Below are 115,343 nucleotides of genomic sequence, written 5' to 3'. Positions count from 1 at the left end.
TAAAGCTGCAACGTCGCATGGCCTTCGCCGTCGCCCGCTGAATAAGCCAGCGCAGCTTCGAAAGCGTCGCCTTGCAACTGACCATCCGCCAGTGCAGACAACATTTCCCGGTCATTCACATCATTTGTCATGGATTTACCTGCCGCCCCGTTGATACCTGTTTGAGCCTTCGTCATTGCATCGCCTCACCACCGTTTGCCAGATTGGTTCTCTAGCAAGGGACGCACTTTGGCCGAAATGGCTTCACGCGCCCGGAATATCCGAGACCGCACTGTGCCAATCGGGCAACCCATGGCCGCAGCGATCTCTTCGTAACTCAGCCCCTCGATCTCGCGCAAAGTCACCGCCTGGCGCAAATCCTCGGGTAATGCCTCCATGGCAGCATTCACCACCTGCGCAATCTCTTGGGCAGCGAGAACAGTCTCGGGCGTCTCGTCGGTGGTTAGTTCATGTCCGAGGCGGGAAGTTTCATCATCATCATCGCTACTTCGAAACGCGTTCTCTGAAATGACGGGGTTGCGCTTCATGTCCATCAGCGCCTTTTTGGCGGTATTGACGGCGATTCGATACAACCAGGTATAGAACTGCGCGTCACCGCGAAACTGATGAAGCGCCCTATAGGCTCGGATGAAGGTTTCCTGCGCGATATCCTGAACGAGATCGGTGTCACGCACCATACGCCCGATGAGCCGCTCAATGCGGCGCTGGTATTTGATGACCAGCAACTCAAAGGCACGCTGATCACCCGCTACCGTGCGCTCCACCAGTTGGAAGTCGCTGTCTTCGGAGGGGAGAGGCGGAATTACAGTCATGGATACTCGGGATTCACGTCACACGGCTGCTGGCCGGGGCGTTTTCATCAGCGTTGTCAGCGCCCGGTGTGGCGCGCGAATATACCGCACGGCGCAGGTCCAACCATCGTTCGGGCTGACTCGCGCGCTCCAGCCACACCCAGATACGACGGTGCCCCACACAGGACACACACAACCAGACGTGGGTTTGTAGGTCCAGAAAAACTTCCGGCGCTTCGGACAGCGCCCATGAAGTTCCGTCGGGCGTTGTTGTTTGCAAGGCCCATGCCTGCCCATCCCAGCACAGCATTCCCACCCACTGTTTGAGCCAGAAATGGAAAGCTGCCGCCGCAACAAGTACCCAAAGGCACGCCGTTGCCATCACACCCACCTCGAACGAATGTGCACCCTGCCAGGCCCAGGCGCCCCCGACACCCGCACCTGCGAGCAAAATCAGCGCGAGCGCTATCCCCAGCGCGGCACTTCGCCGCAGGGGATAGCGCACTGCGGGAGCTCGCCGCGCCAGCCGGTTCATGGCATAGCGAAAGCAAATGAGCGCCGGCGCGAAGAGAATCGCAAGGTCATCTCACACCGAAGAATCCAAACGCCAACCCCCAAAGAGCATTGACGGCTGAAACCCACGCGCATCGCGTGCCAAGAATGGGTGGTAGTCAGCGGATTCAGACGCGCTTAAAAATCAGCGTCCCGTTGGTTCCGCCAAAGCCGAAGTTATTTTTGACCGCCACGTCGATCTTCATGTCGCGCGCTGTATTGGCGCAATAGTCCAGATCGCATTCTGGATCCTGATTGAAGAGATTGATCGTGGGCGGCGCCTTCTGCTCATACAGCGACAAAACCGTAAAGATACTTTCGATTCCGCCAGCGCCACCGAGCAAATGGCCGGTCATGGACTTGGTAGAACTGACCACGGCCTTATAAGCATGCTCGCCCAAAGCTGCCTTGATCGCATTGGTTTCGTTCAGATCGCCCAGCGGTGTGGAGGTGCCATGCGCGTTCAGATAATCTATCTGGTCGGCATTGATCCCCGCATTGCGCATTGCGCTGAGCATGGCGCGGCGGGGGCCGTCCATGCTCGGGGCGGTCATATGGCCGGCGTCCGCACTCATGCCAAAACCACTGAGTTCGGCATAAATCTTTGCACCGCGGGCCTTGGCATGCTCGTACTCTTCCAGCACCATCACACCAGCACCTTCACCCAGCACAAAGCCATCACGGTCCTTGTCCCAGGGGCGCGAAGCAGTCTGAGGGTCATCGTTACGGGTAGACAAAGCTCGCATGGCGGCGAATCCGCCAATTCCGAGCGGGGAGACAGTGGCTTCCGTGCCACCAGCCACCACCACATCGGCATCGCCGTATTCAATCATGCGGCCAGCTTCACCGATGCAATGAAGACCCGTTGTACAGGCCGTCACCACCGCAAGATTGGGGCCCTTGAAGCCGAAACGCATGGACACATGACCCGCCACCATGTTGATGATGGACGCTGGTACAAAAAACGGAGTAATCCGCCTCGGCCCGCGATTGGTCAGCTCTGCATGCGTGTTTTCGATCAGCGGAAGGCCGCCAATACCAGAGCCAATCACGCACGCGATGCGTGTCGCAAACTCTTCGCTGAGGGCTTCACCCGTTGGCAGACCGGCATCCTGCACGGCCTGGGCCGCAGCTGCAATGCCGAAATGGATGAAAGAGTCCATCGCGCGCGCGTCTTTGGCGCTGATGTACGACTCCAGGTCAAACCCTTTGACCTCCCCTGCAATCTTGCAGGCGAAATTCGACGTATCGAATTTGGTGATGAGGTCAATGCCGGATTTTCCGGCAAGGATATTGGCCCAGGAATCGGCCACCGTGTTACCCACGGGGCTGACGCAACCCAGGCCGGTCACGACAACGCGACGACGGCTCATGCGTAAAAACCTTCTACTAATCGCTTGAGTCAGGCGCAGTGCGCTGCTCAGGCCTTCTGGTGGGTGTTGGCGTAGTCAATGGCGTTTTGCACCGTTGTGATCTTCTCGGCGTCTTCGTCCGGGATCTCGATGCCGAACTCGTCTTCCAGAGCCATCACCAGTTCCACCGTGTCGAGCGAGTCGGCACCGAGGTCTGCCACAAAGGCTTTTTCATTGGTGACTTGGGACTCTTCTACACCGAGTTGCTCGGCAATGATTTTTTTGACGCGTGCTTCGATATCGCTCATGGTTTCCCTCTGGGGGTTGTGAATGAATCCGCGATTCTAGCTGCTTAAGGAGTACCCCCTCACCAGCCCGCCGTCCGGATGAACCGACGTTATCTTCCATCAATTACATGTACATGCCGCCATTGACGTGCAATTCTTGCCCCGTCACGTAACCAGCCTCACGCGAAGCCAGGTAAGCAACGGCGTGCGCGATGTCCGCCGGCTTGCCAAGATGACCCAAAGCAATCTGTGACTGCAGGGCTTTTTGTTGTTCTTCGGGCAGGCTTGCCGTCATATCTGTCTCGATAAAACCCGGCGCCACGCAATTGACCGTGATGCTGCGGCTACCCAGCTCCCGGGCCAACGCACGGGTCATGCCCGCCACACCGGCCTTGGCCGCGGCATAGTTGGCCTGGCCAGGATTGCCGGACGCACCCACCACGCTGGTGATGCTGATGATGCGGCCGAACCGCTGCTTCATCATGGGACGAATTGCAGCACGGCTTACGCGAAACACAGCCTTGAGATTGGTGTCGAGCACGGCGTCCCAGTCATCGTCTTTCATACGCATGGCCAACTGGTCGCGCGTGATGCCAGCGTTGTTCACCAACACATGCAGCCCGCCCTGTTGCTTGACGATGGCATCTATCAAGGCCTCAATGGCCGCGCCGTCGTTCACATTCAGGTTTGCGCCGCGGCAACCAGGGTAGGCAGCCAACGCCTTGCTGATGCGCCCCGCGCCGTCGTCCGTGGTGGCTGTGCCTACCACCTGATATCCACGTACCGCCAGCTCCAACGCAATGGCAGCGCCAATTCCGCGCGATGCGCCCGTGACCAGCGCAACCTGTGCCGTCGATGAAGAGGGTGTAGAAGAAGATTGGGTCATGCCAGCAGTTCCCGGGTTTCGGCCAATGTGGCCGTGTCAAACAGCGCGATCCCCGTGAGATCCGGGTCGATGCGCTTGGTCAGGCCCGCCAGCACCTTGCCGGGACCGCTCTCCACAATATGGGTTACACCACGCGCCTTGAGCGCGCGCACGCATTCCACCCAGCGCACGGGGCCAAAGGCCTGCCGATAAAGGGCATCGCGAATAGCATCGGCATCCTGCTGCACGGCCACATCCACGTTGTTGAGCACCGGGATTTGCGGGGCCGCAAAAACGACATCCGCCAACGCCAGTTGCAACTTTTGCGCTGCAGGTTTCATCAGGCTGGAATGAAATGGCGCCGACACGGGAAGGAGCAAAGCGCGCTTGGCACCTGCCGCCTTGAGCAGTTCACACGCTTTATCAACGCCCGCTTTGGTGCCAGCAATAACGGTTTGCGCGGGATCGTTGAAATTGACCGCCTCGACCACTTCGTGGGAGCCGGCACCAAACGTCGCCAGCGCTTGGGCACACCCGGCAACAACCCTGTCTGCCTCCATGCCCAGGACAGCGGCCATGGCGCCGGTTCCGACCGGCACAGCCTCTTGCATAGCCGCTGCACGCAGCCGCACCAGCGGAGCCGCCTGAGCCAGCGTCAACACACCAGCGGCCACCAGCGCCGAATATTCACCCAAAGAATGACCGGCGACTGCGACGGGCGCTGCACCGCCTTCGGCGCGCCAGACGCGCCAAGCCGCCACACCCGCCACCAGCATCACCGGCTGCGTGTTGGTGGTCAGTGCAAGCGCCTCTTTAGGGCCTTCCTTGATCAGGCGCCCCACATCCTCACCCAGAGCCTGCGATGCCTCCTGCAGCGTCTGCATGACCGCCGGATGATCACCCCACCCATCTAGCATGCCCACCGACTGCGAGCCTTGCCCCGGAAAGACAAATGCGAAAGACTTCATGAAAAATCCGAAAAATATGAATGAAATCAGCCTCTAGCGCTTATCTAAGAAGCACCGTCAGCTATAACTTCAGGAGCACAGCACCCCAGGTGAAACCGCCGCCAACACCTTCGAGCATCACGGTTTCGCCTTTTTTGACCTGACCAATGCGCACCGCATGGTCCAGCGCCAAAGGAATGGATGCGGCCGACGTGTTGCCGTGCTCACCCACGGTGACCACCACTTTGTCCATCGACATCTTTAGCTTGCGGGCCGTGCTCTGCATGATGCGGATATTGGCCTGGTGCGGGATCAGCCAGTCGAGATCAGCCTCGGTGAGCCCAGCCTTCGCCAAAGCGGCATGGGCTGCTTTTTCAAGCACCCCGACGGCCAGCTTGAACACCGCTTGCCCGTCCATTTTGAGCAACGGATCACCCAAGACCTGACCGCCCGCCACCGTACCGGGGACACACAGAATGTCGACGTGTTTGCCATCTGCATGCAGGTCGCTCGACAAAATACCGGGCGTGTCCGACGCTTCCAATACCACCGCACCCGCACCGTCACCAAACAGCACGCAGGTGGTGCGGTCATTGAAATCGAGAATGCGACTGAATACTTCGGCACCAACCACCAGCGCCCGGTTGACGGCCCCGCTTTGAATCATGGCATCGGCCACAGTCAGCGCATAGACAAAACCACTGCACACGGCTTGCACATCAAAAGCCGCACAACCATTGGCGCCGAGCTTGTTTTGCAAGATACAGGCGACGGACGGAAACACCATGTCTGGCGTGGACGTAGCCACGATGATCAGATCAATGTCCGTTGGCTCGAGCCCGGCGGCCTGCAAGGCGTTGCGGGAGGCCTCAAGCCCAAGATCACTGCTGTTCACATCCGGTGCGGCAAAGTGGCGAGCCCGGATACCGGTGCGTTCCACAATCCACTCATCGGAGGTTTCGATGCCTCGCTGGGCCAGTTCGGCCACCAGATCGGCGTTGGTCAGCCGGCGCGGGGGCAGATAGCTGCCGGTGCCGGTAATGCGGGAGTAACGTCTCATCAATGTGTCGTCGCCGCAGCACCAGGCCGAGGTTGGGCATCCGCAGGCACCAGAAGAGGCGCAGCGTGCGCAATCCGGGTCCGGACACGGTCGAGCAAGTTGTTGCGGGCTGCATCATACGCCCGGTTCAACGCCTGCTCGAAGGACATCGCGTCGGCCGATCCATGGCTCTTAAAGACCAGCCCGCGCAGACCCAGAAGCGCCGCCCCGTTGTAGCGGCGGTAGTCCATTCTGCGCATCAGCGCTTTTAGCACCGGATAGGCAACAATAGCCGCCATTTTAGTGAAGATATGGCGGGAAAACTCAGCTTTCAGCCCCCCAATGATCATCGTCGCCACGCCCTCGCTGGCCTTGAGCGCCACATTGCCCACAAAGCCGTCGCACACAACGATATCCACGGTGCCCTTGAAAATGTCATTGCCTTCGACATTTCCATAAAAATTGAGATCACCATTTTTGGCGGCAGAACGCAATAGTTCACCCGCTTTTTTGATAGTTTCGCTGCCTTTTATGGCCTCTTCGCCAATATTGAGCAACCCCACGGTGGGTTCGCCTCCGTTTTTCAGGACGGACACGAGGGCAGAGCCCATCACCGCAAACTGCAGCAAATGCTCTGCCGAGCAATCTACATTGGCCCCAAGGTCAAGCACCGTGGTGGCGCCGCCCTGGGCGTTGGGCAATTGTGTGGCGATGGCCGGACGGTCAATGCCATCCAGCGTCTTGAGAATGTAGCGGGCAATGGCCATCAAAGCGCCGGTATTGCCCGCAGAAACGGCCGCCAATGCGGTGCCATCCTTGACCTGCTGAATAGCAACACGCATCGAAGAATCCTTCTTCTTGCGCAGGGCCACCTCCACTGGATCGTCCATCGCAACCACCTCGGAAGCAGGCACAACAGTGCTGCGGTCGTGCGAAAACGACTGCAAGACGTCCGGCAGCCCAACCAACAGCAGGTGGGCATCAGGGTGATGATCGAGAAACTGGCGGCACGCCGCCAGCGTGACGCGGGGGCCATGGTCGCCCCCCATGCAGTCAACAGCCAGTGTGATCATGGGCGACTTGTCCGGTCGGCAAAACGCGCCGGAAGAAAAAAGCAACGGTCAAAACAAAGGCCCGCGCTACGATTTCTGTAGCAACGGGCCTTTGGAAGGGTTGAAGGTCAGGCTTCAGACTTGTTCTTCAGCACCTGGCGCCCACGGTAAAAACCGTTGGGGCTGATGTGGTGACGCAGGTGCGTTTCACCGGTGGTGGGTTCCACTGCAATACCCGGCACATTCAGGGCATTGTGCGAACGGTGCATACCGCGCTTGGAAGGGGACTTTTTGTTTTGCTGAACGGCCATGATGGCTCCTGGTCTTCAATAGGTTGGTAAAAACGCGATCAGCCCAAAGAGACACGAGGGGATTCGCGCGAAGCCCTCGATTATAGCGCAAGTGCGTTTGGCAAAGGCTAATGCCCTTTACTGTCCTTGCGCAAACCGGCGAGCGCGGCAAATGGATTGGGTTTCTCGGCATTGGCTTCCTCAAAATCGTCATCCGACGACGCCAGGGGCACCGCAGCGGGGCACTCATCGTGTTTGGGTACCACGGGCAGGGCCATCAGCAGCTCGTCTTCAATGAGTTCGTGGAGATCGAAGTCGCGGCTGAACGCCAGCAGGTCTTCGTCACACTCATCGTCCAGCGCCTCTGCGGTGGCCTCATCGGCCACAAAGCGGAACTCGCGCTCCACCTCCAGCGGCACATCCACGGGCGTCAGACACCGCTGGCATTCCATGGGAAAACTGGCCCGCACCTTGATCCGCAACCACACCTGCCCTGCGCCACCCAGGGGCGTGCGCACCTCACCAAGAGCCTCCCAGTCCACCAGCAGATCGGGGTGCAGGCCCTTGGCCTCTTGGGCCAGACGTTCGTATTTCAAAAGCGAGTCGTGGCCTGACAGCCGACCGCCCGCCTGCGCAAAGGCTTTCACGTCGAGGCGCTGGGGGGAAAATTCCTTGGTCATGGCGGCAGTGTAAGAGAATCGGCGCATGCATCAATCCCCCCCCCAGCAACGCCCCCTGGTATTGGGCTCAACCTCGCGTTACCGGCGCGAACTGCTCCAACGGCTGAACCTGTCTTTCGACGTAGCAGCCCCCGAAGTGGACGAAACCCCGGAGCCCGGCGAAACACCACGCGCACTGGCATTGCGGCTGGCCCTGGCCAAGGCACATGCGGTGGCAACGCAGCACCCCATGGCCATCGTCATTGGCTCAGACCAGGTGGCAGATTTGGACGGCGAGCCGCTGGGCAAGCCAGGCAACCATGAGCGTGCGGTGCAGCAACTGCGCCGCATGCGTGGCCACACCGTGGTGTTTCAGACCGCCGTGGCCGTGGTGTGCATCGCCACCGGCTTCGAGCAGGTGGACCTCGCACCCGTGGAGGTGAAATTCCGGGACCTGTCCGATGCAGAAATCGAGCGCTACCTGCGCGCGGAAGAGCCCTATGACTGCGCTGGCAGCGCGAAAAGCGAAGGACTGGGGATCGCGCTGCTGGATGCCATCCACAGCGACGACCACACGGCCTTGGTAGGCCTGCCGCTGATCCACACCTGTCGCATGCTGCGCGCCGCCGGCCTTGTTTTGCCATGACTGCCTCGACCGAAATGACGACCGCGACGACTGCTGCGCACCCCGGCACCCTGTACCTGGTGCCTGCTCCCCTCGATTTTGGCTGCGACACCGAAGCGCCACTACAGGACGCCCTGCCCGCCAACACGCTGCAGATTGCATCGCGCCTGACCCACTGGGTGTGCGAAAACGCCAAGAGTACCCGTGCCTATCTCAAACGCATCGACGCCATCCACCCCCTGGCAGCGCCCCTGCAGCAGCAACAGATCACCGAGCTGCCGCGTGAGGTGCATAAAAAAGGGGACCACGGCGGCGACAAAGGCTCCGTGTCTTTCGATGCCCGCCCCCTGCTCGCGGCGGCTCTTGGCGGGCACTCCATGGGACTCGTGAGCGAAGCAGGTATGCCTGCAGTCGCGGACCCGGGCTCGTCCGTGGTGCGTGCCGCACACGACCTGGGCATTCCCGTCGTGCCGCTGGTGGGCCCGGTGTCGCTGCTGCTGGCGCTGGCAGCCAGCGGGCTCAATGGTCAAAATTTCGCTTTTGTGGGCTATCTGCCCCAAGACGGGCAAGAACGGGGCCAACGCATCAAGGAGCTGGAAGCACTCGCTTTGAAGACGGGCCAGACCCAGCTTTTCATCGAAACGCCCTACCGTAACCAGGCCCTGTGGCAGGCACTGCTACAGGCACTGCAGCCCCACACCCGCCTCGCGCTCGCCAGTGGCCTCACACTGCCCAGTGCACGCATTCACAGCCAGCTGGTGCGGCAATGGCGCCAACAACCCGCCCCACCCGACAACCGGACACCGGTTGTATTTGCATTGGGCCGCTGAGGCGGAAAGACGCAATCGCTATATTATTAATAGCAATAAAAGCATATGGAATAAGCGCAAGCACTGCTTTTATCCAAACATTGCGCAACACCAGCATGGATGGCAAAAAGACGGTGGAATCATCCACCCGCACCGCCCACCCGCACAAAAAAGCCCCGACAGGATGGACATCCTGTCGGGGCTTTGTAGTCTGGTGATGTGCACGCCCTTGCAGCAACGAAGACGTTGCGGGCGTTCACAACCTACCTAAATCATCGCAACTTCATCGCAATTGAGGGCCCGACAAGGCCAGCGATTTCATCGCCCCGATCCCCATCGCGGCGCCAAACCGTTTGGCCAGGCGCTCGGCCACGTTATCGCGGCGGGTGTAGTCGATGATGTCCTCGGCCTTGACCACTTCGCGCGCCACGTAATCGAGGCTCCCCAATTTGTCGGCCAGACCCATTTCCACAGCCTGCTGGCCGGTCCAGAACAGGCCACTGAAAGTGTCGGGCGTGGCCTTGAGGCGGTCGCCCCGCCCGGCCTTCACCACCCCGATGAACTGCTGGTGGATCTGGTCCAGCATGGTTTGCGCATAAGCGCGCTGCTTTTCAGTCTGTGGGCTGAAGGGATCGAGGAAGCCTTTGTTCTCACCCGCAGTCAGCAAACGGCGCTCGACGCCCAGCTTCTCCATCGTGCCGGTGAAGCCAAAGCCGTCCATCAGCACGCCAATGCTGCCCACAATGCTGGCCTTGTCCACATAGATATCATCAGCCGCAGCGGCGATGTAATAAGCCGCCGAGGCGCAGGTTTCCTCCACCACTGCGTAGATCGGCTTGTGGTGTTTGGCCTTCAGGCGCACGATCTCGTCATTGATGATGCCCGCCTGCACAGGGCTGCCGCCCGGCGAGTTAATGAGCAGCACCAAGGCTTGGGAGCCCTCGTCTTCCAGCGCACTGCGCATGGCCGCCACAACAAATTCCGCGCTGGCCTCCGCCCCGGAGGCGATCTCGCCCTTGATGTCGACCACTGCCGTGTGTGGCCCGGTCTTGCTGGCACTGGGAGATGCCTGGCGCAGGGCGGCAAACGCCACGCCCGCAATCAGTACCAGCCAAGCCAGCCGGAAGAAGATCTTCCAGCGCCGGGCGCTGCGTTGTTCGTTGAGGGTAGAGAAGGCCAGCTTTTCCAGCGTGGCGCGTTCCCAGCCGGGTTCACGCGATGAGTCACTCACAGATGCTCCTGAATTAGTAGCTGTTGGCGCCCACAGATCGGGCGCAGGGCGGGTATTTTTGTCAAAGCCCGGTGCATCGGGCCGTTGGGGATCGGTCATGTGGTGCGTTCTGGCGCTGAGCCCCTGAGGCCATCACGGATACCGCCGTCTGCATGGGGGACAAACCGGCAGGCAACCAGGGCATCGGGGGTATTGGATCCAGATTTTCTAGAACTCTACGGGTTGCAGGTTGTGCGCAGTATGCCAGTGGACGGCCCCATCGCTTTCCGACAAAGCAATTTTTACCAAACCACCTCGGCACGGCCCTCCCGCACATTGGCCGGTGCTGGGCACATACGCGGCCCCATGGGTCGCGCACAACAACCATTGGCCCGTGTCGTCAAAAAAACGATCGGGTTGGTAGTCCATCTCCATGGCCACATGGGTGCAGCGGTTCAGATAAGCATGGACTACGCCCCGGTAGCGAATGGCAAAGGCCCGGCAGGCCTGGCCTGCGTAAAGCACATCAAACGGCACCGCCTGCCCCGCCTCGGCAAGCTCGGAGCTGCGGCACAGAAAAAGCGCCTGATCAGAAAAAGGATTCATGGTTTCACGGCTCCCACACCGCCCGGGCGTCGAAGGCCCCGCCATACGGCCAGATGCAACACACGGTGATCGCCAAAGAAAAACGCACAGGGTTGGTTGGCGCCCAGGCTCAAGGGGCGGCTGCTCTTGGCGCACAACAACACGTTCAAGCCTCCTGCAGCAGCCAGTTGTGCAAATCGCGCACCGTATGGGCCACAAACAAGGGATTCAGCGCGTGGAACGCATCGGGTTCGTGCGCCCCATAACTCACCCCCACACTCGCGCAACCGGCGTTGACCGCCATTTGCAGGTCATGGGTGGTGTCGCCAATCATGAGAAGTCGCTGTGGGGCCACATCGAACTCGGCCATCAGCTCTTGCAACATCAGCGGATGAGGCTTGCCGGCAGTCTGGTCTGCCGTGCGCGAGCCATCAAAAACACCCCGCAAGTCCACCGAGTGCAATGCGTCGTCGAGCCCGCGGCGGCTCTTGCCCGTCGCCACGGCCAGCAGATGGCCACGCTCGCGCAAGTCCGACAGCAACGGCAACACGCCGTGAAAAAGACTCAGGTCGTTCTGGTGCTGAACATAGTGAAAACGGTAGCGGTTGCCAAGCTCGTTGTATTTTTCGGGCGGAACATCCGGGGCGGCGTGGGCCAGCGCCTGCGTCAGGGCCATGCCAATGACGTAGGCAGCCTCCTTGTCGCTGGGAACGGTGCCACCTACATCGCGCACCGCCTCCTGGATGCAGCGCACGATGATGGCCGTGGAGTCGAACAAGGTGCCGTCCCAGTCAAAGGCAATCAGATCGAATCGGCGGGGGCGGAGGGTTTTGGAAGGCATACGGATGGGTAACGCCTTGTCAGGCAGAGGGCACAAAATCGGCCAGATCGGGGGGGAGTTCGGCATTCAAAGCCACCCGCTCCCCTGAGGCGGGGTGGTTGAACTGTAACCGCCAGGCATGCAGGAACATGCGCTTCATCCCGAGCCGCTGCAGCCGCTTGTTCAGGTCGAAATCGCCATATTTGTCGTCTCCCACAATCGCGTGGCCCTGGCTGGCCAGGTGCACGCGGATCTGGTGCGTGCGTCCGGTCTTGATGGTCACTTCCAGCAAGGACATCACCGGCAGGCCCTGGGCTGGGCGCGCGGGGATCGTGCTGCGCACCTTGACCAGCGTGATGGAGCGCATGCCGTCCGGGTCGTCGGCCGTGGTCACACGCACGCGGCGTTCACCATCGGCTTGCAGGTACTTGTGCAGCGGCAGGTCGATGACCTTCTTGTTCGCTGGCCAGGTGCCCGTGACGAGCGCCAGATAGGTCTTGCCGGTCTCGCGCTCACGGAACTGGTCCTGCAGGTGCGTAAGGGCTGACCGCTTTTTAGCCACCAGCAAGATGCCCGAGGTCTCGCGGTCCAGCCGGTGCACCAGTTCAAGAAACCGGGCCTGTACCCGCGCCTGGCGCAGCTGCTCGATCATACCAAAGCTCACGCCGCTGCCACCGTGCACCGCCACGCCGGCGGGTTTGTCGATGGCGATGAGGTGCTCGTCTTCCATCAGGATGGGGAATTCGCGGGCGGGCGCGGGGCGCTCGGCCTTCTCGGCCACCCTATCGGAGATGCGCACAGGCGGCACGCGCACCACATCGCCCGCCTCGACGCGGGTATCGGCGCTCGCGCGCCCTTTGTTGATGCGCACTTCACCGCTGCGGATGATGCGATAGACATGCGTCTTGGGCACACCCTTCAAATGGCGTATCAAGAAGTTATCCAGCCGCTGACCTGCCGAATCCTCGTCGACCTCCACCCACGTGGCGGACGGAGGCGTGGCAGCCAGCTTGGGGTCGGATGGCGGTTTGGCCCCTATAATGTGTTTCACCTGCGCGTTGTTATGTAAGTGGTTGATTTGTCTGGAGTTTAGTCCACACAGCCCTTGCACAGCCGCAGTAAGGTCGATGCCAGCGGGCGTCGTGCACGCAGATTGCAGGCCAGATGCCTGTGGTGGCCGGCACGCCGTGCGGCGGGCTGACAGATTGAAACACTGATACGGAATCCCCCAAGCTGGCAGAGACACCCTACCCGGGAATGCTCTGCCAGCGGATCAAAGCGAGCATGTGGTTGTTGATGAGCTGGATGGCGGTTTTGTGGCGGAGGCTACCGCCTCCGGCTGCACGCTCGAATTCAGTCCCAGCGCCCAGCCAGCAAGCGCAACCAGCTACTTTTTTGCTAGCAAAACTGCGGTCTTACCACTCGCCCCCATCCACGCGCCCCTGCCTTCCATTGCTGCGCTAGCGCTCAGCAGACCCTTGGCATCCCCGGCAATTCCTTTCGTTTCGATGCGTCAGTCCAGGCATTCACAGCTCCTGTAGAGCTTGTTGTTATTGGTTTGGAACTGTGGGCAGCAGCCCGCGCAGCCCCTGTTGCAGGTGGCTTCCCCGCTGCTTCCCGCAAAACACTGATTGAAGGAATCGCATCATGAAGCGGATGCTCATCAACGCCACGCAGCCCGAAGAGCGGCGCCTGGCCATCGTCGACGGACAAAAACTCCTCGACTACGAAATCGAAATTGAAGGGCGCGAGCAGCGCAAGGGCAACATCTACAAAGCGGTCGTCACACGCGTCGAGCCTTCGCTGGAAGCCTGCTTCGTCGACTACGGCGAAGACCGCCACGGCTTCCTGCCTTTCAAGGAAATCTCGCGCAGCTACTTTGCCCCCGGCGTTTCGCCCGGCCAGGCACGCATCAATGAAGTGATCAAGGAAGGCCAGGAACTGCTGGTCCAGGTCGAAAAAGAAGAACGTGGCAACAAGGGCGCAGCGCTGACCACCTTCGTCTCGCTGGCCGGCCGCTACGTGGTGCTGATGCCCAACAACCCCCGTGGCGGTGGCGTTTCGCGCCGCATCGAGGGCGAGGACCGCGCCGAGCTCAAAGAAGCGATGGACCAGCTCGAATACCCGAACGGCATGTCCATCATCGCGCGCACCGCCGGCATCGGCCGCACCGCGCCCGAACTGCAGTGGGACCTGAACTACCTGCTCAAGCTCTGGACCGCCATCGACGGCGCCGCCAAGGGCGGCAAGGGCGCCTTCCTGATCTACCAGGAATCGAGCCTCGTCATCCGCGCGATCCGCGACTACTTCAATAACGACATCGGTGACATCCTCATCGACACCGACGACATCTACGAGCAAGCGCACCAGTTCATGGCGCACGTCATGCCCGAGCATGCCGCCCGCGTCAAGCGCTACCGCGACGACGCCGCGCTGTTCAGCCGCTTCCAGATCGAGCACCAGATCGAATCGGCCTACGCCCGCACCGTGCAATTGCCATCGGGCGGCGCCATCGTGATTGACCACACCGAAGCGCTGGTGTCGGTGGACGTGAACTCGGCGCGCGCCATCAAGGGCGGCGACATCGAGGAAACCGCTACCCGCACCAACCTGGAAGCCGCCGACGAAGTGGCCCGCCAGATGCGCCTGCGCGACCTCGGCGGCCTGATCGTGATCGACTTCATCGACATGGAAGAGAGCAAGAACCGCCGCGAAGTGGAAAACCGCCTGCGCGACGCGTTGCGCCAGGACCGTGCCCGCGTGCAGTTCGGCAACATCAGCAAGTTCGGCCTCATGGAAATGAGCCGCCAGCGCCTCAAGCCCGCCTTGAGCGAAGGCTCGTCCATCCCCTGCCCCCGCTGCGGCGGCTCGGGCCATATCCGCGACACGGAAAGCTCGGCCCTGCAGATCCTACGGATCATCCAGGAAGAGTCGATGAAGGACAACACGGCCGCCGTGCACTGCCAGGTGCCAGTGGAAGTGGCGTCGTTCCTGCTCAACGAAAAGCGCACCGAGATCGCCAAGATCGAACTGAAGCAGCGCGTTGCCGTGCTGATGGTGCCCAACAAGACGCTGGAAACACCGAACTACAAGCTCGAACGCCTCAAGCACGACGACCCCCGCCTGGACCACATCGAAGCCAGCTATAAGCTCGCTGAAGAGGTGGAAGACCCCACGGCCGTGACGCGCCGCTCGCAAGAGCCCACCAACAAACAGACGCCGGTGATCAAGGGCGTGTTGCCCGACGCCCCCGCACCGATGGCCGAGCCCCGCCCCGAAGGCGCCGCCCGCCCCGCGCGCAGTGGCCAGCGCCCTGCTGCGGCCCCTGCGGCCAGCACGCCGGCAGCTGCACCTCGGCCCATGCCTGCCGCAGCGCCCCAAGAGCAAGGTTTCTTTGCCTGGATCAAGGGTCTGCTGGGCTTTGGCGACACCCCCGCGCCGACACCTGTGGCGGCACCCACCCCCGTGGCAACCCCTGAAACGCAGGGTCGCGGTGAACCCCGCCGTGACGGCCGCAATGGCGAATCCCGTGGCCGCCGTGGTGGACGCGATGGAAACCGTGAAGGTGGCCGTGACGGAAACCGCGATGGCAATGGTGAAAACCGCGGCCGCCGTGGCGAACGCCCCGCCGAAGGCCGCGCACCACGTGACGCAGACAACCGCCCCCCACGCGACGCGGAGCGCCGCCCTGAAGGCGAAGCCCGCGAGCCTCGCGAAGGCCGCAATGGCCGTGACGGCGGTCGAAGCCGTCGCGACGCAGAGCCGCGCAACCTGGCCTCCGGCGTGAACGGAGACAACACGGCCGTTCAACAACCGCAAGTCGAAGGCCCCAACGGCCAGACCAGCGACAGCGACGCAGTGCCCGGCCAACAGCAACCCCGCAGCGAACGCGGCCCACGCCGTGAACGTGGTGAGCGCGGTGAGCGCAATAACCGGGGTGACCGGGGCGGCGAACGGGGCCCACGCCCTGCCACCGCGCAAGACAAAGCCGCCAATGCAGCCATGCCTGGCGATTTTGTGGACACCGCGCCGCTGGAATCCCTGCCCGACCTGGACCTGACCGGGACCGACGGACAGCCTGGCGGCCATGGCACCCAAGCCGCAGGCGACGACCAACAGCGCCGTGAGCGCCGGTCGCGCGACCGCTATGGCCGCGACCGCCGTGAACGCGGCCCGCGCGACACCAGCAGTGAAGCCGCAGCGCCCACGGTGCAGGATGTCGACGCCTCTGCCCAGGCCGGCACCTCCGCCCTGGCACCGGTGCAGGACGAGGCCCCACGCCGCAGCTACTTCAACGCGCCCACGGCCGAGTCCGCTCAGCCTGCGGCCTTCGAGGCGCCGACTGCCGCACCCGCAGTAGCAGCATTGCCCCCCGCACCCGCCATGCCAGCCCCCATCGCCGCCCCGGTGGACGCAGCGACGCCGGTGACCGCAGCAGTGCCAGCAGCCCCCGCTCCGGCTCCGGCTCCTGCGCCGGCCAAAGCACCTGTTGCCGCTGCGGCACAGGCGCCGGCTGCCAAGCCCACCGCGACAGGCATGCCCCGCGTGCAGGCGTTTACGCTGCCTATCGATGCGCTCCAGCAAGTGGCGGCCTCATCGGGCCTGCAGTGGGTGAACTCTGATGCGGACAAGATCGCGGCCGTACAGGCTGCGATTGCCGCAGAGCCCAAGCCCCTGCGTGTGCCGCGCGAACGCCCCCCCGTGGTGGTGGTGGACGAAGGCCCGCTGGTGCTGGTGGAAACCCGCCGTGACCTGTCGGCCATGAAGCTGCCTTTTGAGCAGCCTCCGGTGGCGTAAAAAGACGCAACGGCCTGCTGTCCGCGCGGCGCAGGCCCATTCACACAAGGCGGCTCAGGCCGCCTTGTTCTTTTGGGAAACGATAAACCGCCCTTGCACCATTCCTTCGCACCCCTGCGCTACCTTTGAATGGGCGGTTGTCACGTTCAATGTCCCCTCATCGCAGCGGCGCGCGGTGTGCAAGGTACCATTTTGGGTCGCTGGCGCGCGCCCCCCTGCGCATTGGCGCACGCGCCCGTATGGCAAGCAGCCATTGCCTCCATATGCCGTGCCAGCCTCCTGTCTGATATTTCTTCAAGGTCCGCGGACCTTTCGGCCACACCCATGCTGTTCTTGCTGTCCCCCGCCAAATCGCTCGACTATGACACCCCCGTACCTGAAGGGCTGCCACACACCACGCCCCAGTTCGTGCCGCAGTCCACGGCCCTGATCGAGGTGTTGCGCACCCACTCGCCACAAAGCATTGCTTCGCTGATGGACCTGAGCGACAAGCTGGCGGGGCTGAATGTGGCGCGCTACCAGGCCTGGCGCCCCCGCTTCACCGCAGCCAACTCGCGCCAGGCCGTGCTCGCCTTCAACGGCGACGTGTACGACGGCCTGCAGGCCCGCACACTTGGCGCGGACGACCTGGGGTGGGCGCAGGAGCATGTCGCCATCCTGAGCGGCCTGTATGGCGTGCTCAGGCCACTGGATCGCATGCAACCCTATCGCCTGGAGATGGGCACACGCCTGGCCACCGCCGCTGGCAGCAACCTGTACCAGTTCTGGGGCAGCCAGATTGCCGAACACCTCAACACCCGCCTGCGCGCCGACACCACCCCCGTGGTGGTCAACCTGGCGTCGAAGGAGTATTTCAAGTCCGTGGATCGCAAGCAGCTGAAGGCGCGCGTCATTGAATGCGTATTCGAGGACTGGAAAGGCGGCACCTACAAGATCATCAGCTTCCACGCCAAACGCGCGCGGGGCCTGATGGCCCGCCATGCCATCGCCCACCGCGTGGCCACGCCGCACCAGCTGGAAGGATTTGATCTGGACGGCTACGCTTTTGCCCCGGCATCATCCACCCCCGAGCGCCTGGTCTTCAGGCGCAAGGCGCCCACGGCGTAAACCCGACAAAAACCCGCTCACGTTGAGTTGAAGGACCGCCATGGCATCGCGTTCTGACCAGCACCCGGACCACACCACCACCACCGCCCAGCCCATCAGCGCTACACGGCAGGCCATCACGCCCGAGCTGCGCCGATGGATCATCAAACAGGCCCAGGCCGGCTACCCCGCGCCGGTGGTGCTGCAGTCCATGCGCGATGCGGGCTGGGACGAAGACGTGGCGGCCGAGGCCATGGAGGTCACGCTAAGGAACCATTTGAACGCGTTGTCCGTGCAACAGGGCCAGCCCACCGCCGTGCCCGTGCCCGAGCCCCGGCTGGACGAATCGCCTGCCCAGGTGGACTGCGGCGACCGCACCGTGAACGTGTTGCTGGCGATGGCCCAGCCACGCATCGTGGTGTTCGGCGGCCTGTTGTCGCCCGAAGAATGTGATGCCTTGATCGCCGATGCCGCGCCGCGCATGGCGCGCTCGCTCACGGTGGCCACCCAAACGGGCGGCGAGGAAATCAACGACGACCGCACCAGCGACGGCATGTTCTTTCAGCGCGGCCAGAGCCCGCTGATCCAGCGCATCGAAGAGCGCATTGCACGCCTGCTGCACTGGCCCATCGAAAACGGCGAAGGGCTGCAGGTGCTGCACTACCGCCCCGGCGCCGAGTACAAGCCACACTACGACTACTTCGACCCCGCCGAGCCCGGCACCGCCACCATCCTCAAGCGCGGCGGCCAGCGGGTGGGCACGCTGGTGATCTACCTGAACACGCCCGAAAAAGGCGGCGGCACCACCTTCCCCGACGTGTTTCTCGAAGTGGCGCCGCAGCGCGGCAACGCGGTGTTCTTCAGCTACGAACGGCCCCACCCATCCACCCAGACCTTGCACGGCGGCGCCCCGGTGATCGCGGGCGACAAGTGGATAGCCACCAAGTGGCTGCGCGAACGAGAGTTCAAATAAAAATGGGCTCTAGCGCTTATGCATCAAGCGCAAGCAGCTACCAAAACAATAGCAATCATTCGCCGCCACACCCGCATACCCCCACACCCGCATACCCCCATACCTGCCATCCCCCTACACACCATGAACACGCCAGAACAATCACAACTGGGCAAGGCCTCGGCTTATGTAGACCAGTACGACGCCTCGCTGCTTTTCCCCATCCCGCGCGCGGGCAAACGGGCCGAGATCGGCATCACCGGCGCGCCCCCCTTTTTTGGGGCCGACCTGTGGACGGCCTTTGAGCTGTCGTGGCTGAACCAGCGCGGCAAGCCACAGGTGGCGCTGGCGCACATCACCGTGCCCTGCGAGACGCCCAACATCGTGGAGAGCAAGTCGTTCAAGCTCTACCTCAACAGTTTCAACAACACCCGCTTTGCCGATGCCGTCGAAGTGCAGGCGCGCATCCGCGCCGACATCAGCGAAGCCGTGTGGCGCGGCGCGGAGCACCCGGCCACCGCGGGCGTCCGGCTCATCCACCCCGAGTTGTTCGACCAGGAACCCGTGCACGAACTGGACGGCCTGAACCTGGACCGCCTGGACGTGGAATGCACCCGCTACCAGCCCGCGCCTGAGTTGCTGACAGCGCAGTTCGATGAAGCACCGGTGACCGAGACGCTGACCAGCAACCTGCTCAAGAGCAACTGCCTGGTGACGGGCCAGCCCGACTGGGGCAGCGTGCAGATCAGCTATAGCGGCCCGCAGATCAACCAGGAAGGGCTGCTGCAATACCTCGTGAGTTTTCGCAACCACAATGAGTTTCATGAGCAGTGTGTGGAGCGCATCTTCATGGACATCTGGGCGCGCTGCAAACCCATCCGGCTCACGGTGTATGCGCGCTACACCCGCCGGGGCGGCCTCGACATCAACCCGCTGCGCACCAGCCACCCGCAGGGGCTGCCACGCAATGTGCGCACAGCACGGCAATAGGCAATACCGCTGCCCCGCGTTTCAGCCCGGTTCAGCCCCGGTTCAGCCCTGTGGCCCGATCCAGTCGCAGCGCAGCTTACGCAGCCGGTGGGCGCGAGCCCGCCATGCGACATAGCCGCTTGGGACCAAGGTACCGGCCAGGCACAACGGTGCGCACCAGGTCTCGCCGAATGCGCAAACCGGAAACCAGCCCACCCATCCCATGATCCAGAGCGTCAGCACAGCGTCCCAGAGGTGGTACTCGAGCGGGTGATCGGCCTTGTGCGCAACATGCCACTGCCGGATGCGCTGCAGCTCATTGAGGGTCATGGGGATCTCCCGAAAAACGGGGAAATCACTGTAAGTTACGAGTAAGAATTCGTCAAGAGCTACCGAACGCTTCCAACCGGTGTGCCATCAGTCCAGGCGAAACACGTCCACCGAGCGGCCCAGCGATTCGGCGCTTTCTTTCAGCCCCTGGGCGGCGGCTGCCGACTCTTCCACCAGCGCGGCGTTCTGCTGCGTCACGGTATCGAGCTGGGTGACAGCCTCGTTCACCTGGGCAATGCCTTGCGACTGTTCCTTGGTCGCGCCGCTGATCTGCTGCACCAGGGCGCTCACCCGCTCCACCGTGTCGACCACGCCTTGAATGGTCCTGCCTGCGTGGTCCATTTGCTGGGCACCACCGGCAATCTGGCCAACTGTCACGCCGATGAGGCCGCTGATTTCCTTGGCCGAGCTGGCACTGCGCTGTGCCAGCGCCCGCACCTCTCCCGCCACCACCGCAAAGCCCCGCCCCTGTTCACCCGCGCGGGCGGCCTCCACAGCGGCATTGAGCGCCAGCAGGTTGGTCTGGAAGGCAATGCCTTCGATCACCCCCACGATCTCGCTGATGCGCGTGGACGACTGCTTCATCTCTTGCATGGCTGCGCTGACCTCCTGCACGGCCTGGCCGCCACGCCGGGCGATGTCGCTGCTTTGCGCGCTTTCGCGCGAGACCTGGGCCGCCGTGTCCGATGTCTGCATCACGGTGCTGGCGAGCTGCTCCATCGAGGCGGCGGTCTCCTCCAGGCTGCTGGCCTGCGATTCGGTGCGGGCCGACAGGTCCAGGCTACCGCGCGAGATCTCAGCGGCTGACTGGGTGAAATTGCGCACTTCAGTGCGCACATCGCCCACCACCGCGCGCAGGTTGACCTGGGTTTGCTGCAGCCGCTGCATCAGCGCACCCAGCGGCTGCGGGTAGTCGCCGCGCACGGACGTCACCAGGTTGCAGGCTGAGATATCCGATGCAAACCGCGTCGCGTCATACACGCCCCGCAACACCGTGGCCTGAAACCGCCACAGCACCCAGCCCGCACCAAGCGGCAGCAATACAAGGCGCGCCACACTGGCGGTGGCACCTTGCAGCCCCAGCATGTCGGGTACCAGAGCCAGCAGCACCAGAACGCCCAACATCAGCGCCATGCGGGGCAGCGATGCCATCTGCGTCAGGCTCTGCACAACGCCGCGCACACCGCGATACCGCACGCTGCCTGAATCCAGATAAAAGCTGGCGGCACCCGACGATGCCTCGCGACGCATCTGGGCGTAGAGGGCTTCGGCGGCGGCTATTTCACTCGGACTCGGCTTGGTGCGCACCGACATGTAGGCGCGTGGCTTGCCACCTTCCATGATGGGCGTCACATTGGCCCGCACCCAGTAGTGATCGCCGTTTTTGCGGCGGTTCTTGACCAGCCCCGTCCACGGATCGCCCCGACCCATGGTGCGCCACATGTCCTTGTAGGCCTCAGACGGCATGTCAGGGTGGCGAATGATGTTGTGGGGCTGACCAATGAGTTCGTCGTAAGTGAATCCGCTCACACGCACGAAGGCTGGGTTGCAATGGGTGATCTCGCCCTTGGTGTTAGTGCTCGACACAAGCAACTCATCACTGGGGAAATCGAAACTCTGCTGTGTTACAGGCAGATTGATGCGCATGGGTCGTTCCTGAAAGGTCTGCGGGTAGGCAGGTCAACGGCTTTGTTACCATTTGATACTGATCAAGTCTATCCCGCGATTCACCCCCATTGGCACCAAAACAGTGCTCTTCTTGCTGCACCGTGGCAAAGATTGTGTCGCCCTCACGTCAGCCCTGCGTTCAGAACAGCTGGCCGATCTCCATCGTGCTGCCGTCCAATCGCCGCCCACCTTGGCGCATGGCGGGCGGCTCGGCCACACGGGCATCGGGTGCCGGCTCCTGGCCCAGCCGCGCCAGCGTGCTGGCCCGCACCCCCAGCAGCCGCAGCCGTTTGTCCAGCGGCACCCGCTTGAGACACTGCCCCGCGATGTGCCGGATGGCCGCACCGTCAGCCGTGTAGAACGCGGCTGTGTGGTCGCGCGTCGCAATCTTGAAATCGTCGTAGCGCAGCTTGATGCCAATGGTGCGCGCCACATAGCCCTTGCGCTGCAGGTCCTCGGCCACACGCATGCACAGGTCGGTAAAGATGCGGCCCAGCTCTGCCCTGTCATGCACCGCATGCAGATCGCGGTCGAACGTGGTCTCGCGGCTCATGCTGACGGGCTCGCTTTCGGTCACCACGGGGCTGTCGTCGCGGCCCCAGGCCACGCGGTGCATCCAGGCCCCGGTGGACTTGCCAAAGTGACCCATGAGCCACTGCGGGTCCTGCGCTGCCAGTTGCCCAATGGTCTCTATGCCCAGGCGCGCCAGCTTCTCGCCCGCCTTGGGGCCGATGCCGTTGATCTTGCGCACGTTCAGCGGCCAGATCTTGCCCTGCAGGTCTTCCTTATAGACGATAGAAATACCGTTGGGCTTGTTGAACTCGCTCGCCATCTTGGCCAGCAACCGGTTAGGCGCCACGCCGATCGAGCAGGTCAGCCCTGTCGTCTCAAAAATGCTTTTCTGGATGAGCCGCGCCAGCACACGCCCGCCTTCGCGCTGGCCACCGGGCACGTCGGTGAAGTCGATATACACCTCGTCCACACCCCGGTCCTGCATCACGGGGGCAATCTCGGTGATGGTGCTTTTGAACAGGCGCGAGAAGCGCCGCACTTCGTCAAAATCCACCGGCAGCACGATGGCCTGCGGGCACAGCCGGGCCGCTTTCATCATGCCCATGGCCGAACCCACACCGAACTGCCGCGCAGCATAGGTGGCCGTGGTGATGACGCCCCGGCCCACGTAGTCTTTGAGCAGAGGAAAGTCCTCCACCGGGATGAAACACGGCTCCCGTGGCCCCGAGCCATCGGGACTTTGCAGCAGCAAATCGTCCACCTTACGCCGACCGCCGCCAATCACCACAGGCAACCCTTTGAGTTGCGGGTAGCGCAGCAACTCCACCGAGGCATAGAACGCATCCATGTCCAGGTGCGCAATGCGGCGCAGCTTGCCGTCGGGCTGGGTTGCAGCGGCCGGGCTATCGAGGGCGGTTTCGGGGTCAGGAACGGTCACAGCCGATATTGTGCGCGGCGCGTTGACAGGCTGCTGCCACCAACATCACAAGCTGCGAGTTAGAGAAAAGCCGCCCTTTGGGTTTGCAATGCCTCTCGGTCGATGCTGGCTTGCAGCTGCTCCATATCTGCACGGCACACGCCCTGCTTCACAAAATGGTCTTGCCATCCGTTCACCACGCGTGCGACCTGCTGGATAAGCTCCATGGCACGCGCGCGTTTGATGCCGAATTCACGCAGCTCAGTCAGCGCGTTCTCCAGGCTGGATACAGCACCTTCGCGACCCACCACCATCTGCTGGTAACCCAGGTTTTGCAGCGTGGGCACCACGTCGTACGCAGGGGTCAGCTCGTGGTAGCCATCCAGCCCCAAGCGCAGACTGTGGTTGCGCTCATGGTCGTCGGTGTTGTCCATGAAGATGTTGAACACCATGCGCTTGAACAACTCTTCACGCTGCGCCACCTGTGTGTCGGGGTGGGCCAGTCGCAGCAGCACCGTGGCCAGCGCGCTATAGCTCTCAGGCAGCCGCGCAGCACGCAGCGCCGTGCGGGCCGACAGGCAATGCAGGCGGTACCCACCCACTCTGTCAAAACGCTCAATCGTCAACGCATGACGCGCCTTGCCATGCCGTGCTGGAATGGGCAGCACACCCGTAGCAGCCACGCGGATGCCTGCCTGGGCGGCCAGCGTCATGGTGGCGTGTTCGACCAGCGGCGTGTCCACCGCATCGTCCAGCTCACTGAACTTGATGACGCAAGGCCCCGCATCGGTTTGCAGCAGAGCCTTGGGCCGTGCGCCGCCCAACGTCACACCGGGTTGAATAAGGCGCTGCATTTCAGCGGTCACCGGGGCCTGGGTCTGCAGGTCTTCCATGGCGGCGCTTAGCTGCGCCAAGTCCCGCAGTTGGGGATAAGGCCCCAGTGAGCGTGGCACGTACCGATCCGCAGAGACCGAAACACCCAGCGCACCAAAACGGTCATCACCCGCAAACAGCAGCATCTCCAAGATCGACAGGCGCGCGGGCCGGTCCACATGCCGGATGATGCGCTCGCCCCAGCGGTCGGGCCGGGCATCGTCAATGGCACCGGGGGCGCTGTTGCGCTCGCCTGCGGTGAACTCCTGCTCAGCCACCAAAGGCAAGTCCTCACTGAGCGGAAAGTGCCACCACTCTTCGGCATAGTGGAAGGTGGCGCAGTCGGCCACGAGCTGGGACAAGCGCAACGCGCCCACCAATGTGGGCTGCGCGGGGTTCACCAGCGCCCACAGGTAAAGCTGGTCTTGCGGCACATAGCTGCGGGGATTCACACCCACGCGCGACTTCATCGCGGGGCCTTTGAAAGGCCGGGTTGAATGAGCGCAGCCAAGCCGACTGCCGCCGCCGGGACAGACCGAGACGGCACAGGCGCAGCCACTGTACTGGCACCAGGGCGCGCAACGCTTTTGGCCGATTTGCGCGGACCGCGAGCCCTCGTGACCTCCCGCTCCAGCGCCGCATGGTCTTGTTGGGGCGCAACCAAATCGGCCACGGCCACCGCCGGATTCACCAGCCACATGCACATCACATAGCTGGCCATGGCCACAGAAGGATCGCCCCGCTCAATGCGTGCCATGGTGGGCTGAGACACCCCCAGCCGCCGCGCCCACTGGGCCTGCGTCTCTCCCCGCCGCTTGCGGGCGATGGCGATGTGTTGGCCCAGCAGTTCAATCTGCTGCAAGACGGCATGCGGGTAATCAGCAGGGCTGGTGTTTTGCTTGGGCATTCATAGAATGTAGCAAAAATTGGTTTTTAAGCAAATCTATGAATATTAAGCGCCGCCCACAGCGCTCGATAGAGAGTCAAAGCCGCCTATTTATTCATAGAAGCAAGAAAAACCTATTTAACAAACTTCTATGAATGGTTTACTGCTTCGCCAACGCCGCGCTCCGAATACCCTGCAGCGTGCCCGTGGGCGTAATGGCCTCGGGGTCGATCAGGCAGTGCAATACGCTGGGCAGGCCGCTGGCGCGCGCGCGGGCCAGGGCGGGGGCGAATTCTGCAGTGTGCTCCACACGCTCGCCGTGGCCGCCAAAGGCCTGGGCGTAGGCCTTGAAGTCGGGGTTCTTGAGCTGCGTGGCGCTGACGCGGCCGGGATACTCGCGCTCCTGGTGCATGCGGATGGTGCCGTACATGGCGTTGTCCAGCAGCACCACGATGATGGGCAGGCCGTACTGCACGGCGGTCGCAAACTCCTGGCCGTGCATCAAAAAGTCGCCGTCGCCCGCGAAGATCACCACCTCGCGCTGCGGCCACAGGCGCTTGCCGCCCACGCCCGCAGGCAGGCCGTAGCCCATCGATCCACTGGTGGGAGCCAATTGGCTGGCGTAGGTGGTGAACGGCCAGAAGCGGTGGATCCACGTGGCAAAGTTGCCCGCGCCGTTGCAGAAGATGGTGTCGGCCGGCAGTACGTCTTTGAGGTGCTGCATCACCTCGCCCATCTGCAAGTTGCCGGGGATGCGAATGGGCGCCGGGTCGCTCCAGGCCAGGTATTCGGCGTGGGCGGCCTGGGTGTGGGCCTTCCACGGCACGGCGGCTGTGGGGCGCACCGCGTTGAGCGCTGCGGTGAATGCCTGTGGCGTGGCGTGGATGGCCTGGGTGGGGCGGTAGAGCTTGCCCAACTCATCGGCATCGGCATGCACATGCACCAGGGGCTGCGCGGGCGTGGGGATGTCGAACAGCTCGTAGCCTTGCGAGGGCACTTCCGACAGCCGCCCGCCCACCACCAGCACCAAATCGGATGCCTTGATGCGCGCCAGCAGCTTGGGGTTCACACCCAGGCCCAGATCGCCGCCATAGCAGGCGTGCGTGGCCGGGAACAGCATCTGGCGGCGGAACGAGCAGTACACAGGAATCGACCAGGCCTCTGCAAACGCAGTGAACTCGCGCACAGCTTGCTCAGACCAGCGGCTGCCACCCACGATGGCCACAGGGCTCTTGGCGGCTTGCAGGCGCTGGGCAAGCTCGGCCATCTGCGCGGCGCCGGGGTGTGTCTCCGTCACCTGGTAGGGCAACGCATCGGCCACCATGGCCGCTTCGGTCAGCATGTCTTCGGGCAGCGCCACCACCACAGGGCCGGGGCGGCCGGATGTGGCGACGTGGAAGGCCCGCGAGACGAGCTCGGGCACACGCGCCGGGTCATCAATCTGCACCACCCACTTGGCCATGGTGCCAAACACGGCGCTGTAGTCCAGCTCCTGAAACGCCTCACGCCCCATGGCATTGCGGGCCACCTGGCCCACAAACAGGATCATAGGGGTCGAGTCCTGGTGCGCAATGTGTACACCGGCCGACGCATTGGTGGCGCCGGGCCCGCGCGTCACAAAGCAGATGCCGGGCTGGCCCGTGAGCTTGCCCTGCGCCTCGGCCATCATGGCCGCGCCGCCCTCCTGGCGGCACACCGTCACGCCGATATCGGCATCGTGCAGGGCGTCGAGCACGGCCAGATAACTTTCGCCGGGCACGCAAAAGAGCTGCTTGACGCCATGGGTGATGAGCTGGCTGACCAGAATCTGGCCGCCCGTGCGAGGGGTGAGGGACGAAGTGTTCATGTCTGCGGTATCGGATCAAAAATTCAGAACAGCGCCTGGCAGGCACGTTGGATGCGCGTGCAGGCCTCTTGCAAGTCAGCGGTAGAAGCAGCGTAAGAGATGCGGAAGTATGGCGCCAGCCCCAGCACACCGCCGGGCACCACGGCCACATGGTGTTCGCGCAGCAGGTAGGCGCAAAAGTCGGCATCGGTGCGCAGCAGCATGCCGCCCGGCGTGGTGCGGCCCAGCACGCCTTCGCAACTGGCAAAGGTGTAGAACGCGCCCTCGGGCACGCGGCAGCGCAGGCCGGGTGAGGCATTGAGCGCGGCCACGACCAGATCGCGCCGGTCTTGAAACGCTCGGCAACGTTCAACCACCACATCCTGCGGGCCCGTCAGCGCCGCCACGGCCGCCGCCTGGCTGATGGACGAGGGGCAGGACGTGGCCTGGCTCTGCACCACGGCCATGGCGGCAATCAGCGCCTTGGGGCCCGCGCCATAACCGATGCGCCAACCGGTCATGGCATAGGCTTTGGAGACACCGTTCACCGTCAGCGTGCGATCGCGCAGCGAGGGCAGCACGGCGGCGGGCGTGGCAAACGCGCGGCCGTCGTACAGGATGTGTTCGTAGATGTCGTCCGCCAGCAACCACACCTGCGGGTGGCGCTCCACCACCTCCAGCACCGGGCGCAGTTGCTCGGCGCTATAGGCCGCGCCGCTGGGGTTGGAGGGCGAGTTGATGAACACCCAGCGCGTGCGCGGCGTGATGGCTGCCTCCAGCTGTTCGGGCGTGATGCGAAAGCCGTTGGCTTCGGTGCAGGGCACCACCACGGGCACGCCACCGGCAATCAGCACCATGTCGGCGTAAGACGTCCAGTACGGCGCGGGCAGGATCACCTCGTCGCCCGGGTTCACCGAGGCCATCAGCGCGTTGTAGAGGATCTGCTTGGCACCCGCGCCTGCAGTGATTTCGTTGAGCTGAAAGTCCAGCCCGTTGTCGTGCTTGAACTTGTGCTGGATGGCGGCCTTGAGTTCTGCCGTGCCATCCAGCACCGTGTAGTGCGTCTCCCCCCGCGCCATGGCCTGCTGCGCGGCCTCCAGAATGTGGGCTGGCGTGTCGAAATCGGGCTCGCCCAGGCCCAGCACGATGACGGGCTGGCCCTGGCGCTTGAGCTGGTTTGCCTCTTGCGTCAGGCGCACGATTTCCGAAACGCCGATGGCGCCCAGGCGGTCGGCCGCGCGGAAGGCCGTGGCGGGGATGGGAGCGTTCATTGCTGGTAGGTCTCCAGGGGCTTGTCGTTGGGTGTGGCAAACAGCTGGCGCAGCGTGGTGCCCAGCGGCAGGTTCAGGCTCATGTTCTTGGGTGGAATGGGGTTCACAAACCACTTGGTGTAGATCTTTTCCATCTCGCCGCTTTGCATGAGCTTGGTGAGCACACCATCCACCGCCGCCTTGAAGGTCGGGTCGTCCTTGCGGAACAGCAGCGCAATCGGCTCGGCGCCCAGTGGCTCGCCGACGATGCGGTAGGCCGATGGGTCTTTGGAGTTGGCGATCATCCCGGCCAGCAGGTTGTCGTCGAGCACGAAGGCGTCGGCGCGGCCGGTTTCCAGCAGCAAGAAGCTCTCGTGGTGGTCCTTGCCCAGCACCGTCTTGATGGGTGCACCGCCCAGCGCACGCTCCTGCTTGCGCAGCAGTTGCACGGCCGTGGTGCCGGTCGATGCGGCAATGGTGCGGCCTGCGAGCTGGCTGATGGACTTCAGGTCCGAATCCTTGCGCACCGCCATGCGCACTTCGCTCACGTAGGTGGTCACTGCAAACGCCACTTGTTGCTGGCGCGCGGTGTTGTTGGTGGTGGGGCCACAGCCGATATCGAGCGTGCCGTTCTGCACCAGGGGCAGCGTGTTTTGCGCCGTCACGGCCATGTATTCGAGCTTGGCGTCGGGCGCGATCTCCTTGAGCACCCGCTCGCACAGCTCGACGTGGTAGCCCGCGTATTTCTCATTCGCGCCCAGCGCATAGGCCATGGGCGGCGAGGTCTCGCGCACGCCCAGCACGGCCTTGCCCGATGCCTTGATCTTCTCCAGCGTGGGCGTGGATGCCGTTTGTGCCTGCGCTGGCGCCAAGGCCGTGCAAGCCAGTACCAGCCCTGCAGCGAGCGCCGTGAATGTCTTGTGGAAAGTTGCCATGGTTGTTGTCTCCTAGTGTGTTGTCGTTGGCAGAATAAAAAGCGGTCGTACCGCGCTAAAAAAACTCACTGTTCCCTGTTCCTTGCTCCTTGCTCTCCGTTGCCTCACCGTTCAGGCCGAGCTTGCCGAAGCCAGGGCAGAACGCGTACAAAGCCCTTCGTGCTGGCCCAAAGCGCACGGGCGTCAGCGAGGGCTTCGCCTGAAACCGGCCACACCACGCCCCTCTGTTCCAACCCGTGCGCCGAGCCCCTGCTCCCACTCACACATCAAACGTCACGCCTTGCGCCAGTGGCAGCGCGGTCGAATAGTTGATGGTGTTCGTCGCCCGGCGCATGTAGGCCTTCCAGCTGTCCGACCCGGCTTCGCGCCCGCCGCCCGTTTCCTTCTCCCCACCAAACGCGCCACCAATCTCGGCACCGCTGGGGCCAATGTTCACGTTGGCAATGCCGCAGTCCGAGCCCGCCGCCGACATGAACAACTCGGCCTCGCGCACGTTGAGCGTAAAGATGGACGACGACAGGCCTGCGCCCACGGCGTTGTTCATGGCGATGGCTTCGTCGATGGTGCTGTAGCGCACCACGTACAGGATGGGCGCAAAGGTTTCGTGCAGTGCAGGGCCTTCGTGCTTTTGCAGCTCCACCAGCGCAGGGCGCACGTAGTACGCATCCGCACCGCCAATGCCTTCCACACGGCCACCACCGTGCACCGTGGCACCCAGCGCACGGCTTTGCTCCAGCGCTTTTTGCATGCCGTCAAACGCAGGGCGGTCGATCAGCGGGCCTACCAGCGTGCCAGCGGTGCGCGGGTCGCCTACCTTCACGTTGGCATACACCTTGGCCAGCTGGGGCACCAGTTGGTCGTAAATGCTTTCGTGCACAAACAAGCGGCGCAGCGTGGTGCAGCGCTGGCCTGCCGTGCCCATGGCGGCAAACGCGATGCCGCGCAGGGCCAGGTTCAGGTCGGCCGTGGGCCCCACGATGGCCGCGTTGTTGCCGCCCAGCTCCAGGATGCCGCGCGCAAACCGCGCTGCCAGGCGCGGGCCCACGGCGCGGCCCATGGCGGTGGAGCCCGTGGCCGACAGCAAGGGCACGCGGGCGTCATCCACCAGCACCTCGCCAATGTCGCGCTGGCCCACGATCAGCTCCAGCAGGCCCTCGGGTGCATCGGCGCCAAAGCGTGCGATGGCGCGCTGCGCAATCGCGTGCGTGGCCAGGGCCGTGAGCGGCGTCTTTTCAGACGGCTTCCACACCACCGAATCACCGCACACCAGCGCCAGCGCCGCGTTCCATGACCACACGGCCACGGGGAAGTTGAAGGCCGAGATCACGCCGCACACGCCCAACGGGTGCCAAGTTTCCATCATGCGGTGGCCGGGGCGTTCGGTGGCAATGGTCAGGCCATACAGCTGGCGCGACAGGCCCACGGCAAAGTCGCAGATGTCGATCATCTCCTGCACCTCGCCCAGCCCTTCGGACGGGATCTTGCCCGCCTCAATGGTCACCAGCAGGCCCAGGTCAACCTTGGCGGCGCGCAGCTCTTCGCCCAGCAGGCGCACCAGCTCGCCCCGGCGCGGTGCGGGCACATTGCGCCATGCCAAAAAGGCCGCATGCGCGCGGCCGATGGCAGCGGTGGCATCGGTCGGGCTTTGCTGTGGCACCTGGGCCAGCACCTCGCCCGTGATGGGCGAGCGCGCAGCCAGCGTGCCGCCGGTGTAGGCGGCGCGGGGCACGCCCAGGCGTTGCAACAGTTGATCAACTTCAGACACAAGGGGGGTGGCGGCAGGGGTGGCAGACATGGCGACTCGCAAAGGTGAAGGGGGTGCAGAAAAACAGATCCGCGCAAGAGAACCTACGCAAAGAATGCGCCAATATCCGCCAATCCCAGGAGCCTGGATAGCAAAAAAATGGAACTACTTGATCACAAATCAGAATGAAGTACCTGAAAATATCAGGACTGCCACCCCATACCCAATGCGCGGAAGAGGCTCAAAAGGCTCAATTTTTGGCACCCATCATCATTCCCCCAATGCATAACCCGGTATGACCTTGCTGCGCCGCGCCTTCCTGCCCTCCACCGCCGACCTGCTGGCCTTTGAGGCGGCGGCACGCCACCAGAGCGTGTCGCGCGCAGCCGAGGAGCTGCACCTCACCCAAAGCGCCGTGTCGCGCCAGATCCGCCAACTGGAAGATCAGATCGGCACCGCCCTCTTCCACCGCGTGCGCCAGCGTGTGGTGCTGACCGACGCGGGCCGCGTCTACGCGGCCGACGTGCAAAACGTGCTGCAGCAACTGTCGGCCAGCACACAAAAAGCCATGGCGTTCTCCAGCACCGACGGCCTGCTCAACCTGGCCGTGCTGCCCACGCTGGGCACCCGCTGGCTCATCCCGCGCCTGGGCGGCTTCATGGCGCTGCACCCGGAGGCCATGGTCAACTTCTCGGCCCGCACCGAGCCGTTTGACTTTGCGGGCACACCGTTCGACGCTGCCATCCACTTCGGCACCCCGCACTGGGCAGGCGCCGTGTGCGAATACCTGATGCACGAAGAAACCGTGCCCGTGTGCAGCCCCGCCTACCGCGACCGCCACGGCATCCACACCCCGCAGGATTTGACCCGCGTGGTGCTGCTGCAGCAAAGCACTCGTCCCACGCAATGGGCCGAATGGTTTGAGCTGGTGGGCGTGCCCACGGCCCTGGCCCTGCGCGGCCCGCAGTCCGAGCACTTCGCCATGATTGCGCAGGCTGCGGTCTCGCACCTGGGGGCGGCCCTGCTGCCGCGCTTTTTGATTGAGCAGGAGCTGGCTGCAGGGAGTTTGGTGGAGCTGTCAGACCAGGTGCTGACGAGCACGGATGCGTATTACCTCGTGTACCCGGAGGCGCGGGCGCAGACGCCGCTGGTGAAGGCGTTCAGGGATTGGGTCGTGGGGGAGTGTGGGGCAAAGGCAGAGGTGAGGGCAGAAGATGCCAGCGAGGAACGACCCCACGCCCAGCCACCTGAAATATGCTCAAAAAGTGCCCCTGGCGCTTATTCTTAAAGCGCAAGCAGCTATGAAATCAGAAGCAAAAACTTGCCATGAGACACCGCACCACACGCTCAGGACAAAACAGACAACGCCCTGAAGAACATCAACGGCATAGTGCATAGCCAAGGAGTCCGCATGCGTGAAACCAAACTACCGAAGACAAATGCAACTGCACCCATGGCCGTGCCGGATGCACCCCAGTTGTTGACCGACCTGCGGCAGCTCATCGAGCAAGCCCGGGAAGCCGCCGTGGTAGCAGTGAACTCCGGCCTGACATGGATGCACTGGCGCATCGGCCAGCGCATCCGAGCCGAAGTGCTGGGAGGACAACGGGCCAATTACGGCGAGGAGATTGTCTCCACAGTGTCGAGACAGTTGACAGCCGACTATGGCCGCAGCTTCAGCACCAAAAGCCTGCGCCACATGATGAACCGCCCCGGGTTTCGTGGAGGCCGGTTGGTTTAAGTCAGGCCGCCACCATGGAGGACTGACTGGCGAGTTGCCGGTAGTAGTTTGCCTCAGCCTCTGCCGGCGGTATGTATCCGATGGGTCCGAGCAGCCTGTGATGGTTGAACCAAGACACCCATTCCAGCGTTGCCAGCTCTACCGATTCACGAGTTGGCCAGGACCGTCGATGAATCACCTCGGCCTTGTACAGACCGTTGATCGTCTCAGCCAAAGCGTTGTCATAGCTGTCGCCCTTGCTGCCCACCGAGGGCTCGATGCCTGCCTCTGACAGCCGTTCGCTGTAGCGGATGCTGACGTATTGCGACCCCCTGTCGGAGTGATGAATCAATGCGCCATCACGCTCGGGTTGCCTGGCATACAGGGCCTGCTCCAGGGCATCCAGAACGAATTCCGTTTGCATGGAGGTGCTGACCCTCCACCCCACAATGCGCCTGGCGTATACGTCGATCACGAAGGCCACGTACAGCCACCCCTGCCAGGTTGAGACGTACGTGAAGTCCGAGACCCACAGCTGGTTGGGCCGCTCGGCCTTGAACTGTCTGTTGACCCGATCCAGCGGGCACGGTGCTTTCATGTCGCTGATGGTGGTGCGAACCACCTTGCCACGGCGCACGCCCTGCAATCCCAGGCGCTTCATCAAGCGCTCGACCGTGCAGCGGGCAATGGACAGCCCTTCGCGGTTCATCTGTTTCCAGATCTTGTCGGCGCCATAGACCCGCATGTTGGCCTGCCAGACGCGCTCAATATGCGGCACCAGGGTGTCATCACGTTGGGCGCGCGGACAGCGCAGCCGTGGATTGCGTTGACGGGCGGCATGACGCCAATAGCCTGACGGGGCGATCTGCAGCACCTTGCAGATCGACTCGACCCCGTAGGCCTGTCGATGCTGATCGATGAAGCCCTTCAGGGCTTCAGACGGCGGTCGAGTTCCGCCTGGGCGAAAAACGCGCTGGCCAGCTTCAAGATCTCGTTGGCTTTGCGCAGTTCTTTGACCTCGCGCTCCAGCACCTTCATCCGTTCACGCTCGGAGGTGGTGATGCCCTCACGCACGCCGGAATCGACCTCGGCACGCTTGACCCACTCGTGCAAGGTCTGCGGCACGCAGCCAATCTTGGGGGCGATGGATTCAATGGCAGCCCACAGCGAGGGGTACTCGCCTCGGTGCTCACGCACCATGCGAACAGCGCGCTCGCGGACCTCAGGTGAAAACTGGTTCGACTTCTTGCTCATGGCTCAATCCTCTCAGAGAAAAGAGCCTCCTCAAAACGCGGGGCGGTTCACAAGTGGCTACCGGACCTGGAGCACTTTGCCTTCGAGGGCATTCCGGCGGGCAATGAGTCGGTGTGGTTTCACCGGCCGTCGGCCACGCTCGTCGTGACGGACCTGCTGCAGTGGATGGCGGGCGATCTGCCCTGGCCCACGCGGGCCTATGCCACGCTGACGGGGGTGCGAAGCCGGCTGGCCGTGCCGCTCACGGTGCGCGCGCTGGTGCGTGACCGGGCTGCAGCAGCCCGCAGTGCGGAGCGTGTGCTGCGCTGGCCGTTTGCACGGGTGGTGGTGGCCCACAACTGCACCATCGACACCGATGCGCACGCCCAGGTGGCCAGGGCATTGGCGGTGTTCTGACCGCAGGCGGGCAGGCTTCAGGGCTGTCGCTGCGCGGCCTCGCGCACCATCAGCCAGTAAGGGCGGGCAGAGACGGGCTCCACACATTCGACCACGCGCGCAAACCCCAGGCGCTGGTAGAACGGCAGGCTGAGCGGGTTGAAGGTTTCCAGGTAACAGGTGGCGCGCGCCTGGTCTGCGCGTGCCAGCGTTGGCTGCAGCAGCCGCTGCGCCAGCCCCTGGCCCTGTGCTGCGGGGCGCACGCCCAGGATGGAGAGGTACCACGCGTCGTGCAGGACGGCGGGCACCTGCGCCTCCATGGCGGCGCCGATGTGCTGGTAGTGGCCGAACCCGATGGGGCCGAGCAGGCGCGACAGCGCCTGGGTGCGGCGCTCGCCGTGCAGGGCGCGGTGGCTGGCCGGGGCCTCAGGGGTGAGCCACAGGGCAGCACCGTCATCACCGGCCCAATGCACTTCGCCCACAGCTCGGGCTTCGTCCAGCGCCAGCACGAAGTAGTGGGCCAGCACGCGGTGGCGCAGGGCGGGGTCGGCTGCGTGGTCGATGGTGACGGCCTGGTAGAACGCGTCGTCACTCAGCGCTTCGGCCAGTGCGCCGCACACAGCCGGAAGAGGTTCAAGGGCGCCGCTGGTGAGGGGCCGCACGGGGGGGGTGTGTGTTTGCATGGGCAGCCAAAGAGCGTTACTGCAGGTTCTGCAGCGCGTAGGTGTACGCAGCGTCGCCCAAAAACTCCACCATGCGTGGGTGGTAGGCATTGTGAAACGCCTTCATGTCGGTGTTGTCGGCATAGAACAGCACGGTGCCCACATAAGCATCGCGCGATGGCACATAGAACCGCGCAACGATGGCAAAGTGTTTTTCCATCAGGGCCTGGATCGCCTCGGACTCGGGGGCATGGGCATCGATCAGCGGCGCCAGCTCTTGGTAGAAGGCATCAAAGTCGGCATGTACCTGGGGCTTGTCCACATGGGCCCAGTTGTCGGTGCTGGCCAGGGATTGCTCTTGCTCGGCACGCTGTGCGGCGCGGCATTGGTAGAGGTAGTCGGGGGTGGTTTGCTGGAGGCCCATGGTGTTCGTTCTTTTGCTTGAAGAAGCGGCGGGTCGATCATCTCAGCGCACGTCATCGGCACACAACCCGCCAGGGGGAGCGCGGACTATAGCGGTGTGGCCCACCCTTGCGCTCGCAAACGTACTTTGTGCGCCACACGGGTGCAGCAAGGGCCTGCGACCAGGACTTACAGATGGTGCGGATGGTGCGGGCCACGCGTGAATCTCACTTCGCCACGCCAGCCCCTCAACCCAGGGGATCTGAAACACCCCCCCGGTCTGCGCCAGGCACAACCCGCTGCTCCGCCGTCGAACCCCCCAGGCTTTGCGCAGGCCGCCGCAGCGTCGCATCAAACGGATTGATCTTCGGCCCGATCGCCGCCGCCTCGCGCTTGAGCAACTCCACCACCGTCGGCAGGCGGTCGTCGTTGAGCCGCGCGGAGATGGTGCCCACGCTCAGCGCCGCCACGGCACGGCCTTCGCGGTCAAGGATGGGCACGGCCACACCAGCCATGCCTTCGAGCAAGCCGGTGTTGCGGCCCGCGTAGCCCAGCTGGCGCACGCGCTCGATTTCGGTGCGCAGGTACACCTCATCAAACACACCGTACTCGCGCACGCGGGACAGGTTGAAGCGGATGACCTCTTCGCGCTCGGCCTCGGGCAAAAACGCCAGGATGGCCAGCGCGCCCTGCCCCACGCCCAGGGCCACGCGGCCGCCAATGTCGCCGGTGAAGGAGCGGATGGGGAACGGGCCTTCGCTGCGGTCCAGGCACACGGCGTCGAAGCCGCTGCGCACCAATAGAAAGATGCTGTCGCCCAGGCTGGCGCACAGGCGCAGCAGCGCGGGGCGGCACAGGCTGCGCAGGTCGCCCGGGTTGCCTGCCTTCGCCGCCAGGGCGAAGAAGTCCATGCTCAGGCGGTAGAGCTTGCTGCGCTCGTCCTGCTCGACCATGCCCTCTGCCACCAGCGATTGCAGCAAACGGTGCGTGGTGCCCTGCGTGAGGCCCACCGCACGCGCCAATTGGGTGACTCGCCCGCCCTCGGCCTGCACGGCCGACAGGGCCCGGATGACGGCAAACACACGGGGTACGCCACCGGTGGCGGTTGATGCGGCTTCCATACCTCGCTCCTGTGGAATTGATTGTTCAAACTGAAGGCATCATATTCCATTGAACGGAATAAATTTAATAAAACTTCCGTTTAATGGAATACCCGCAGCGTTCTGGCCTGCGTATTGCAATAGATTCAATTGAACAGAGAGGCTGCTTCAACCTTCTTCCCGATGCTTGCACCACCCCGGTGCAAGCCCCCAAAAGGCACGCAGTCCCATCCATGCAACTCCACAGCAGGTGGCACGCGCAGCCCCAACGCAAGCCGTGCAGTGCCACCACCGGAAAGGCTTTTGTCATGTCGTTTCTCAAGCTCACGGATGTGACCAAGTTCTATGGCAGCACCTGCGCGGTGCAGTCCATGAACCTCACGGTGCAAAAGGGTGAATTTGTGTCGCTGCTGGGGCCTTCGGGCTGCGGCAAGACGACCACGCTGCAGATGGTGGCGGGGTTTGAGGCGGTGACCAGCGGGCGCATTGAGCTCGATGGCAAGGACATCACCCACGCCAAGGCCAACACGCGCGGGCTGGGCATCGTGTTTCAGAGCTACGCGCTCTTCCCGCACATGACGGTGGCAGCCAATGTGGCCTTTGGACTGGAGATGCGCAAGGTGCCCAAGGCCGAGCGGGCCGAACGCGTGGCCCAGGCGCTGGCGCTGGTGCATTTAGAGCAGCACGCCACGCGCTACCCGCGGGAGTTGTCGGGCGGCCAGCGCCAGCGTGTGGCACTGGCGCGTGCGCTGGTGATCGAGCCGCCCGTGCTGCTGCTGGACGAGCCCCTGTCCAACCTCGATGCCAAGCTGCGCGAAGAGATGCAGTTTGAGCTGCGGCAGATCCAGCGCAAGGTGGGCACCACGACCATCATGGTTACGCACGACCAGAGCGAGGCCATGTCCATCAGCGACCGCGTGGTGGTGATGGAGGCCGGCCGCGCCACGCAGATCGACCACCCGCACCGCGTGTACGAGCACCCGCGCACGCGCTTCATCTCGACCTTTGTGGGCAAGGCCAACCTGTTGCCTGGCAAGGTGACACACGCCAGTGGAACGCACACGCATGTGGCGGTGGGCAGTCTGACGGTGGAAGTGGACGGCCCGCGCTACCGACCCGGCGCCGCCGTGCTGTTGAGCGTGCGGCCTGAAAAAATGCAGCTGGTGCCCGCCGTGCAGGGCCGGCTTGATGGCGAGGTGTGCGAGCGCTTCTTTTTGGGCAGCCAGTGGCTATACCGCGTGGGCACGCCCGTGGGCGACCTGATGGTGCTGGCGCCCAACGACGGACGTGCCGCGCTGGCCGAGGGCGAGCGCATGGGCGTGGACTGGCCCGACCACTGCATGCGCCTGCTGCCCGCCGACGAAACCGCGATGGCCGAGCTGGAGGCCGAAGACACCGCCGCCGAGGTGGCGCCATGAGCCTGGCCACCACCTTGCTGCACAAAAAAGCCGCGCCCTGGTGGTTGTCGGCGCCCGCACTGCTGCTGTTCACGGTGCTGCTGCTGGTGCCGCTGGCGCTCACGGCGGTGCTGTCTTTTAACGCCTTCGACCCGGTTACAGGGGTGAAGGCGGGCGAGTTCACACTGGAGCATTACGCCCATGTGTTCACCGATTCGTACTACTACACGATCTTTTGGCGCACGTTCTGGATTGCAGGGCTGGTCACGCTGATCTGCGTGGCCATTGGTGCGCCCGAGGCCTACATCCTGAGCCGCATGGGCAACCCGTGGCGCTCTATCTTGCTGCTGGTGGTGCTGGCGCCGCTGCTGGTGTCGGTGGTGGTGCGCGCCTTTGGCTGGAGCATGCTACTGGGGCCGGAAGGGCTGGTGAATGGACTGTTTGGGCTGCTGGGGTTTGGCCCGGTGAAGATGCTCTACACCGAGATCGCAGTGGTCATCGCCCTGGTGCATGTGATGCTGCCCTTCATGGTGATCCCCGTGTGGACATCGCTGCAAAAGCTCGACCCGGGCGTGGAAAACGCGGCCCTGTCGCTGCAGGCCACGCCGTTGACCACGCTGCGGCGCATCGTGTTGCCGCAGGTGCTGCCAGGCATCTTGTCGGGCAGCCTGATCGTGTTTGGGCTGGCGGCCAGCTCGTTTGCCATCCCCGGCCTGCTGGGCGGGCGGCGGCTGAAGATGGTGGCCACGGTGGTGTACGACGAGTACCTGCACGAGCTGAACTGGCCCCTGGGCGCGGCGATTGCGCTGACGCTGCTGGTGGCCAACCTGGTGGTCATGCTGAGCTACAACCGATTGGTTGAAGGCCGCTACAAGAAAGCGTTGGGCTGAAACTATGCAGAAGAACGGACCTTTAGCCCTCGCGTTCAACGCGCTGGTCATCACCTTCATGCTCGCCCCCTTGCTGGTGGTGTGCATCGTGGCGTTCACGCCGCACAACACGCTGACGCTGCCCACCACCGAGTTCTCGCTGCGCTGGTTCAAGGCGGTGTTCGAGCATTCGGACTTTATGCAGTCGTTCTGGAACAGCCTGTGGCTGGCGCTGGCCTCGGCCACGCTGGCCACGGTGCTGGCCGTGCCTGCGGGCATTGCCATCACGCGCTACGACTTCCCGGGACGTGGCTTTCTCAACGGCCTGTTCCTGTCGCCACTGATCATTCCGCACCTGGTGCTGGGCGTGGCCCTGCTGCGCCTGTTTGCGCTGATGGGCGGGGCGGGCAGCTTTGGCTGGCTGGTGTTTGCGCATGCGCTCATCGTCACGCCTTACACCCTGCGGCTGGTGGTGGCCGCCCTGGTGGGGTTTGACCGCAGTGCCGAGCACGCCGCCCTGTCGCTGGGCGCGAGCCAGGCCACGGTGTTCACGCGCATCACGCTGCCGATGATCCTGCCCGGCGTGACGGGCGGGTGGATGCTGGCCTTCATCAACAGCTTTGATGAAGTGACCATGTCGATCTTTGTCACCTCGCCCAGCACGGTGACGCTGCCGGTGCGCATGTACATGTATGCCACCGAGTCAATTGACCCGCTGATGGCGGCCGTGTCGGCATTGATGGTGGCACTGACGGCCTGCGCGATGGTCGTGTTGGACAGGGTATACGGACTGGACCGCGTTCTGGTCGGTCGGAAATAGATGGGCATCGCAACCATGAGCTCCAGCCAACCTTTGCTCCACCGCGTGGCCGAAAAAGACCGCGCCCCCGTGCCCTTCGTGCTCGACGGCGAACCCGCTACGGCCCTGGAAGGCGACACGGTGCTCACCGCCATCCTCACCAACCGCGCCCAGCTGCGCCGCAACGAGTTCAGCCACGAGCCGCGCGCCGGTTTTTGCATGATGGGCGCATGCCAGGACTGCTGGGTGCTGACTGCCAGCGGTGAACGGCTGCGGTCTTGCGCCACGTTGGTGAAAGCGGGCATGCAGCTGACCACCGGAGAGCCCGCATGACCGCCCCCACCTTGCAACCCGTGATCGTGGGCGCAGGCCCTGCGGGCATTCGCGCTGCGCAAACCCTGGTGGCGCATGGCGTGCGGCCCGTGGTGATCGACGAGGCCGCGCGCGGCGGTGGGCAGATCTACCGCCGCCCGCCCGCACACTTTGCCCGCAACCCGCAAACCTTGTACGGTACCGAAGCATCACGCGCTACGGACTTGCACAGCGTTTTCGACAGCCTGCAGACGCAGATCGACTACCAAGCCGACAGCCTGGTGTGGAACGCCCAGGCCGGCCTGCTCGATGTGCTGCACGGTCCCACGCAAACCACGCGCACGGTGCCCTACGGCCAGCTCATCGTGGCCAGCGGCGCCACCGACCGCGTGCTGCCCGTGCCGGGCTGGACGCTGCCCGGCGTGTACACGCTGGGTGGCGCGCAGGTGGCGCTGAAGTTTCAGGGCTGCACCATCGGCCGCAACGTGGTGCTGATGGGCACCGGGCCGCTGCTGTACCTCGTGGCCTACCAATATGCCAAGGCAGGCACAACGGTCGCGGCGGTGCTCGACACCGCCCGCTTTGCCGACCAACTGACGGCCCTGCCCGGCATGCTGACGCAGCCCGCCGTGCTGGCCAAGGGCCTGTACTACGTGGGCTGGCTGCGTGCGCATGGCGTGGCGCTGCACACCGGCGTGCGGCCCGTGCGCATTCAAGGCGATACCCGTGTGAACGCGGTGGTGTGGAGCGACGGCCAGCGTGAGCACACCGTGCCCTGCGACGCCGTGGGCTTTGGCTACGCCCTGCGGTCCGAAACCCAGCTGGCCGACCTGCTGGGCTGCCAATTTGCCTGGGCGCCCATGCACCGCGCGCACTTGCCTGAACGTGATGGCGCAGGCCGCACCAGCGTGGCGGGCGTGTACTTGGCGGGCGATGGCGCGGGCATCATGGGCGCGGACGCCGCCGAATGGGCGGGCGAGCGCGCCGCGCTGGCGCTGCTGGCAGACCACGGCGTCAAAGTGGATGCCGCACGCGCTGCGGAGCTGGAACGCAAGCTGACGAAGCTGATGCCTTTCAGGCAAGGGCTGGAGCGCGCCTTCCCCTTCCCCGCCGACTGGGCCGTTAACGCGCCGGATGCGCTCGTGGTGTGCCGCTGCGAGAACATCACGGCGGGCGAGCTGCGGGCTTGCGCCCGCGATGCGGGTGCCGACGAAATGAACCGCCTGAAGGCCCTGACCCGCGTAGGCATGGGCCGCTGCCAGGGCCGCATGTGCGGCGTGGGCGCTGCAGAAATCCTGGCCCACGCCACGGGCAAGCCGATTGATGCGGTAGGACGGCTGCGCGGGCAAGCGCCGATCAAGCCCATTCCCATCCACCTGCAAGCCCAGGCGGAGGCTGCCGAATGACCACAACCCGAACCATTGACACCGACATTGCCATTGTGGGCGGCGGCATCATGGGTGCATCGGCCGCACTGGCACTGCGCCGCAAAGGTGTGGCGGTGGTGCTGCTGGAGCGCGACCTGTGCGGCTCGCGCTCCAGCGGCGTGAACTACGGCGGCGTGCGCCGCCAGGGCCGCCCTGTGAGCCAGTTGCCGCTGGCGCAGCGTGCGCACCAGGTGTGGGCCAACCTGCCCGCGCTGATTGGCACCGATGGCGAGTACCAACGCAGCGGGCACTTCAAGATCGGCCGCAGCGAGGCGGACATGGCCGCGCTGGAGGCCTACGCAAACCTGAGCAGTGACTTCGACCTGGGCATCCAGCTCATCTCGGGCGCCACGCTGCGCGAGCGCTGCCCCTGGCTGGGCGGGCGTGCGGTGGGTGGCTCGCTGTGCCCCGACGACGGCCAGGCCAACCCGCGCCTGGTGTCGCCCGCGTTTGCGCTGGCCGCACGGCGCGCGGGCGCACAGATTCTCGAACGCACGCCGATGACGTCAGTGGAGCACGACGGCAAGGTATTCACCGTACGCTCGGGCAATACCTTGGCCGTTCGGGCTCCCGTGCTCATCAACTGCGCAGGCGCCTGGGCGGGTGCGCTGGCGGCGCAGTTTGGCGAGGCCGTGCCCATCCACTCCGGCCACCCGGCCATGGCCGTGACCGAACCCCTGCCCTTCTTCATGCACTGGAGCCTGGGTGTGGAAGGCGGCGGCATCTACTGCCGCCAGGTGGCGCGCGGCAACCTGGTGCTGGGCGGCGGCGCAGGTGTGGCGCTGGATGCCGACCGCGCCCGCTCCGAGCGCAGTGCCATCGCCACGCTGGCCGTGCAGGCGGTGGAGCTGCTGCCTGCCCTGAAAAACGCGCACTTCATCCGCACCTGGAGCGGCACCGAAGGCTACCTGCCCGACCGGCAACCCGTGCTGGGCAAAAGCCACACCACGCCCGGCCTGATCCACGGCTTTGGCTTTGCGGGTGCGGGCTTTCAGATTGGCCCCGGCGTGGGCGAGGTGCTGGCCGAGCTGGCGCGTGACGGCCGCAGCACCACGCCGATTGATGCGTTTGCGATTGAGCGATTTCTCCCAACGACGGTGGCTGAAGTGGCCAGCACTGCCGCTGCCCACTGACAACGTTAGCCACCGACACGTCTTTCATCCCCCACCAGAAAGGAAAGCACCATGACCTTCTCCCCTCGCTTTGCAAGCCGCACCCGCCGCGCTCTCGTGGCAGCCGCCGCACTGGCCACCGTGGCCGCAGCAGGCACCGCCACCGCGCAGACCAAGACGCTGTACATCGGCATGAACGGCGGCACCATGGAGAAGGCGTACACGCAGTACGTGTTCCCCGCGTTTGAAAAGCTGCACGGCGTGAAGGTGGTGGTGGTGCCCGGCACGTCCTCGGACATCCTGGCCAAGGCGCAGGCCAACAAGGACAAACCACAGATGCACGTCATGTTTCTGGACGACGGCATCATGGTGCGCGCCATGGGCATGGGCCTGTGCGAGAAGCAACGCCCCAACCAGCACCTGAACGACATCTATCCCGCAGCCCGCTTCAAGGACGACCTGGCCAGCGGCGTGAGCCTTGGCATGACGGGCATTGCCTACAACACCAAGATGTTTGCCGAAAAGGGCTGGGCAGCACCCACGTCGTGGATGGACTTTGCCGACCCCAAGTACAAGGGCAAGGTGGTGTTCCAGTCCATGCCGTCGTCGTCGTTCGGGCTGCACGGTTTCTTGATGTTCAACCGCATCCAGGGCGGCAATGACAAGAACGTGGAGCCAGGCTTCAACAACTGGGCCAAGACCATCGGCCCGAACGTGCTGGAGTACATCCCCAGCTCGGCCAAGATTTCGGAGATGGTGCAGACGGGTGAGGCCGCGATCTTCCCGCTCACGCCCACCAGCGTGGCGGCCTTGAAGGCCAAGGGCATTCCGGTGGAATACGCACAGCCCAAGGAGGGCTCGGTGGTGCTGATGACCGGCCAGTGCGTGATCGCCAAGAACAGCGAGCCCGAGCTGGCCCAAAAGCTGGCCGAATTTCTGCTGAGCCCGCTGGCCCAGGCCAACGTGCTGCAGTTTGGCGCGCAGATTCCTACCAACCCCAAGGCCCCGGCCGTGGGTGAAGGTGCAGCCCAGGTCGCACAGATCAGCCAGTGGATGAAAAACGCCGTGACGCTGGACTGGGACAGCGTGAACGCGAACCGCCCTGCCTGGAATGCACGCTGGAACAAGACCATCGAGCGCTGAGCGGGTGTGAGCGGGCCACGCCCCCTCACACCAACGGGCCGTTTGTGACAAATGTCACCGGCCCCGCCTTGCGCTGTGGCCGAAGGGCGCCACAAACTACTTCTTCGACTTCAGAATCCGCCGCCTGAACACGGCAATTGAATCGAAGAAGAGGGATACCACCATGAAACGCTGGATCAAATGGACCGCAGGCAGCGCACTGCTGCTGGGCGTGGTTGTTGTCGCCACGGCAGCCATCGGCCTACACCTGGCCGAGCAAAAGCGCAACCGCTATATCGACATCAAGCCCCGACCCGTGGCCTACACCACCGATGCACAGACCATCGAGCGCGGGCGCTACCTGTATGCATCGCGTGGCTGCACCGACTGCCACGGCGCCCAAGGCACGGGCCGCGAGTTTGTGAACGATGGCAAGGGCACGCGCCTGGCAGGCCCCAACATCACGTCCGCCGGTGTGGTGGCCCGCTACCAGCCCGAAGACTGGAACAGCGTGATCCGCCATGGCGTCAAGCCCAATGGCCGCCCAGTGCTGGTAATGCCCAGCGAGGACTACAACCGCTGGAGCAACGACGACCTGGACGCCCTGGTGCCGTACGTGCGCCAATTCAAACCCCAAGAGGGCACGCAGACCGTGGTGGAGCTGCCCCGCCCCGCCTGGGTGCTGTATGGCCTGGGCGCCATACCCGACGCGGCTGCGCGCATCAACCACCAGTTGGCGCCCTCGCGCCCGACCCCTGCGGGTGTGACGCTGGCCAACGGCCAATACGTGGCCAACATGTGCATCGGCTGCCATGGCGCCAACCTGGCGGGCGGCAAGATACCGGGCGGCCCGCCCGACTGGCCCGCAGCGGCGGACATCCGCCCCAGCGCCCAGAGTGCCGGCAGCGCCCTGGCACGCTACCCCAATGCAGCCAGTTTTGTGGCCATGCTGCGCACGGGCAAACGACCCGATGGCAGGCCGATCCAGGTGATGCCGTTTAAGTCGCTGGGGCAGTTGAGCGATGTGGATGCGCAGGCGCTGTATCTGTTTTTGACAACGCCTGGGGGCAACGCCAATGCGGCGAGTGCCGGCCCGGTGGTGGGCCATGCGCCGGCCAGTGGGGATGTGGGGGCAAGAGGTGCTGCCGATGCACATCTGGTGCGGGTAGAGCAGCCGGTGCAGCAGCGTCGGCCGTCGAACGTGCCTTCGGTTTCTTCGGGGTTGCGGATGCCGGGGTGATGGGTGTGCGTCTTGGATTTTTGGTGTTTTTAGCTTCCAGCGCTTGTCTGTAAAGCGCCAACAGCTATTGTTTTAATAGTAGCCAGCATTCCTTTGCAGAGGCCGGGAGCCGGGGTGTACGCCCGGCCTGCGCACTCACACCAAACCACACCACACCAGGCCAGGACCATCACCACCGGCCCTCAGACGCGGCCCCTTCAATGCCGGTGTGCAACCTGCTCAGCACCCACCCCAGGCCCCTGGCCATACCCGCCCATCGGCCCACCGGACGTATTGGCGGAAGGCGCAGCCGGCCCCCGCCGCACGCGCGGCACCACACTCAGCTGCACGGTGTCCAGCACGGGCCCCGGCACCACGTTCAACGCCTTGCGTGGCAAGTCCACCAGTTGCTCGGCATGCCATACCCGCACCTGGGCGGCGCCATCGGGCACGCCGGCGAAGCGGGCAATGCCGTCGCTGTCGGTCTTGAGCGTCCAGGCCGAATCGGTCACGAACACATGGCCGCGCATGGAGCCGTGCAGGTGGCACGACAACAGCACCACGCCAGCGGTGTCGAGTTTCACGTCGGCAAAGTTGGCGGGTTTGCCATCGGCCTTGCCCGACAGGCGCAGCTCAAAACCGTTGTTCGGATCCACCGCGCTGGCAGGGTTGGGCGGCAGGCCCGCTGGCGCCCCGCGCACGTGGTGGTCCCACCGGTCCTGGTTGGTGAAACGCACTGTGCTGCCGGGCAACACCACGGTCACCGCAGGCACGAAGCGCATTTTTTCCTGCTCGATGGTGGGGTTGGACTGCAGCAGGCCGGGCGGCGCCCCGGCGGCGGCGCCGGGGTACACCACCACCACGGCATCGGGCACCGGCTTGCCGTCGCGGTCCAGCACCTGGATTTGAACGTTTCCGGCGATAGCGCTTGTGTATAAAGCGCTGAAAGCTATACAAACAATAGCGTTTTTCATGCGATCACCGCAGCGTGATGATGTCGCGGTGTATGGGGGCCAGCAGGGCCAGCAAGCGGTTTTGTTGGGCAAAGGGAATGCCCTGGGCGTCCATGGCGGTTTGCAGCACTTCGACCAGCGCGTTGAAATGGCCCTTGTTGATGTCCATGTCGGCATGCGCCGATTTCATGTCGGCTCCCTCGTACTGGCAAGGCCCGCCGCTGAGCTGGCAAATCTGGTCGGTAAGGCTTTCCTTGAGGGCCGCTGGTTTCACCTCCTTGAAATGGGCGCCGATGCGCGGGTCTTTGACCAGGCGGTCCACAAAGTCGTCCATCAGGCGGGTGATGCCGGCTTTTTCACCCAGTGCCTGGTACAGGCCTGCGGGTGCCGCAGCCACCCCCGCAGAAGGTGACGGCGCAGAAGCCGCTGTGGTGGTTTGTGCCACGGCGGGCAGGGCCAGCAGGCTGGCAATGGCCAGAGCGGGAACCAGGGCTAGCAAGGTACGGTGTGTCATGGGAATTCTCCGGAGCAGGGTTGGGGCGGGCGTGGTCAGCGCATCCAAGCGTCAGAACGCCACCTGGGCTGAGAGGTAGTAACCCGTCTGGCGGCGGTGGCCGGTGATGCCGGGCACGATGCGGCCCAGGTCCACATAGGCCAGCGTGAGTGACAGGTTCTTGCTGGGCGCCCAGGCCACGAAGAGGTCTTTCCAGTCGTCTTCGCGCAGCGCAGCGCCCAGGCCGACGGCCGCGCCCAGCGCCTGCAGGTTGTTGGGCTTGAAGCGGTATTCGGCCCCCACGGCCACGTGCTTGTTGATGAGGTAGGCCACCGAAAACTCGGGCTGCAGGCTGCGGCTGTTCTTGCCGGGCGCGGCCGAGCCAAAACCCAGCAGGCCGTTCTGGTTGGCGTTGGTGGAGCGCAGCGTGCCGTTGAGCAGCAGGCTCTTGTCGAGCAGCAGTTTGGTGGCGCTCACATACAGGTCGGTGCCGCTGGTTTTGGCGCCCAGAAAGTCAAGCACCGACCCGATGGAGCCGGGATGCACCTGTTTGTGCTCCAGCCCGACGGCGATCTGCGGCATCCAGTTGTCGGCATCCAGCACGGCTTCTCCGGCCACTTTGACCTTGAGCCCCAGCACATCCATCTTGATGTGCTGGCCGGGTGCCACACCAAACGGCGCAATGCCGTTGAGGGCTACGGCGGGCGAGGCGTCAAAATCTTGCCGCGCCAGCGAGAGCTCCACCCTGTCGTGCCACCCCACCGCGACGCCATAGCCGTTCAGCCCGTAATCGCGCGTGGCAGCGCGGGTGGCATAGGCGCTGACGCCGATCTCGCCCTCGGTGGCGTTGCTGCCAATCACGGCCCAGGGCGTGATGCCGCCACCCGCCGAGCCCGCAATGGTGCTGACGCCGCCCGTGAGCAGCAGCTTGCCCGTGTCGGCATGGGCCAGCCCGGTGGTGGCCATGGCCCATATGGCCAGCGTGGCCAGCAAGGTGGGGGGATGCCGGTGTTTCATCGTGGTCTCCAGTGCAGTGGGTGGTTATGTAAAAGGATGTTGCCCTCTACATACGCACCCCATCTGGCGGCGGATTCAATAACCACTAAAAATAATCGGCGCGCCCCACACACCGGCGCCGCGCAGGGCCGCCCACAGAACAGGGGCCTACAGCATCCGCTGGATCAGCGCGCCCTTGAACAGCACCGGCCCGGTCGGCCCGGTCTCGCTGGGCACGCCACCCTTGGGCTCCAGGCTGATGGCCAGCGTGGGCACCTGCTTCACGTCCGCCTCGCCCGCCACGAGCTTGAGCAGCTTGTCTTGCCCCAGCACCCCCAGCGAACGGGGGCCGCCCGCGGGCGGCAGCGCCCACAGCTGCAGCGATTGGTCGGCCCCCTCCTGGAACCCACCCACGCGCTGCAGCACCAGTTGATTGTTTTTGGGGTCGAAGGTGACCAGCATCGAGGCGGCCGCCTTGTCATCGGCCAGCACGGCCACGTACTGGATCTGGGGAGTGGCCTGCAGTTGCTGCTGCAAGGCGGCGATCTGCGCGCCGGTGGTGTGGCGCAGCCCGCCATTGACCTGCACACCCACCACCACGGTGGCCAGGGCGCCCGCCGCCGCCGCACCGCGCCACACCAGCAGGTTGCGCCACCAGGTGTGGGCGACGGACGGGGCAGCCGCCTGGGTGGATGGCGCGGCAGCTCGCGCCGCCTGCAGGGCGCGGTGGGATTGGTCTGCCTGCACGAGGTTGTCGATGCGGGTCCACACGGCTGGCGCGGGTTGGGCCACCGGCTGTAGCTCGGTCAGACCCGACCAGCGGGTCTGCCACACCAGGGCGGCTGCGCGCACGGTGGCGTGCTCACGGGCCAGGGTTTCAAAGCGGCGGCGCGCGCCGCCGCGCAACGTGCCCAGCGCATAGCTGGCGGCCAGGCGGTCAAGCAGTTCAGGGGATTGGGTGATGTTCATGGCGCCGGGCTCCTCACGCGTACCGCGACATGCAGCCGCGCAACTGTTCGAGCCCACGCCGGATCCACGTCTTGACGGTGCCCAGCGGCAGCTTCAGCTGCTCGGACAGCTCGCCGTGGCTCAGGTCGCGCAGATACGCGAGGCTGACCACTTCGCGCTGCTTGTTGTCGAGCTTGCCCAGGCAGTGGTGCAAGGCAAAAGCCTGCTGGCTGGCGTCGGCGGCGTCCATGGGGTTGGGTGCGTCGCCCTCCAGGGCCGGTGCCGCTTCGTCGTCGATGTCGTTCATGAGGTCTGCGCGGTCGGTGGTGCGTTTGCGCAACGCATCCAGCGCGCGGCTGCGCACGATCAGGCCCATCCACGCCATGGGCGGGCTCAGGGATGCGCGGTAATTGCCCGCGCCCCGCCAGATGGAAAGAAAGGACTCCTGAAGCACATCTTCGGCCGCGTCGCGGTTGCGGACGATGCGCAGCGCCAGCCCAAAAAGCTGCGACGAGGTGCGCTCGTACAGCTTTCTCAGCGCGGAATCATCCTGCGCGGCGATGCGATCAAGGAGGTTCATCAGTTCACTGTCGGGGTTCAGGCTCATGCGCCCATTCTCTGGGATTGCCCGGATTTCACGGGTTTGCGGGGCGTTTAACTCTGAATGAATACGCCACAACCCGCCCCCTGGATTCAAACAGGGGCGTCAGAAACGACCAAGGCCGCAGCGCGGCCTGGTTGATAAAGGGAACAAACGGCGGCCACACGGCTGCACCAAACCGCCTGGCCGACGCCAGGGGGACGCCAAGGGGATGCCAGGAGGCTTAGGCCGGGTAGGTGCCCGGCAGCAGGATGGAGCGGTCCACCGTCTGGATGTTGGTGTGGCCACAAAACGCCATGGTCACATCCAGCTCTTTGTGGATCATCTGCAGCGCACGGGTCACGCCGGCTTCGCCGTAGGCACCCAGGCCGTAGACCATGGCGCGGCCGATCATGGTGCCGCGCGCGCCCAGCGCCCAGGCCTTGAGCACGTCCTGGCCCGAGCGGATGCCGCCGTCCATCCACACCTCGATCTGCGCGCCCACGGCGTCGACGATGGCGGGCAGCGCGTTGATGGAAGATGGCGCGCCATCGAGCTGGCGCCCGCCGTGGTTGCTGACCACGATGGCGTCGGCCCCGGCAGCAACGGCAAGCCGGGCATCCTCCGCATCCATGATGCCCTTGAGAATCAGCTTGCCGCCCCATTGCTCCTTGACCCAGCGCACGTCGGCCCACGACAGGCGCTGGTCGAACTGCTCGTTGGTCCAGGCCGCCAGCGAGCTCATGTCCGAGACACCCTTCACGTGGCCCACCAGATTGCCAAAGCTGTGCCGCCGCGTGCGCGCCATACCCAGGCACCACTGCGGCTTGGTCATCAGATTGACGATGTTGCGCAGCGTGGGGCGCGGTGGCGCGGTCAGGCCGTTCTTGATGTCCTTGTGGCGCTGGCCAATCACCTGCAGGTCGAGCGTGAGCACTAGCGCGCTGCATCGGGCGTCGCGTGCGCGGCCAATCATGCGCGCCATAGCATCGCGGTCACGCATCATGTACAGCTGAAACCAGAACGGCGCGGTGGTGTTCTGTGCAATGTCTTCGATGGAGCAGATGCTCATGGTGGACAGCGTGAACGGGATGCCGAACTTCTCGGCCGCACGCGCGGCGTGGATCTCTCCGTCTGCATGCTGCATTCCGGTGAGCCCCACCGGGGCGATGGACACCGGCATCGTGGCCGCCTGGCCCACCAGCGTGGTGGCGGTGCTGCGGCCTTCCATGTTCACGGCCACGCGCTGGCGCAGCTTGATCTGCTGGAAGTCCGCCGCGTTGGCCCGGTAGGTGCCTTCGGTCCACGACCCCGAATCGGCATAGTCATAAAACATGCGCGGCACGCGGCGCTCGGCAATGACTCGCAGGTCTTCGATACAGGTGATTTTGGACAGGTTGGGCACGCAGGGTCTCCGAAAGGGGGAATGCGCCGAATGGTAGGCGGTGGCACGCAGGCCAGCCATCAAAATTATTTCGACAGGCTGCAACAAATTTCCAGCCGCCCCATGACCGCGCGAAACACGCCAGGCAAAAAATTCAAGCAAAAAATGCCATGAGCGCTTGATGGGCAAGCGCTGATTGCTATCTATTTTGAATCAATCCCCCTCAGACCACCCCCGTGGTCACCGCACCAACAATCTACGGGGCGCTGCTGCCCGCCGCATCGCGCAGCACGACTTCGGGCGCGGCGTCTGGCCCCTGGTAGAGCATGAAGCGCATGCGGCCGTCGCGCTTGGCCGCATACATCGCACTGTCGGCATGGCGCGAGAGTGCATCAAACGTGTCACCGTGCTGCGGGTACAACGCAATGCCGCCACTGAGGCCCATGCGCACCGGGTTACCCGCCAGGACAAACGGCTCGTCACAGGCCCGCAGGATTTTTCGCGCCACGACACACGCAGGCTCGGCACCATCGAGGCCGGGCAGCAGCACCACAAACTCGTCCCCGCCCTGGCGGCACACCGTGTCGGATGCGCGCACGGCGGTCTGCAAACGCTGGGCAAACTGCACCAGCAGCACATCGCCCGCATCGTGGCCCAGGCGGTCGTTAACGCCCTTGAAGCCGTCCAGGTCGAGGTAGATCACGGCCAGCGAACGCCCATCGCGCCGTGCCTGCACTATCGCCAGCTGGGCGCGGTCTTGCAGCAGCACCCGGTTGGGAAGGTCGGTGAGGGCGTCGTATTGGGCCAGGTGTGCCATGCGCTCGGCCATCACCACGGCTTCGGTCACATCACGCAGCACGGCCACCGCTCCGGTCACGGCGCCATGGCGGTCGGTGATGGGGCTGGCCGTGGCCTCCACCTGAAAACGCTGCCCCGTGCTGCGGTGCACAACGATGCCGCGCACAGCCTCTACCGCTGTGACCCGGTCAATGGCCAGGCGCAATGGGCTGGGCTGCAGCGCGTCCTGGTCCGCGCTGCGAAGGCTCAGCACTTCGTCCACGCCATGGCCCGCTGCGTCAAACGCCTGCCATCCCGTCAGCTGCTCGGCCACCGGGTTGAGGTAAGTCACACGGCCCTGCGCGTCCGAGCAAACCACGGCGTCGCCGATCGACTGCAGGGTCAGGCGCACCCGCTCTTTCTCATCGAACAGCTCCTCCTCCATGCGCTTGCGCTCGGAGATGTCGGTGGCCTGCACAAAAATGCCGCGCACACTGCCGCCTTCGGTGTCGGGTACATACGAAATGATGATGTGGCGTGGCGTGCCATGCACATCCCGCAGCGTGCTCTCAAAAAGCTGGGGCTCACCCTGCAAGGCACGCCGCAGGAAGGGCTCGTTCGCAGCAAAGCGCTCGGCACCCACCAGTTCACTGAAATGCACGCCGCGCAGGCGTTCGGGCGGTATGCCGAACCATTCGAAGTGCGCCTTGTTGGCGAACCGGTTGCGCAGCTGGGCATCCCAGTAACCCACCATCGAGGGCAGGTTGTTGAGGATGGTGCGCACGTCGTGCTCCGCCTCGCGCAGCTGGGCTGACACCTTCTGGCGCAGCGCCAATTCGCGCACGAAAAGCAGGGCCAGCCCCACGCAGGCGATCATCAGCAGCAAGGCAAAGCCCCCCAGCACCAATGCACTGCGGTACCACTTGCTCAGAATGGTGTCGGCGGCCTGCGCCACGTTGAGAATCAGCGGGTAGTCGCCCACCTTGCGAAAGGCGTAAAGGTGCTGCACACCATCGAGCGCGGCGGGGCCTACAAACGTGCCATTGACCTCGCGCTGAAACCGAAGGAAGCTGGACGAACCGGCAATGGTTTTGCCCACGTCCGCATCGCCATAGGGGAAGCGGGAAATGACGACTCCATCACCTCCAAACAGGTTGACACCACTGTTGGCGCCGAGATCGAGCGAGCCGAATAGCTCGTTGAGAAAGCTCAGGCGCAGCGCGCCCACCACCACGCCGGCAAAGCTGCCATCGGGATGGTGGTACGCCCTCGACAGCGGCAGGACGTTGAGACCCGTGACGCGCGAGGGCACCGGCTTGCCAATGAACAAGCCTTCGTGGGCGCCTGTCTGGAAGGCTTTGAAGTAGTCGCGGTCCGCTAAATTGGCCTTGCGCGGCACCGCAGAGCCCGAGTCCAGAATCAGATCGCCCTTGGCATCGAGCACCAGGACATCGCCCGCGCCCAGCATGCGCAGCGAGTTGTCAAACACCACGCGGGACCGCAGGTCTTGTGGCAAGGCCCACACCTCGGGGCGGCTGACCTCACGCGCCACACCCAGCAGCGATTTGTCGTAAGAGTCGAGCGCCCAGACCAGGCTGCGTTCAAGGGTCTGCGCGAGGTTGGTGTTGGTCTGTATCGCGTAATTCCACTCGTCGCTGCGAATGGTCCAGACCGATCGGGCAAACAGTGCGCCAATGCCCAGCGACACCAACAAGGCCAGCCAGATCAGGCGGTGAGAGAAAAACTGGCGAAGCGAGGGCATAGAAATTATTGAGGCCATTTTAAGCGGCCAGCCTTATGCGCAGCTTAGCCTCAAGTCGCGTCATCTTCTTCAGGATTGCCCCCTCTTCTCTTTTCTCTTTTCTCTTTTTGTCTTCTTATGAGGCGCTGCAGTTACTAAGAACCTGTTCAAAATCTTTTAGGGGATCGCATTGGAGTGCAATCGGGATGAGTGGATGCTTCGGATGCGCCGCATGGGCCCATGCCCATGCAAGCAGCCGAGGCATTCAATCGCCAGATTTCACTCCAACCCTTCGGGCAAGTGCCTTGCCGGGCGGTCTGCTGCGTTGCGGCGCTTGCCGATAGCACGGGCTATCGGCTGCACCCCGCGCCTTGCAGCCCATCCCGGCAAGGTACTTGTGCGACCCCGAAAAGATCTTGAACAGGTTCTAAAGGCAAGCCAAGCTCAGAAAATCAAAGTGGACGATCGGGAGCAGGCTTGGAGGCCACACCCGCGCCACGCACCTCGATGCGGATCTCATCGAGCACCCGCCCGCCCGCATCGGTGATCTGCACCACGTGCCGCCCCGGCCACGGCAGCCAGGCCACCCGAGGGCCACGGCCCAGGGGTTTGCCGTCCATGCGCCACAGCAGGCTGGCGCCGGTGGCGCTGAACTGCAGGCGCTGGCGCGCGGGGGGAATGTCCGGGTCCAGCGCGATCACGGTGCCCTGCGCGGGAGCGGTAATGCGGGCGACAGAAGCAGCAGCCGTTGCAGCAGACGTGGCGGGCTCTGCGGCACTGCGCGCCGCAGTTTTAGAGCCTTTTTGGCCTCCAGCGCTTGCTCCATAAGCGCTATCAGCTCCCATATCCATAGTAAACAATGCCTGCTGGGTGCCGGGCACAAACCATTCGTCGCGCGCGGCCTCCAGCGGCTGGGGGCTGCCACCGGCCGAGGGCTGCACCGGGCCAAACTGCACCGCCGCGCGCACCAGTCCCGCCGGTGCCTTGGCCGCCCGGCTGGGCTCACGGGCGTGCAAAAAACCCATCACCGCAGCCCAGATGGGTGCCGCGCCACTGGTGCCGCTCACATCGTGCATGGCAGCCCCGCTGGCGTTGCCCACCCACACGCCCACGGTGTAGCGCTCGGACCAGCCCACGGCCCAGTTGTCGCGCATGTCCTTGCTGGTGCCGGTTTTGACGGCCGTCCAGAAGCGGGTGGCCAGCACGCTATCGGTGCCAAAGGTGCGCGCACGCGCGTTGCCGTCCGCCAGAATGTCGCCCACGATGAAGGCGGCACGTGGGTCCAGTGCAGGCGTTGTGGCAGACGCGGTCCCGGCCTTGGTGGCTGCAGGCGGCGCCGCAAAGGCCACCGGGCCCATGCGCCCGCCATTGGCCAGCGTGCGAAAAGCGTTGGTCAGATGCAGCAGGGGCACCTCGGGGCTGCCCAGGGCCAGGCTGTAGCCAAAGTAATCACCGTTTTCGCGCAACGGCATCCCCACAGCCCCCAACTGCCGGTGAAACGCATCGGGGGTGACCATGACCAGCGTGCGCACGGCCGGCACGTTGAGCGACGCGGCCAGCGCCGTGCGCACCGACACCCAGCCCTTGAACTGGCGGTCGTAGTTCTGCGGGATATACAAGCCACTGGCCGTGTTGATCTGCGCGGGCGAGTCATCCACCAGCGACGCCGCCGTGAGCCGCCGCTCGGCAATCGCCTGCGCATACAAAAACGGTTTGAGCGTGGAGCCCGGCTGGCGCAGCGCCAGCACGCCATCGACCTCGCTGGCCTGGCTCAATGCCCCTGAAGACCCCACCCACGCCAGCACCGCGCCCGTGGTGTTGTCCAGCACCAGCACGGCGCCGTCTTCCACGTTGCGCCCGCGCAGCTCGCGCAGGTGTTGCTGCAGCGTCTGCACGGCAAAACGCTGCAGCGGCGCGCGCACCGTGCTTTGCACCCGCTCGGGCACCACGCCACCAGCTGCGCCACCCGCAGCCCGCTGGCGCAGCAGGTAGCGCGCGAAATGGGGCGCCACCCCTTCGCTGGCGTCAAACGCCCGGCGCTGCAGCGCGGCGGTGGCGAACAGGTCCAGCGCATCACAGTCCACACGCGCCGCCTTGGCGCCAGCGTGCTGCTGCATGTCGCGCAGCACCCCGCAGGCGCGCCGCGCCACCACCGCTGCGCGCGCATTGGGCGCACGCACCAGGGCGGCGGTCACGGCCGCCTCGCGGTCATCCAGACCGTGGGCGGCTTTGCCAAACAGCGTGCGGCTCAGTGCATCAACGCCCACCAGTTCGCTGCGAAAAGGCACCAGGTTGAGATACGCCTCCAGAATCTGGTCCTTGCGCCAGCGGCGGTCCAGCACCTGCGCGGCCACGGTCTGCCCCAGCTTTTGCACCACGGTGCGCCCGCCGGGGCCCTGGCGCCAATCGCCATCGAGCAAACCCGCCAGCTGCATGGTGATGGTGCTGGCGCCGCGCGTGCGCTGGTTCCACAGATTGCCCCAGGCGGCGGCCGACGCAGCGCGCCAGTCCACGCCACTGTGTTCAAAAAAGCGCTGGTCTTCGCTGAGCACCAGGGCTGTTCGCAGCGCGGGCGACACATCGGCCAACGCGACCCATTGGCCGCGCCGCACGGTCGCATCGGTGCGCAGGCGCTGCAGCACGTCGCCCTCGCGCGAGAGAACCAGCGTGTCGGACGCGTGAAAGTCACGCCGCACCTCGTCGAAGGTGGGCAGCGCCCACGCCGGGGCGGCCACCGCTGCGCCTAGCAGCAGCGCCACGGCGCGGCACCAGCGCCACCGCCGCGCGGGCTCACGCAAAAAAACGCGCCAGAAAAACAACGTGGCCATGCAAACGCACAGAAATGACAGCCCCCATCAGCGCGCTGCGCGCAGGCGCACCGCGTCGCACCAGCGCTGCGCCACGCCCGGCACGGTGACGCACACCGCATCGTGCGTGGCGGTGGTCACGGCGCGCTCTAGCAGCTGGATGTCGGCCTCGTGCTGGCGCGCCACATGCGGGTCCTCAAAAAAGACGGCGCGGTGACAACGGCGCTCCAGCACCAGGTCGGCGATCTGCGCGTCGCCACCCAGCGGCCCGCTGTTAAAGCGCTGCACCCAGGGCTGCCCCTCGGGCCAGCCCTTGCTCCACGCCAGCGCGTTCAGGCGCTGGCCCGTGGTGCCGGTGGCCACCCGGTGGCGAAACTGCGACAGCACATCAAAGTTGCGATCGGCGAAGTCGAGCATGGCCTGCTTGCACGCGTCGTGGGCAATCAGGGCCAGTGTCTGAGTGCCGTGGTCATAAAACCGGTCGGCCTGCGGGTCGCGCGGCAGCCCGGCGTGGATGCGCTCCATCTCGATCCAGTCGCGTGCGCTGGCCACCGTGGAGAGAAACGGCTTGCCATGGATCACGCACTGCCGCTTGAGGGCCAGCGCCTCGGGGAAAATGGACGAAGGGTCCACGGGGTCGGTGAGGTAGATCGCGCCATCGAGCGTGCGCCCTTCCCCCATGCCCACCACCTCTGCCACCACTTTCATCAACCCGCCTTCGCGCCCATAGGGGTAGCGCACCAGCGGGCGGTAGCCCTGAAGCATGCCCGCAGCGACGATGGCATCGTGCGTGCGCCCCACGGCGTGCAGCCCCAGCTGCAGTTCCCGGATACCCGCCTCGCAGGCGCGCAGCCAGGAAAAAAGCGCCGCATCTTCGGCGTGGTGGTGCAGGCGGTTGGCGGCAAGACCCAGGATCATGGCGGGTTGGCTTTCTGAAAACAAAGGAATCCGTCGATCGTAAACACCTCACGGCTCAGTCACCCGAGTGCTCCCGGTCAAACTGCCCCTCGGCTTCGGTCAGGTGGCGCAGCAACACATGCGAGATCAGGTTGACGCCGATCCCGCCAAACACCAGCGGCAAGACATACAGCGCCACCGTGAGCTCCGAGCTGAACACCACGTCATCGGTCAGCGAGGCGGTTTTGTGAGCAAGCGCTGCCAGGGTCTGCAGCAGATACACGTCCACGCCCGCTATCAGCACCAGCGCCACGCCAAACCACAACACCGCAAGGCGTGAAATGGACCGCGTGGCCAGCAGCGCGCCGTAGATGCCCGCAGGCACCACCAGCGAAAACACCACCAGCAGCCAGAACCGCAGCTCCAGAAAAACACTGAGATTCATGGCGCTGCCGGGCGAAGGTGGGTGGGTTGAAACATGGGGCGGGCTGCGTGTGGCACGTCAAATCAAGTCAAGTCAAATCAGGTCACTTGGCCATCTGCACTTTCACCCGTGCGTTGGGGGCTTCCCCAAACATCTCGGGCGCATACAGGGCTTCGACCCGGCTCGGCGGCAGGGCAAAGTCGCCCGCATTGTTCAGGCGCACGGTGTATTCCATCTTGACCGTGCCCTTGGGCAGGTACTCGTAGTAGCTGCGGAAGGACTCGAAGCTGCGCTCTTCAAACGCGGGCCAGCCGCTGCCGCTCTTTTTCTCGCCCTGCGTGGCGATCTCGGAGTCGCGCCCCAGGCCGCTGCCCAGGATGGTGGCGCCGCCCGGAATGGGGTCGGTGATGGCCACCCAGGTCATGTCGGCGCTGGCGTTGACCTCCAGCGTCACGCGCAGCACGTCACCACGGGTGTACTGGCCTGCGGGCAGTGACTTGTTGGCCTGCTCCACGGGTGTGACGGTCTTCTTGATCGCATAGCCTGCCGCAAAAGGCGCCTTGAGCTGGATCGCCGCTATCGACTGCAGCGTGAGCCACGGCTTGCCCGGGCCTTGGTGGGCCACCGCCAAGCTTTCTTTGCCCCCCGCCTTGGACCAGGGCAGGAACATGCCATTGTTCTTCAGATTGCCGGGCGACGCGGGCGCGCCAAACCAGGTGATCTGGTTGGGAGCGCCGGTGGCGTCCGACGCCTTCACGCGCTCAATCTTGCTCCAGTCCACGCTGGCGGTGTTACCACTCATCGTGGCCTTGGTGGCGCCCGAGACGGGCGTGGCCTCGAATTTGGCGCTGAACTTCTCCAGCGCCAGCCCGCCCCACAGGTTGGCCGTGGTGGTGTGCCATGCGCCGGCCTGCTGGCGGCTGATGAAGCCGTTGGCCAGGCGCCCCATGTCGTCCTTCCACGCCGGGTCGTCCATCACGGCCAGCATCAGGCGGGCGGTGTTCACGTCACCGTTTTGCATCAGCCACCACCAGTAGTCGTCCTGCTCGGTGCTGAAGATGAGCTTGGTGCCCTGGAACGACAGGCGCGCACGCAGGATCTGCATGGCCTCTTGCAAACGCTGGTCGCGCTGGGGCACATCGGCCACGCGCTTCAAGACATTGACCCAGTCGATCACCGTGTGCGTGGGCCACTGGTTGGGCGCGATGGTGATGCTGCTCACCATGCGGCCCTGGGCCTTGCCGTAGCGCGACAACGCTTCGATGGCGGCAAGCTTGCGCATGTCCAGGTCCTTGCGCGGGCTCCAGAAGTCACGCTGGATGCGGCCTTCCACAAACGCGATCAGGCCGCGCTCCATGGGCGCACGTACATCGTCGGGTAGCGCAAACGCGGGGTGGATGCTGGCCGCTTCGTGCGTGGCGGCCAGCACATAGGCCGTCAGCGTGTCGCTGCCCCGGCTGGCATCACCATCGCGCGGCGGGAAGTAGTTGGCCAGGCCATCGCTGTCCAGGTAGGTGGGCAGCTGCGCCACCACGGTCTGCCACAGCGCGCCGTCGCGCAGGCCCACGGCCTTGCTGGTCTTTTGCTCCAGGCAGGCAAACGGGTAGCGCGCCCACCAGTCGCGCACGCCGGGCAGGCCTTCGGCCAGCTTGGGCTGCAGCGACATCTTGAGCCCGCCCCGGCCGGGGATGGCATCGGCGGGCGGGTTCACATCGAGGTTGTAGCTACCGTCCACCTGCACCAGCGTGGCCTGCTGCACCGTGAGCGGCACGGCAGGGATGATGCGCTGGCGGGCCTTGAGCGCATCGCGGGCACCGCTGACCTGGTCCTTGGCTTCGATCTCCCACAGGATGGCCTCTGCGCGCGTCTGTGCCAGTTGCGCAGGGGCCGTCACGTCCCAGGCCACCTCGCGCGCTTCTTCAGGCGGGATGTCGATGGTCTGCGGCTTCAAGTCCAGCAGCGTGGCGCGTGGCGACACCTCCACCTTCATCGCCGTCTTGGTGGTGTTGCGCAACGTGATCTGCGCGCGGAACTGGTCGTCCTCGCGCACCAGCGGCGGCAGGCCGCTGATGATCTGCAGGTCCTGCGTGGCGCGGATGCTGGTGCTGCCGGTGCCGAACAGGCCCGTGGACGCATCAGCCACCGCCACGATCTTGAAGGTGGTCAATGCATCGTTGAGCGGCACCGTCACCTTGGCCTGGCCGTTGGCATCGAGCTTGAGCGCGGGCTCCCACAGCAGCAGGGTGTCGAGCAGCTCACGCGTTTGCGCCCTGCCCCCACCACCGCCGGCAGGCACGGCCTTTTTGCCGTAATGGCGGCGGCCGATGATCTCCATCTGCGCCGTCGATGTCTCCACCCCCCAGCTGCGCCGCTGCAGCATGGCTTCCAGTAGGTTCCAGCTGGTGTTGGGCATCAGCTCCAGCAGCGCCTGGTCCACGGCGGCCAGTGCCACCTCGGCGTTGGCGGCGGGCTTGCCGCCGGGCAGCGTGGCCGTGATGGTGACCTGGGCCTTGCCGCGCACGGCGTAGCTCTCCTTGTCGGCCGTGACCTTCACGTCGATCTGGTGGGCCTGCGTGCCCACGCGGATTTCGGCCAGCCCCAGGCGAAACGCGGGTTTGGACAAATCCACCAGCGCGGTGGGCGCCTGGTATTCCTTGCCCTCGTACCAGAACGAGTTCCACCACTCACGCGGCGCCTTGAAGCCCCAGGTGAAGAAGCTGTACCACGGCACCTCGCGCAGGCGGCCGCGCAGGGCCAGCACGCTCACGTACACGTTAGGGCCCCAGTCGGGCAACACCTTCAGGCTCACGGTCGGGTCCTGACCGTTGAGCTGCACCACCTGCGTGTCGATGATGCCCTCGCGCTCCACCGCCACCAGGGCCGTGGCAAAACGGAACGGCATGCGTACCTGGAACCTGGCGGTCTCGCCGGGCTGGTAGCTTTTCTTTTCGGGCAGCAGGTCGATGCGGTCGTGGTCTTCGCCACCAAACCACAACTCGCCCTGGCGCGTGACCCACACCGATGAGGCGGCCACACTGGTGTTGCCGTCCTTGTCGGTGGCAGTGACCACCAGTTCCACCTCGCCCGCCTCGTCGAGCTTGGATTCGCACAGCAGCAGGCCGCGTGCATCGCTCTTGCCGCTGCACAGCGTGCCCAGGTCCTTGGTCTCGGTCTGGTTGTCGTAGCTGTAGAAGCCGCCCACCATGCGCTTGCGCGTGGTGGTGGTGATGCGGGCAATGGCCTGCACCTGCAGCGCGGTGTCGGCCGCAGGCTTGCCGTTGTGTTGCAAGGCCAGTGCCTGGTAGCGGATCTTCTGGCGCGCAGACACCCAGCCTTCGGTCTTGATGCCCGCCACCACGGCGGCAGGCCACAGCACCTGCGTGCTGCGGATGGTCTGCACCTCGCCATTAGGGTCGGCATAGGTGGCTTCCAGCAGCAGCTCCTGGGGCTGGCGCGACTGGGGCACGTTCTCGATGGTGAGCTTGCCCGCGCCATCCTTGTTCAGCGTCAGCGGCAGCTTGTCCGCGATCACGCGGGCGTCCTGGCTGGCCGTGGATTCTTCATCGTCGCTGCTGGCGTTGCTCTGCTCGCGCTTGCGCAGCGGGTTGAAGCTGAAGGTGTCGTAGTCGCCGAACTGCAGGGTTTTGCCGCGCACCATGGCCGACACGCGCACCGGCAGGTTGGCCGCGGCACCACCGGCCACGTAGTTGATCTGCACGTCGGTGGGCACGGAACGAACACGCACCAGCGGCTTTTTATCCACCGGGGCGATGCGCCCCTGCAGCACCGGCAGGCGGAACTCCTCCACGCGAAACTCGCCCGAGCCAAAGCTGCGGCCGTGATCGGCTTCGCTGCGCAGTTCCACCTGGTACACGCCCAGCTTGGCCGCAGGGGGCACGGCAAAGCTGCTTTGCGCACTCAGCCCCCCTGTGGCGGTACCTCGCCAGGCCAGGGGCTGCGTGAATTGCTGGCCACTGCCCACGTGGGTGATGACCAGCATGTCGGGCCGCGCCGAAGGCAGTGCAAAACCCTGGCGCGTTTCGGCGCGCAGCAGGTGCTTCATCGATACCGTCTCGCCAGCGCGCAGCAGCGTGCGATCGAAAATGGTGTGAGCGCGTTCATCAGGGTCGGACTCGTTGCTGGTGGGCACGTTAAAACGCCAGGGCTCAATGCCCCGCTGCCAGTCGCTCCAGGTGAAGGCCATGTCCTCCACGCCGCTGGCACCGCCATCCCCCTCGCCCCCTTTGTGGCGAGCGCTGACGAAATAGGCATTGGAGCCGCCGCCGTCCGCGTCGCCATCGTTGCAGCGCGGGGGCTCGCTCGACAGCCCTTCGACCCGGGCCAGGCCGTGCGCATCAGTCACGGCATGGGCCAGTTCATTGCCCCGGCAATCCGAGACGCGCACCGTCGCGCCTTGCACCGGCTGGCCCTTGTCGAGCGTGGTCACCCAGGCCAGCGCGTTCTCGCGCCCCAGCTTGAAGTGCACACCCAGGTTGGTCACCAGCGCGGAGGTGCGCACATACATCGTGCGGCCTTCGCCGTGGCGTTCGTCCAGCAGCGAGGTGCCCAGCTTTTGCGAGGCGATCTCCACCACATGGAAGCCGGGTGCCAGCGGGATGCCGACCACCTCGAACGGGCGCGGGTCATTGCTGGCGGGTTTGGGCAGGTCCAGCGTCTTCACGCCGCTTTTGCCGGCCAGCAGCGAGACCATGCGCGACTGCACATACTCCTTGTCGTTGTCGAGCACCTTGGGCAGCGGGCCCGTCACATCCTTGCGCGCCTGGCTGCGCTCGACCATGTAGTTGTCGTATTGGCGCACCTTTTTGAACCACGCAATGATGTCTGCGTCGGTGCGGGGCTCGAGCGTGCTGACCTTGCCTGCGGGGGCCGGGCTTGCGGCGCCTTGGGCACCAGGTTGCAGCCCCGGCACACGCAGCGCGGCTTCTACATTGCGCAGGGCAACGGGCAGCAGCGCCGGAGGCTTGTCCGCTGCGGGGCCTTCGGCAAAACGCTCGACGATGCCAAACGGCGACGCTGCAAACTTGGCCAGCGGGGGCATGCCCCCCGTGGAGGTCTTGAGCGGAAAACTGTCGGCATTGCGCAGCGTGCGGCCCGATGCATCCTTGAAGTCCTTCGGCAGCTCGATGGTGAACGCGGTGTTTTCGGCCAGGGGGGCCGCAAACGTGACGCTGGTCACCACCGCATCGGCCGGCTGGCCCTCGCTACCGGGGTCGACCTGGGGCTTGAGGGTGTCGTGGCCCGATTGGAGACGGATGCCCAGTGCCAGCTTGCGAGGCACCGGCGCGTTGAACGACAACTGCAGGGGGCGGATGGGCAGGCACGCTGCCTGGGCGTTTTCACGTTCGCAGCTGAACTCGGCCGAAAACGGCTCGCGCACCTTGAAGGCAAAACGCTTTTCCACCGTGTTGGGCACACCGCTGGGTGTGGCCACGCCCTTGCCGAACACGATCTGTACCCGCGTGCCCGATGTGAGGCGGCGGTTGCAGGCCAGCGTGGCAAATTGGAGCGGCTCTTGCCCCGCGGCCTTGTCGAGCCCCAGGGTCTTGAGGATCTCAGCGCGCTGGGCACCCTCGATCAGCCGCACGGGGATACGCTCGCCGACACCGTCCGCAGCACACCAGACGTTGGCTTGTACGCTGGCCGTGGTGGCCGGACCGTTCAGTTGCAGCGCAAAAAACTGCTCTTCGTCGATCTCTTGGTAGGTGCCTGGGCGAATGCTTTGCACAAACGGCCCACCACTATTGAATTGATAGCCTTTAGCGCCCGTCAGTTCAGCGCCAGCGGCCGATTTGAAACCGGCCTTGACGGCCGCCGTGCAGCGCACGCCAGGCGGCAGGTCACGCGCGAAATCAAATACCCATTCGCGTTCGCCCGTCCAACGGCCCGTGCCCTGGGTGGCGCTGGCGTCGCTGCAGCTCAGGGTGAAGGGTGCAGGTGCCTTGGGGTCACCAAAATTGACCGCCGCTGCATCGAACTTGGCCACCACCTGCCGCACGCGGGCGACCTCACCCTGTGGCGAAAAACTGGTGATCTGTAATGCCTGTGCGCCCAACGACACCAAAGCCCCCGAAAACAACACCAGGGCACGTTGTAAGAATTTCATTTTTGACATCCCTCTATCCGACTCGACCGCGAGGGTAGCCGATATGCCGCGGGCCGCCCCACCCCGCGACGATACGGAAGGTAACAACTGGTTCGAAGACTCCGGGGCCGCAGCGGCCTGCACCCCGTTTGCAAAAACCCGTCGGTATACTGCGCCGCAAAATAAAGAGGGGAGAGGGAGCCATGAAAAAAATCGCCTTGTTGGCGGCCCTGTGCGTAGGCGCCTGGTATTACTTTGTCGGCGGACGCACAGTGGACGAAACAATGGTGCGCGCCTATTACGACGAGGGCTCACATGCCCTCTATCAACGAGATGCTGAACCGGCCTGCAAACAGTTAAGCACCAAGGTCATCATCCAGGACGAGACGGTGATGAACGGCCAGACGCAGCGCACCACGCTCAACCACGACCAGCAGTGCGAAGCCGTCAAGACAAGCTTTGCGCTGTTTGAGCAGATGGGTGCCCAAATGGGCGGCATCCTGACGGTCGAATACGAGTTCCACATCGACAGCATCGACATCGAACCAGGCCGCAAAAGCGCCAAGGTCCAAGGCACCAGTCTGCTCAAGATGGGAGAAACCGTCATGCAGTTCGAATCGACTTTCAACCAGCGACTGGTGCGCGAAATGGGGCAAATCAAGCTCCTGCGCTCCGACCAGCGCACCATGGTGCGCATGGCAGGTGGACGCGGTATGTCGCAGTCCGACTTCTTCTCCAAATAGGCCGGAGCACCCCATGCAGCGCGAAACCACGACCGTACCCCGCCCGTTCTGGCACCAGCTCAACACCTTCTTCACCTTTCCGCTGCAACCCAAGCCGCTGAGATACAGCCTGCTTCTGGCGTTCTCGAGCATGCTGTTCAAGGTGCTTTTCTTTTTGCCCGACGCCCTGGGCATCCTGATCGTGGAGCTCGGCATCCTGCTGGCCGCATCGCGCTACGGCTTCAAAGTCACGGCCCTGGGCTCACGCGGCATCTACAAGGCTGAGGACTACCCCAGCGAGCTGGACCCAGACTGGAAGAACCTGCCCTGGAAGCTGTTCGCCATCCTGATCGCGCAATCCATCGCCGTGGGCTGGCTGCAGCGCCTGAGCCCCACCCTGGGCACCCTGGCCTGGCTGGCCATGTGCTTTCTGCTGCCCGCCACGCAAATCGTGCTGGTGCAGACCTGCAGCTTTATCGAAACCCTGAACCCCGCCAACGCCTGGAACGCCGTGCGCACCATTGGCTGGCCTTACCTGCTGCTGTGCCTATTTCTCTTCCTGCTCAGCCAGGGAACCTTCATCGCGCTGGGCATGCTGCTGCCCATTTTCCGGGGGTGGATTCTGCTGCCCATCGTCAACTGGCTGCTCATCTACTTCAGCTGGGTCATGGCCAGCCTGCTGGGCTACGCCATGTACCAGAACCACGCGGCTTTTGGCATCGACCTGCTGCCTGGCGCGGGCCTGGACGAAGACGGCGCCCCCGTGGACCGCCGCAGCCCACGCCAGATTGAGCAAGACGCCCTGGACGCGCAAGTGGCCGAACTGATCACCGCCGGGGACATGGTGGGCGCCCTGGGCGTGGCCTACGAAGACCAGCGCACCCGCAGCGACGAAGTGCCCGCACAGCGCCGCTACCACGGTGTGCTGACGCTGGCCGAAGGCAAAACCGCCACCCTGCTCGACCATGCCCAGCGTTACATCCCGCTGCTGCTGCGCTCGGGCCAGGGCGGCGAAGCGCTCAAGGTCTTTCACACCTGCCGGGCCAAGGACGCCCAGTTTGCGCTGCAGGATGCCAACGCCACCCTCAACCTGGCCAAAGCCGCCTGGAATGCGAACAACGCCAAAGACGCGCTGGCCCTGCTGCAGGGATTCGACCGCCGCTTCAAAAACCACGACAGCGTGCCCGCCGCCTACGAACTGGTCGCCCGCGTGCTGCTGCAAGGCATGAACCGCGCCGACATGGCCCTGCGCGTGCTGGCCACGCTGGAATCCCGGCACCCGGACACCGAGGCCACGCGGGAAACGCAGTGGCTGCTGCGCAACCATGTGCCGCAGGGGGCGGCAGGGGGTTGATGGTTTTTTTTGGCTCTAGCGCTTTATGGATAAGCGCTAGCAGCTATGGTATTGATAGTGACTGTTTGATGATTGTTGAACCGGTCGGGCTGAGCTTGTCGAAGCTGGGGCTTGCTCGCTGATTTGGACGGCGTGCCTTGGTTAAGGGCGGAGGCCGGGGTGTACGCCCGGCGGCGCAGTAACTTTCTCTTGTCTCGCCAAGAGAAAGTCACCAAAGAGAAGGCGCCCCTGCTGTGCGTGTCCCTCCGCTGCGCTGCGGGCAACCTGCGATGCTCGGCACGCACAGAAGGGAACCCAGCGAACATCCATTCGGGCCATTGCTTCGCTCGGCCCCGAACGCGCGTGCGCTGCGCGCCGCGACCACGAGGCCGAGCGAAGCAAAGGCACGTGTGGATGTTGAGATGTTCGGCTGTCCCACCCCTGCTGGCTGCGCCTGCGGCGGGGCGGTTGTGGGGTGGCATGGGCGTCGGAGCGCCCATGCTTCGTGAACTGACTCGCCGTGGTTGTCCGAGCGGCGCGCGCCAGCGCAAAGCGAGTTCCACGGCGCACCCCGCAACCGCCCCGACGCAGGTTTGCCCCGTAGCGCCAGCGAAGGGGTCGCAGACTGGGGGTCGCCTTTTCTTTGGTGACTTTCTTTTGGCGAAGCAAAAGAAAGTTACTCGCTCGCCGGGCGACTCCCGGCCTCCGCCCTCCACCCGAGCACGCCTTTCAAACGAACACGCCCCAACTTCGACAACCTCAGCCCGAACGCTCCAAAGACCCAATCACTACAAAAACAATAGCTACTAGCGCTTTATAGATAAGCGCCAAAGCTAAATTAACCCAAAATCCTCGCCATCATCTCAGCCCTTGCAACACCGGGCTCCCCGGCGCCAGTTGCTGCAACTGCGGCCCAAACACCGCCGCCTGCTCGCGCCGCCCCGCATGGCACAGGGCCGACACCAGCATGCCCAGCGTCTCGCCCAGCTCAGGGTGCGTGGGCGCCGTTTTGTGCAAGGCGTTGAACAGCTTTTCCGCGTCGCCCCACTGCTGCGCACGCGCAAAGCGGCGTGAGAGGCGGGCCATGTCGTCCGGCTGCAAACGGGCGCCGGGCTTGGCTTTCTCAAAGTACGTGCGGTAACTCGCGTGCTGAAACTGCAGCGTCTGCTCGTCATGCGCCTGCAGGCGGAAGATGCGCCGCGCAGCGCGGTGAAAGTCCTCGCTGTCAGGCCATAGCGATGCCGTCTTGAACCAGGCGCCCAGCACCTTCTGGTCTTGCGGGCGCAGCTTGGCAGCGGCGCGCCACTGGGTCAGGGCCTGCTCGAACTTCATGCCCTGGGCCAGGCGCTGGGCGTTGGCTACATGGGTGTCAAAGCCGTCGTCTTCCACGGCGGCATGCGTCACCGGCACCTCCAGCGGCTTGCTGCGCAGCAGCAGGGTCAAACCCATCAGCGATGCGCCAGCCAGCAGGCCGCCCAAGTGGGCCATGTAGGCCACGCCCTTGCCGCTGAGCCAGTGCTGCAGCAACTCATTGGCAATCCACGCGGGCAAGAGCAACAACGCAGGCGCGGTGATGTAATTGAAGTAGAAAAACAGCTGGTAAAAAAACCGCACGCGCCGCAGCCGGTACAGCACGGCGTACATGCCCATCAGGGCCGACACGGCGCCCGAGGCGCCCAGGCCATAGCTGCCCATGCCCGCATAGGCCCAGCCCGCGAGCAGTGATCCGCCCAGGCCGCCCAGCAGGTAAAACGCCAGGTACCAACCCCGGCCCAGCGCCAGCTCCACCGAAAAACCGAACAGAAACAAAAACACCATGTTGCCGATGAGGTGCCCGGTGCTGCCGTGCAAAAACGTGGCCGTGAGCCAGGTGACGGGGCGCAGCGGGGCGTCTTTCTCATAGCTCTGCGCCCATTGGCGGGTGAAGGGGGCCGGCAGCTGCGCCTCGTACTGGGTGCGCGCGGCCTTCCAGTCGGTGTATTGCGGGTCTTCGGGCGGCACAAAGCGCGGGCTTTTCAGTCGGTGCTGAAAGCCGTCTTCCTGCTCCATCCAGCGCAGCAGCATGCGGTGGTTGCCCGCCTTTTGCAGGGCGATGGCTTCTTTGATGTGCTTGTCCTCGGTTTCCTCCAGCCAGGCCACAAAACGCGGGACTTCCATGGCGGGCAAGGCGCTGGCCACATAGAAGACAGCCGCCCGGTCCTGCGCTTTTTCTTCCGAGCGCTGCGGGCCCCAGAACACGAGCATGTTCACCAGGATCAGCGCCACGGTCATCCACGGTGGGTTGCGCCAGGTGGGTCGGCTGTCTAGGGGGATGGCGTAGAACATGGATCAGTCTGGCAAGGGCAAGGGCAAAGTCGGATGGCGCGTCGCAAAGCAATGGGCCTGGAGGAATGGGTGCAAGCGTAGCAAACACGGGGCCGCTTCAGCCCCAAACGGATGCGCCATTGCGTGACGACGATGACGGGCGGATGGGGCTGTGTCCTACCCCCCGCAAAGCGCGGGGGGCCAACGATATGGGTTGGTCTTGTTTCCATTCCCCAGAACCCTCAGGAGCGCCCATGGCTCGAACCCCCACTTCGCGCGGCGCGGCAAAAAAATCGCCGTCCGCCCTCCCGTCTTCCACGCAGTCAGACACGTTTCGCGGCCACGCGGGCGAGTTGCAGCAGCAGGCCAACGGCAAACACCCCACGCTGACCACCCAGCAGGGCATTGCGGTCGCAGACAACCAGAACTCGCTGCGGTCTGCCCCGCGCGGCCCCACGCTGCTCGAAGACTTCATCCTGCGCGAGAAAATCACGCACTTTGACCACGAGCGCATCCCCGAGCGCATCGTGCATGCGCGGGGCACGGCAGCCCACGGCTTTTTTGAGCTGACGCACTCGCTCAAGGAATTCACCACCGCGCGCGTGTTGACCGAGCTGGGCGTACAAACGCCGCTGTTCACGCGCTTTTCTACCGTGGCAGGGGGCGCCGGTTCGGTCGACACGCCGCGCGACGTGCGCGGCTTTGCCGTCAAGTTCTACACGCCCGAGGGCAACTGGGACTTGGTGGGCAACAACATGCCGGTGTTTTTCATCCAGGACGCGATGAAGTTCCCCGACCTGGTGCATGCCGTGAAGATGGAACCCGACCGGGGGTTCCCACAAGCCGCCAGCGCCCACGACACCTTTTGGGACTTCATCTCGCTCATGCCGGAAGCGCTGCACACGGTGATGTGGGCCATGAGCGACCGCGCCCTGCCCCGCAGCCTGCGCATGATGGAGGGGTTCGGCATCCACAGCTTTCGGCTGCTCAACGCGGCGGGCGACAGCACGTTCGTGAAGTTTCATTGGCGGCCCAAGCTGGGCATTCAGTCGACCGTGTGGGACGAAGCACTCAAGCTGCAATCGGCCGACAACGACTACCACCGCCGTGACCTTTTTGAAGCCATCGAGGCGGGCGACTTCCCCGAGTGGGAGCTGGCCGTGCAGCTGTTCACCGAGGAAGAGGCCGAGGCTTTTCCGTTCGACCACCTCGACCCGACCAAGCTCATTCCCGAAGAAATGGTGCCCCTGCAAACCATCGGCCGCATGGTGCTTAACCGCTGGCCCGACAACTTTTTTGCCGAAACCGAGCAGGTGGCGTTTTGCCCGGCCAACGTGCCCCCGGGCATTGACTTCAGCAACGACCCGCTGCTGCAGGGCCGGTTGTTTTCGTACCTCGATACACAACTGTCGCGCCTGGGCGGGCCCAACTTTGCGCAGATCCCGATCAACGCGCCCAAATGCCCGTTTCACAACATGCAGCGCGACGGCCACATGCAGATGCAGGTGCCCAAGGGCCGCGTGAACTACGAACCCAGCAGCCTGCAAGGCGACACGCCGCGCGCCTCGCTGGCCCAGGGCATGCGGCATTTTGCGCAGGTCGATGACACCAGCACGGGCGGCAAGGGCCGGGTGCGCGCCGAGAGTTTTGCCGACCACTACAGCCAGCCGCGCATGTTCTTCCGAAGCCAAAGCGACATCGAGCAGGCGCACATGGCGTCGGCCCTGGTGTTCGAGTTGTCCAAGGTGACGACGCCCCATGTGCGCGAGGCCGTGGTGGGCCACCTCACCCATGTGGACCCCCACCTTGCCCAGCGCGTGGCCAACGGCCTGGGCATGGACACGCTCCCTGCTGCACCGACCGCAGCGGCACCGGTCCAAGACCTGGCGTTGTCGCCCGCACTGCGCATCATCGACCGCATGAAACCCACGCTGCAGGGGCGCTGCATCGGTATTCTGGTGGCCGATGGCTCCAACGGCGACACGGTGACCGCGCTGCGAAAGGCCATTGAAAAAGCAGGCGCCAGCGTGAAGATCGTGGCGCCCAAGGTGGGCGGTGCCAAGCTGCGCGACGGCAGCTTGCTGCCCGCCGATGGGCAACTGGCGGGCACGCCCTCCACCCTCTTCGATGCGGTGGCATCGGTGCTCACGTCCGAGATGGGCGAACAGCTCGCGCGCGAGGCGGCAGCCGTGGACTGGTTCCGTGATGCGTTTGGCCACCTCAAGGCCATCGCTGCGGGCAAGGGCTCGCAGGCGCTGCTCAAGGCCGCGGGCATCGAGCCCGATGCGGGTGTGCTGGACGCCGCCGACGTGCAGGGTTTCATCGCCGCCGCCCAAACGCGCCAGTGGGCCCGCGAGCCCAAAGTGCGCACGCTCGCCTGAGGCAGCGTGAAGCCAAGCGCGCCGCTGAAGACTTTTTCTGATTTTTTTTGCAACCACCCACCAAAGGAGACGCCATGCCAAAAGCCCACTACGACAGCCACCAGCTCGACGAGCTCGTGATTCAGATGATGGAAACCGAGCTGGGCGGTGAGCAGGTCTACCGCACCGCGCTCACCTGCGCCGTGAACCCCGACCTGAAAAAAGAGTGGCAGGGTTACCTCGACGAAACGCTGCACCACCAGCAAGTGGTGCGCAGCATTTGCGACGCCCTGGGCATTGACCCGGACACCCAGACCCCCACGCGCGCGGTGGTCAAACACATTGGTGAATCTTTGGTCCAAGCCATGCAATTGGCCAAGAAAACCGCCCCCGCTGCGGCAGCGCAGGTGGTGGCCTGCGAATGTGTGGTGCTGGCCGAAACCAAGGACCACGCCAACTGGGAGCTGCTGGGCAAAGTCGCCAAGGTAGCCACCGGCGATGCAGGCCAAACGCTGCGCACGGCCCACAAGGCCGTTGAAAAGGACGAGGACCACCACCTCTATCACACCAAGGGCTGGTGCCGCGAGCTGGCCATTGAGGCGCTGGGCATGCCCGCCGTGTTGCCGCCGCCCGAGGAAGCGAAAAACGTGGAGACGGCCATTGGCGCATCGCGCGCCGAGCAGCAACGCAAGGCCATGCTGTAGCGCTTGGCGAGGGCACAGCCGCTGGGTGGTGGCCCAGGAATGGAGCCCAAGGGTGGCCGCCTTGCCTTTTGTTCAAAAATGATAGCTGCTAGCGCTTTATACATAAGCGCTAGCGGTCTCTTTGGCTACAAACCAACACCCACACCGCACCACCCTCGTCACTGCGGAACCGGCAGTGAGCGCAACGGTCTACCGCACTGAATTTTGAGAACCTTTTTGCCTGATTAGCGACCGACCTCAGACACCTTCTCTTCCCCACCCGTTCGGGCGGAGTGGTATCTGACGCATGTAGCCCATCGGGCTTTTAGGCCTGTAGCGCTTGTCAAACAAGGACATAACGCTATTTCATTTGCAGCAAACAAAGATGACAGGGCGCCGAGCCGCTGGTGCTGCTGGTGCCGCTGCAAGCTCGCGCCGAACCTGATGCGCCGGGGGCTACGCTGCTGCGCCGAGGGCAGGCAGGTGCAGCGAGGACGGCTGCGCGGCCGATGCGGAGAGGCGGAAGACGGAGACCGTGGTCACCAGATCGTGCGCCTGTGCATTCAGGCTGGCGGCGGCGGCGGCCATTTCTTCGACCAACGCAGCGTTTTGCTGCGTGACCTGGTCGATCTGGCCGATGGCTTCACCCACCTGCGCCACGCCGTTGTTCTGTTCGGCGCTGGCGGCGCTGATTTCGCCCACGATGTCGCTCACATTGCGGATCGATGCCACCACCTCGTCCATGGTCTGGCCTGCCTGGATCACGAGCGTCGAGCCCGCATCCACGCGCTGCACGCTGTCGGCGATCAGGCCCTTGATTTCCTTGGCGGCCTCGGCCGAGCGGCCGGCCAGGCTGCGCACCTCGCTGGCCACCACGGCAAAGCCCCGGCCCTGCTCGCCCGCGCGCGCGGCCTCGACCGCCGCATTGAGCGCGAGGATGTTGGTCTGGAATGCGATGCCGTCGATCACGCCGATGATGTCGGCAATGCGCCGCGACGACTCGTTGATGCCCTTCATGGTGTCCACCACCTGGGTCACGACCTCGCCGCCGCGCACGGCCACCGCCGATGCACGCAGCGCCAGTTGGTTGGCGGCCTGCGCGTTGTCGGCGTTCTGGCGCACAGCGCCGCCCAGTTCTTCCATGGAGGCCGCTGTCTCTTCCAGCGCGCTGGCCTGGTTTTCGGTGCGGGCCGACAGATCCTGGTTGCCTTGCGCGATTTGATTGGACGCCGTGGCCACGCTCTCCGAACCCTGCCGCACGTGGCCGACCACGCGCACCAGGTTGTCCTGGGTGGAGGCCAGCGCCTGCAGCAGTTCGCCGATTTCGTCGCGACCACTGTAGATGCCCACGGGCTGGCTCAGGTCGCCCGCGCCCATGCGACGCGCCACCTGCTGCGCACGCTCCAGCCCCGTGGTGATGACCCGCGTGAGGCGCCAGCTGATGAATACCGCGATCACGATGGCCACGGCCAGCAGCACGCCCCCCAGCAGGTAGGCGCCCCGCAGCAGCTCGGTGATGTTGCGCTGGGCCTCGGCCACGTTGCGGGCCTCGCGGTCTTCCAGCGCCTGCGTGGCGCCCAGGTAGGCGTCCACGGCGGGGGCAAACTTGGTGCGCACCATCTCGCGGGCCTCATCGTTCTGGCCGGCCTTCTTGAGCTTGCTGATGGCGTCGCGCGTGTTCTGGAAGGGGGAGCGCACGGCGGAGATGTTCTCCACCAGCCGACGGGATTCGGCGTCCTCCACCTTGGCGATGAAGCCTTCGCGCGCCTCATTGGTGCCCTTGACCGACACCGCCATCGCGTCCTTGAAGAGGTCGGCCAGCCCATCCCCGTCGGTGTAGGCAATGGCGATGTAACGCGCCGAGTTTTCCTTGAGATTACCCTTCCACTGCGCGGCCAGGCGCAGCAATTCCGTAGAGCGCTCCATGCCGCGCGAGGCGGCCGCCACCTGCTCCACCTGCCAGGCCATCACCACGGCCAAGGCGATAAACAATGCAAGGACGACGGCAAAACCTGCCTTTAATTGGACGGAGATTTTCATGGTGTGAAAGAGAGAATGGGGAAAGACGGTCCGGTGACCTGGCCGCTATGGCCCCATGGGCAGGGCTGACGCATTGTAAATGCGCATCACACTTTTTTACATATAAGAGATGATCACTACCCCATCACGGGATGTGATACCCCCTGCAAGTCTGCGTCGCAGCGGCGCAAAGCCTCCACGCGGCACCGCTCGCCCCCCGTTCCCGCAGCGCCCACGGTCAACAACGCAACGTGGCAGTCACCACGGACGCAGCGCGCGGTGAACCCGCCAGCAGCCCTGCCGTGAAGCGGGCGAGTCGCGCCACCATTGAGCTACTTATTGCATAGCGTTAACCTGTTTTCAGACAAACGCTACAAGCCATTTTCACTAAATTTTCAGCGGCGCTGCGCCCCCGGCCCGTGGCTCACTGCGCCACAAACCCGCTGGATTTGATGATGCGTGTCCACGCCTGGGTGTAGGCGGTCTGGCGGGTGGCCAATTGCTTGGGCGACATGTAGCCCACGGTGAGGCCCATGGCGGTCAGGTGCTCTCGCACATCGGGCATGGCGACCACCTTGGCCATGGCATGGGAGAAGTCGTCGATGAACTTCTGGGGGGTGCCTGCGGGTGCGTAGATGCCGTAGTAGGGCAGGTCCTCAAAACCCTTGAGCCCCATCTCGTCGAACGTGGGCACATCGGGCAGCGCGGCCTGGCGCTTGGTGCCCAGCACGCCCACCACATGCAGCTTGCCAGCCTTGTGGTTCTCGATGAAGTCCTGCACCGAGGCCACGCCCGCATTGATCTGGTTGCCCAGCATGTCGGCAATCATCGGCGCACTGCCACGGTAGGGGGCCGACACCAGGTCCACCTGGTACTTCTTGCCGATCAGCTGAACCAGAAACTCGGGCGTGGATGCCGGGGCCGGAATGCCCACGGCCCCCTTGCCCTTGCCAACGGTCTTGATCCAGTTCACGTAGTCAGGGAACGACTTGGCGGGGGTGCCCGCCGATACGGCAAAGGCGTTCACAAACGTGGCGAACCCTGCCACGGGCACAAAGTCATGTACCGGGTCGAAACCGGGGTTTTTCACCACCTGGGGCAGGATCGAGATGGTGTGGTCGTGCGTGAGGAACAGCGTGGTGCCATCGGGTGCCGAGGCCTTGAGCGCCTGCGCGGCAATCTGGCCGCCCGCGCCGGGGCGGTTTTCGACCACCACGGGCTGGCCCAGCTCGTCCTTGAGTTTCTCGGACAAGGTGCGGGCAATCGCATCCGACCCACCACCTGGCGGGAAGCCCACCAGCAGGCGGATCGGCTTGGGCGACTGGGCACAGGCCATCCCCACGGTCAGAGCGGCACCCAGAAACGCACTGGTGCGCACAAGGCGGGATAGCAGGCTGCGGCGAGAAGTTGTCATGGGAAAGCTCCAGAAATGAGGCAACAAAAAACGGTCGCTGAATCCGTGCCTGGCTTCGTGACGCGCGGCGGCATCACAAAGCCATGGCACCGGGCGGTGTGGTCAGCCCAGCCGCGCGCGGTGGCGCGCCAGTTGAATGCGCACCTGTGCGGGCGCGGTGCCACCCAGCGTGCTGCGCGCGTTGAGCGAGCCGCGCAGGCTCAGCACCTCATACACGTCTTTGTCGATCTGCGGGTGAAAACCCTGCAGCACCGCCAACGGCAGCTCAGACAGGTCACACGCGTGGGTGGTGGCGGCCTTCACGGCGTGCGCCACGGTTTCGTGGGCGTCGCGAAACGGCAGGCCCTTTTTGACCAGGTAGTCGGCCAGGTCGGTGGCGGTGGCGTAGCCGCGTTTGACTGCGTTTTCCATGGCCTGCGGGTTGACGGTGATGCCGCCTTCCTTGTGGCCCGTGGCGGGGTTCAGCTGGCCGCCGACCATCTCGGCAAAGATGCGCAATGTGTCCTTCAAGGTGTCCACCGTGTCGAACAGCGGCTCCTTGTCTTCCTGGTTGTCCTTGTTGTAGGCCAGGGGCTGGCCCTTCATCAGGGTGATCAGGCCCATGAGGTGGCCGACCACGCGGCCGGTCTTTCCGCGCGCGAGTTCGGGCACATCGGGGTTCTTCTTCTGCGGCATGATCGACGAGCCGGTGGTGAAACGGTCGGCAATCTTGATGAAGCCGAAGTTCTGGCTCATCCAGATGATGAGCTCTTCACTCAAGCGGCTCACGTGCACCATGCACAGGCTGGCGGCGGCGGTGAATTCGATGGCGAAGTCGCGGTCGCTCACGGCGTCCAGGCTGTTCTGGCACACCACGGGGGACCCGTTCGCATCCACCATGCCCAGCGTTTTTGCCACGCGCTCGCGATCTAGCGGGTAGGTGGTGCCCGCCAAGGCCGCGCTGCCCAGGGGCAGCACATTGGTGCGGCGGCGCACATCGGCCATGCGCTCGGCATCGCGCTTGAACATCTCCACATAGGCCAGCATGTGGTGGCCAAAGCTCACGGGCTGGGCCACCTGCAGGTGGGTAAAGCCGGGCAGGATCACGTCCACGTTTTGTTCGGCCACATCGACCAGCGACACCTGCAGCTCTTTGAGCAGGTCGCCAATTAAGTCGATCTCGCCGCGCAGCCACAGGCGCACGTCGGTGGCCACCTGGTCGTTGCGGCTGCGGCCGGTGTGCAGGCGCTTGCCAGCATCGCCCACCAGCTGCGTCAGGCGGGCTTCGATGTTCAGGTGCACGTCTTCCAGGTCCAGCTTCCATTCGAAGGCACCGGACTCGATCTCTTGCGTGATCTGCGCCATGCCGCGCTGGATGGAGGCATGGTCTTCGGCACTGATCACAGCTTGCGCGGCCAGCATCTCGGCGTGGGCCAGGCTGCCTGCAATGTCGGCCTGCCACAGGCGCTTGTCGAAGAACACGCTGGAGGTGTAGCGCTTGACCAGATCGCTCATGGGCTCTTCAAAGAGCGCCGACCAGGCCTGCGCCTTGGTATCGAGCTGGTTGTGGGACGGCGCGGGCGCGGCGCTGGTGGCTTGGGCTTTGGACATAGGAGGGCAATAATCCGGAGGTTCAGACACCCGGACTGCCCGGATGCCGCAATGCAAAACACCCAAATTTTATCGACCCAGCCCCCGCCGCACGATTCAACCCTTCCAGGAGGTTTTGGACGGGGTGCCCAATCACCCCATCGGCGCGCGCTGGTGTTTGATGCCTGCCAGGTGGGTGTGGTACTGCGTGCGGTGCTTTTTGTGGAGCTGGTCATGGGCGTTGGCGCCATGTTTGGCGCACAAAACCCCGTGCAGTGGCTGGCCAGCCTGGCGCTGCTGACGGGCGGTGCGCTGCCAGCCACACTGGTGTGGCTGATCACGGCCTGCAGCCTCAAAACCCTGCTGCAGCGCCTGAGCATGGCGCAGCAATATGTGGCGGGCGTGCTGCTGGGGGCCATGGCCGGGGCCTATGCCTGCGGCATGTTGGCCCTGGTGGGCATGGCCGCATCGCCGCCCTGGGCGGCGAGCGCCGCCACCGGCGCCCTCTTGGCGGCCATGCTGGTAGCCGCACTGGTGCTGCGCGCGCGCGGCCGCACCCCGGCGGCCACCACAGCCCGTCTGACCGAACTGCAGTCGCGCATTCGCCCGCACTTTCTGTTCAACACGCTCAACAGCGCCATTGCGCTGGTGCGCGAAGAGCCCGCCAAGGCCGAGTCGCTGCTGGAAGACCTCTCCGACCTGTTTCGCCACGCGCTGGTGGAACAGGGCGAGTCGGTCACGCTGGCCGAAGAGATCACGCTGGCGCGCCGCTACCTGGCCATTGAAGAGGTGCGTTTTGGCAAACGCCTGCAGGTGCAGTGGAACCTGGACCCGCGCACCGACAACGCGCGCCTGCCCCCGCTCTTGCTGCAGCCGCTGGTGGAGAACGCGGTCAAACACGGTGTGGAGCCCAGCCCGCGCGGCGGCCGGCTGCGGGTGATGACCGAGTTGCGCGGCAGCCGCGTGGTGGTGCGCATCACCAACACCCTGCCGCCCAAAGAAGTCAAACCCGGCGCTGCAGGCAACGGCGATGACCGCCCCAGCACCCGGGGCCACGGCATCGCGCTGGCCAATGTGCGCGCGCGTCTGGCCTTGCTGCACGACGTGCAGGGCGAGTTCACCGCCGGTGTGCAAGACGGCCTTTACCAGGTGCGCATCACCCTGCCCCACACCGAGCGCAAGCCCCGCCCCCGCCGCACACCCGCAGACCGGCGCTACGCCGGCGACCGCAGGGGCAACCCACGCCGCGGCGCCATGCCGCCAACAGCGCCCCCAATGCCATCGCCATCACCGGCAGCCCCCACCTTGACCGCAGACCATGAACATCCTCATCGTTGACGACGAAGCCCTGGCGCGCAGCCGCCTGCGCACCCTGCTGAACGACTGCGCAGACACCCAGCGCTTCACCCTGGCCGAAGCCTCCAACGCTGCCGAGACGATGGCGCTGCTGGGCCCCACTGGGGGGCGCGCGTTTGACGTGGTGCTGCTCGACATCCACATGCCCGGGCAGGATGGCCTGGCCCTGGCCCATACCCTGCAGGCGCTGCCCCAGCCCCCCGCCGTGGTGTTTGTGACGGCCCACGCCGACCACGCCGTGAGCGCGTTCGAGCTCGATGCCGTGGACTACCTGACCAAACCCGTGCGCCGCGAGCGCCTGCAGCAGGCGCTGGCCAAGGTGCAGCGAAGCGGCCGCGGCGCTGCACCACCGCCCCCCTCCAGCGTGCCCGACGGCGAGACCCTGCTGATCCAGGACCGGGGGCGCACCGAGCGGTTGCCGCTGACCGAGGTGCTGTATTTCAAGGCCGAACAGAAATACGTGACGGTGCGCACCGCCACCCGCAGCTACATCCTGGACGGATCTCTCAGCGAGATCGAAGCGAAGTTCGCCCAGCGGTTTTTGCGCATCCACCGCAACGCGCTGGTGGCGCGCCGGGCCGTGCGTGCGCTCGAGAAACACTACGACCCCGAGGAAGGCGAAGGCTGGGCCGTGCGCCTGCAAGGGTCGACCGAGCTGCTCACCGTATCCCGCCGACAGGTCGCGGCCGTGCGGGAAGAACTGGCGCGCTGATTTTTGTTTTTTTGCCTGATGAGGTACCGATCTCAGATGGCCCTCACACCCTCTCCCCTTGTGGAGAGGGCCGGGGAGAGGAGGCAATCCCCAGCGCCGCTGGTGGTACACAGGCTGATGTCCTCATGGGCGACATGTACCTCATCAGGTCTTTTTGGCCTGTAGCGCTTATCCATAAAGCGCCAATAGCTACTAATTAAATAGCAAACTATGCAATAACCGCCGGGGGCGCTGCCGCCAGCCGCCCCAGTGCATCCACCCCCACCGGCGGCGTAGCCAGCCAGGGCAGCACATAGGTGCGCTGCGCCAGGCCGCTGGCAATGCGTGTGGCCTGCTGCTGTTCGCCCACCAGGCGGGCCTGCAGCAGGGGGTCGCTGGTGCCCGTGGCGGCCACGCTTTTGTTGATGACCCAGGCCCAGGGCTCGATGTGGGCGCGGCGCAGGTCGTCCTGCAGCGCGGCGGCCTGGCTCACGGGGGTGACCTCGGGCAGCGTGACGATGACTACATGGGTCATGTCCGCATCCTGCAGGCGCATGAGCGGCGTGATGATGTGTTTGGCCATCTTGCCGCCCGCGCTGCCTTCGTACTGCCGCGTCATCTGCCGGTGGTAAGCGCCGGTCGCGTCCATCAGCAGCAGGCTGTGGCCGGTGGGCGCCGTGTCCAGCACCACAAAGGCGCTGCGGGCCTCGTTCACCACGCGGCTGAAGGCGTGGAACACGGCCACCTCCTCGGTGCAGGGCGATTGCAGGTCTTCCAGAAGCAGGGCACGACCTGCGTCGTCCAGCGCCTTGCCGCGCGTGGCCATGATCTTGTCGATGTAGGCCTGCGTTTCAGCCTGCGGGTCGATGCGCCCCACTTTCAGCCCCGGCAGGCTGCCGTCAAGCTGGCTTTGCACATGGGCGGACGGGTCGGTGGTGGTGAGGTGCACGCTGTGCCCACGCTGCACCAGGCCCACGGCCAGCGCGGCGGCAATGGTGGTCTTGCCCACACCGCCCTTGCCCATCACCATGATGAGGCCGTGGCCCTTGGCGGCCAGCGCGTCGGCCAGGGCTGCAAGGGGCTCCGCCTGCAAAGACACACCCGCTGCGGCGGCGGGCGCGCTCAACGGCACATCACCGCCCCCCAGCAACGCACGCAGCGCAGGCAAACCCACGGTGTCAAAGGCGCGCAGCGGCACCTCGTCGCGCGGAAGTTGCGCCAGCGCGTCTGGCATCTGGTCCATGGCTTGACGGCCCAGTGCCTCAATGGCATCGGCCACGGCGTCCTGCCCCGGCTGGCTGGCATGGAACACGCCGTTGATGGCCAGGCGCTGGTTGGCCAGGCCCAGGGCCCGCAGCTCCAGCGCGGTGCGCGCGGCCTCCTGCATGGGGCGGGGGTCGGGGCGGGTGACCAGCACCACCGTGGTCAGGGCCGGGTCGCTCAGCGCGGCCAGGGCGGCGTTAAAGCGCGCCTCCTGCATCTTCAGCCCTGAGTGCGGGCCCAGGCACGAGGCACCCCGGTCGTTGCCCGCCAGGAATCCGGTCCAGGCCTTGGGCAGGCTCAGCAGGCGCAGCGTGTGGCCGGTGGGTGCGGTGTCGAACACCACATGGTTGAACACGTGGCCGATGTCGCTGCCCTCGCTGGCCAGCAGCGCGGCAAATTCGTCGAATGCAGCGATCTCGGTGGTACAGGCGCCCGAGAGTTGCTCGCGCACGGTGGCACGCTCGTCGCTGGTGGCCGTGGCCTCCAGCTGCGCCAGCACGCGCTGGCGGTAGGCCTCGGCGGCCGTGTCGGGGTCGATGTTGAGCATGTGCAGCCCCGGCACCCCGGGCACGGCCACTGGCTGGTTGGACAGCGGCACGCCCAGCATTTCATCGAGGTTGGAGGCTGCATCGGTGCTGACCAGCAGCACCTGCCGACCAGCATCCGCCAGGGCAATGGCCGCAGCCGTGGACAGCGACGTCTTGCCCACCCCGCCCTTGCCGGTAAAAAACAGAAAACGCGTGGGCTGAGCGAGCAAGCCCAGACGAACCGCAGCGGAACGGGGCGAGGCAGATGCAGCAGAGTTCATGCCATCAGCATGGCACAGACCCCCACCTTTTGTCTTGCGCACATCACACCCAGGGCCCTCACACCCGCCAGCCCATTGACCTGCATCAAGCGTCAGGTGGGCACTGCGCTGCACGGCAGGCACCACCCCGTCGGCGGGTTATTCCTTGATATTCGCCGCCTTCACGATCACGGCATACCGGGCGCTTTCGGACTGCACAAACCGCGCAAACTCCGCCGCACTGCCCTTGCCCGCCACGGCGCCGCCGTCGGCCAGCTTGGCGCGCACATCGTCCATGCGCAGCACTTCGCCCAGCTCGCGGTTCAGGCGTTCCACCACGGCGGGGGGCGTCTGCGCGGGGGCAAACAGGCCGGTCCACGAAACCATGTCAAACCCTTTGAAGCCTGCGGTCTCGGCCACGGTCGGCACGTCGGGCAACGACGGCAGGCGCTGGCCGTCCGTCAGCGCGATGGCCTTGAGCTTCTTGCTGTGGATGTGCGGCGCCGCCGTCACGCTGATGAGCACGGCCAGGTCCACCTGGTTGCCGATCACATCGGTCACGATCTGTGCGCCGCCCCGGTACGGCACATGCACCATGAAGGTCTTGCTCTGGTCCTTGACGCGCTCCATGGCCAGGTGCAGCACCGTGCCCACACCCGACGTGGCGTAGCTGAGCTGCCCAGGCTTTTCGCGCGCCAGGCGGATCACGTCGGCCAGGTTGTTGGCGGGCAGGCCCGGGCGGGCCACGATCACCATGGGCGCCTTCGTCACCAGGCCCACCGGGGCCAGGTCCTTGAGCGTGTCGTAGCGCACCGCCACCGGGTTCACCAGCCGCGCAATGGCGGCGGGGCTGTCGGCCCCCAAGACGAAGGTGTAGCCGTCCGGCGCGGCCTTGACGGCCTTTTCCATGCCAATGACGCCCCCAGCGCCTGCCACGTTGTCAATCACCACGCTTTGCTTGAGGCGTTCGCCGAGCTTTTGGGCGATCAGGCGCGCCGTCACATCCACACTGCCCCCGGCGCTGAACGGCACGATGAGCGTGATGGGCTTGGCGGCAGGCCAGGCGGGCTGCGCCTGCGCGGCCACGCCGCAGCCGCTGGCCAGCAAGGCCGCGGCGAGGTGCACAGCCAGGCGCCGGGTGCGGGATGGCACAGATGAATGCGACGAAGAGGGTGCCGAAGAGGACAACAAAGGGGAAAACATCAGAAAAATTCCTTCAGAGGGGCGCGGCCAAAAAGGCAGAGGCCGGGGTGAGATGCAGCTGCCGGTCAAACGCCGCCAGCCATTGCGTTTGCCACGCACGGCGCGTGCCATCGTCGATCCAGGCGGCACCCAGGCCGTTGAGCAGAAAGCTGCGCAGGTCGGCCGCCCCAAAACCAAAGTCGCGCACCATCATGGCCCAGGCCTGTGTGGGGTTCACGTGGTGCAGCGTGGGGTCATCGGTGTTGGGGTGGATGCGCAGGCCCGCCGAAGGCATGTGGCGAATGGGGTGGTCCAGCGCCCAGCGCTCGGGGGCAAGGGTGCGCAGGTAGTACGAATTGGTGGGCACCACGGTGAAGACGACGCCCCGGTCGGCGCATTCGCGCACCAGCGCCGGGTTGTCGAGCACCGTGTAGCCGTGGTCGATGCGGTCCACCTGCAGCACGTCAATGGCCGTGCGCACGTTGTTCCAGGGCATGCCGAACTCGCCCGCATGGGCCGTGGTCTTGAGCCCCCCACGGCGCGCCAGCGCATAGGCCGGGGCAAACCACTCGGGCGGGTGGTCCACCTCGCGGTAATCAATGCCAATGCCAATCACCTCGTCGCGCCGATGGGCCAGCACCCATTCGACCATTTCGGTGGCGGCTGCGGGCGGGGCCTCGCGGTCAATCGCTGCAATCAAGCGGCCGGTGATGCCGAAGTCGGCCTCGGCATCGGCAATGGCGCGCACGATGCCGCCCAGCGCCTGCGGGTAGGCCAGGCCTGATTGCAGGGCGGTGCCCGTGGGGTTCCAGAAGAACTCGGCATAGCGCACATGGTGCGCAGCGGCATCCTGCAGGTATTCGTAGGTCAGGCGGTGCAGGTCGTCGGGGCTGCGGATGAGTTCGGCGTCCAGCGCGCGCAGCACCCGCAGCACACCCACAGGCTTTTCGCCCCGGGTGTAGAAGGCCTCGATCTCGGCATCGCTGATGGCGGCGCCCGCCCGGCGCACCAGGTGGGTGAACGTATCGCGCCGCACGGTGCCGAGCAAATGGCAGTGCAACTCCACCTTGGGCAAGGCGTGGAGAAAGGTGTATAGCGGGTCTGCGGGCGCTACGAAAGTGGGCATGACCGCATGCTATGCAGCGCGGGGTGATAACGGAAGTGATTTAATTTGATGGCGCAATAAAACTAATTTATGAGCAAGCCCCCCGCAACACTCCTCGCCGCAGAGCCCGCACCCGCACAACGTTCCCCTACGCTGCGCCAGTTACGCAGCTTTCAGGCGGTGGCCCGGGCCATGAGCTTTCGGCAGGCGGCCGAGGCGCTGTCGCTCACGCAGCCCGCGCTGTCGGCCTCCATCCGCGAGCTGGAGGCCGTGCTGGGCACTCCAGTGCTGGAGCGCAGCACGCACCATGTACGCCTCACCCCTCAGGGCGCCCAGCTGTTGCCGCAGGTCGAGCGGCTCATCAATGGCTTTGAGCAAGGGGTGGATGGGCTGTTTCGCACGCTCCACGATGGCAAGCGCACCCTGCGCGTGGCCGCCCTGCCCTCGGCCATGCACCTGCTGGCCGAGCCCCTGCGGCAGTGGCTGGCGCAGCACCCCGATGTGGACCTGCGCCTTTACGACCCGCTCAACGACGACCTGCTGGCCTCGCTACAGCGCGGTGAAGTGGACCTGGCGCTGGGTGTTGCACTGGACTTGCCGCCGCAGATCGAAGCCATCGCCATGGCGCAAGACGATTTGGTTGCGGTGCTGCCCGTGGACCACCCGCTGGCACGCCGCGCACGCCTGACCTGGCAAGACCTGGCCGGCGAACGGCTGGCACTGTTTGCGCGCGGCAGCACCTACGAGCTGGCCATGGCCACCTTGCGCCAGCACGGGGCCGATCTGGCGCATGCCGACCAGCTGCTGTACAGCGAATCGCTCTACAGCCTGGTGCGTTGCGGGCTGGCGGTGGGCGTGATCTCGCGGCTGTACACCCATAGCCTGCACGACGGCACCGTGAAGGTGCGCCCGCTGCAGGCCCCGGTGATCTCACGCAAGGTGGCACTCATGGTGCATGCCGCCAAGGACGCGAGACCACCCCTGGTGCAAAACTGCCTGGAGTTCCTCACCCAGGCTCTGCGTAAAGCTTGAGCTGGGTGCCTGCGCTGGTGCCTGCCCAACCCATTCAACAGCCTCAGTGGCTGTGTGCCGCCCCGCTCACCAGCGTGACCACCACCATGCCCGCAATCAGCCAGGCAATCTGCGCAATGGTTTCGCGCGCCGTGAGGCGCTTTTGCAGCTGGGGGATCAAGTCGGCCAGCGCCACGTACACAAAGCTGCTCGATGCCACCGCCAGGAAGTACGGTAATAAGTCTTGCAGCTGCCCCACCAGGCTCGACTGCAGCCCGCAGCCGCCTGCGCACCCTGCTGGCCGATTGCCACAACACCGTGCGCAGCACGGTCACCAAAGTCTCCAATGCAGGCGAGGCCCTGGCATTGCTCGGAGCCACGGGGGCCGCACCATCGACCTGGTGTTGCTCGACATCCACATGCCCGGCCAGGACGGCCTGTTGTCGTGGGCCCATGCTATGCACACCCTGCCTCAGCCCCCCGCCGTCGTGTTCGTCACCGCCCACGCCGACCATGCGGTGAGTGCCTTCGAGCTCGACGCCGTGGATTACCTCACCAAGCCCGTGCGGCGCGAGCGGCTGCAGCAAGCACTGACCAAGGTGCAGTGCAACGGTCGCCAGGTACCCGCCCTCACCGCCCCTGCCACAACCGACAGCGAAAGCCTGGTCATTCAGGACCGCGGCAGAACCGAGCGCCTGCCCCTGGCCGAGGTGCTGTACTTCAAGGCAGAACTGAAGTACCTCACGATACGCACCGCCACCCGCAGCTACGTCATGGACGGCGCGCTGAGCGATCTCGAAACCCGCTACACACCGCGCTTCCTGCGCATCCACCGCAATGCGCTGGTGGCGCGCCGCGCCGTGCGTGCATTGGAGAAGCACTACGATCCCGAAGAAGGTGAAGGCTGGGCCGTGCGCCTGCAGGGGCTGGCCGAACTGCTCATGGTGTCGCGGCGCCAGGTAGCCGCAGTGCGGGAGAAACTCGCGGGCTGAACGCAGATGCGCCAGGCCGTGCGCCTCGTGGACGCGCCGCCTGGCGCTTGCGCCGGATGGGCGCAATCCAACCCATCCGGGCGCGGCCAGTGCGCCTCACATCTTGCGCGACAGGTCCCACATGGCGTCGACCAGCAGGTCGACATCGCGCGCGTCGTGCCACAGGTGCGTCGAGACACGCACGCCGTAATGGTCGGCCGCCGCGCCGATCACGGAGAAGTTCGCATTGCGAATCACAAAGCCCTGCGGGTAGTCGCTGAGCATGCGGGCCACGAAGGTGCTGGACTTCTGCGCGTTCATCACGTCGTCCTTGTTCTGGAACGGATTGAACGAAGTAAGGGCCGAGAGCAGCTTGGGATCGTCCTTGGGTGAATACAGCGCGTCCACTCCCCAGCGCTCGGCGATTTTTTCCTTCAGGTAGGACGCCAACGTGAGATCGTAGGTTTCGATCTTCTTGCGACCGATGCTGTCCCACTGCGCGCAGGCCTGCACCAGCGCCTGGAACATGGGCGTATGCACGCTGCCACACGAGGTGATGGACGCCGCCACGTCGTAGGTTTCCTTGCCCGTGGTCGTGCGCTCGAGCGCCGGGTAGGCGCTAGTGTGGACTGGGTACCACTTGGGCAGTGGCAGCGGGTTGGAGGCGCGAATCTTGTTGCGCACGATCAGGATGCCCGTGGAGCCCGGCCCACACTGCCACTTGTGGCCGGCACCCGACATGAAGTCCATGCCCAGCTCGCCATAGTTGTAGGCCATCATGCCCGGCAGGTGGGCGCCATCGACGATGCTGATGAGCCCGTGCGCCTTCACCACCTCCATGAGGTCGGCAATAGGCAGCATGGTGCCGGTCTTGTAGGTGGGAGAAGACCACATCATGGCGCGCACGCGCTTGCCTGCGGTTTTCAGGGCACGGATGCGCTCATCGAACAGATTCACATAGGTAGCGGCGGTCTGCTTGTTGCCCACGGGCAGTGCGATGCGCGAGACTTCGATGCCATAGCGGTCCTGGGCGATCTTGAGCGGTGTGTCGCCACCACCATGCTCGTGGTTGGTGGTCACGATCACGTCGCCTGCCTTCCAGTCGATGCCCAGGATGGCGTGGCACATGCCCGAGGACGTATTAGCCGAAAAGGCCAGTTCATCGGGGTCCACGCCAAAGCCGGGCGCCACCTGCTTACGCAGGTCGAGCAGGTTGGTATAGCCGTTGCCCGAATCGGCAGCCTTCTTGCGGTTCTCGGTGTCGAACACGTCCAGCACCAGCTTGGGCATGGAGCCGGCGGTGCCGATGTTCATGTAGGTCTTTTCGGGCTTAAGCGTGAACATGTTCTGCACGCTGGTCCAGAAGGCTTCATCTTTCATCAGCTGCTCGCGCAGGGCCTCGGACACAGTGGCGGCGCCGCTGCTACCGCATGCCACCAGCGGGGCCAGGGCGGCCGCTCCGGCCCCGTAGCCCAGAATGCGCAGAAAATCGCGCCGCTTGGATGTCCAGCGGCGGGAGTCATCCCATCCGTCGAGGGGCATGCCTGCGGCCGAGGGGGCCGTCATCACTGAGGTGTTGTTTTTCACGGTGGCTCCTATCGAGGTGGGGGTTCAGCGGCGGCCGACGATGGCAGCGATTTCGATCTTCACGTCGCGCGGCAAGCGCGCGACTTCCACGGTAGCGCGGGCCGGCGCCGCACTGCGGAAATACTCGCCGTAGACCTTGTTCATGGCGGCGAATTCGTTGAGGTCTTTCATGTACACCGAAGTGGCCAGTACGTCCTCATAAGAGAGCCCCTGCGAGCGAAGCTTGGCGCCCATGAAGTCCAGCACGGCGCGGGTTTGCTCTTCGATGGTGGTTCCATTCACAGCAGTGCCCGCAGCGTTCAGCGGCAGCACCCCCGAGAAATAGATGGTGTTGCCATGCGAGACCATCTGTGAATACGGCCCGATCGCCGGATAGATCTGCGTGGTGGACAGCACTTCACGCTTGCCCGGCGCAGCGCAACCCACCAGAGCCACCGCCAGCATGCCGCCGACGACCACTGCCAGGCGTCGTATTTTTCGAATATCCATGGTTTATTCCTCCGAAAGAACCAAACACCTGCGAATACCCTAAATACCGGAAATCGAATTCAAAACCAGCCATTCAAAATACCGCAGCACTCGAGACGACCTTGTTATTCGCTTACACCACCGGTGCTCTGCCAAAGTCGCTGCACGGAGAAATTCTAAGAAACAGTCCCACAAAAGATAATCGTTTTTTCCCCTACGCAACACTACGCAGACGGTCGCCCTTGCGGACCGGATCGCACGGACCAATGGCCTCTGACAACGCGCACTGGCCGTCGCCGCCCACCCGCTGGCCACCCCATGCAGCGAGCCACTGGCAGCCCACAGATTCATCTGTACCGCCCCAGCCGGCCAAACGTGCGGACCATCGGCAGGTAGCCGGCCGCGCCCCTGCAATCGATCCCCCCCCACCGCTTAAGCGCTTCACCCCATGAATCCACCGATTAATGTTAATGGCTTTCAAAAAAGCAGGCGCTTCATCAAAAAAATGCCGCACAGGTTTTTACATTCAGCATTTCGAGCCGCTATTTCCCGCGTTAAGAAATAATCATCAAACCACGACCACAACCTGCGCCGGAATTCCGCTAAGGATGTCCTGCATAACCTTCGCGAGTCGGTGCTAGTGCGGATCGGGACAGGCCGCAAGGCGTCTTTTTGCAGCCAATAGCCGAGCTATTGGCAAGAAAAGCAACGCAGCGGACTGCCCGAGGCCGCGCTATCACAGACCGCAGGGAGTTATGCAGGACATCCCTAAGGAAATCCTGCAAAACCTCGTGGTCAGTCTGATAGACCCCGGCCAGTCATGGCATCCTCGCAAGCCATGAAGCAAAGCAGCCTTGACCTGAACCTGAGCACCAAGAAGACCCGCAAACAGGAACTGCTGGCCCAGATGGATCGGGTGGTTCCCTGGGCTGCATTGCTCGATGTCATTGCCCCGTATTACCCCGAGGGCAAGAACGGCCGCCCACCCTTTGCCCTGGAGACCATGCTGCGCATCCACTGCATGCAGCAGTGGTTTACCTTGTCGGATCTGGCGATGGAGGAAGCCCTCTTTGACACCCCGATCTACCGGGATTTTGCAGGGCTTGATGCCCATGGACGAATGCCTGACGAGAGCACCATTTTGAGGTTTCGCCACCGGCTGGAGAAGCACAAGCTGGCCGAGCAGATTCTGGCCACCGTCAACGAACTGCTGGCAGCGCAGGGCTTGCTGCTCAAGGCGGGCACTGCGGTAGACGCCACGTTGATCGCAGCGCCCAGCTCTACCAAGAACAAGGACAGAAAGCGCGATCCAGAGATGCACTCAAGCCAAAAGGGCAATGAATGGCACTTTGGCATGAAGGCCCACATTGGCGTGGACGCGGACTCAGGACTGGTGCACACCGTCATCGGAACCTCGGGCAACGTGGCCGACGTTGTAGAAGGCAACAGCTTGCTGCACGGGCAAGAAAAAGACGGGTTTGGTGACGCGGGCTATCAAGGCGTTCACAAGCGCCCGGATGCCAGGGCGGGCGTGACGTGGCACATAGCGATGCGCCCGGGCAAGCGCAAAGAGCTGGACAAAGAGCACAACCTCGTTGACGCGCTCATAGACCAGATGGAGAAGATCAAGGCAAGCATCCGGGCCAAGGTGGAGCATCCCTTTAGGGTGATCAAGCGGCAGTTTGGATATGTGAAGGCGCGCTACCGGGGATTGAAGAAGAACACACTGCAGCTCAAGACGCTGTTTGCGCTGTCCAACCTGTGGATGGTGCGCCACCAATTGCTGGGGGCGCAGGCATGAGTGCGTCCGCAAACAGCCGTGCAGCCGCAGCGGCTGCGCAAGCGGCCCCCACAAGGGGCACCAAACAAGACGGAACCGCAGGAAAGACGGTCTCCATTGCGCCAGCTGAAAAACTCAGTCTCGTAGCACGCGCGAAACCGAGTTGTTCAGAACATCCCTAAGAACCCAGTGTGCTGGTGTATTCCACCCGTCCGCGGCGCCTGGCCATGGGAACAAATCCCATTGACAAAAATCAAGGCCGACAGATAGTGAGGGGTCACCTCTTCACTCCCATGCAACTCCGGCTGAAACTCGCACTCCTGTCTGTGGTGCCCATCGTGGTCGCGCTGGGCCTGGTCGCCGTGACGGTGCAGCACCAGACCCTGAAGCTGGCCCACCAGGAGCGGGAACTGGTGGAGTCGGCCTATCTGCACAGCAAGGAAACCGAGCTGCGGCACTACGTGCAACTGGCCCACAGCGCGCTGGCGCGCATCATGAACAATGGCGACGACCCGCAGGCCCAGCAGCGGCAGGCACTGGCCATGCTGGCGCAGATGCAATTCGGGCAGGACGGCTACTTCTTCGTCTACGACAAGGACGGCAAGGTGCTACTCGATGCCCAGCAGATGGGACTGCAGGGCGTGGACCTGTGCGACCCGAACAGCCCCAATGGCGCACTGCCCGCGCGGCTCATCCTCGACACGGCCCGCAATGGCGGGGGCCTGGTGCGCTACAGCTGGCAAAAGCCCTCGTCCCAGCTGATGGTGCCCAAGCTGGGCTACGTGGCGTCGGTGCCGGGCTGGGGCTGGGCCGTGGGCACGGGCCTGTACCTTGACGACGTGCACAACGCCCTGCGCAAGATCGACGAAAGCGCCCAGGAGAACATCGCCAGCACGCGCTGGCACATCTACGCTATCGCAGCCCTGTGCATCGTGCTCATCGGCGTGGCCGGGCTGGCGCTGAACCTGAGCGACCACCGCGTATCCAGCGCCAAGCTGCGCCGGCTGGCGCAGCGGGTCGTGCATTCGCAGGAAGAAGAGCGCGTGCGCGTGGCGCGCGAGTTGCACGATGGCGTGGTTCAGGTGCTGGTGTCATCCAAGTTCTTGCTGGAGACAGCCCAATCGCAATTGCCCACGCCCCCCGCCCAAGATCCACCAGCCCCTCGCCGCATGTTGGACCAGGGCCTCGAGCGGCTCAACCATGCACTGCTCGAGATCCGGCGCGTGTCGCACGCCCTACGCCCTGCCTTGCTCGATGATCTGGGCCTGGCCCCCGCACTCGCGCTCATGAGCCAGCAGGTGCAAAGCCAGGGCGTTTTCGACATAGGCTTCACATCGCGCGGCCCGGCCCTGCCATTGCCCACCAGCCACAGCACGGCGCTGTTTCGCGTGGTGCAGGAGGCCGTCATGAACGCGCAGGCCCATGCACAGGCGACCCACGTGGAGGTGGCGCTGCAATTCCAGCGCCGCCGCGTGACGCTGCAGGTGCGCGACGATGGCCGAGGTTTTGACGTGCGGCGCGTGCAGCGCGACGGCCAGGGCGGCATTGGCCTGCGCAACATGCGTGAGCGCATTGAGGGCCTGGGCGGCCAGTTTTCCATCGCTTCTGACCAGAGCGGAACCCGCATCGTGGCCGTGCTTGACCTGGCCGCGCAGGCCCGCCCCGCGCCCGCTGATGATTTCGACGCTTCGCAGATTGCCGCATGACCCCTCCGATCCGGATCCTTCTCGTGGATGACCACCCCTTGGTGCGCGACGGCGTACGCATGCGGCTAGAGGCCACCGAGCACATCTGCATTGCCGGCGAGGCCACCAGCGTGGGCGAATCGCTGCCGCTGGCGCATGCCCTTGCTCCCGATATCGTGCTGACCGACATCCGCATGCCCGCAGCCAGCGGCATCCACCTCGCGGCCCTGTTCCGCGAGCAGTTTCCGCGCGTGCGCGTGCTGGTGCTGTCGATGCACGACGATGCCGAGTACGTGCGCCGCGCGGTGTCGCTGGGCGCGCGCGGCTACGTGCTCAAGGATGCGCCCGCGCAACAACTCATCGAGGCCATTGAGGCGGTGCACCGGGGGGATTGCTACTTCAGCCCGGGCTTGGAGCAGTTGCTGGACGACTCGGGCAGCGTGGCACGCTCCAACCGCTCGCTCACGCCGCGCGAAGCGAGCGTGCTGCAATGGGTGTCGGAGGGACGCTCGAACAAGGAAATCGCCGCATTGATGGGCACCTCTGTGCGCACGGTCGAAACCCACCGGCTCCACCTGCGACGCAAGCTGCGCATCGAGGGGCAGGCCGCGCTCATGAAGTATGCGGTGGACCATGCCGACCTCACGCACGACCCGCTGCACACCGGGCCCGCAGCGCTGTTCGACCAACCCGCACTGAGCATCGCCCCGCCAGGGCATTACGCGCGAGGCAGCTGAGCTCGATCGGCCCGCCGACCCCAGCTCAGCGCGCCTTTCATCAATGGGCGTGCGCCGCCCCGCTCACCAGCGTGACCACCACCATGCCCGCAATCAGCCAGGCAATCTGCGCAATGGTTTCGCGCGCCGTGAGGCGCTTTTGCAGCTGGGGGATCAAGTCGGCCAGCGCCACGTACACAAAGCTGCTCGACGCCACCGCCAGGAAGTACGGTAACAAGTCTTGCAGCTGCCCCACCAGAAAGTAGCCCACCATGCCGCCCAGCGCCGTGACGGCGCCCGCCAGCGACACCTTGACCAGCGCCATGCGGCGGTTGGGGCTGGTCTGGCGCAGCACCACCAAGTCGCCCATGTGGTGCGGCACCTCGTGCGCCAGCACCGACACGGCGGCGATCACGCCCAGGCGCATGTCGGCCATGAAGGCCGACGCAATGAGGATGCCGTCGCCAAAACAATGCACGCTGTCGCCCGTGAGCACGGCCCAACCGCCTGCGCGTGGACCGTGGTGATGGTGCACGTGAACCTGTTCGTGGCCCGATTCGTGGGCGTGGTGGCCCGCGTGGCTTGCGTGCGCAGGGTGCGAAGCGGCGTGGCTGTGGGCATGGGCCTGCGCGTTGGTGGCGGGCTCGGGGTGGCTGTGCTCGTGCCCGTGGTGCCACAGCTCGGCCTTGTCGAGCAAAAAGAAGAACACCACGCCCACCAGCAGCGTGGCGAACAGGTCGTGCGCACCCGCCTGGCTCTCGAACGCTTCGGGCAGCAGGTGCATGAAGGCGGTGGCCAGCAGCGCCCCGGCAGCCAAGCTGAGCAGGTGCTGCGGCCCCACGCTGGCAGAACGCCCGCCCATGCCCATTCGCATAAGCAACGCAGCGAGCCACACGCTGCCAATACCGGCGGCCAGAGTGGCCAGAATGATTGCTATCAATGTCATAGCTTATTGTGCTTAATTTACAAGCGCTAGCGCCTGTTTTCATTCAAATTCCAGCGGTGAGGCCGGGTCAAAAAAAGCCGCCCCGTCGATGCGGGGCGGCTGCAGCAGCAGGAGGAGGAGCGGAGCCGGGGCCCTGGTTCACACCACCCCGTGCCCCTTGAACCACGCCAGCGCGCGCTGGTAGCCGTCTTCGGCCGCTTCCTTACGGTAGCTGGCGCGGTAGTCGGCATGGAACGCGTGGGGCGCGTCGGGGTACACCACAAACTGCGATGCCTTGGCTTGCGGCGAGCCGCCGGACAAGGCAATTTTCATCTTATCAATCGTGTCAAGGGGTATGCCCGCATCTTTTTCGCCATAAAGGCCGAGCACCGGGGCTTTGAGGATGGGAGCGATATCAATGGGGTGCTTGGGCGTGAGTTCGCTGTATTGCCCTACCAGGCGGCCGTACCACGCCACCCCCGCTTTCACGGGGCCATGGGCGGCGTACAGCCAGGTGATGCGCCCTCCCCAACAAAAACCGGTGACACTCACCCGTGCGGCATCGCCGCCATGGGCGGTAGCCCACTGCACCGCGCCGTCCAGGTCGGCCATCACCTGGGCATCGGGCACCTTGGCCACCACCTCGGCCATGAGTTTGGCGATATCGGTATAGCCGCTGGCATCGCCCTGCCGCGCATACAGATCGGGCGCAATGGCCAGATACCCCGCCTTGGCGAAACGACGGCAGACATCAGCGATGTATTCGTGCACGCCGAAGATTTCCTGAATGACCAGCACCACGGGCAGGCCTGTTTTGCCCGCAGGGGCCGCACGGTAGGCGGGCACTTTGAAGCCATCCACCACAAAACTGACCGGGCCCGCCGTCAACCCATCGGTCGGCGTGGCAATGGCCGTCTGCGCCATGATGGGCGCAGCCGCCACCGCATAACCCAGGCCCAGCGCGGCCTGCAACGCAGTGCGCCGCGTGGCGCCCGATTCTGTGGACCGGCCCGGCAGCAGCGCCAGGGCGTCAGAGTGGAGGTTGTCATTGAGCATCGGTTGTCTCCCAAAAAAAGAGCGGATGGACGGGGCGAAATCTGCCGCCGTCGCAGTCTAGGCCGTTTGCCCGGATTGCGTTTATTCGGGTATCGAAAAACAGGCTGCGCTGCTAGACTTTCAAAACACACCTGCCGGCCATACCACCGCTTCGGAGCAAACGTCCGTCCCTTGCCCAGCCAATGGATCGCCCCCTGACCGCCCTTCCCCCCTCCTCCGGCCTGCACCCGCTGGCGCTGCTATGGGCGGGGTCTTGCGGCGCAGGCGGCCTGGCGCTGCTGGCATGGGCGTTGGCAAACCCGGGCCTGGGGTCTTCCGTGCGCGGGGCTTTGGGTGCTGCGGGCTTGGCCCTGATGGGCTGCGCGGTGCTGGTCTGGCGCCTGCTCAACACGGCACGGCAAATGCGCGCCGCCGTGACACAAGCCAACGAGGCGGGGCGCAATGCCCATGCACAACTACGCGCCACCCTGGACATCCTGCCCGACGGGCTCGCCATTTTTGATGCCGAGGACCGGCTCGTGTTGTGCAATACACGCTACAAGGAAGTAGCACCAGGCGCAGCGATGCAGCCAGAGCCCGGCGCTTTGTTTGAAGACGTTTTGCGCAACGCGGCGCACTCCGGCCTGATCATCGACGCCCTGGCCGACACCCCAAAATGGGTGGCTGACCGCATGGCACGCCACCGCGCGCCGGGGCAGCCTGAGCTGCAGGAGCTTACGGGCGACCGCTGGATGCAGATCACCGAGCGGTTGCAGGAGGGCGGGGGCGTGGTGGTATTGCGCACCGACGTCACCGACACCGTACACAAGGAGCGCGCGCTCCATCAGGCGCTGCGCGACGCGGAACGCGCGGAGCGCAGCCTGCGCGAAGCCGTCAACGCCATGCCGGCGGGGCTCGACATCTATGACGAAAACGACCGCCTGGTGTTGTGCAATGACCTGATGGCGCGCCTGCGGCCGCACCTGCCCATGCCGGAGTCGCTGGGCAAAACCTACGAAGAGCTGCTGCGCGAGGGGCTGCGCCACGGCATTCCCGTCGAAGCACAGGGCCAGGAGGACCTGTGGTTTGCCCATGAAATGGCGCTGCGTGGCCACCGGCCAGGGCCCGAAGTGCGCTATTACCCAGGCGGCACCTGGATGCACATGCACGAAAGCCGCACCCCGTCGGGCATGACGGTGTGTGTGCGCCTGGACATCAGCGACCTTATCGAAGAACGCCACAAAGCAGAAGATGCGCGGCAAGAAAGCCAGCACATCCGGCAATTGCTGGAACGGGCCATGGACGCCCTGCCCGTGGGCATCGAGATCTTTGACGAGCAGGACCGGCTGGTGCTCTACAACCAGCAACTGTCGCGCATGTACCCGGCCATGAACTACGCGGAGCTGCGCGGCCAGCGTTTTGTCGACATCCTGCGGTCGTCTGTGGCGCAGCAGCTGATCCCTTCGGCGCTGGGCCGCGAAGAGGCCTGGATTGCCGAGCGCCTGTCAGAGCACGGCAGCGCCACGCTGAACCGGGTGCAACGTCTGGCGGATGGCCGCTGGATCAACATCTATGAGACCCGCACCCCCGAAAACTACGTGATGGCGGTGCGCCTGGACATCACCGATCTGATCGAACAGCGCCATGCGCTGGAAAGCGCCCAGGCCACGGCCCAGCAAGCGCGCCAGCTGCTGCAAGACGCCGTTGAATCCCTGCCCGAGGGCTTCGCCCTGTTTGACGCAGACGACAAGCTCGTGGTGTGCAACACCCAGTACCGGCGCCTGTACCCGATCTCGGCGCCCATGATCGTGCCGGGCGCCACGTTTGAAGAGATCGCACGCTATGGGGTCGAGCGGGGCCAATACCTCGACGCCCAGGGCAACGAAGAGGCGTGGCTGGCTCAGCGCCTGCAAGACCATCGCAGCGCCCACCATGCCGTGCTGCAACGCCTGCCCGAAGGCCGCTGGCTGCAGGCCGATGAGCGGCGCACGCCCCAAGGCGGCATCGCCGGGGTGCGCACCGATGTGACCCTGTTGGTGCGCAAGGAACAAGAGCTGGCGGCGGCCAACGCCCAACTGGCCCTGCTATCGGCCACCGACGGTGTCACCGGCATCGGCAACCGGCGCCGTTTTGATGACCGTCTGGCGGTAGAGTGGTTGCGCTGCGGCCGGCAAAAAATGCCCCTGACCGTGGTGCTGATCGACATTGACCACTTCAAGCTCTACAACGATCACTTCGGCCACCTGGCGGGCGACGAATGCCTGCGCCGCGTGGCCCAATCGCTGCAAGCAACCATTCGCCGTGCCGACGAAGTGGCCGCGCGGTATGGCGGCGAAGAGTTTGTCTTGCTGCTGCCCGACACGCCGCTGGCCGACGCCGTTACGGTGGCCCAGCGCTGCATGGACAGCCTGCGCACTGCCGCCCTGGCCCACCCGCGCTCGCCCACCGCTCCCATCCTGACGCTCAGCATGGGCATTGCGAGTGCGGTGCCTCACCACGACACGGGCTCTGACACACTGGTGCAGGCTGCCGATGCAGCCCTGTACCGCGCCAAACACGGTGGCCGCAATCGTTTTGAGGTGTTCGACACGCCCCCCTGAACCCTGCGCCTGCCGAGGATGCCCCACTTCTTCACCAGGCTACGCAGATGCATATTTTGCTGACGGGCTCCACCGGCTTCATCGGCCACACCGTGGCGGCCGCACTCACCCGTTCGGGGCACACCGTACACGGGGGCGTGTCCCCTGCGCACCGGGGTACAAGCGCCTTGCAAGTGCCCATGGATTTTGCGCACGACACCCACGCGGCCACCTGGCTGCCCCGACTGCAGGGCATCGACGCAGTCGTCAACACCGTGGGCGTGCTGCGCGACACCCGCACACGCCCTATGGACGCCGTGCACCGCGATACGCCCGTGGCCCTGTTCGACGCCTGCGCACAGGCCGGGGTACGGCGCGTGGTGCAGATATCGGCACTTGGGATAGAGGGCAGCACCACCCGCTACGCCCGGACCAAACTGGCGGCCGAGAGCCATTTGCAGGCACTGGCGGCACAAGGAGCGCAAGGTGGCGCAGACAGTGGCCATGGCCCCCAGGGCGAGGGCAGGTTGAGCCCCGCCATCCTGCGCCCCAGCGCGGTCTATGGCCAAGGTGGCGACAGCAGCGCGCTGTTCATGAACCTGGCGCGCCTGCCTGTGGCGCTGTTCCCCGGCCCGGTGCTCGATGCACGGGTGCAGCCCGTTTCCGTCCACGACCTGGCCACTGCGGTGGTCGCCCTGCTCGGCCCGGCCATGGCGCGCACCGGCGTGATCGAGTGCACCGGCCCCGCAGCACTCACCATGGGCGACTTCATTGCCAGCCTGCGCCAGCAGCTGGGCCACCGCCCTGCCCGGGTGCTGCGCATGCCGCAGTGGCTGACCAGCCTCAGCGCCCGCCTGGGCGACGCCGTGCCCGCCTCGCCCTGGTGCAGCGAAACCCTGGCCATGCTGGGCAGCGACAACGTGGGCAACTCAGCGATGTTTGAGCAGTTGCTGGGGCGGCCAGGCGTGCACTACAGCCAGTTGGTAGCCACGGCGTGGCGCTGATCCGGGCACACCGCCAGAATATGAATTAAATGGGCCTGTAGCGCTTATTCATAAAGCGCAAGCAGCTATCTAATCAATAGCAATAGCAATAGCAATTCAAAACACACCCAGCGCCAACCCTGTGGCCAGCGACTCGCCCAACACGCGGCAGTTCGCGAGATCGCCACCACCGATCTGCTTGGGTGCCAGGATCGCCTCGGGCGTTTGCGCGTGGGTGCAAATGATGAGTGGCTCGGCCACCGCCTTGAGCCTCCAGCCCGTGGCGATACGTGCCATCTGCCGCGCCGCGTTGCTGCCATCGCTGCCCGCACACACCAGGCTGGCATAGGGGCGGCCGTTGACCCGGTCCAGCACCGGGTAGTAGCAGCGGTCGAAAAAGTCCTTCATCAGCCCGCTGATGGCCGCCAGGTTTTCAGGGGTGGCAAACACGTACCCATCTGCCGCCAGCACGTCGGCAGGCCCGGCGTCGGTGGCGTGCAACAGGCGCACCACCCCGCTGTGCTCGGCGGCGGCGCCATCGCGCGCGGCCTCGGCCATTTGCCGCGTGCCGCCGGTGTTCGAGTGGTAAACGATGAGTAGTGTTTTGGCCACAGCCAGCAAACCAAACTACAGCGCCATCGACGGCCGCAGCGCCATGGCGGCGCGCCAGCGCAGCAGCTCGGGGTGCTGCTCGCCGGGCTTGCGCTTGACGATGCGGGCAAAATCCACCGCCACCACGGCGGTGATGTCGGCCACCGAAAACCGATCACCCGCGACAAAATCGCGCCCCACGAGGCGCCCGTTGAGCACATCAAAAAACTGGTCGACCCGCGCCAGCCCACGCTCGACCAAGGCGGGAATCTGCGGGTAGTTCACCGCCCCAGGCAGCGCCCGGTTGGCCATGGCCGGCGCGCTGTTGCGCAGTGCCTCGGCAATGGCCAGCAGGCCTTCGAACTCCATGCGCCAGTTCCAGCTGGCGATTTCGGCCTTTTCTGCAGGCGTCTCGCCCCACAGCGGCGGGTGTGGGTAGCGCGCCTCCACATACGCAGCAATGGCCGCGTTGTCGGTCAGCAGCAAGCCCTCGTCGGTGCGCAAGGCGGGCACCGTGCATTGCGGGTTGATGCGCCGATAGGCCTCGCCCAGTTGCTCGCCACTGCGCAGGTCCACCGGCACCGTGTCATGGGCAATGCCCTTTTCGGCCAGCAGGATGCGGGCACGGCGGGGGCTGGGCGCGGTGGCGCAGTCATACAAGGTGAGCATGGCTGAGTCCTGCAGAGCGCTCACGGGGCGGGTGACGCAGCCGACGCAGCGTCCAGCTTGTCCTGGGTTTTGGTATCAAAGTCGCTGGCCTCATGCCGTTCGCGCAGCTGGTTGGCGGGGTCGCCAGTGACACGATTCACCTTGCGCCCATGCTGCACCGCCGGGCGCTTGGCAACCTGGTCGGCCCAGCGCACCACATGCGTGTACTCGTGCACCTGCAAAAACTCGCCGGCGTCATAGGCCTGGCCCTTGACCAGCAAGCCATACCAGGGCCAGATGGCGATGTCGGCCACCGTGTACTCGCTGCCGATCACATACTCGTTGACGGCCAGGCGCTGGTTGAGCACATCGAGCTGGCGTTTGACCTCCATCGCATACCGGTTGATCGGGTATTCGAACTTCTCGGGCGCGTAGGCATAAAAGTGCCCAAACCCGCCGCCCAAGAACGGCGCACTGCCCATCTGCCAGAACAACCAAGACAGGCACTCGGCCCGTGCCGCGCCACTGGCGGGCAATAAGGCCCCGAACTTCTCGGCCAGATACATCAAGATGGCGCCCGACTCGAACACCCGCACCGGGTTCGCGGCATCGCTGCGGTCCAGCAGCGCGGGGATTTTGGAATTGGGATTCACGGAAACAAACCCGCTGCCAAACTGCTCGCCCTCGTTGATGCGGATGAGCCACGCGTCGTACTCCGCCCCGCTGTGGCCCAGCGCCAGCAGCTCTTCCAGCATCACCGTCACCTTCACGCCATTGGGCGTACCCAGCGAATACAACTGCAACGGATGCCGCCCCACGGGCAATTCCTTGTCGTGCGTGGCCCCGGCAATGGGCCGGTTGATGCTGGCGAACTGACCGCCGTTTTCCTTGTTCCATTGCCAGATGGCGGGTGGGGTGTAGGGAGTGGGATCGGGCATGCGGGGCTCCAGGGCAAGTGAGGCGTTGAAGGCGGCTGTGTAGCCAAGTTTCGAATGAGTTTAGCGATGCGGTTTGTTGTCTGCTGGACAGCGACAAATGCCCGGCAATGGGGCTTTACCAACAACGAGATTGCCGAGACCGATCACGCCATGGAAAGCTAACCCGCAGCAATCAGCCTGAAATCGACTTCGCTGCCTTTGGCCTTTGCTATCGGTCTGACAAATTCACCGAGCCTATTGCGCAATTGAACGCCGCGCTCTCCTCTCAATAGTGCCCTAGCCTTAGAACGTGTTCACACGTCTTTTCGGAGATCGCATTGAAGTGCAATCGGGCTATTGGCCGCGTACCTCGCCTTGCATCCCCTCCCGGCAAGGTACTTGTGCGACGCCAAAAAGACTTTGATCAGGCTGTTAAAGATGACCGTGTTGATATTCATTGGCAAGTCGTTGCATAAGCAGATCCACCAGCGCGCGCAGCCTGGGCAACCTGCGCAAATCGCGGTGATAGCCCAGCCAAACATCGCGCCCCGGTGGCGTCTTGATGCATTCCAGCCTTTGCAGGCCGGGATGTGAGTCACCCAAAGGGCAAGGCAATACAGCCAAGCCTACACCCGAAGCACATGCCACTGCCTGCACATGCCGGCTATTGCTGCGAAACGCGATACGCCCCATCGGAAAGACTTCGCGCAACCACACGGCATCTGGCATGTCGCTGAAGCCCAGGTCCATCGTGATGAGACGAACGTCAGCGCTTTGCGTGGGCAACTGCGCGTCGCGCTGGATATACAGCGCATAAGGCACATGCGTCAGCCGTCGCTGTATGACATCGGGTTCATCAAAAGGAACAATGCGAGCCACCAAGTCTGCTTCGCGGCGCGCCAGGCTGAACAGACGTGCATCCGTCAGGAGTTCGATCGTGACCTTCGGGTGTTCGTTGGTAAACGATGCGCAGATGGGCGCCATCACGTGAAGCCCAAACCAGTCCGAGGTGGATACACGAAGGCCGCCTTCCAACTGTTGGTCAGCGGCGTCAAGTTGCCTAGAGAGTGACAGCGCTTGCGCCTCCATACCTTCGGCATGGTTCAAAACTGCGGCCCCCTCGTCGGTCAACACGAAACCTTCCGATGTTCGCTGAAAAAGGGTGTGACCCAGAGAATGCTCCAAAGCCCTCAGCCTGCGCCCCATGGTTGGCTGGCTTTGCCTGAGCGCGCGGCCCGCGGCTCCCTGCGTACCGTGCCGGGCTATGGCCAAGAACACCTGCACATCATCCCAGTTCATCGGGTGGATCATACAAAAATGAATGAACGGATTTCAATCATGAGGCTTTCCATACAAAACCGAACGATGAACACTACCAACACTGTTCATTTCAAGAAAGCACACACCATGACAACCTCGCCCGTTAACACCATGCAGGCACTGGTACTGGAATCAGCCCATGGCGCCCTGACTCCCCAATTGCTACCCCGGCCGCAGCCCGAAGCGGGTCAGGTTCTGGTGCGCATTCAAGCAAGCGGCGTCAACCCACTGGACACGAAGATTCGTGCGGGAGCCGCCGAGCACGCTCAACAACCTCTCCCTGCCATTTTGGGCATGGACCTCGCTGGCATCGTTGAAGATGTTGGGCCCGGCGTTTCCCGCTTCAAGGCGGGTGACGAGGTTTACGGCTTCACGGGGGGAATTGGCGGTTTGCAAGGCAGCTTGGCACAGTATGCCGCCGTCGATGAAAGGCTGATTGCACGCAAGCCAGCCAACTTGACGATGCGCGAGGCTTCAGCCTTGCCCCTTGTCTTCATCACAGCCTGGGAGGGACTTGTCGATCGCGCGAACGTCCGCAGTGGACACAAGGTTCTGGTGCATGGCGGCGCCGGGTGCGTCGGCCACGTTGCTGTGCAGCTCGCCCGCGCACGGGGCGCCGAGGTGTTTGCCACTGGAACTGCAGCGCAGGCTGGCTATATACGGTCCATCGGCGCCACTCCGATTGACTATGAAAAGACCTCCGTAGAGTCCTATGTCAACCAGTTCACGGAAGGCAAAGGCTTTGATATCGTGTACGACACCGTGGGGGGCCCCGTTCTGGACGCATCCTTTCTGGCCACCCGTCGCTACTCGGGTCACGTGGTGACCTCTCTTGGTTGGGGAACTCACAAGCTGGCCCCACTCTCGTTTCGGGGCGCCACCTTCTCGGGTGTCTTCACGCTACTCCCCATCCTCACAGGGCAATTTCGAGAGCATCACGGGGAGATCATGGAGCAAGCGACCATGCTAGCGGAATCCGGGCAGCTAAAGCCGTTGCTCGACCCGGGGACGTTCACCCTCGACACGGCTGCCGAGGCACACGCCCTGGTAGCTGAAGGTCGCGCCCGTGGCAAGGTAGTGGTGAGCGTGTCGGCATGAGCGAACCTTTGCTCAACGTTCCAATTTGCCAGCCAGTATTGAATGCATGAAAAGCGGTGCGATGAGTCAAACAAATGCACACCTTCGCCAGGTGGCCAACGCCTTGATAGCCGCAACCAATGCCTTTGATGTCAAGCACGCGCTGAGCCTGTTCGCGCACGACGCGGTGATCGACGACCCATCAACAGGCCACCGTTTTGACGGCCATGACGGAATACGCAACTACATCGAACAGTATTTCATCGGTTATCACACGGTGACCAGGTTCTTGTCGATGAAGCGTCTTGGCTACAACCGGGCCTGCGTGAGGGTCGATTTCACTGGTGACTTCGGTCATGAGATCGGGAAACTCGAGATCACCGTCAACGCGAAAGGCCTCATTGCCCAAGTTGATGCGGATCTTGAATGATCAAACCGCTTCACCGCCTGTCCCAACGATTGGCCACGTGAAGGTGCGCTACCGGGGGCTCATGAAGAACACGGCGCAGATCGTCACGCTGTTTGCGCTGGGCAATCTGTGGATGGCAAGGCACAAGTTGCTGGCCTGCATGGGGCAGGTGCGCGTGCAGGGGGCGTAAAGCCTCCGATATAGGGGCAATGGCCCTCGCCAAACGCCTGCTGGGTGCGCTGCGCACGCCTCATTACTCAAAGCGAGTGCTGTTTTAGTTCAGGCATCGCTGTGACATAGCCAGAACCGATTCGTGAAGAGCTTCCCTAGAGGACACGTAATGCCTTCGGGGACCATGGCCGCAGGCCAGTTTACGACTCCCACTTCACTGCGGGATGCGTCTCTGGCCCATGAAAAAGCGGTGATAAGTGAACGCAAAAATCGCAGCAACAAACCCGGAGGCCGCCCCCACACCCAGTGCCCAGCGCGGGCCAAAAAAGTCAGCCACCCACCCCACCAGGGGGGCGCCAAGCGGCGTGCACCCCAGAAAGATGGCCATGTAAATGGCCATGACACGACCGCGCATGGCAGGCTCGGTTCTCAGTTGAACCAGGCTGTTGGTCGAGGTCGTGAAAGTCTGCGCCATGGCACCCAGTGCGACCAGCATCACCCCGAACGACCAGACATTGGGCATGACTGCTGCAAGTGCCCCGGCAACGCCAAACCCGAAAGCGCTGGCCGCCAACAGCGTCAGCCGGGGCTGTTCGCGCCCAGCGGCGAGCAAGGCGCCCAACACCGAGCCCACTGCCAGGGCTGAAGACAGCGCCCCATACAAATGGGGGCCGCCGTGAAACGTTGTGACCGACATGGTCGAGATGAAAATCGAGAAATTGACGCCGTAGGTGCCGACCACAAACAGCATCGTCAAGGCGATGACAAGGTCGGGCCTGTGTTTGACATAGCGCAGGCCATCGACCATGCCGGCCCCCGACGCGCCGGTCTTGGTCAGCTGGCGCAGCTCGCTCACACGCATCTTCAGCAACGATGAGAGGACGGCGACAAAGCTCAATCCGTTGATGATGAAAAGCCACCCTGTTCCCCACATGGCGATCAACACCCCCGCGATGGCCGGGCCAATCAATTGAGCGCTGTTGAACAGTGTCGAGTTCAGCGCGATGGCATTGGGCAGGTCTTCATCCCCCACGAGCTCCGCCACGAAGGTCTGGCGCACCGGGGCATCGAAGGCGCTGATGCACCCCATAAGACCGGCAAACACATACACCTGCCACAACGTGACAAGCCCCGTAATCACCAGCAGGCCCAGCCCAAGCGCCGTGGCCGCCATCGCCGACTGCGTGGCCAGCAACAATTTGCGGCGATCAACGCGATCGGCCACGCGGCCCACCAACGGCATCAGGATGATGGGCGGGCCGAACTGCAGCGCCATCACCACCCCCACCGCGGTGCCGCTGTGGGGCGTCAATTGGGTCAGCACCAACCAGTCTTGCGCGATACGCTGCATCCACGTTCCCACGTTGGACACGAAGGCGCCAGCGGCCCAGAGGCGGTAATTGTGCCTGCCCAGCGAGCGAAAGGTCTTTTGAAACCTGGCTCTCATGCTGGTGCCGGATGCTGACGAAAAGGGGTTCATTGGAAGGGCTCGCGTCCGGGCTCGCTGGTGGACAAGCCCGTCAAGGTGGAATGGTCGGTCGGTCAGGCGCTCCGCAGCCTCCGTGCCCCTTGGCGCCGGCACGCACCTAAGCCTGTGCCGATGCCTATGCCGATACCTATAGATAGGGCGTCACTTTTCACCAGACATTGCGGTGGCATGGTCATGGGGTGGACGCGGGCTACAGCGGCAAAGGCGCATCGGCATTTTGCGCATCGGATTCTGGCTGCTCTGTGGCCTCGGGCCGCTCAGGTGCCCGGGGGGCCCCGGGGGGCCGGGCGCTCACCAATCTGCTGGCGCCACATGGCGTAGTACAGGCCGCGCCGCTCCAGCAGCTCCAGGTGGTTGCCCGACTCCACGATGCGTCCCTTTTCGAGCACAAAAATGGTTTGCGCATGCAAGACGGTCGAGAGCCGGTGTGCAATCAGGATGGTGATGCGCGTGCTCTCGGTAGACAGGTGCCGCACGGTGTCGGTGATCTGCTCTTCGGTCAGCGAGTCCAGTGCCGAGGTGGCTTCGTCAAAGATCAGCAGCGGCGGCTGGCGCAGCAGCGCGCGCGCAATCGACAGTCGCTGTTTTTCACCGCCAGACAGGCGCACGCCCATCTCGCCGACGGGCGTGTCCAGCCCCTCTGGGGCCTTGTCCAGCAAATGGGCGCAGGCCGCCTGCTGCATGGCGGCGATGACCTCGGCATCGCTGGCGTCGGGCTTGACCACCAGCATGTTCTCGCGCAGGCTGCCAGCAAACAGATGGGTCTCCTGCGTCACAAAGCCGATCTGGCGGCGCACTTCGTTGTAGCGCAACTGGGTGGTGGAAACACCGTTGTAGAAGATCTCGCCGCTGCCAGGGGCGTACAAGCCCACCAGCAGCTTGACCAGCGTGGACTTGCCCGATCCAGACGGCCCGACAAAGGCCACCGTGTCGCCCAGTCCGGCGCTGAAGCTCACGCCGTCGAGCGCGTTGTCTGCGGCCCCCCGGTGCCGGAAGACAACATCGCGAAAGCGCACTTGGCGCACCGGCCCGACATGCACCGAAACCTTGGGCCTGCGCTCCACCGGTTTTTTCATCAGCGCGTCGAAGTTGAGCAACGACGCCTCGGCCTCGCGCCAGGCCAGGATGATGTTGCCCAGCTCTTGCAGCGGCGCAAAAATGGCCACCGATATGAACTGCATGGCGATCAGTTCGCCCGTGCTCAGCACATCCTTGAAGATCAGCCACAGCAGCGCGAACAAGATGGCCAGCTTGAGCAGGCTGAGCGTGGTGCCCTGCAGAAACGACAACAGGCGGATGCGTTTGACCTTTTGCATCTCGAGCGCAAAGATCTTTTGGGTTTGCGCCTGCAGCCGCCGAATCTCGGGGAAGGTCAGCCCCAGGCTTTTGATCAGCTCGATGTTGCGCAGCGACTCGGTGATGAACCCCGAGCTGCGGTTGGTCTCGCGCACGATCGAGCGCTGCTGGCTCTTGATTTCACGGCTCAGCAAGCCCGTGAGCCCACCCAGCACCAGCACGCCGATCAAAAACACCGGCACCAGTGCCCAGTGCCGCGTTACCGCATACCAGATCAGAAAGCTCACGCCCACGAAGGCAGCGAACACGGTGTTGATGAAGGCGTTGATGAAACGCTCGCTGTCTTGCCGCACTTTTTGCAGCAGCGAGAGCGTCTCGCCGCTGCGCATTTCAGCGAACTCCTGAAATTTGAGGCGCAGCACCTGGCGCAGTCCGTCGTTGAAGATCTGCGTGCCCAGTTTTTGCACCACCAGGCGCGTGACGTATTCCTGCAGCGTCTTGGCCAGCCGCGACAGCACCGCCACCCCCACGGCCAAGCCCAGCAGGCGCAGCACGCCAGAAATCAACTCGTCGTTGCTTTTGCCCGCCGGGTGCACGGCATAGCCGTCAATGATCTTGCCAAAAATGATCGGGTCCACCAGGGCCAGCACCTGGCTCACAGCCGCCAGCAACAGCGCCAGCAAAGCCAGCTTGCCGTGCGGGCGCAGGTAGGTCCAGAGAATGTGCATGGGTTGCCTCCTGCGGGGTGAATGGGCGCGTGCAGCGCAACAAAGGACACAGCGAGCGCCTGTCGCCGGTCAGCGCCCGCCGTGGTTTACAAAGGGTATTGTGGCGGCGCCAGCGCACCCCGCGACTGGAAAATTGAGCCAAAACAGCCTCTAGCGCTTATGCAGAAAGCGCTGGCAGCTATCAAAACCATACCAACCGACACCCTACCGGCGTGCACCGTACACCCGCCACCTTGCCGCGAAACAGGTGCCGTCACGCCCAACGATACGGACGCCTGCCACCGGCAGAATGTGCCATCGGCGCAAGACCGCCTGGGGCGCGGCCCGGGCTTCTGAGGCCGATGCGCCAAGTCAATGGGCCTTGTCCCAGTTGGGCCCCACGCCCACTTCGGCCAACAGTGGCACCTTGAGCGCAGCCACGCCGGCCATGAGGCGCGGGATGTGGCTGCGCAGCCAGTCCACCTCGCCCTCGGGCAGCTCGAACACCAATTCGTCGTGCACCTGCATGACCATCTTGATGCTGGGCTTGTGGGCATCCAGTTCCTTCTGAACCGCCACCATGGCCATCTTGATGAGATCGGCCGCCGTGCCCTGCATAGGCGCGTTGATGGCCGCGCGCTCAGCACCGCTGCGGCGCGGGCCGTTGGGGCTGTTGATTTCTGGCAGGTACAGGCGCCGGCCAAACACCGTTTCGACATAGCCCATGGATTTGGCGGCGGCCTTGGTTTCGTCCATGTACTGCTTCACGCCGGGGTAGCGCTGGAAGTAGCGGTCGATGTAGGCGGCGGCGGCCTTGGTTTCAATGCCGAGGTTTTTGGCCAGGCCAAAACTGCTCATGCCGTAGATGAGGCCGAAATTGATGACCTTGGCGTAGCGGCGTTGTTCGCTAGTCACCTGGTCCACGGACACGCCAAAGACCTCAGCAGCGGTGGCGCGGTGCACGTCCAGGCCGGCGTGAAAGGCGTGCAGCAAGGCGTGGTCGCCGCTGATGTGGGCCATGATGCGCAGTTCGATCTGGCTGTAGTCGGCGCTGGCAATCACGCAGCCGGGCGGTGCCACGAAGGCCTCGCGCACGCGGCGGCCTTCGGGCGTGCGGATGGGGATGTTCTGCAGGTTGGGGTCGTTGCTCGACAGACGCCCGGTGACGGCCACGGCCTGCGCATAGTGCGTGTGCACGCGGCCGGTGCGCGGCAGCGCCAGTTGCGCCAGCTTGTCGGTGTAGGTGCCCTTGAGTTTGCTCAGCGATCGGTGCTCCAGCAGCTTGGCGGGCAGGGGGTAATCCTCAGCCAGCTTTTCCAGCACTTCTTCGTCGGTGCTGCGGGCGCCGGTGGCGGTCTTCTTCACCACGGGCATGCCCAGCTTGTCGAAGAAGATTTCGCCCAGTTGCTTGGGGCTGCTCAGGTTGAAGGGCTGGCCTGCAATCTCGTACGCCTCGGTCTCCAGCTGCACGATGCGTTGGCCCAGTGCATGGCTTTGCGCGGCCAGCGTGGGTGCGTCGATCAGCACGCCGTTGCGCTCGATGCGGTACAGGGCCTCGCTGCTCTGTATCTCCAGCTCGTAGATGAAGCGCAATTTGTCATCCGCCTGCAGCAAGGGCCACAGCGCGTTGTGCACATCCAGCGTCTGGTCCGAGTCTTCGCACGAGTAGGCTGCGGCCTTGTCGACCGGCACCTGGGCGAAAGGAATCTGGTGCGCACCCTTGCCGCACAGGTCTTCGTAGCTGATGCCTTTGCGGCCCGTGTGGCGGTCGGCCAGGCTGGTGAGGTTGTGGGGCTTGTGCACTTCGAGCACGTAGCTTTGCAGCATGGTGTCGTGCGCGTAGCCTTGCACCTCGATGCCGTGGTTGGCGAACACATGGCGGTCGTACTTGATGTGCTGGCCCAGCTTGTGGCGCTTGGCGTCTTCCAGCCAGGGCTTCATGCGCGCCAGCACCTCTTCCCACGGCAGTTGCACCGGCGCATCGGGCCCGGTGTGGGCCAGCGGGATGTAAGCCGCCTCGCCCGCCTGCACGCTAAAGGAGATGCCGACGATTTCGGCGCGCATCTCGTCGAGCGAGGTGGTTTCGGTGTCGATGGCGACCAGCTCGGCCTGGTGCAGGCGCTGCATCCACTGGTCAAAGTCGGTCCAGTTCAGGATAGTGTCGTACACCACGGCGCGGTGCTGGGCCGCCTCGGCCACGGGGCTGGCGGAATGGTCGGAGAACAGGTCGCCGCTTTGGCCGGGCATGGCCACAGCAGGGGCCGCTGCAGCGGCCGGTGCGGCGCTCTTGAGCGCGCTGGCCAAGCCCTTGAACCCATACTTTTCATAGAAGGCGCGCAAAGGCTCTGTTTGTGGCTCGCCCATGGCCATGGCATCGAGTGCAGGCAGGTCTGGCAGATCGGCGGTCAGGTCGCAGTCGGTCTTGATGGTGACCAGTTGCCGGCCCGTGGGCAGCCAGCCGATGGTGTTGCGCAGGTTTTCTCCCGCCACGCCCTTGATCTCGGTGGCGCGTTCAAGCAACGCGTCGAGCGAGCCATATTCCATGAGCCACTTGGCGGCGGTTTTGGGGCCCACCTTGGGCACGCCGGGCACGTTGTCCACCGTGTCGCCCACCAGGGTCTGGTAGTCCACCATCAGGTGCGGGGGCACACCAAACTCGGCGGTCACCCCTGCCACGTCGCGGCGCTTGCCGCTCATGGTGTCGATGATGGTGATGTGGTCATTGACCAGCTGGCTCAGGTCCTTGTCGCCACTGCTCACCACCACCTCGATGCCCTGGGCGGCAGCGGTCACGGCCAGGGTGCCGATCACGTCATCGGCCTCCACACCGCTGATGGCCAGCACCGTCCAGCCCATCATCCGCACCACGTCGTGGATAGGCACAATCTGCGCGCGCAAATCGTCGGGCATGGGCGCGCGCTGGGCCTTGTACTCAGGGTAAAGGGCATCGCGAAACGTGGGGCCCGACGCATCAAAAACGCAGGCGGCGTAGTCAGCGTGCACTTCCTTGCGCAGCGCCTGCATCATATTGATCATGCCGCGAATGGCGCCCGTGGCGGCACTCGTCATGTCGCCCGGCACGGCCCGCAGGTCGGGCATGGCATGGAAGGCGCGGTACAGGTAGCTGGAGCCGTCCACCAGCACCAGGGTCTTTTTATTGCTCATGCGGCGATTGTGCACAGGATGCCGGCCCCGATGCGCCAGCCCACCCGGGCTTCCCGGCAAATACCCTGTAGGGGACAAAGCCCCATTGCGCTTCAATGCCAACGTAAAACCACAGACACAAGAGAAGCACCTTGAAACTCAAAAAAATCGCCCTGGGGGGCTTGTTGGCCCTGGCCGTGGCTGGCACCGCTGGGTGGCTCAGCCTGGACAAGGAAACCCGTGGCTTGCTCAAAACCGTGCCCACCAACCGCGACCTGCTCTTCTGGACCGTGCCGCAGCGCGATGCGGCCTTTCGCGCGCTGGACCGCATCTCGCTGCTGGCCAAGTGGCACGTGATCCCGGCCAGCACCGCCCCAACCGCCCTGCCACCCGGGCCACCGCTGGCATTGCCGCTGGATATCGACACCTACATGGCGGGCCAGCGCGCGGCTGGCCTGGTGGTGGTGCACAACGGCAAGTTGCGCCTGGAGCGCTATGGCCTGGGTTTTGACAAGGACGGGCGCTGGACGAGTTTCTCGGTGGCCAAATCCTTCACCTCCACCCTGGTCGGTGCGGCGCTGCGCGATGGCGCCATCAAGAGCATGGACGACAAGGTGAGTGCCTACATACCCGACATGAAAGGCTCGGCCTATGACGATGTGAGCGTGCGCCAGTTGCTCACCATGACCTCCGGCGTGCGATGGAACGAAGACTACGCCGACCCGAACTCCGACGTGGCGAAGTTCAACAACCACAAACCCGAAGGCGGTGTGGACGCCCTGGTGAGCTATATGCGCCAATTGCCGCGCGAGGTGCCTGCCGGCACGCGCTGGCACTACAGCACGGGCGAGACCAACCTGGTGGGCATTCTGGTGAGCCAGGCCACGAAAAAATCACTGGCCCAATACCTCTCCGAAAAGGTCTGGCAACCGGCGGGCATGGCGCAGCAGGCCACCTGGCTGCTGAGCAAGACGGGGCAAGAGATCAGCGGCTGCTGCCTGCAGGCCGCCACGCTGGACTATGCGCGTTTTGGGCAATTCATTCTGGGCGGCGCTGTGGTCAACGGCCAAAGCATCGTGCCCGACGGTTGGCTGGCCGAGGCCACCACACGCCGCACTCCCATCGACCAGCCGGGCCGGGGTTATGGCTACCAGTGGTGGACGTATGACACCGGCAGCTTCAGCGCGCGGGGCATCTTTGGCCAGGGCATCTTCATCGACCCCGCACGCCAACTCGTGATCGTGTCGAACGCCAACTGGGCGGGCGGCGCACGCGACCCGGTCGCCATGGAGGCCCGCGAATCGTTTTACCGCCTGGTGCAAAAGGCGGTGGACGACGAGGCGGGCACCGCGCCCGGCGCTGCAGGCACACGCTGAAATTTTGCCCGGGTGCTGCACGGGGCATCCGGGCAAAGCCAGCGCACCCGGCGGCACCCCAAAGCCCCGGAAAGCCCCCCACACCCCCAAGCCCGGTGCCGCCCTACAATTGACGGCATGCGCGCCTCTTATTCTTTGCTGCTGCTGGCTCTGGCCACGGCCCCCGTTTTTGCTCAAAATAGCAGTCAAAATGCCCCTCAGCGCACGACTGATAAGCGCGAGCAGCTATCAAACCAAGAGCAAGCTCCCGCCCAACGCGAGCAGCGCACCGAACACATCCAGGTCGAAGACGCCGGCAGCCGTGTGAACGAACTGCGTGTGGGCGGCCAGACGCGCAACATTTCTGTGCAGCCCAAGACCGGCAACATGCCCAGCTACGAGGTGCAATCGCCCGAGGGAACCGGCAACCGCACAGGCAGCCAGAACGGCGCGGAAACCAACACCGCCCCCCGTGTCTGGAACGTGCTGAAGTTCTGAACCCGGCCATGGCAGCGGCAGTGGCACGGCACCGGCAGCCCCGGGGCACACGCTGCGCCAGCGCCGTGCTTGCGCGATGCGGCCGCCGCTGCGTCTGGTGACCTCGCCCCGCCCTCTTTTCTTTCTCCCCCTCTTTTTCTACGACCCTGAGCGATGGCCGTTTTTACCGAAGTCTCCCCCCACGAGGCGCGCGAATTGCTGCGCCGTTTGCAACTCGGTGAGCTGGTGGAGCTGCGCGGCATCGAGGGCGGTATCGAGAACACCAACTACTTTCTGACCAGCGATCAGGGCGAATTCGTGCTGACCTTGTTCGAGCGCCTCACGGCCGAACAACTGCCGTTTTATCTGCACCTGATGAAACACCTGGCACACGGTGGCGTGCCCGTGCCCGACCCACGCAGCGACCGCAATGGCGAAATCCTGCACACGGTGTGTGGCAAACCAGCCGCCGTGGTGAACAAGCTGCGCGGCAAAAGCCAGCTGGCGCCCCAAGGCGTGCACTGCGCCGCCGTGGGCACCATGCTGGCGCGCATGCACCTGGCCGGGCGCGACTTCGACCGCCACCAGCCCAACCTGCGCGGCCTGCCCTGGTGGAACGAAACCGTGCCCGTGGTGTTGCCCCACATCGACCCGGGCCAGGCCGCACTGCTGCGCGCCGAGCTGGCCTACCAAAATCACATTGCAGCGGGCTCCACCTATACCGCCCTGCCCCGGGGCCCGGTGCATGCCGACCTGTTTCGCGACAACGTGATGTTCGACGGCGAAACGCTGACGGGCTTTTTCGACTTCTACTTTGCGGGCGTGGACACCTGGCTGTTTGACTTGGCGGTGTGCCTGAACGACTGGTGTATTGACCTGCCCACCGGCGCGCATGACGCCGAACGCGCCACCCGCATGCTGGACGCCTACCAGGCCGTGCGGCCACTCACCGCCGCCGAGCGCGAGCTGCTGCCCGCCATGCTGCGCGCCGGGGCGCTACGGTTTTGGATCTCGCGCCTGTGGGACTATCACCTGCCGCGCGAGGCCTCGATGCTCACGCCCCACGACCCCACCCATTTCGAGCGCGTGCTGCGCGGACGTATTGCCCAGCCGGTGCACGCATAGATCATCCAGCCAGTGTGTGGCCGCCCGAGCCTCAGGCGAAGGGGTGGCGTCTTCTTGCTGGCGAGCCTTTGGCACGTTTGGGACGTTCCTTGCAGGGGATCTGGTCGGCTCTTTCAATCCATGCCATTCACACCCAGCACGCGCCGCGCGCCGCGTTGCCCATCGACCGCAAGGCAGATTAGGGCGCTGGGGTAAATTCCGCCTTGGTGTTGCGCCCACACCGCCACGCTGTTGTGTCGCCCTGTCTGGCGCGCGCCCACTCATTTTTCCAGAACATTCATGAAACTCAACATCGTCCCCGCACGCACCGGCATGGCCTGGGTCAAACTCGGCATCCGGACGTTCTGGCGGCAACCCATGGCGCTGGCCGCGCTGTTTTTTCTGACCATGGCGTCCATGTCGCTGGCCACGATGATCCCGCTGGTGGGCCCCGCTGTCGCACTGGCGCTGCTGCCCTCGGCCACCCTCGCCATGATGGTGGCGTCAGCCGAAGCCACGCAGGGGCGGTTTCCCACGCCCACGCTGCTGCTGGTGGCGTTTCGCACGGGCAAGCAGCGCCTGCGCGACATGCTGGTGCTGGGCGCCCTGTATGCGGTGGGGTTTCTGGGCATCATGGGCCTGTCGGCCCTGCTTGACGGTGGGCAGTTTGCGCAGGTGTACCTGGGCGGTGCCGTGTTGACCAAAGAGGTGGCCGAAGACCCTTCGTTCCAGGCCGCGATGTGGCTGTCCATGCTGCTGTACCTGCCGCTGTCGCTGTTGTTCTGGCACGCCCCGGGCCTGGTGCACTGGCACGGCGTGCCGCCGGTCAAGGCGCTGTTCTTCAGCATCGTGGCCTGTGTGCGCAACTTTGGCGCGTTCGTTGTCTATGGGCTGGGCTGGCTGGGGGTGTTTCTGCTCGGCGGCCTGGTGGTCAGTGTGGTGTCTGCGCTGCTGGCCGTGGCGGGGCTTTCGGGTGCCACCGCCGGTGGCATCATGGTGGGCGGGGCCATGATGATGGCCGCCATGTTCTTCACGTCGGTGGTGTTCACCTTCCGTGACTCGTTCGCTCCCCCTGCCAAGACCGAGATGGAGGCACCCCCTGATGAACCACCCCACCCACCAGCTCCTGGGCCGCTCTGAGGACGAACTCACCTGGTTCAAAAGGCGCAGCCTGGTGCAGGCTGCCGCGCTGTGGATGGCGTCGGGCGGCTGGGCGGCAGCCCAGGCCCAGGCGCGCAGCAATGTGGTGGAGCTGCGCGGCGATGCCTTGCGCAATGGCGAGGCACTGACACCCCAGCACACCGTCACCGCCAACGACCATATCGAAACCGGGCCCGGCTCCACGGTGGTTTTCACGGTGGGTGACAGCGCTTTCATGGTGCGGCAGAACTCGCGCGTGGCACTCGAGAGCGACACCCCCGCCGCCGTCAAGGTGCTGCGTGTGCTGACCGGCGCCGTGGTGAGTGTGTGGGGGCGCGGCACCGAGCGGCGCATCGTGCTGCCCACGGCCACGGCGGGCATACGGGGTACAGGCGTCTATGCCGAGGTGTTTGCCGACCAGGACCAGCGGGGCTACCTGTGCAATTGCTATGGCACGGTGGATCTGTCGGCCGGCGGCGAGAGCCTGGTCAGCCAATCGTCCTACCACCAGTCGTTCTGGGCCGAAGCCGCGCCGCGCAACGGGCGGCTGCTCACCCCCGCCAACGCCATCAACCACACCGATGAAGAGCTGGAGTTTCTGGCAGGCCTCGTGCAACAGCGCACGGCCTGGCAGATTGCGGGGCGCAAGGGCGTCAAGGACGGGCGTGGGCAGATGGACTACTCCACGCCGGGCAGTGCGCAAAACCCACCTGTGCCCGAACCTGCACCCGCACCGATACCAACACCGACGCCAGCTCGGGCGCATGGCAGCCCTACAGACACGTACTGAACCGATCCACAGGCGCGCCTGACAGGCATCGCCCAGGCGCAGTGCATGCAAAAACCAGCACCACGTCCGGCCGTCACGCGAAAGTCACACAACCGTCAAACCGCTGTCACGGGGCATTTCTAGCATCGGCGGCTGGAAACCACGCCACCCGTTCGCCGCCCTTGCCTGGGGCGCAGTGAAGGGCCAAGGCGTTTTCTGCTCGTTCGCATACCAACCTGGAAATCTCCACAAAATGACCCAACCGACGATGCCTACCCGCCGCAAGGCCCTGCAATTTCTGGCCGGCGTCCCCATGCTTCCGCTCAGCGCCAGCGCATCCGCCGCCCTGCTGAGTGCCTGCGGTGGCGGCGATGGCGACTCTTCGCCCAGCTTTGTGTCGGCCAGCTTTACGTCGATGGCAGCCCCCACGCTCGCGACGGCAGCCGCCATGGCCACCACCACGGTGGGCTCCACGTTGAACCTCAAACTCAGCGATGACACGGTCCGGTCGTACCAACTGGCCTATCAGCCGTTCTTCGTGACCGGCGACATGGTGTCCGACGGCAAAGGCGGCACCGTGCTGTCAGGCGGCTACTACGACATCAACAACAAGCCCATCATCGACAGCACCGTGGCCGACAAGGCGCGTCAGTACTTCTCTGATGCACCGGACGGCACGTCGCTGCTCACCGTGGCCAACCCCACGGTCACGGGCATCAAGGGCAAGGCCGTGTTCGCCGTGGTGCAGTTTGAATACACCAACAAGGCACAAGATGGAAAGACCGACATGTACGGCAAGCTGCCCTCGCCGATTGCCGTGCTGACACTGGACCAGGACCAGACCACCGGCAAGCTGAGCCTGGTGAAATACCACAACGTGGACACCTCCAAGGTGCATGGCCTGTGGATCACCTGTGGCGCCAGCCTGTCGCCCTGGGGCACCCACCTGTCGAGCGAAGAGTACGAACCCGATGCGTTCAGCATCGCCAGCAACACCATGTTCCAGGCCTACAGCCAGAACCTGTATGGCGACGCTGCCAAGGCCAACCCCTACCACTACGGCCACATGCCCGAAGTGACGGTGAACCCCGATGGCACGGCCAGCATCAAGAAGCACTACTGCATGGGCCGCATCTCGCACGAGCTGGTGCAGGTGATGCCTGACAACCGCACCACACTGATGGGCGACGACGCAACCAACAGCGCTTATTTCGTGTTCGTGGCCGACAAGGAAAAAGACCTGTCGTCCGGCACGCTGTATGCCGCCAAGGTGGGCACGGGCTTCTCGATTGACCCCAAGGCCACCACGGCTGCCGCACTCACCTGGATCAAACTGGGCTCGGCCACCAGCGCCGAGATCGAGCAGTTCGCCAACACGCTCAAGCCCACCGACATCATGAGCGTGGTGAAGGCAGATCCGAGCGACACCAGCTACACCAAGATCGTGGCCAACGGCAAAACCGAGTGGATCAAGATCAACGCGGGCATGGAAAAGGCCGCCGCTTTCCTGGAAACGCACCGCTACGCCGCCTATATGGGCGCCAGCACGGGCTTCTCGAAAATGGAAGGCACGACCGTCAACATCAAGGACAAGATCGCCTACTCGGCGCTGCAAAACTGCCAAGATTCGATGGTGGCAGGCAACGCCGCCAATGTGCCCGGCAACGGCATCTCCATCCCAAAGAAACTCGGTGCCGGCGCGGTGATGGCGCTGAACCTCAAGGGCGGACAGAAGGACACGAAGGGCGCTGCCATCAACAGCGAGTGGATGCCTGTGGACACCAAGGCGCTGCTGGCAGGTGAAGACATCACAGCAGACGCGCTGGGCAACACGGCCAACCCGAACAACATCGCCAACCCCGACAACCTGAAGTTCTCGGAAAAGATGCGCACCCTGTTCATCGGCGAAGACAGCGGCCAGCATGTCAACAACTTCCTGTGGGCCTACAACATCGACACCAAGCAGCTGTCGCGTGTAATGTCGATCCCCGCAGGCGGCGAGTCCACCGGTCTGCACGCCGTGGACGAGATCAACGGCTGGACCTACATCATGAGCAACTTCCAGCACGCCGGCGACTGGGGCAGCATCCACAACGTGGTCAAGGCCACGCTGGACCCACTGATCAACGCCAACTACAAAAACAAGTCGGGGGCTGCTGTTGGCTACCTTACCGGCACACCCAGCCAGATGAAGCTGAGCTGAAAGAGCTGCTCCGGCCCCACCTGCCCAACCCGCCCCCATCGGCGGGCCGGGTAAGGTGGTACGCTAGGCGCAATCAAACGGGACCTTCGGGTCCCGTTTTTCGTTTTCCGTTTCCGTTTCCGTTTCCACTTCCGGGCGCCACGAAGCAGCGCAGCGCTCAGCCCTCGCATGTCCCTCATGCCCTGCCATCCTCAACAACACACAACACACGAACTCGCCGCAGGAGCCTTGTTTCGCCCTCAAATCCCGCATTTTCCTTGTTTAATAGTTAAACACGAATCAATCTTATTAATATAATCACTGGCAAATTACCAATGCGCCTTTCGCTTTTTGGCATTGGGCGCCACGCGCAGTGCAGGCACGCCTTCGGGTTGTCGCACCGCTCCATTCCTCGCGCCAGGTTCCGGCAGTGCTCCCGGGCGCCTGCGCAACCGCCAACTTCGCCCCGGAGATTTTTATGTCCCGCCCTTCACAGACCCGAAACGCCCCTGCCTTTGTTTTGCTGGTGGCTGCCCTCGCCGCGCCTTGCACCATGGCGCTGGCCCAAAGCAGCGCCACGCCCGCACGCAGCGAGGCCCATAGTCCCGTGGTGGCCGTGACGGCATCGGCTGTGACGGCGCACTATGCGCAGCTCGTGCACGCGAACTACAACGACACATTGACCGCTGCGCGCTCACTGCAGGCCGCCGTCAAGGTCTTCACGGCCAAACCATCGGCCGAGACGCTGGCAGACGCGCGAACAAAGTGGCTGGCGGCACGCGAGTTCTATGGACAGACCGAGGCCTTCCGCTTCTATGGCGGCCCTATCGACAACGACAACGGCCCCGAAGGCCGCATCAACGCCTGGCCCATGGACGAATCGTTCGTCGACAGCGTGCAGGGCAAGACCAATGCAGGGTTAGTGAACAACCGCCAATTCGCCATCAACAAGAAGAACCTGTCTGCGCAGAACGAGCGCGGTGGCGAGGAGAACATCGCCACTGGCTGGCACGCCATCGAGTTCTTCCTGTGGGGCCAGGACCTGTCCGAGACCGGCCCGGGCAACCGAAATTTTGAAGACTTCGTGGACGGCAAGGCCCCCAATGCCGACCGCCGCCGCCAGTACCTGAACGTGGTGACCGACCTGCTCATCGACGACCTCGCCTCGCTGGTGAAGTCCTGGGCGCCCAGTACGGCCAGGGACACCAAGAACCACTACCGCACCCGCTTCGTGAAGGGGGGCCAGGAGTCCGTGCGAAAGATGCTTTTGGGCCTGGGCTCGCTCTCGCGCGGCGAGTTGGCCGGCGAGCGCCTGGAAGTGGCCCTGAACAGCCAGGACCAGGAAGACGAGCACTCGTGCTTCTCCGACAACACCCACCGCGACGCGGTGACCAATGCCAAGGGCATCCAGAACGTGTGGCTGGGCGAGTACCAGCGTGCCGACGGCAGCGTTCTCAAAGGCGCGTCGCTGCGCGACCTGGTGGCCGCCAAGGACGCAGCGCTGGCCGACAGGACGACG

Annotated in this window: 95 protein-coding genes, 3 pseudogenes and 1 other annotated feature (2 of these 99 only partly in view); of the genes and pseudogenes, 40 read left to right on the top strand and 58 right to left on the bottom strand. The window is 64.5% G+C overall.

Annotated elements, in window-relative coordinates:
* The 11 genes from KI609_RS07040 to KI609_RS06990 all read right to left on the bottom strand — a co-directional run.
* A protein-coding gene (locus tag KI609_RS07040; RefSeq protein ID WP_226448506.1) for a sigma-E factor negative regulatory protein crosses the window boundary here: on the bottom strand, window positions 1-131 show its beginning. 490 nt of this gene lie to the left of the window's left edge; the window shows 131 of its 621 coding nt (coding positions 1-131); it begins with the start codon at window positions 129-131; its stop codon lies beyond the left edge, outside the window.
* Between the two features lie 54 nt (window positions 132-185).
* Window positions 186-812, bottom strand: a complete 627-nt coding sequence (rpoE, locus tag KI609_RS07035) for an RNA polymerase sigma factor RpoE (RefSeq protein WP_226448505.1) — start codon at window positions 810-812, stop codon at window positions 186-188.
* 13 nt (window positions 813-825) lie between these two features.
* Window positions 826-1,326, bottom strand: coding sequence for a hypothetical protein (locus KI609_RS07030; RefSeq protein ID WP_226448504.1), 501 nt, complete (start codon window positions 1,324-1,326; stop codon window positions 826-828).
* Window positions 1,327-1,471: 145 nt separating this feature from the next.
* On the bottom strand, window positions 1,472-2,716 hold the full coding sequence (gene fabF / locus KI609_RS07025; protein ID WP_226448503.1) for a beta-ketoacyl-ACP synthase II: 1,245 nt from the start codon (window positions 2,714-2,716) through the stop codon (window positions 1,472-1,474).
* Between the two features lie 47 nt (window positions 2,717-2,763).
* Window positions 2,764-3,003 (bottom strand): acyl carrier protein, encoded by a 240-nt coding sequence (acpP, locus tag KI609_RS07020; RefSeq protein ID WP_003058049.1) that lies wholly within the window; start codon window positions 3,001-3,003, stop codon window positions 2,764-2,766.
* A gap of 103 nt (window positions 3,004-3,106) precedes the next feature.
* The gene (fabG, locus tag KI609_RS07015; RefSeq protein ID WP_226448502.1) at window positions 3,107-3,868 is read right to left on the bottom strand and encodes a 3-oxoacyl-ACP reductase FabG; all 762 of its coding nucleotides are present in this window, start codon (window positions 3,866-3,868) and stop codon (window positions 3,107-3,109) included.
* Window positions 3,865-4,815 (bottom strand): ACP S-malonyltransferase, encoded by a 951-nt coding sequence (gene fabD / locus KI609_RS07010; protein WP_226448501.1) that lies wholly within the window; start codon window positions 4,813-4,815, stop codon window positions 3,865-3,867. Before fabD ends, fabG begins: the two co-directional genes overlap by 4 nt.
* A gap of 61 nt (window positions 4,816-4,876) precedes the next feature.
* Window positions 4,877-5,854, bottom strand: a complete 978-nt coding sequence (locus KI609_RS07005; RefSeq protein WP_226448500.1) for a beta-ketoacyl-ACP synthase III — start codon at window positions 5,852-5,854, stop codon at window positions 4,877-4,879.
* Window positions 5,854-6,906: a phosphate acyltransferase PlsX gene (gene plsX, locus KI609_RS07000; protein ID WP_226448499.1), complete on the bottom strand. Its 1,053-nt coding sequence runs from the start codon at window positions 6,904-6,906 to the stop codon at window positions 5,854-5,856. Before plsX ends, KI609_RS07005 begins: the two co-directional genes overlap by 1 nt.
* A gap of 107 nt (window positions 6,907-7,013) precedes the next feature.
* Window positions 7,014-7,196 carry a 50S ribosomal protein L32 gene (gene rpmF / locus KI609_RS06995; protein ID WP_005794249.1) on the bottom strand — a complete coding sequence of 61 codons (183 nt, stop codon included), beginning with the start codon at window positions 7,194-7,196 and terminating at the stop codon, window positions 7,014-7,016.
* A 107-nt stretch (window positions 7,197-7,303) separates the two neighbouring features.
* Window positions 7,304-7,855 carry a YceD family protein gene (locus KI609_RS06990; protein WP_226448496.1) on the bottom strand — a complete coding sequence of 184 codons (552 nt, stop codon included), beginning with the start codon at window positions 7,853-7,855 and terminating at the stop codon, window positions 7,304-7,306.
* A 25-nt stretch (window positions 7,856-7,880) separates the two neighbouring features.
* On the opposite strand from KI609_RS06990, the gene KI609_RS06985 reads away from it, so the two are divergent.
* A complete protein-coding gene (locus KI609_RS06985; RefSeq protein WP_226448494.1) occupies window positions 7,881-8,480 on the top strand; it encodes a Maf family nucleotide pyrophosphatase in 600 nt (199 codons plus the stop codon).
* Entirely contained in the window at window positions 8,477-9,289 is an 813-nt protein-coding gene (locus KI609_RS06980; RefSeq protein WP_226448492.1) for an SAM-dependent methyltransferase, read from the top strand. Before KI609_RS06985 ends, KI609_RS06980 begins: the two co-directional genes overlap by 4 nt.
* Window positions 9,290-9,551: 262 nt before the next feature.
* Here KI609_RS06980 and KI609_RS06975 read toward each other — a convergent pair whose 3' ends face one another.
* The 4 genes from KI609_RS06975 to KI609_RS06960 form a co-directional block, all read right to left on the bottom strand.
* Window positions 9,552-10,598, bottom strand: coding sequence for a S49 family peptidase (locus tag KI609_RS06975; RefSeq protein WP_226448490.1), 1,047 nt, complete (start codon window positions 10,596-10,598; stop codon window positions 9,552-9,554).
* Window positions 10,599-10,706: 108 nt separating this feature from the next.
* Complete coding sequence (locus KI609_RS06970) at window positions 10,707-11,084, bottom strand: Rieske (2Fe-2S) protein (RefSeq protein ID WP_226448487.1); 378 nt, start codon at window positions 11,082-11,084, stop codon at window positions 10,707-10,709.
* Window positions 11,085-11,229: 145 nt separating this feature from the next.
* Window positions 11,230-11,904 (bottom strand): HAD family hydrolase, encoded by a 675-nt coding sequence (locus KI609_RS06965; protein ID WP_226448485.1) that lies wholly within the window; start codon window positions 11,902-11,904, stop codon window positions 11,230-11,232.
* A gap of 19 nt (window positions 11,905-11,923) precedes the next feature.
* Window positions 11,924-12,934 carry an RluA family pseudouridine synthase gene (locus KI609_RS06960; RefSeq protein WP_226448483.1) on the bottom strand — a complete coding sequence of 337 codons (1,011 nt, stop codon included), beginning with the start codon at window positions 12,932-12,934 and terminating at the stop codon, window positions 11,924-11,926.
* A 596-nt stretch (window positions 12,935-13,530) separates the two neighbouring features.
* Here KI609_RS06960 and KI609_RS06955 point away from each other — a divergent pair.
* The 4 genes from KI609_RS06955 to queF all read left to right on the top strand — a co-directional run bounded on the left by KI609_RS06955 (window position 13,531) and on the right by queF (window position 19,708).
* Window positions 13,531-16,680 (top strand): Rne/Rng family ribonuclease, encoded by a 3,150-nt coding sequence (locus tag KI609_RS06955; protein WP_226448481.1) that lies wholly within the window; start codon window positions 13,531-13,533, stop codon window positions 16,678-16,680.
* A gap of 324 nt (window positions 16,681-17,004) precedes the next feature.
* Complete coding sequence (gene yaaA / locus KI609_RS06950; RefSeq protein WP_226448479.1) at window positions 17,005-17,787, top strand: peroxide stress protein YaaA; 783 nt, start codon at window positions 17,005-17,007, stop codon at window positions 17,785-17,787.
* 40 nt (window positions 17,788-17,827) lie between these two features.
* The gene (locus tag KI609_RS06945) at window positions 17,828-18,739 is read left to right on the top strand and encodes a 2OG-Fe(II) oxygenase (protein WP_226448476.1); all 912 of its coding nucleotides are present in this window, start codon (window positions 17,828-17,830) and stop codon (window positions 18,737-18,739) included.
* Window positions 18,740-18,862: 123 nt separating this feature from the next.
* Window positions 18,863-19,708, top strand: coding sequence for an NADPH-dependent 7-cyano-7-deazaguanine reductase QueF (gene queF, locus KI609_RS06940; protein ID WP_226448474.1), 846 nt, complete (start codon window positions 18,863-18,865; stop codon window positions 19,706-19,708).
* Between the two features lie 42 nt (window positions 19,709-19,750).
* Here queF and KI609_RS06935 read toward each other — a convergent pair whose 3' ends face one another.
* The 9 genes from KI609_RS06935 to KI609_RS06895 all read right to left on the bottom strand — a co-directional run bounded on the left by KI609_RS06935 (window position 19,751) and on the right by KI609_RS06895 (window position 30,678).
* Window positions 19,751-20,017, bottom strand: a complete 267-nt coding sequence (locus KI609_RS06935) for a hypothetical protein (RefSeq protein WP_226448472.1) — start codon at window positions 20,015-20,017, stop codon at window positions 19,751-19,753.
* Window positions 20,018-20,104: 87 nt separating this feature from the next.
* The gene (locus KI609_RS06930) at window positions 20,105-21,664 is read right to left on the bottom strand and encodes a methyl-accepting chemotaxis protein (protein ID WP_226448470.1); all 1,560 of its coding nucleotides are present in this window, start codon (window positions 21,662-21,664) and stop codon (window positions 20,105-20,107) included.
* 160 nt (window positions 21,665-21,824) lie between these two features.
* The gene (locus tag KI609_RS06925) at window positions 21,825-23,045 is read right to left on the bottom strand and encodes a Y-family DNA polymerase (protein ID WP_226450225.1); all 1,221 of its coding nucleotides are present in this window, start codon (window positions 23,043-23,045) and stop codon (window positions 21,825-21,827) included.
* A 149-nt stretch (window positions 23,046-23,194) separates the two neighbouring features.
* Window positions 23,195-24,457: a type II toxin-antitoxin system HipA family toxin gene (locus KI609_RS06920; RefSeq protein ID WP_226448467.1), complete on the bottom strand. Its 1,263-nt coding sequence runs from the start codon at window positions 24,455-24,457 to the stop codon at window positions 23,195-23,197.
* Window positions 24,454-24,894, bottom strand: a complete 441-nt coding sequence (locus KI609_RS06915; RefSeq protein WP_226448465.1) for a helix-turn-helix transcriptional regulator — start codon at window positions 24,892-24,894, stop codon at window positions 24,454-24,456. The genes KI609_RS06920 and KI609_RS06915 overlap by 4 nt, the downstream gene beginning before the upstream one ends.
* Window positions 24,895-25,033: 139 nt before the next feature.
* Window positions 25,034-26,719, bottom strand: a complete 1,686-nt coding sequence (locus KI609_RS06910) for a thiamine pyrophosphate-binding protein (RefSeq protein WP_226448463.1) — start codon at window positions 26,717-26,719, stop codon at window positions 25,034-25,036.
* 23 nt (window positions 26,720-26,742) lie between these two features.
* Window positions 26,743-27,969 carry a pyridoxal phosphate-dependent aminotransferase gene (locus KI609_RS06905; protein WP_226448461.1) on the bottom strand — a complete coding sequence of 409 codons (1,227 nt, stop codon included), beginning with the start codon at window positions 27,967-27,969 and terminating at the stop codon, window positions 26,743-26,745.
* Window positions 27,966-28,883, bottom strand: coding sequence for an amino acid ABC transporter substrate-binding protein (locus KI609_RS06900; RefSeq protein WP_226448459.1), 918 nt, complete (start codon window positions 28,881-28,883; stop codon window positions 27,966-27,968). Before KI609_RS06900 ends, KI609_RS06905 begins: the two co-directional genes overlap by 4 nt.
* Before the next feature lie 259 nt (window positions 28,884-29,142).
* Window positions 29,143-30,678 carry an aldehyde dehydrogenase family protein gene (locus tag KI609_RS06895; RefSeq protein ID WP_226448457.1) on the bottom strand — a complete coding sequence of 512 codons (1,536 nt, stop codon included), beginning with the start codon at window positions 30,676-30,678 and terminating at the stop codon, window positions 29,143-29,145.
* A 244-nt stretch (window positions 30,679-30,922) separates the two neighbouring features.
* Between KI609_RS06895 and KI609_RS06890 the strand changes: the two genes are divergently transcribed.
* Both KI609_RS06890 and KI609_RS06885 read left to right on the top strand, forming a co-directional pair.
* Complete coding sequence (locus KI609_RS06890; RefSeq protein ID WP_226448455.1) at window positions 30,923-31,915, top strand: LysR family transcriptional regulator; 993 nt, start codon at window positions 30,923-30,925, stop codon at window positions 31,913-31,915.
* 123 nt (window positions 31,916-32,038) lie between these two features.
* Complete coding sequence (locus tag KI609_RS06885) at window positions 32,039-32,368, top strand: DUF1016 N-terminal domain-containing protein (RefSeq protein ID WP_226448453.1); 330 nt, start codon at window positions 32,039-32,041, stop codon at window positions 32,366-32,368.
* Between the two features lies 1 nt (window position 32,369).
* Here KI609_RS06885 and KI609_RS06880 read toward each other — a convergent pair.
* Window positions 32,370-33,601 (bottom strand): IS3 family transposase gene (locus KI609_RS06880; protein WP_226444521.1). Its coding sequence is split into 2 segments (ribosomal slippage): window positions 32,370-33,316 and window positions 33,316-33,601, totalling 1,233 coding nucleotides; the frame shifts between segments, so codons are not numbered across the junction.
* Window positions 33,204-33,320 (bottom strand) — a sequence feature (AL1L pseudoknot). (Overlaps the previous gene by 117 nt.)
* Before the next feature lie 111 nt (window positions 33,602-33,712).
* Between KI609_RS06880 and KI609_RS06875 the strand changes: the two genes are divergently transcribed.
* Window positions 33,713-33,997 carry a hypothetical protein gene (locus KI609_RS06875; protein ID WP_226448451.1) on the top strand — a complete coding sequence of 95 codons (285 nt, stop codon included), beginning with the start codon at window positions 33,713-33,715 and terminating at the stop codon, window positions 33,995-33,997.
* 17 nt (window positions 33,998-34,014) lie between these two features.
* Here the strand turns inward: KI609_RS06875 and KI609_RS06870 are convergent, their stop codons facing one another.
* From KI609_RS06870 to KI609_RS06860, 3 genes are all read right to left on the bottom strand, one after another.
* A complete protein-coding gene (locus KI609_RS06870) occupies window positions 34,015-34,659 on the bottom strand; it encodes a GNAT family N-acetyltransferase (RefSeq protein ID WP_226448449.1) in 645 nt (214 codons plus the stop codon).
* Between the two features lie 16 nt (window positions 34,660-34,675).
* Window positions 34,676-35,062, bottom strand: a complete 387-nt coding sequence (locus tag KI609_RS06865) for a TipAS antibiotic-recognition domain-containing protein (protein WP_226448447.1) — start codon at window positions 35,060-35,062, stop codon at window positions 34,676-34,678.
* 226 nt (window positions 35,063-35,288) lie between these two features.
* A complete protein-coding gene (locus KI609_RS06860; protein WP_226448445.1) occupies window positions 35,289-36,161 on the bottom strand; it encodes an IclR family transcriptional regulator in 873 nt (290 codons plus the stop codon).
* A 287-nt stretch (window positions 36,162-36,448) separates the two neighbouring features.
* Here KI609_RS06860 and KI609_RS06855 point away from each other — a divergent pair, with 287 nt between their 5' ends.
* The 8 genes from KI609_RS06855 (at window position 36,449) to KI609_RS06820 (ending at window position 44,418) form a co-directional block, all read left to right on the top strand.
* Window positions 36,449-37,558 carry an ABC transporter ATP-binding protein gene (locus KI609_RS06855; RefSeq protein ID WP_226448443.1) on the top strand — a complete coding sequence of 370 codons (1,110 nt, stop codon included), beginning with the start codon at window positions 36,449-36,451 and terminating at the stop codon, window positions 37,556-37,558.
* Window positions 37,555-38,427, top strand: coding sequence for an ABC transporter permease (locus KI609_RS06850; protein ID WP_226448441.1), 873 nt, complete (start codon window positions 37,555-37,557; stop codon window positions 38,425-38,427). The genes KI609_RS06855 and KI609_RS06850 overlap by 4 nt, the downstream gene beginning before the upstream one ends.
* A 4-nt stretch (window positions 38,428-38,431) precedes the next feature.
* Window positions 38,432-39,226, top strand: a complete 795-nt coding sequence (locus KI609_RS06845) for an ABC transporter permease (protein ID WP_226448439.1) — start codon at window positions 38,432-38,434, stop codon at window positions 39,224-39,226.
* 15 nt (window positions 39,227-39,241) lie between these two features.
* The gene (locus KI609_RS06840; RefSeq protein WP_226448437.1) at window positions 39,242-39,538 is read left to right on the top strand and encodes a (2Fe-2S)-binding protein; all 297 of its coding nucleotides are present in this window, start codon (window positions 39,242-39,244) and stop codon (window positions 39,536-39,538) included.
* Window positions 39,535-40,923: an NAD(P)/FAD-dependent oxidoreductase gene (locus tag KI609_RS06835; RefSeq protein ID WP_226448435.1), complete on the top strand. Its 1,389-nt coding sequence runs from the start codon at window positions 39,535-39,537 to the stop codon at window positions 40,921-40,923. The genes KI609_RS06840 and KI609_RS06835 overlap by 4 nt, the downstream gene beginning before the upstream one ends.
* Window positions 40,920-42,077: an NAD(P)/FAD-dependent oxidoreductase gene (locus tag KI609_RS06830; RefSeq protein WP_226448433.1), complete on the top strand. Its 1,158-nt coding sequence runs from the start codon at window positions 40,920-40,922 to the stop codon at window positions 42,075-42,077. Before KI609_RS06835 ends, KI609_RS06830 begins: the two co-directional genes overlap by 4 nt.
* Window positions 42,078-42,128: 51 nt before the next feature.
* The gene (locus KI609_RS06825; RefSeq protein ID WP_226448431.1) at window positions 42,129-43,199 is read left to right on the top strand and encodes an ABC transporter substrate-binding protein; all 1,071 of its coding nucleotides are present in this window, start codon (window positions 42,129-42,131) and stop codon (window positions 43,197-43,199) included.
* Between the two features lie 163 nt (window positions 43,200-43,362).
* Window positions 43,363-44,418 (top strand): c-type cytochrome, encoded by a 1,056-nt coding sequence (locus tag KI609_RS06820; RefSeq protein ID WP_226448429.1) that lies wholly within the window; start codon window positions 43,363-43,365, stop codon window positions 44,416-44,418.
* 197 nt (window positions 44,419-44,615) lie between these two features.
* Here KI609_RS06820 and KI609_RS06815 read toward each other — a convergent pair whose 3' ends face one another.
* The 11 genes from KI609_RS06815 to KI609_RS06765 all read right to left on the bottom strand — a co-directional run bounded on the left by KI609_RS06815 (window position 44,616) and on the right by KI609_RS06765 (window position 62,521).
* On the bottom strand, window positions 44,616-45,296 hold the full coding sequence (locus tag KI609_RS06815) for a plastocyanin (protein WP_226448427.1): 681 nt from the start codon (window positions 45,294-45,296) through the stop codon (window positions 44,616-44,618).
* Between the two features lie 79 nt (window positions 45,297-45,375).
* Window positions 45,376-45,864 (bottom strand): group I truncated hemoglobin, encoded by a 489-nt coding sequence (locus tag KI609_RS06810; RefSeq protein ID WP_226448425.1) that lies wholly within the window; start codon window positions 45,862-45,864, stop codon window positions 45,376-45,378.
* Window positions 45,865-45,915: 51 nt separating this feature from the next.
* Window positions 45,916-46,860 carry a DUF3034 family protein gene (locus tag KI609_RS06805; protein ID WP_413463379.1) on the bottom strand — a complete coding sequence of 315 codons (945 nt, stop codon included), beginning with the start codon at window positions 46,858-46,860 and terminating at the stop codon, window positions 45,916-45,918.
* A gap of 147 nt (window positions 46,861-47,007) precedes the next feature.
* The gene (locus tag KI609_RS06800) at window positions 47,008-47,808 is read right to left on the bottom strand and encodes an anti-sigma factor domain-containing protein (protein WP_226448423.1); all 801 of its coding nucleotides are present in this window, start codon (window positions 47,806-47,808) and stop codon (window positions 47,008-47,010) included.
* A 13-nt stretch (window positions 47,809-47,821) separates the two neighbouring features.
* Window positions 47,822-48,394: an RNA polymerase sigma factor gene (locus tag KI609_RS06795; RefSeq protein ID WP_226448421.1), complete on the bottom strand. Its 573-nt coding sequence runs from the start codon at window positions 48,392-48,394 to the stop codon at window positions 47,822-47,824.
* A gap of 217 nt (window positions 48,395-48,611) precedes the next feature.
* Window positions 48,612-49,772, bottom strand: a complete 1,161-nt coding sequence (locus tag KI609_RS06790; protein WP_319003130.1) for an alpha-hydroxy acid oxidase — start codon at window positions 49,770-49,772, stop codon at window positions 48,612-48,614.
* Window positions 49,773-50,007: 235 nt separating this feature from the next.
* On the bottom strand, window positions 50,008-52,290 hold the full coding sequence (locus tag KI609_RS06785) for a diguanylate cyclase domain-containing protein (protein ID WP_226448419.1): 2,283 nt from the start codon (window positions 52,288-52,290) through the stop codon (window positions 50,008-50,010).
* A gap of 431 nt (window positions 52,291-52,721) precedes the next feature.
* On the bottom strand, window positions 52,722-55,097 hold the full coding sequence (gene pbpC / locus KI609_RS06780; protein ID WP_226448408.1) for a penicillin-binding protein 1C: 2,376 nt from the start codon (window positions 55,095-55,097) through the stop codon (window positions 52,722-52,724).
* A gap of 27 nt (window positions 55,098-55,124) precedes the next feature.
* Window positions 55,125-55,994 (bottom strand): methylglyoxal synthase, encoded by an 870-nt coding sequence (locus tag KI609_RS06775; RefSeq protein WP_226448406.1) that lies wholly within the window; start codon window positions 55,992-55,994, stop codon window positions 55,125-55,127.
* Between the two features lie 55 nt (window positions 55,995-56,049).
* Window positions 56,050-56,418: a hypothetical protein gene (locus KI609_RS06770; RefSeq protein ID WP_226448404.1), complete on the bottom strand. Its 369-nt coding sequence runs from the start codon at window positions 56,416-56,418 to the stop codon at window positions 56,050-56,052.
* A gap of 82 nt (window positions 56,419-56,500) precedes the next feature.
* Window positions 56,501-62,521 (bottom strand): MG2 domain-containing protein, encoded by a 6,021-nt coding sequence (locus tag KI609_RS06765; protein ID WP_226448402.1) that lies wholly within the window; start codon window positions 62,519-62,521, stop codon window positions 56,501-56,503.
* A 182-nt stretch (window positions 62,522-62,703) separates the two neighbouring features.
* On the opposite strand from KI609_RS06765, the gene KI609_RS06760 reads away from it, so the two are divergent.
* Window positions 62,704-63,243 carry a hypothetical protein gene (locus KI609_RS06760; protein WP_226448400.1) on the top strand — a complete coding sequence of 180 codons (540 nt, stop codon included), beginning with the start codon at window positions 62,704-62,706 and terminating at the stop codon, window positions 63,241-63,243.
* Window positions 63,244-63,256: 13 nt separating this feature from the next.
* Entirely contained in the window at window positions 63,257-64,576 is a 1,320-nt protein-coding gene (locus KI609_RS06755) for a hypothetical protein (RefSeq protein WP_226448398.1), read from the top strand.
* Between the two features lie 837 nt (window positions 64,577-65,413).
* On the opposite strand, the gene KI609_RS06750 is transcribed toward KI609_RS06755, so the two are convergent.
* A complete protein-coding gene (locus tag KI609_RS06750) occupies window positions 65,414-66,880 on the bottom strand; it encodes a rhomboid family protein (protein ID WP_226448396.1) in 1,467 nt (488 codons plus the stop codon).
* Between the two features lie 233 nt (window positions 66,881-67,113).
* Between KI609_RS06750 and KI609_RS06745 the strand changes: the two genes are divergently transcribed.
* Both KI609_RS06745 and KI609_RS06740 read left to right on the top strand, forming a co-directional pair.
* On the top strand, window positions 67,114-69,240 hold the full coding sequence (locus tag KI609_RS06745; protein WP_226448394.1) for a catalase: 2,127 nt from the start codon (window positions 67,114-67,116) through the stop codon (window positions 69,238-69,240).
* A gap of 74 nt (window positions 69,241-69,314) precedes the next feature.
* Window positions 69,315-69,923, top strand: a complete 609-nt coding sequence (locus tag KI609_RS06740) for a hypothetical protein (RefSeq protein ID WP_226448392.1) — start codon at window positions 69,315-69,317, stop codon at window positions 69,921-69,923.
* 435 nt (window positions 69,924-70,358) lie between these two features.
* Here the strand turns inward: KI609_RS06740 and KI609_RS22955 are convergent, their stop codons facing one another.
* From KI609_RS22955 to argH, 3 genes are all read right to left on the bottom strand, one after another.
* Entirely contained in the window at window positions 70,359-71,942 is a 1,584-nt protein-coding gene (locus KI609_RS22955; protein WP_319003129.1) for a methyl-accepting chemotaxis protein, read from the bottom strand.
* Window positions 71,943-72,345: 403 nt separating this feature from the next.
* Window positions 72,346-73,335, bottom strand: a complete 990-nt coding sequence (locus KI609_RS06725) for a Bug family tripartite tricarboxylate transporter substrate binding protein (protein ID WP_226448390.1) — start codon at window positions 73,333-73,335, stop codon at window positions 72,346-72,348.
* A gap of 102 nt (window positions 73,336-73,437) precedes the next feature.
* Window positions 73,438-74,925, bottom strand: coding sequence for an argininosuccinate lyase (gene argH, locus KI609_RS06720; RefSeq protein ID WP_226448388.1), 1,488 nt, complete (start codon window positions 74,923-74,925; stop codon window positions 73,438-73,440).
* A 51-nt stretch (window positions 74,926-74,976) separates the two neighbouring features.
* Between argH and KI609_RS06715 the strand changes: the two genes are divergently transcribed.
* The gene (locus KI609_RS06715; protein WP_226448386.1) at window positions 74,977-76,242 is read left to right on the top strand and encodes a sensor histidine kinase; all 1,266 of its coding nucleotides are present in this window, start codon (window positions 74,977-74,979) and stop codon (window positions 76,240-76,242) included.
* Window positions 76,223-76,972 carry a LytR/AlgR family response regulator transcription factor gene (locus KI609_RS06710; protein WP_226448384.1) on the top strand — a complete coding sequence of 250 codons (750 nt, stop codon included), beginning with the start codon at window positions 76,223-76,225 and terminating at the stop codon, window positions 76,970-76,972. The genes KI609_RS06715 and KI609_RS06710 overlap by 20 nt, the downstream gene beginning before the upstream one ends.
* Before the next feature lie 208 nt (window positions 76,973-77,180).
* Here KI609_RS06710 and arsA read toward each other — a convergent pair whose 3' ends face one another.
* The 3 genes from arsA to add all read right to left on the bottom strand — a co-directional run bounded on the left by arsA (window position 77,181) and on the right by add (window position 81,309).
* Window positions 77,181-79,022 (bottom strand): arsenical pump-driving ATPase, encoded by a 1,842-nt coding sequence (arsA, locus tag KI609_RS06705; protein WP_226448382.1) that lies wholly within the window; start codon window positions 79,020-79,022, stop codon window positions 77,181-77,183.
* Window positions 79,023-79,160: 138 nt separating this feature from the next.
* Window positions 79,161-80,204, bottom strand: coding sequence for a Bug family tripartite tricarboxylate transporter substrate binding protein (locus KI609_RS06700; RefSeq protein ID WP_226448380.1), 1,044 nt, complete (start codon window positions 80,202-80,204; stop codon window positions 79,161-79,163).
* 13 nt (window positions 80,205-80,217) lie between these two features.
* Window positions 80,218-81,309, bottom strand: coding sequence for an adenosine deaminase (gene add / locus KI609_RS06695; RefSeq protein WP_226448378.1), 1,092 nt, complete (start codon window positions 81,307-81,309; stop codon window positions 80,218-80,220).
* A gap of 69 nt (window positions 81,310-81,378) precedes the next feature.
* Between add and KI609_RS06690 the strand changes: the two genes are divergently transcribed.
* Window positions 81,379-82,320 carry a LysR family transcriptional regulator gene (locus tag KI609_RS06690; protein ID WP_226448376.1) on the top strand — a complete coding sequence of 314 codons (942 nt, stop codon included), beginning with the start codon at window positions 81,379-81,381 and terminating at the stop codon, window positions 82,318-82,320.
* Between the two features lie 43 nt (window positions 82,321-82,363).
* Here the strand turns inward: KI609_RS06690 and KI609_RS06685 are convergent.
* A pseudogene (locus tag KI609_RS06685) lies at window positions 82,364-82,561 on the bottom strand (ZIP family metal transporter); the annotation flags it as partial.
* On the opposite strand from KI609_RS06685, the pseudogene KI609_RS06680 reads away from it, so the two are divergent.
* Window positions 82,513-83,291, top strand: a pseudogene (locus KI609_RS06680) (LytR/AlgR family response regulator transcription factor). The pseudogenes KI609_RS06685 and KI609_RS06680 overlap by 49 nt on opposite strands.
* Window positions 83,292-83,387: 96 nt before the next feature.
* On the opposite strand, the gene KI609_RS06675 reads toward KI609_RS06680, so the two are convergent.
* The gene (locus KI609_RS06675; RefSeq protein ID WP_226450220.1) at window positions 83,388-84,836 is read right to left on the bottom strand and encodes an aminotransferase class V-fold PLP-dependent enzyme; all 1,449 of its coding nucleotides are present in this window, start codon (window positions 84,834-84,836) and stop codon (window positions 83,388-83,390) included.
* Between the two features lie 45 nt (window positions 84,837-84,881).
* On the bottom strand, window positions 84,882-85,346 hold the full coding sequence (locus tag KI609_RS06670) for a Rid family detoxifying hydrolase (RefSeq protein ID WP_226448373.1): 465 nt from the start codon (window positions 85,344-85,346) through the stop codon (window positions 84,882-84,884).
* An 817-nt stretch (window positions 85,347-86,163) separates the two neighbouring features.
* Between KI609_RS06670 and KI609_RS06665 the strand changes: the two genes are divergently transcribed.
* From KI609_RS06665 to KI609_RS06655, 3 genes are all read left to right on the top strand, one after another.
* The gene (locus tag KI609_RS06665; RefSeq protein WP_226450219.1) at window positions 86,164-87,126 is read left to right on the top strand and encodes an IS5 family transposase; all 963 of its coding nucleotides are present in this window, start codon (window positions 86,164-86,166) and stop codon (window positions 87,124-87,126) included.
* A gap of 272 nt (window positions 87,127-87,398) precedes the next feature.
* The gene (locus KI609_RS06660; protein WP_226448371.1) at window positions 87,399-88,811 is read left to right on the top strand and encodes a cache domain-containing protein; all 1,413 of its coding nucleotides are present in this window, start codon (window positions 87,399-87,401) and stop codon (window positions 88,809-88,811) included.
* Window positions 88,808-89,527, top strand: coding sequence for a response regulator (locus KI609_RS06655; RefSeq protein WP_226448369.1), 720 nt, complete (start codon window positions 88,808-88,810; stop codon window positions 89,525-89,527). The genes KI609_RS06660 and KI609_RS06655 overlap by 4 nt, the downstream gene beginning before the upstream one ends.
* A gap of 40 nt (window positions 89,528-89,567) precedes the next feature.
* Here KI609_RS06655 and KI609_RS06650 read toward each other — a convergent pair whose 3' ends face one another.
* Together KI609_RS06650 and KI609_RS06645 are read right to left on the bottom strand one after the other, a co-directional pair.
* The gene (locus tag KI609_RS06650) at window positions 89,568-90,452 is read right to left on the bottom strand and encodes a ZIP family metal transporter (RefSeq protein ID WP_226448367.1); all 885 of its coding nucleotides are present in this window, start codon (window positions 90,450-90,452) and stop codon (window positions 89,568-89,570) included.
* Between the two features lie 138 nt (window positions 90,453-90,590).
* Window positions 90,591-91,487, bottom strand: a complete 897-nt coding sequence (locus KI609_RS06645; protein WP_226448364.1) for a dienelactone hydrolase family protein — start codon at window positions 91,485-91,487, stop codon at window positions 90,591-90,593.
* A gap of 182 nt (window positions 91,488-91,669) precedes the next feature.
* Here KI609_RS06645 and KI609_RS06640 point away from each other — a divergent pair, with 182 nt between their 5' ends.
* A complete protein-coding gene (locus tag KI609_RS06640; protein ID WP_226448362.1) occupies window positions 91,670-94,066 on the top strand; it encodes a GGDEF domain-containing protein in 2,397 nt (798 codons plus the stop codon).
* 47 nt (window positions 94,067-94,113) lie between these two features.
* Window positions 94,114-95,049, top strand: a complete 936-nt coding sequence (locus KI609_RS06635) for an NAD-dependent epimerase/dehydratase family protein (protein WP_226448360.1) — start codon at window positions 94,114-94,116, stop codon at window positions 95,047-95,049.
* Between the two features lie 96 nt (window positions 95,050-95,145).
* Here KI609_RS06635 and KI609_RS06630 read toward each other — a convergent pair whose 3' ends face one another.
* From KI609_RS06630 to KI609_RS06615, 4 genes are all read right to left on the bottom strand, one after another.
* On the bottom strand, window positions 95,146-95,586 hold the full coding sequence (locus KI609_RS06630) for a flavodoxin family protein (protein WP_413463420.1): 441 nt from the start codon (window positions 95,584-95,586) through the stop codon (window positions 95,146-95,148).
* Window positions 95,587-95,655: 69 nt separating this feature from the next.
* Window positions 95,656-96,288 (bottom strand): glutathione S-transferase family protein, encoded by a 633-nt coding sequence (locus KI609_RS06625; RefSeq protein ID WP_226448358.1) that lies wholly within the window; start codon window positions 96,286-96,288, stop codon window positions 95,656-95,658.
* A 20-nt stretch (window positions 96,289-96,308) separates the two neighbouring features.
* Complete coding sequence (gene yghU / locus KI609_RS06620; protein WP_226448353.1) at window positions 96,309-97,205, bottom strand: glutathione-dependent disulfide-bond oxidoreductase; 897 nt, start codon at window positions 97,203-97,205, stop codon at window positions 96,309-96,311.
* Between the two features lie 411 nt (window positions 97,206-97,616).
* Window positions 97,617-98,483: a LysR family transcriptional regulator gene (locus KI609_RS06615; protein WP_226448350.1), complete on the bottom strand. Its 867-nt coding sequence runs from the start codon at window positions 98,481-98,483 to the stop codon at window positions 97,617-97,619.
* 66 nt (window positions 98,484-98,549) lie between these two features.
* On the opposite strand from KI609_RS06615, the gene KI609_RS06610 reads away from it, so the two are divergent.
* The 3 genes and pseudogenes from KI609_RS06610 to KI609_RS06600 all read left to right on the top strand — a co-directional run.
* On the top strand, window positions 98,550-99,602 hold the full coding sequence (locus KI609_RS06610) for a zinc-dependent alcohol dehydrogenase family protein (protein ID WP_413463378.1): 1,053 nt from the start codon (window positions 98,550-98,552) through the stop codon (window positions 99,600-99,602).
* Window positions 99,603-99,648: 46 nt separating this feature from the next.
* Window positions 99,649-100,011, top strand: coding sequence for a YybH family protein (locus KI609_RS06605; protein WP_226448348.1), 363 nt, complete (start codon window positions 99,649-99,651; stop codon window positions 100,009-100,011).
* Window positions 100,012-100,042: 31 nt separating this feature from the next.
* Window positions 100,043-100,180: pseudogene (locus KI609_RS06600) on the top strand (IS5/IS1182 family transposase); the annotation flags it as partial.
* 195 nt (window positions 100,181-100,375) lie between these two features.
* On the opposite strand, the gene KI609_RS06595 reads toward KI609_RS06600, so the two are convergent.
* The 3 genes from KI609_RS06595 to polA all read right to left on the bottom strand — a co-directional run bounded on the left by KI609_RS06595 (window position 100,376) and on the right by polA (window position 106,818).
* Entirely contained in the window at window positions 100,376-101,608 is a 1,233-nt protein-coding gene (locus KI609_RS06595) for an MFS transporter (RefSeq protein ID WP_413463377.1), read from the bottom strand.
* Window positions 101,609-101,907: 299 nt separating this feature from the next.
* Entirely contained in the window at window positions 101,908-103,674 is a 1,767-nt protein-coding gene (locus tag KI609_RS06590) for an ABC transporter ATP-binding protein (protein ID WP_226448343.1), read from the bottom strand.
* Between the two features lie 351 nt (window positions 103,675-104,025).
* Entirely contained in the window at window positions 104,026-106,818 is a 2,793-nt protein-coding gene (gene polA, locus KI609_RS06585; protein WP_226448341.1) for a DNA polymerase I, read from the bottom strand.
* Window positions 106,819-106,949: 131 nt separating this feature from the next.
* On the opposite strand from polA, the gene KI609_RS06580 reads away from it, so the two are divergent.
* The 7 genes from KI609_RS06580 to KI609_RS06550 form a co-directional block, all read left to right on the top strand.
* A complete protein-coding gene (locus KI609_RS06580) occupies window positions 106,950-108,173 on the top strand; it encodes a serine hydrolase domain-containing protein (RefSeq protein WP_226448339.1) in 1,224 nt (407 codons plus the stop codon).
* 117 nt (window positions 108,174-108,290) lie between these two features.
* Window positions 108,291-108,650 carry a hypothetical protein gene (locus tag KI609_RS06575; RefSeq protein WP_226448337.1) on the top strand — a complete coding sequence of 120 codons (360 nt, stop codon included), beginning with the start codon at window positions 108,291-108,293 and terminating at the stop codon, window positions 108,648-108,650.
* Between the two features lie 153 nt (window positions 108,651-108,803).
* Window positions 108,804-109,754 carry a homoserine kinase gene (locus KI609_RS06570; protein ID WP_226448335.1) on the top strand — a complete coding sequence of 317 codons (951 nt, stop codon included), beginning with the start codon at window positions 108,804-108,806 and terminating at the stop codon, window positions 109,752-109,754.
* A gap of 279 nt (window positions 109,755-110,033) precedes the next feature.
* Window positions 110,034-110,873 (top strand): BPSS1780 family membrane protein, encoded by an 840-nt coding sequence (locus KI609_RS06565; RefSeq protein WP_226448333.1) that lies wholly within the window; start codon window positions 110,034-110,036, stop codon window positions 110,871-110,873.
* Complete coding sequence (locus tag KI609_RS06560) at window positions 110,836-111,663, top strand: iron dicitrate transport regulator FecR (RefSeq protein ID WP_226448331.1); 828 nt, start codon at window positions 110,836-110,838, stop codon at window positions 111,661-111,663. The genes KI609_RS06565 and KI609_RS06560 overlap by 38 nt, the downstream gene beginning before the upstream one ends.
* 232 nt (window positions 111,664-111,895) lie before the next feature.
* A complete protein-coding gene (locus tag KI609_RS06555) occupies window positions 111,896-113,845 on the top strand; it encodes a PhoX family protein (protein WP_226448329.1) in 1,950 nt (649 codons plus the stop codon).
* Window positions 113,846-114,377: 532 nt separating this feature from the next.
* Window positions 114,378-115,343 carry the 5' portion of an imelysin family protein gene (locus KI609_RS06550; RefSeq protein ID WP_226450209.1) on the top strand. It continues 195 nt past the right edge of the window, so 966 of the gene's 1,161 nt are visible here — the first part of the coding sequence; it begins with the start codon at window positions 114,378-114,380; the stop codon falls past the right edge of the window.

The sequence above is a fragment of the Acidovorax radicis genome (assembly GCF_020510705.1).
GTDB lineage: Bacteria > Pseudomonadota > Gammaproteobacteria > Burkholderiales > Burkholderiaceae_C > Acidovorax > Acidovorax radicis_A.
The sequence above is the reverse complement of the archived record's forward strand: the minus strand, read 5'-3'. Positions and strand labels throughout refer to the sequence as shown.

Bases quoted from the DNA above. Each gene is read 5' to 3' on its own strand.
- arsA (WP_226448382.1), bottom strand. From the start codon at position 79,022: ATGAACTCTGCTGCATCTGCCTCGCCCCGTTCCGCTGCGGTTCGTCTG.
- KI609_RS06675 (WP_226450220.1), bottom strand. From the start codon at position 84,836: ATGACGGCCCCCTCGGCCGCAGGCATGCCCCTCGACGGATGGGATGAC.
- KI609_RS06895 (WP_226448457.1), bottom strand. From the start codon at position 30,678: ATGTCTGCCACCCCTGCCGCCACCCCCCTTGTGTCTGAAGTTGATCAA.
- KI609_RS06970 (WP_226448487.1), bottom strand. From the start codon at position 11,084: ATGAATCCTTTTTCTGATCAGGCGCTTTTTCTGTGCCGCAGCTCCGAG.
- yaaA (WP_226448479.1), top strand. From the start codon at position 17,005: ATGCTGTTCTTGCTGTCCCCCGCCAAATCGCTCGACTATGACACCCCC.
- KI609_RS06555 (WP_226448329.1), top strand. From the start codon at position 111,896: ATGACCCAACCGACGATGCCTACCCGCCGCAAGGCCCTGCAATTTCTG.
- KI609_RS06745 (WP_226448394.1), top strand. From the start codon at position 67,114: ATGGCTCGAACCCCCACTTCGCGCGGCGCGGCAAAAAAATCGCCGTCC.
- KI609_RS06990 (WP_226448496.1), bottom strand. From the start codon at position 7,855: ATGACCAAGGAATTTTCCCCCCAGCGCCTCGACGTGAAAGCCTTTGCG.
- KI609_RS06570 (WP_226448335.1), top strand. From the start codon at position 108,804: ATGGCCGTTTTTACCGAAGTCTCCCCCCACGAGGCGCGCGAATTGCTG.
- KI609_RS06855 (WP_226448443.1), top strand. From the start codon at position 36,449: ATGTCGTTTCTCAAGCTCACGGATGTGACCAAGTTCTATGGCAGCACC.
- KI609_RS06655 (WP_226448369.1), top strand. From the start codon at position 88,808: ATGACCCCTCCGATCCGGATCCTTCTCGTGGATGACCACCCCTTGGTG.
- KI609_RS06740 (WP_226448392.1), top strand. From the start codon at position 69,315: ATGCCAAAAGCCCACTACGACAGCCACCAGCTCGACGAGCTCGTGATT.
- KI609_RS06760 (WP_226448400.1), top strand. From the start codon at position 62,704: ATGAAAAAAATCGCCTTGTTGGCGGCCCTGTGCGTAGGCGCCTGGTAT.
- KI609_RS06795 (WP_226448421.1), bottom strand. From the start codon at position 48,394: ATGAGCCTGAACCCCGACAGTGAACTGATGAACCTCCTTGATCGCATC.
- pbpC (WP_226448408.1), bottom strand. From the start codon at position 55,097: ATGGCCACGTTGTTTTTCTGGCGCGTTTTTTTGCGTGAGCCCGCGCGG.
- KI609_RS06955 (WP_226448481.1), top strand. From the start codon at position 13,531: ATGAAGCGGATGCTCATCAACGCCACGCAGCCCGAAGAGCGGCGCCTG.
- KI609_RS06890 (WP_226448455.1), top strand. From the start codon at position 30,923: ATGACCTTGCTGCGCCGCGCCTTCCTGCCCTCCACCGCCGACCTGCTG.
- KI609_RS06885 (WP_226448453.1), top strand. From the start codon at position 32,039: ATGCGTGAAACCAAACTACCGAAGACAAATGCAACTGCACCCATGGCC.
- KI609_RS06770 (WP_226448404.1), bottom strand. From the start codon at position 56,418: ATGAATCTCAGTGTTTTTCTGGAGCTGCGGTTCTGGCTGCTGGTGGTG.
- KI609_RS06610 (WP_413463378.1), top strand. From the start codon at position 98,550: ATGAACACTACCAACACTGTTCATTTCAAGAAAGCACACACCATGACA.
- KI609_RS06915 (WP_226448465.1), bottom strand. From the start codon at position 24,894: ATGCCCAAGCAAAACACCAGCCCTGCTGATTACCCGCATGCCGTCTTG.
- KI609_RS06725 (WP_226448390.1), bottom strand. From the start codon at position 73,335: ATGACAACTTCTCGCCGCAGCCTGCTATCCCGCCTTGTGCGCACCAGT.
- KI609_RS22955 (WP_319003129.1), bottom strand. From the start codon at position 71,942: ATGAAAATCTCCGTCCAATTAAAGGCAGGTTTTGCCGTCGTCCTTGCA.
- KI609_RS06800 (WP_226448423.1), bottom strand. From the start codon at position 47,808: ATGAACATCACCCAATCCCCTGAACTGCTTGACCGCCTGGCCGCCAGC.
- yghU (WP_226448353.1), bottom strand. From the start codon at position 97,205: ATGCCCGATCCCACTCCCTACACCCCACCCGCCATCTGGCAATGGAAC.
- rpoE (WP_226448505.1), bottom strand. From the start codon at position 812: ATGACTGTAATTCCGCCTCTCCCCTCCGAAGACAGCGACTTCCAACTG.
- KI609_RS06860 (WP_226448445.1), bottom strand. From the start codon at position 36,161: ATGGAAGCCGCATCAACCGCCACCGGTGGCGTACCCCGTGTGTTTGCC.
- KI609_RS06905 (WP_226448461.1), bottom strand. From the start codon at position 27,969: ATGAACGCTCCCATCCCCGCCACGGCCTTCCGCGCGGCCGACCGCCTG.
- KI609_RS06710 (WP_226448384.1), top strand. From the start codon at position 76,223: ATGAACATCCTCATCGTTGACGACGAAGCCCTGGCGCGCAGCCGCCTG.
- KI609_RS06690 (WP_226448376.1), top strand. From the start codon at position 81,379: ATGAGCAAGCCCCCCGCAACACTCCTCGCCGCAGAGCCCGCACCCGCA.
- add (WP_226448378.1), bottom strand. From the start codon at position 81,309: ATGCCCACTTTCGTAGCGCCCGCAGACCCGCTATACACCTTTCTCCAC.
- KI609_RS06700 (WP_226448380.1), bottom strand. From the start codon at position 80,204: ATGTTTTCCCCTTTGTTGTCCTCTTCGGCACCCTCTTCGTCGCATTCA.
- KI609_RS06670 (WP_226448373.1), bottom strand. From the start codon at position 85,346: ATGGATATTCGAAAAATACGACGCCTGGCAGTGGTCGTCGGCGGCATG.
- fabG (WP_226448502.1), bottom strand. From the start codon at position 3,868: ATGACCCAATCTTCTTCTACACCCTCTTCATCGACGGCACAGGTTGCG.
- KI609_RS06785 (WP_226448419.1), bottom strand. From the start codon at position 52,290: ATGCCCTCGCTTCGCCAGTTTTTCTCTCACCGCCTGATCTGGCTGGCC.
- KI609_RS06750 (WP_226448396.1), bottom strand. From the start codon at position 66,880: ATGTTCTACGCCATCCCCCTAGACAGCCGACCCACCTGGCGCAACCCA.
- KI609_RS06605 (WP_226448348.1), top strand. From the start codon at position 99,649: ATGAAAAGCGGTGCGATGAGTCAAACAAATGCACACCTTCGCCAGGTG.
- KI609_RS06975 (WP_226448490.1), bottom strand. From the start codon at position 10,598: ATGACCGATCCCCAACGGCCCGATGCACCGGGCTTTGACAAAAATACC.
- KI609_RS07005 (WP_226448500.1), bottom strand. From the start codon at position 5,854: ATGAGACGTTACTCCCGCATTACCGGCACCGGCAGCTATCTGCCCCCG.
- KI609_RS06920 (WP_226448467.1), bottom strand. From the start codon at position 24,457: ATGAAGTCGCGCGTGGGTGTGAATCCCCGCAGCTATGTGCCGCAAGAC.
- KI609_RS06865 (WP_226448447.1), bottom strand. From the start codon at position 35,062: ATGGGCCTCCAGCAAACCACCCCCGACTACCTCTACCAATGCCGCGCC.
- KI609_RS06660 (WP_226448371.1), top strand. From the start codon at position 87,399: ATGCAACTCCGGCTGAAACTCGCACTCCTGTCTGTGGTGCCCATCGTG.
- KI609_RS06640 (WP_226448362.1), top strand. From the start codon at position 91,670: ATGGATCGCCCCCTGACCGCCCTTCCCCCCTCCTCCGGCCTGCACCCG.
- KI609_RS06775 (WP_226448406.1), bottom strand. From the start codon at position 55,994: ATGATCCTGGGTCTTGCCGCCAACCGCCTGCACCACCACGCCGAAGAT.
- plsX (WP_226448499.1), bottom strand. From the start codon at position 6,906: ATGATCACACTGGCTGTTGACTGCATGGGGGGCGACCATGGCCCCCGC.
- KI609_RS06635 (WP_226448360.1), top strand. From the start codon at position 94,114: ATGCATATTTTGCTGACGGGCTCCACCGGCTTCATCGGCCACACCGTG.
- acpP (WP_003058049.1), bottom strand. From the start codon at position 3,003: ATGAGCGATATCGAAGCACGCGTCAAAAAAATCATTGCCGAGCAACTC.
- KI609_RS06810 (WP_226448425.1), bottom strand. From the start codon at position 45,864: ATGACACACCGTACCTTGCTAGCCCTGGTTCCCGCTCTGGCCATTGCC.
- argH (WP_226448388.1), bottom strand. From the start codon at position 74,925: ATGTCCAAAGCCCAAGCCACCAGCGCCGCGCCCGCGCCGTCCCACAAC.
- KI609_RS06900 (WP_226448459.1), bottom strand. From the start codon at position 28,883: ATGGCAACTTTCCACAAGACATTCACGGCGCTCGCTGCAGGGCTGGTA.
- KI609_RS06560 (WP_226448331.1), top strand. From the start codon at position 110,836: ATGAACCACCCCACCCACCAGCTCCTGGGCCGCTCTGAGGACGAACTC.
- KI609_RS06820 (WP_226448429.1), top strand. From the start codon at position 43,363: ATGAAACGCTGGATCAAATGGACCGCAGGCAGCGCACTGCTGCTGGGC.
- KI609_RS06925 (WP_226450225.1), bottom strand. From the start codon at position 23,045: ATGGATGCGTTCTATGCCTCGGTGGAGTTGCTGCGCTACCCGCAACTC.
- KI609_RS06870 (WP_226448449.1), bottom strand. From the start codon at position 34,659: ATGCAAACACACACCCCCCCCGTGCGGCCCCTCACCAGCGGCGCCCTT.
- fabF (WP_226448503.1), bottom strand. From the start codon at position 2,716: ATGAGCCGTCGTCGCGTTGTCGTGACCGGCCTGGGTTGCGTCAGCCCC.
- KI609_RS06945 (WP_226448476.1), top strand. From the start codon at position 17,828: ATGGCATCGCGTTCTGACCAGCACCCGGACCACACCACCACCACCGCC.
- KI609_RS06715 (WP_226448386.1), top strand. From the start codon at position 74,977: ATGCAAAACACCCAAATTTTATCGACCCAGCCCCCGCCGCACGATTCA.
- KI609_RS06595 (WP_413463377.1), bottom strand. From the start codon at position 101,608: ATGAGAGCCAGGTTTCAAAAGACCTTTCGCTCGCTGGGCAGGCACAAT.
- polA (WP_226448341.1), bottom strand. From the start codon at position 106,818: ATGAGCAATAAAAAGACCCTGGTGCTGGTGGACGGCTCCAGCTACCTG.
- KI609_RS06850 (WP_226448441.1), top strand. From the start codon at position 37,555: ATGAGCCTGGCCACCACCTTGCTGCACAAAAAAGCCGCGCCCTGGTGG.
- KI609_RS06805 (WP_413463379.1), bottom strand. From the start codon at position 46,860: ATGAAACACCGGCATCCCCCCACCTTGCTGGCCACGCTGGCCATATGG.
- queF (WP_226448474.1), top strand. From the start codon at position 18,863: ATGAACACGCCAGAACAATCACAACTGGGCAAGGCCTCGGCTTATGTA.
- KI609_RS06845 (WP_226448439.1), top strand. From the start codon at position 38,432: ATGCAGAAGAACGGACCTTTAGCCCTCGCGTTCAACGCGCTGGTCATC.
- KI609_RS06645 (WP_226448364.1), bottom strand. From the start codon at position 91,487: ATGCTCAATGACAACCTCCACTCTGACGCCCTGGCGCTGCTGCCGGGC.
- KI609_RS06630 (WP_413463420.1), bottom strand. From the start codon at position 95,586: ATGGCCGAGGCCGCGCGCGATGGCGCCGCCGCCGAGCACAGCGGGGTG.
- KI609_RS06935 (WP_226448472.1), bottom strand. From the start codon at position 20,017: ATGACCCTCAATGAGCTGCAGCGCATCCGGCAGTGGCATGTTGCGCAC.
- KI609_RS06840 (WP_226448437.1), top strand. From the start codon at position 39,242: ATGAGCTCCAGCCAACCTTTGCTCCACCGCGTGGCCGAAAAAGACCGC.
- KI609_RS06590 (WP_226448343.1), bottom strand. From the start codon at position 103,674: ATGCACATTCTCTGGACCTACCTGCGCCCGCACGGCAAGCTGGCTTTG.
- KI609_RS06980 (WP_226448492.1), top strand. From the start codon at position 8,477: ATGACTGCCTCGACCGAAATGACGACCGCGACGACTGCTGCGCACCCC.
- KI609_RS06825 (WP_226448431.1), top strand. From the start codon at position 42,129: ATGACCTTCTCCCCTCGCTTTGCAAGCCGCACCCGCCGCGCTCTCGTG.
- KI609_RS06565 (WP_226448333.1), top strand. From the start codon at position 110,034: ATGAAACTCAACATCGTCCCCGCACGCACCGGCATGGCCTGGGTCAAA.
- KI609_RS07030 (WP_226448504.1), bottom strand. From the start codon at position 1,326: ATGAACCGGCTGGCGCGGCGAGCTCCCGCAGTGCGCTATCCCCTGCGG.
- rpmF (WP_005794249.1), bottom strand. From the start codon at position 7,196: ATGGCCGTTCAGCAAAACAAAAAGTCCCCTTCCAAGCGCGGTATGCAC.
- KI609_RS06765 (WP_226448402.1), bottom strand. From the start codon at position 62,521: ATGAAATTCTTACAACGTGCCCTGGTGTTGTTTTCGGGGGCTTTGGTG.
- KI609_RS06835 (WP_226448435.1), top strand. From the start codon at position 39,535: ATGACCGCCCCCACCTTGCAACCCGTGATCGTGGGCGCAGGCCCTGCG.
- KI609_RS06650 (WP_226448367.1), bottom strand. From the start codon at position 90,452: ATGACATTGATAGCAATCATTCTGGCCACTCTGGCCGCCGGTATTGGC.
- KI609_RS06755 (WP_226448398.1), top strand. From the start codon at position 63,257: ATGCAGCGCGAAACCACGACCGTACCCCGCCCGTTCTGGCACCAGCTC.
- KI609_RS06665 (WP_226450219.1), top strand. From the start codon at position 86,164: ATGAAGCAAAGCAGCCTTGACCTGAACCTGAGCACCAAGAAGACCCGC.
- KI609_RS06575 (WP_226448337.1), top strand. From the start codon at position 108,291: ATGCGCGCCTCTTATTCTTTGCTGCTGCTGGCTCTGGCCACGGCCCCC.
- KI609_RS06830 (WP_226448433.1), top strand. From the start codon at position 40,920: ATGACCACAACCCGAACCATTGACACCGACATTGCCATTGTGGGCGGC.
- fabD (WP_226448501.1), bottom strand. From the start codon at position 4,815: ATGAAGTCTTTCGCATTTGTCTTTCCGGGGCAAGGCTCGCAGTCGGTG.
- KI609_RS06930 (WP_226448470.1), bottom strand. From the start codon at position 21,664: ATGCGCATCAATCTGCCTGTAACACAGCAGAGTTTCGATTTCCCCAGT.
- KI609_RS06985 (WP_226448494.1), top strand. From the start codon at position 7,881: ATGCATCAATCCCCCCCCCAGCAACGCCCCCTGGTATTGGGCTCAACC.
- KI609_RS06910 (WP_226448463.1), bottom strand. From the start codon at position 26,719: ATGAACACTTCGTCCCTCACCCCTCGCACGGGCGGCCAGATTCTGGTC.
- KI609_RS06615 (WP_226448350.1), bottom strand. From the start codon at position 98,483: ATGAACTGGGATGATGTGCAGGTGTTCTTGGCCATAGCCCGGCACGGT.
- KI609_RS06965 (WP_226448485.1), bottom strand. From the start codon at position 11,904: ATGCCTTCCAAAACCCTCCGCCCCCGCCGATTCGATCTGATTGCCTTT.
- KI609_RS06625 (WP_226448358.1), bottom strand. From the start codon at position 96,288: ATGCTCACCTTGTATGACTGCGCCACCGCGCCCAGCCCCCGCCGTGCC.